Raw genomic sequence first — 115,343 nt, 5'->3', positions numbered from 1 at the left:
GGCGTCCCTCCAATCTGGTCGCCCGATCCTACGCCGAACCGGGCAGGGGCGCCGTTCGGAAACTAACGCAAGCCCGCCTCGGTGTCGGCCACGGGCGAGCCCTGCCCGGGATGCCGGGAGCGCATGCGCGCGTTTTCCGCGCGACCGGCTGGCGGTGCGCGCGTGCGGTCGGAGCGGCCGATCAGGAGCGGGCCGGGGCCGCGCCCAGCTGCGCGAGCAGCTCGCTCAGCTGGACCGTATTGACCGGCTTGACCATGTAGTGATCGAAGCCGGCCGCGTGCGCGGCTTCGCGGTCTTGCTGGCGGCCGTAGCCGGTCGCGGCGATCAGGGTGGCCCCGGCGGTCTGCGGCAGGCGGCGCAGACGGCGCGCCAGTTCGTTGCCGTCCAGGTCGGGCAGGCCGATGTCGAGCAGGCAGACCTGGGGCGAGAACACCCGGGCCACCTCGAGGGCATCGACGGCGTTGTGGGCGACCTCGACCCGGTGTCCGGAGGCGCTCAGGAACAGGTTGAGGGTGTGAGCGGCGTCGAGGTTGTCGTCCACCACCAGCACGCGCAGCGGCGCCACGGCGGTGGCGGCGTGGCGCACCGCTTCGGCCACCGGCGACTCGCTGTCCTGTTCCAGGCGCGGCAGCCGTACGGTAAAGGTGCTGCCCTTGCCCAGGCCCGGGCTGGTGGCGCCGACGCTGCCCCCATGCAGTTCCACCAGGCTGCGCGCCAGCGCCAGTCCCAGGCCGAGGCCGCCCTGCGAACGGTCCGGAGTGCGTTCGGCCTGGGTGAACAGGTCGAATACCCGGTCCACCAGGGATGCATCCATGCCGATGCCGTCGTCCGACACGGCCAGCACGTAGCTGTCGCCGTCTTCCACCAGGCGCAGCTGGATGTGGCCGCCCTCGGGGGTGTACTTGGTGGCGTTGCCCAGCAGGTTGGACACCACCTGCACCAGGCGCTTGTGGTCGCCCTTGACCTGGGCCGCCGAGGGGGGCAGGTCGAGCACCACCTGGTGGCGGCGCGCGGCGATCAGGGGCCGGATCTGTTCGGCGGCGTCGTCCACCACCGTGCGCAGGTCCAGCACCGAGGTCGAGATCGAGACCAGGCCGCGCGTCACGCGCGAGACGTCCAGCAGGTCGTCCACCAGGCTGGTCATGTGTTCGACCTGGCGCGCGATGATGGCGCAGGTCTGGGTGATCTGGGCGTTGTCCGAATGCAGGAGCTTGAGCAGGTGGGCGCCGGTGCTGATCGGCGCCAGCGGATTGCGCAGCTCGTGGGCCAGCATCGCCAGGAACTCGTCCTTGCGCTGGTCTGCCGCGCGCAGTTCGCGTTCGGCCTGGCTGCGCTGCGCTTCCTTGGCCTGCAGCGTGGCCGCCATTTCATCGAGGGCCGCCGCCAGCCGGCCGATTTCCTCGTTGCCGTAGGTGATGCCGGTACGCGCTCCCAGGCTGCCGGCGGCGATGCGGCGCGCGGTGTCCATCAGCTTGCGCACGCGCTGCACGATCAGGATGTCGCCGGCCAGCCAGGCCGCCAGCAGCGCCAGGATGGTGGTGACGACCAGGCCGAGCAGCGACATCAGCTGGGCTTCGCGTGCCGCCGCGGTAATCGTCTCGACCGGAACGCCGATCGTCACCGTGTATTCCGACAGCGAGGGGCCGCCCACCCGTGCGAAGGCGTGCAGGCGCTCGATGCCGTCCTCGGCGCGCAACAGCAAGGGATGCTGCGCCGGGTCGCGCATCGCCGCCAGCAGGGCCGGACTGATCTTCTTGCCGAACCAGCGCTCGGGGTCGGGGCGGCGCGAGATCAGGAGGCCGTTGGTGTCGGCCGTCTCCAGCATCGAGCCGAGCGGCAGGTTGATGTCGTTGACGAAGGTGTCGAGCCCGGCCAGGTCCATGGCCGAGAACACCACCGCGACCACGCGGCCGCTGCGGTCGGTGACCGGATAGGTGAGGTTGATCGTGTGGCGGCGAATGACGCGCCCGAACACATAGTCTCCCGCGATGAAGCGGCGCTCGGCGATGGCGCGCCGGAAGTGGCGCCGGTCGCCCAGGTTGACCGGGTGGAGCAGGGGCACCGCGCTGCAGGTGACCTCGCCGTCGAGGCGGATCAGGCCGAAGTTGACGTAGCCTTCATTGCGGTCCAGCACGTCGGCCAGCAGGGCATTGCAGCCGTCGGTAGGGCCCATCAGGGCGGGAACACTGACCAGGTCGACCAGGATCTGGCGCGCGCGCTCGAGCGACTGCGCCTCGTTGGCGGCCGCCAGGTTGGTCAGGCGCTGCAGGTTTTCCTCGGAGGCGCGAATGGCAGCCTCGCGTTCGCGAATGCCTCCCAGCACCGTCATCACGGCGATCGGGGTAATTGCCAGCGCCACCAGCAGCATCAGGCGGCTGCGCAGGCTGTTCAGGCGTAGGCGCTGGAGCAAGGGATTCATCAACATCTCGGCGTAAGGCGCGTTGGGCGGTGCACCAGATCGGTGCATGCGTTTCCCTATTGTACTAAAAGGTAGAGGGCTAATGCGCAAGGAATATTTATTCCGCGGGTCAAGCCTGATCGTCATTACTTGACACCTAAAGCATTCGTCCATGTAAGATAGGGAATCACCAGACTGGGAGCGGGGATGAACATCGTGTGCGTGGGCGGCGGCCCGGCCGGCCTGTACTTCGGACTCTTGATCAAGAAGCGCCATCCGGACTACGCGGTCACGGTGGTCGAGCGTAACCGGGCCACCGACACCTTCGGCTGGGGCGTGGTGTTTTCCGACCAGACGCTGGGCAACCTGGCCGGCGCCGACGAGGAGAGCGCGCGCGCCATCCTGCAGTCCTTCAACCACTGGGACGATATCGCGGTCCACTTCAAGGGGCGCAGCGTCAGCTCGGGCGGTCACGGTTTTTGCGGTATCGCCCGCAAGCGCCTGCTGAACATCCTGCAGGAGCGCGGCGCGGCGCTCGGGGTGCGCCTGGCGTTCGAGCACGAGGTGCGCGACGAGGCCGAACTGGTGCGCGCCTGCGAGGCCGACCTGGTCGTGGCCTGCGACGGCGTCAACAGTGCCGTGCGCAAGCGCCATGCGCAGGTGTTCCGGCCCGAGGTGGAAAGCCGTCACTGCCGTTTCGTCTGGCTCGGCACGCGCAAGAAGTTCGATGCCTTCACCTTTGCCTTCGAAGAGACCGAAAACGGCTGGTTCCAGGCGCACGCCTACCAGTACGATGGCGACACCTCGACCTTCATCGTCGAGACGCTGGATGAAACCTGGCGGGCCGCCGGCCTGGAAACGATGGACCAGCAGGAGGCGCTGGCCTTCTGCGAGCGCCTGTTCGCGCGCTACCTCGACGGCCATCCCTTGATGGCCAACGCCGCCCACCAGCGCGGATCGGGCATGTGGATCCGGTTCCCGCGCATCGCCTGCGAGCGCTGGGTGCATTGGCAGGAGATCGATGGCCGCCGCGTGCCGGTGGTGCTGATGGGCGATGCCGCCCACACCGCGCACTTCTCGATCGGCTCGGGCACCAAGCTGGCCCTGGAAGACGCGATCGAGCTGGCGCGCTGTCTCGACGATCCGGCCATGCCCATGGAACAGGCGCTGAGCGCCTACGAGGAAGCGCGCCGCGTGGAAGTGCTCAAGCTGCAGAGCGCCGCGCGCAATTCGATGGAATGGTTCGAGAACGTCCGGCGCTACACGGCGATGGAGGCCGAACAGTTCGCGTATTCGCTGCTGACCCGCAGCCAGCGCCTGTCGCACGAGAACCTGCGCCTGCGCGACCCGGACTACGTCGCCGGTTTCGAGCGCTGGTTCGCCGGGCGCGCCGCGACGCAGGCCGGGGTGCCGGCGCCGGAGGCGCCGACGCCGCCGATGTTCACGCCCTATAAAGTGCGCGGCGTGCTGCTGAAGAACCGCGTGATCGTCTCGCCGATGGCCCAGTATTCGGCGTTCGACGGCGCGGTGGGCGACTTCCACCTGGCCCACCTGGGCGCCCGCGCGCTCGGCGGCGCGGCGCTGGTCATGGCCGAGATGACCTGCGTCAGCGCCGACGCGCGCATCACGCCAGGCTGCCCGGGCCTGTACACGCCGGAACATACGGCTGCCTGGAAGCGCATCGTCGACTTCGTGCATGCGAATTCGGACGCGAAGATCGGCGTGCAGCTCGGCCATGCCGGCGCCAAGGGCTCGACCCGGCTGATGTGGGACGGCATCGACCAGCCGCTCGAAGCCGGCAACTGGCCGCTGGTGTCCGCGTCTTCCCAGCAGTACCTGCCGGGCGTGTCGCAGCTTGCGCGCGAAGCCAGCCTGGCGGACCTGGAACGCATCAGGCGCGACTTCGTGCGTGCCACGGCGGCGGCCGCGCAGGCCGGCTTCGACTGGCTCGAACTGCACTGCGCCCACGGCTATCTGCTGTCGAGTTTCATCTCGCCGCTGACCAACCGGCGCCAGGACGCCTATGGCGGCAGCCTGGAAAACCGCTGCCGCTATCCGCTCGAGGTGTTCGCGGCGGTCCGGGCGGCCTGGCCCGAAGACAAGCCGATCAGCGTGCGCCTGTCCGCCCACGACTGGGTCGAGGGCGGCATTACGCCCGACGACGCGGTCGCGATCGCGCGCCTGTTCAAGGCGCTCGGTGCCGACATGATCGACTGCTCCTCGGGCCAGGTCAGCAAGCAGGAAAAGCCGGTCTACGGGCGCATGTTCCAGACCCCGTTCGCCGACCGGATTCGCAACGAAGCCGGCATCCCGACCATCGCGGTCGGTTCCATCTACGAGGCCGACCACGTGAACGGCATCGTCTCGGCCGGACGCGCCGACCTGTGCGCCGTGGCCAGGGCGCACCTGGCGAATCCGGCCTGGACCTTGAACGAGGCCGCGCGCATCGGCTATCGCGGCGCCAGCTGGCCGCGCCAGTACCGCCCCGGCAAGCTGCAGCTCGAGCGCAACCTCGAACGCGAACGCCAGCTGCAGGCCTCGGGCGGCGGCCTGAGTGCGCAGCAGCTGGCCGCACGCCTGCTCGAAGGCTGAACCAACCATTTCAGGAGTCACCCCATGCATTATCTACCGGGCGAAGCGCACCGGCTGCCGGGCAGCCATGCCAGCCTTGCCGCCTACCAGGCAAACCACTTCGAGTACGCCGTGCAGGACCGGGTGGCCACCATCCTCCTGAACCGGCCGGAGCGCAAGAATCCGCTCACTTTCGACTCCTACGCCGAGCTGCGCGACCTGTTTCGCGCCTTGGCCCATGCCGACGACGTCAAGGCCGTCGTCATCGCCGGCGCCGGCGGGAACTTTTGCTCGGGCGGGGACGTGCACGAGATCATCGGGCCGCTCACCAGGCTCGACATGCCCGGCCTGCTGGCGTTTACCCGCATGACGGGCGACCTGGTGAAGGCCATGCGCGCCTGCCCGCAGCCGATCGTCGCCGGCGTCGACGGCGTGTGCGCCGGCGCCGGCGCGATCCTGGCGCTGTCTTCCGACATCCGCTACGGCACCGCGCGCAGCAAGACGGCCTTCCTGTTCACCCGGGTCGGCCTGGCCGGCTGCGACATGGGCGCCTGCGCGCTGCTGCCGCGCGTGATCGGCCAGGGCAGGGCGGCCGAGCTGCTCTACACCGGCCGTGCGATGCGAGGGGAAGAGGCCGAACGCTGGGGCTTCTTCAACCGCCTGTGCGAGCCGGATGCCCTCCTGGGCGAGGCCCGGGCTTTCGCCGCGCTGCTGGCGAACGGGCCCACGTTCGCGCACGGCATGACCAAGAAGATGCTGCAGCAGGAGTGGAACATGGGCGTGGACGAAGCCATCGAGGCCGAGGCCCAGGCCCAGGCGATCTGCATGGCCACCAACGACTTCCACCGTGCCTACCACGCCTTCGTGGCCAAGGACACGCCGCGTTTCGAGGGGGATTGAGATGCTTGAACCCGACTACCTCGACTGGCCCTTCCTGGAACCGCGCCACCGGACGCTGGCGCTCGAGCTGGACGCCTGGGCCGGCGCGCACCTGGCGAAGGCGCACCCCGGCGATGCGCAGCTGAAGGGAACGCACGATGTCGACGCCGCCTGCCGCGCGCTGGTGAAGGAACTCGGCGGCGGCGGCTGGCTGCGTCATGCGGTCGGCGGCGCCGGCCGGGCGATCGATACCCGCGCCATCTGCCTGATCCGAGAGACCCTGGCGCGGCATGCCGGCCTGGCCGACTTCGCCTTTGCCATGCAAGGCCTGGGCAGCGGGGCGATTTCGCTGTTCGGCACCGCCGCGCAGCAGGAAGCCTGGCTGCCGCGCGTGGCTTCCGGCGCGGCCATTGCCGCCTTCGCGCTGTCGGAACCGCAGGCAGGCTCCGACGTCGCCGCGCTGCAGTGCGCCGCGCGGCTGGAGGGCGACAGCTACGTGCTCGACGGCGAGAAGACCTGGATCTCGAACGGCGGCATCGCCGACTTCTACGTCGTGTTCGCGCGCACCGCCGACGGCGGCGGCGACGGTGGGCGCGGTGCGCGCGGCATCTCCGCCTTCATCGTGGAGGCCAGCGCGCCGGGCCTGCAGATCGCCGAGCGCATCGCCGTGATCGCGCCGCACCCGCTGGCGCGCCTGCGTTTCGATGGCTGCCGGGTGCCGCGTGCCAACCGCATCGGCGAGGAAGGGCAGGGCTTCAAGGTGGCGATGGCCACCCTGGACGTGTTCCGCACCTCGGTGGCGGCGGCCAGCCTCGGCTTTGCCCGCCGGGCGTTGGACGAAGCGCTGGCGCGCGCGCGCGAACGGGCGATGTTCGGCAAGACCCTGGCCGACTTCCAGCTGACCCAGGCCAAGCTGGCCCAGATGGCGACCGGCATCGACGCCGCCGCCTTGCTGACCTACCGCGCGGCCTGGATGCGCGATGGCGGCAAGCGCGTCACGAAGGAGGCCGCCATGGCCAAGCTCAGCGCGACCGAGACGGCGCAGGGGGTGATCGACGCGGCGGTGCAGATGTTCGGCGGGCAGGGCGTGGTCAGCGGCGAGACCGTCGAGACCCTGTACCGCGAGATCCGCGCACTGCGCATCTATGAAGGCGCGAGCGAGGTCCAGTTGCTCATCATCGCGCGCGAACTGCTGGCACGGGAGGCGCCATGATCGAGACGCTGCAACCGCCGGGCTGGGTGCGCCCGAAGGGCTACGCCAACGGCATCGCCGCGCGCGGCCGCCAGGTCTATGTGAGCGGCATGATCGGCTGGGATGCCGAAGGACGCTTCCACACCGACGACTTCGTCGGCCAGGCGCGCCAGGCGCTGGAGAACGCGGTCGCCGTGCTGCGCGAGGCGGGCGCGGGCCCCGAACACATCGTGCGCATGACCTGGTATGTGCTGGACCGGCGCGAATACCTGGAAGCCGGCGCGGCGCTCGGCGCGGCCTACCGCGCGATCATCGGCCGCCACTACCCGGCCATGAGCGCGGTCCAGGTGGCCGGCTTGATGGAAGCGCGGGCGCGGGTCGAGATCGAAGTGACGGCGGTGATACCAGACTGAGGAGGATCGCTTTTTCGTTGTAGCAATTGGGGAATTGCAATACCATCCGGAGCTTGCGGTGCGTCGCACCGAGCTTCCGTTCTCCTGTAAGGACCCGATTGCATGAAGATGTCTCCCTTGCCCCTGTTGCTGGCCGCCTGTTTCACGTCGACCGTGCTGGTCCCGGCCCAGGCCGCCAAGCCGCCCGCCGCGGCCCCGAAGGCCCAGCTGAAAGTGGACTACCAGAAGTTCACGCTGCCGAACGGGCTCGAGGTGATCTTCCACATCGACCGCTCCGACCCGGTCGTGGCGGTCAACCTGACCGCCCACGTCGGCTCGGCCCGCGAGAAGGCGGGGCGTACCGGCTTCGCCCACCTGTTCGAACACCTGCTGTTCCTGGAATCGGAAAACCTGGGCAAGGGCGGGCTCGACAAGATGACCGCGCGCATCGGCGGCTCCGGCGCCAACGGCTCGACCTCGCAGGACCGCACCAATTACCTGCAGACGGTCCCCAAGGACGCGCTGGAAAAGATGATCTGGGCCGAAGCGGACAAGCTCGGCTGGTTCATCAACACGGTGACCGAGCCGGTGCTGGCCAAGGAAAAGCAGGTCGTCAAGAACGAGAAGCGCCAGGGCGTGGACAACGCCCCCTACGGCCACACCCGTTACGTCATCAACAAGGCCCTGTACCCGCTCGATCACCCGTACAACTGGCAGGTGATCGGCTCGCTGGAAGACCTGCAGAACGCGACCGTCGACGACGTCAAGGAATTCTTCCGCCTGTGGTACGTGCCGAACAACGTGACCCTGGTGCTGGCGGGCGACTTCGATCCGGTGCAGGCGCGCAAATGGGTCGAGAAGTATTTCTCGGAAATCAAGCGCGGCGCGCCGATCGAGGCCATCGCCAAGCGCCCGGGCGTGGTGAAGCAGACCGTCAAGCTGGCCCACGAAGACAATTTCGCCAAGCTGCCCGAGCTGACCATGGCCTGGCCGACCGTCGAGGAGCTGCATCCGGACGCCTACGCGCTCGAAGTGCTGGCCGAATACCTGTCCCAGACCAAGCGTGCGCCCTTCTACCAGGTGCTGGTGGAAGACAGCAAGGTGGCGCCAAGCGTCCAGATGGGCAACCAGACGGGCGAGATCGCCGGCCAGTTCATGCTGCGCGTGCGCGCCTTCGAGGGCAAGCCGCTCGACGCGGTCGCGCTGGAAGTCGACAAGGCCTTCGCCAAATTCGACAAGGAAGGCATTTCCGAGCGCGACCTGAACCGGATCAAGGCCGGCCTCGAGACGCGCTTCTACACCGCGGTCTCCAGCGTGCTGGGCAAGTCGGCGCTGCTGGCCGAGTACAACTACCTGAACGGCAATCCGGGCCACGTTGCCGAGAGCATCAGGAAGACCCTGGCGGTGACGCCGGCCGACGTGCGCCGCGTGTACGACACCTATATCAAGGACAAGCCCTATGTCGCCACCAGCTTCGTCCCGAAGGGCAAGCTGGCGCTGGCCCTGAGCGGCTCGGCCAAGGCCGACGTGGTCGAAGAGAAGGTGGTGCAGGGCGCGGAAGCCGCGGTGGACCCGAGCGCCAACGCGGACTACACCCGGTCCCCGTCCAGCTTCGACCGCAGCAAGGAGCCGCCTTACGGCGCTGCGCCGGCGGTGAAGGTGCCGCAGGTGTGGGATACCAGGCTGTCCAACGGCATGCGCGTGGTCGGCATCGATAACCGCGAAGTGCCGCTGGTGCAGTTCGACATCGCGATCGACGGCGGCCTGCTGCTCGACGGGGCCGACAAGGTGGGCGTGGCCAACCTGATGGCGCGCATGCTCACGCAAGGAACGGCGAACAAGACCCCGCAAGAGCTGGAAGAAGCGATCCAGCAGCTGGGCGCGACGATCAATGTATCGGCGCGGACAGAAGAAGTACGCCTCAGCGTGAACACGCTGGCGCGCAACTTCCAGCCGACCATGGAACTGGTGCAGGAAATTCTGTTGCAGCCGCGCTGGGACGAGAAGGAATTTGCCCTCATCAAGCAAAGCGTCCTGAGCCAGATCCGCCAGCAGGACGCCGAGCCGAATGCGCTGGCCAGCAGGAACTTTGCCAAGCTCATCTATGGGAAAGACGACCCGCGTTCGCGCAACATCCTCGGCACGGCCGAGAGCGTCAACGCGATCGGCATCGACGACCTGAAGGCCTATTACGCGGCCAACGTATCGCCGTCGGTGGCGCGCATGCATGTCGTGGGCGCCTTGCCGAAGGCCGCGGTCGCGGCCTCGCTGGCGGGACTGGCCCGCGAGTGGAAGGCGAAACCGGTGGCGCTGCCGGCCGTGGCAAGGCCGGCGAGCGCCCCGGCGCCTGCCAGGGTCTACTTCGTCGACGTCCCGGATGCGAAGCAATCGGTGCTGCAGGTCGGCTATCGCGCGCTGGCGGTGACCGATCCGGACTATTACCCGGCCACCGTGAGCAACTACATCCTGGGCGGCGGCGGCTTCGCTTCGCGCCTGACCCAGCAGCTGCGCGAAGGCAAGGGCTACACCTACGGCATCAACTCGAGTTTCTCCGGCAGCAAGAGCGCCGGCCCCTTCGTGATCGCCAGCGGGGTGCGCAGCAACGTCACGCTCGAGTCGGCCCAACTGGTCAGGCAGATCCTGCAGGACTACCCGGCCACCTACTCGGCGGCCGACCTGGAGACCACCAGGAACTTCCTCGTCAAGAGCAATGCGCGCGCGTTCGAGACGGCCGGCGCCAAACTGGCCATGCTCGACAACATGAGCAAGTACGGATGGCGCGCCGACTATGTCAAGGACCGCGAGCGCATCGTGCAGTCGATGACGCTGCCGCAGGTGCAGGCCCTGTCGCAGAAGTACCTGGATCCGTCGAAGATGGTCTGGCTGGTGGTGGGCGATGCGAAGACCCAGCTGCCGCGCATGAAAGCGCTGGGCTTCGATGAGCCGGTGTTGATCGCGAAGTAAGCCGGCAGCGGCGCGGGCATGTCCAGGATGGTGGCCGGGTCCGGGCAGCCCGCGCGAGCGCCAGCCCCGACCCGTTTCTGCTACGGTGGTGCCAACTGCAATCGACGGAGGCACCATGAACAAGCAGATCGTACGCGTCATCGAAAACGTCGAGGCCGCCCAGCGCGCGCGCCAGGCGCTGCTGGAGGCCGGTTTCGACCCGGACGGGATCGACATCAGCCATACCGGCGACGAAGCCGGTCCTGCCGAAGCCAATTTCACGGTCGGCGATTCGCCCGCGGTCAAGGGGGGCACCGACTACAAGGATGTGTACACGCCGGGTCTGGAGATCGGCAAGTGCGTCATCACGATCACCGCGGACGAATCGCGGCTGGACAAGGCGGCCTCGATCCTCGAATACCACGGCGCCAGGGATAACGACCCCGCACACCGCCACTGAGGCGGCCCGGGCGGCCCGTGCCACCCGCCGCCGCGCTCAGCTCCAGCTGAGGTCGGTTTTGCTCAGCGGCAGCTGACGCACCCGCTTGCCGGTCGCGGCAAAGATGGCATTGCACACGGCCGGCGCCAGCGGGGGCAGGGCGGGTTCACCCAGGCCGGTCACCGGGTTGTCGGTCTTGATGAAGTGCGTCCCGATCCTGGCCGGTGCGTCCGGCATGCGCAGCAACCCGTAGTCGTGGAAGTTGCTCTGCACGATGCGGCCCCCCTCGATGTTCAGCTCCGGGAACATCAGGGTCGACAAGCCGTCGATCACCGACCCCTCCACCTGGTTTTCCGCGCCCGACAGGTTGACGATCTGCGCGCCGATGTCGGCTGCCACCACCACCCGGTCCACCTTCAGCTTGCCCTCGCGCGACACCGTCACCTCGGCCACCTGCGCCACATAGCTGCGGTGGCTGAAGTGGAAGGCGATGCCCTGGCCCTGGCCGCGCGGGAAGCGTTTCTTGCCCCAGCCGGCGCGCTGCGCCACCTCGCGCAGCACATGGCGCATGCGCTTGACGTCGTAGGGCTGGCCGCGTTCGACGCTCGCCGGCACCAGGTCCTGGTCGCCCAGCAGCTCGAGGCGGAAGGCCAGCGGATCGCGTCCAGCGGCATGCGCCAGCTCGTCGATGAAACTGTGCAGCACCCAGGAAAACACGCAGCTGCCAGGCGCCCGCCACGGCCCCATCGGCACCCGGGTTTCCAGCATGGTCTGCTCGACCAGGCAGTTCTTGATCCAGCGGGCGGGGAACTCGTCGGCGGACAGCTTGCCGCCGCTGCCGGGCTGCAGCACGCTCTTGCCCTTGCCCTCTTGCTCGACGCGGTTGGCGAAGGTGACGAAGTGGTTGTGCCAGGCCAGCGCGCGGCCAGCGGCATCGACCGCGCCGCGCAGGAAGTGGAAGCCGCCCGGACGGAAGTGGTCGTGCTGCAGGTCGTCCTCGCGGGTCCAGGTCAGCTTGACCGGCGCCGCCAGCTTGTGCGCGATGGCGGTCGCCTCCACGATGAAGTCCGAGCTCAGGCGCCGGCCGAAGCCGCCGCCGCTGCGCAGGATATGCAGGCTGATTCTTTCTTTCGGAATGCCGAAGGTGCTGGCCACCAGGGCCTGGCCGGCGCCCGGATTCTGGGTCGGCGCCCACAGTTCCAGCGCGCCGTCTTCCTTGAACCAGGCGGTGCAGTTCTGCGGCTCCATGCTGGCGTGCGAGATGAAGGGGTAGCTGTAGGCGGCTTCGACCACCCTGGCGGCCTTGCCGAGTGCCGCCGGCAGGTCGCCATCCTGGCGCAGGGTCTGCGCGCCGGGCTTGTTCGAGGCGGCCAGGGCCTGGGCCGTGAAGTCGGCCCAGCTGTGGGTGGCGCCTTCGCCTTCGTCCCACACCACCTGCAATTCGCGGCGCGCACGCATGGCGGCCCAGGTCGAGGTGGCGACGATCGCCACGCCCGGGCGCAGGCCGTTCAGGTTGGGGGTGCCCTCGACGATGAAGGCATCTTTCACGCCCGGCATGGCCTTGATCGCGTCCAGGTTGGCGCTGAGCGGCTTGCCGCCGAACACCGGGCACTTGGCGTAGACCGCGTACAGCATGCCGGGCAGGCGCACGTCGATGCCGAACAAGGGGCTGCCGTTCACGATGGCCGCGTTGTCCACGCCGCCGACGCGGGTGCCGAGCAGCCTGTAGGTGGCCGGATCTTTCAGCGCCACCGCACCCGCGTCCGGTAGCGGCAGGCGGGAGGCAGCGTCGACCAGCGCGCCATAGCCGAGGCGGCGCTTGCTCGGGCCGTGGATGACGGCGCCGTCTTGCGCCGCACAGTCGGACGCCGGCACGCCCCAGGCGTCGGCCGCGGCCTGGACCAGCATCGTGCGCGCGGTCGCACCCAGGCGGTGGAAGTGCTCGTAGTTGGTCGGGGTCGAGGTCGAGCCGCCGGCGCCTTGCGGCCCGTAGCGGGCGGTGTCGAGGTCGCCCTGGACGACGCGCACGTTCTTCCAATCCACTTCGAGCTGCTCGGCGATCACCATCGGCAGCGAGGTCTTGATGCCCTGGCCGATCTCCGGCTGCTTCGAGATCAGGCTCACGCGGCCGTCGCGGCCGATGCGGATGAAGGCGTTCGGGGTGAAATCGGGGCCGCCGGCCGCGCGCGCGGCCGCCGCCAGTGCGCCGTCGGCGGACATGCCGAGCATGAAGGCGGCGCCGGCCGCGCTGCCGCGCAGGAAGCTGCGGCGCGCCGAGGAGCGCGGTGCGTTGCCGGGTGCCTTCATGGCTTGCCCTTTCCGCTGGAAGCGATGGCGGCCGCTCGGTGGATGCCGGCCCGGATGCGGGTGTAAGTGGCGCAGCGGCACAGGTTGCCCGCCATGGCCTCGTCGATCTGGGCGTCGGTCGGGGTCGGATGCCGCTGCAGCAGATGGCAGGCGCTCATGATCTGGCCGGCCTGGCAGTAACCGCACTGCGGCACGTCGAGTTCCTGCCAGGCCAGTTGCAGCGGGTGCCGGGCCTGCGGGTGCAAGCCCTCGATCGTGGTGATCTTCTGCTTGCCCAGGCTCGCCACCGGTGTCAGGCAGGCGCGCGCGGGCGCGCCGTCGATGTGCACGGTGCAGGCGCCACACTGGCCGAGTCCGCAGCCGTACTTGGTGCCGACCAGGCCGAGGGTGTCGCGCAGGGCCCACAGCAGCGGCGTGTCGGGTTCGACGTCGACGGACTGCGCCTTGCCGTTGATGTGCAGCGTATAGGTAGTCATGAAGGCCCTTCTTGGTAGCGGAAGAAATACGGCATGCGGAGAATCCGACATGCTAATCGAATCCATCGGCCGCAACAATATTGACAATTTCTTCGCGGAATGAGACGGTCTGGCTACCCGGAGTATGTAATACTTTGTCATCCTGCTGATCAGTTTCGTGACATCTCATGACCAACCCGGGTCGACCCCTGACGTCGGCGAATCTCAAGCTGCGGCTGGCCTCGGTGGCCGCCGTGCTGGTGTTTGCCGCCACCCTGCTGGTAACGCTGTCGACGCTGTCGGTTGCCGAAAGCGGCATGAAGGCCGTGATCGGCGACCAGCAATACACCCTGTTGTCGGGGGCCGCGTCTTTCATGGACGACCGCCTGGCGGAGCGACTCGGACAGGTCGAGGCGCTCGCCGCCGTTGTTCCGCCGCGCTTGCGCACCGACTGGACCGGGCTGCGCGCTTTCCTGGCCGAGCGGATGCGCCTGTGGGGCAGCGACGAATACCTGAACCTGGTCGTGTTCGACGCCACCGGGGAAATGCGGCTGTCGCTGCGTGAGCTGCCCGGGCCGGCCGCGCTGAATGCGCGCGGCACCGATTACTTCGAACGGGTGCTCGACACGCGCAAGGGCGTGATTTCGCGGCCGATCCGCAGCCGGCTCACCGGCAACCACATCGTGATATTCGCCGCGCCGGTATTCGGCGAAGACGGGAAACTGGCCGCGGTCCTGACCGCCAGCGTGGACCTGCGGCGCTCCGGCTTCCTGCGCCAGATCAGCACGCTCAAGCCCGGCAAGACCGGCTACCTGTTCCTGATGACGGCCGATGGGGTGGTCATCGACCACCCCGACCAGACCCGCCTGTTCCAGCACGTTGCCACCACCCCGGGCAACAACCCGGGTACCGAACGCGCCCTGGCCGGTTTCGAAGGCTGGCTGGAAGCACGCAGCAAGGACGGTACCGATTCGATCTATGCCTACAAGCGCCTGCGCACGACCGGGTGGATCATGGCGGCGCGCTATCCCAGCGCGGAAGCCTTCGCGCCGATGGACGCGATGCGCGAAAACGCCTTCTTCAGTGCCGGCGGACTGGCGCTGGCGGCCGGCCTGCTGGCCTGGGTGCTGGTGTTCCGGCTGCTGTCGCCGCTGCAGGACCTGCGCGACAACGTCGCGGCGATCCGCGAGGACGGCGCCGACATCGATGTGCTGCGCGATGGACGCCGGGACGAAATCGGCGAGCTGGCAAGCGCCTTCCATGCGCTGATGGACGAGCGCGAGCGGGCCGAGCGCGATCGCGCCGCCAGCGAGAAGCGCCTGCGCCTGATCACCGACAACCTGCCGGTCTTGATCTCCTATATCGACCGCGACCATTGCTTCCGCTTCGGGAACGCGACCTTCGATAAATGGTTCGGCGTCACGCCCGACGAGCTGGTCGGGATGCCCCTGGCCAGGCTCATGGGGTCGGAAACGGCCGCCGACATCTATCCGCATCTCGAGCAGGCCTTCAGCGGTCGCTCGGTCACGCACGAGGTGCGCATTCCCGTGCGCGGCGACCCGCGCATCCTGCAGGCCACCTATATCCCGGATCACCAGCCCGACGGCAGCGTGGCGGGCGTGTATGCGCTGGTGCACGACATGACCCACGTGAAGGAAGTCGAGGAGCAACTGCTGCAACTGGCGCGGGTCGACACCCTGACCGGGATTGCCAACCGCCGCATGTTCGGCGAGGCCTTGCAGCACGCACTCGAACGTGCGCGCCGCAGCGGCAAGCCGCTGGCCCTGGCCTATCTCGACATCGATCGTTTCAAGAAGATCAACGATACCCATGGCCATGGGGTCGGCGACGAGGTGCTGAAGGAATTTGCGCGCCTCCTGGCCGTCGGCGTGCGCGCCACCGACACGCCGGCGCGCCTGTCGGGCGACGAATTCGTGGTCATCCTCGAAGAGATCGGCACCCGCCTGGAAGCCGAGCGGATCGCGGCGAAAATCGTCGAGAACATGCGCTTGCCGTTCCGCACGAGCGCCGGACCGGTGCAGGTGTCCACCAGTGTCGGCCTGGCCCTGTCACAGCCGCGCCAGGACCAGGAGCAGTTGCTGGCGGCAGCGGATAGCGCGCTGTATGCGGCGAAAGGGAAGGGCAGGGACGGCTATGCCTTCTTCGACGGATAGGCGGCTGCGGCCGCAGGGACGCCCCGGCCGACGACGCGACTACAATCCTTGCGGATAGGTTTCCGGCGCTTCGCCGGTATGCCACCCGCTGCTCGCATCGAGCGGCGTCACCGCGCTGGTGCGGTCGATGTGGATCACCGCGTCGAACTGGCGCGCCAGCTGGGCCATGAAATAATGGCTGTGGCGCTCGCTGCGCGGCAGGTAGAGCACGCCGATGGCCCGCTCCAGCCGTTCTTCCATCAGCACGTCGCGGGCGGGGCCGGGTTCGCGCAGCGGCAGGAAGAAACGCGCCATGCCGACGCTGTGCAGCAGGTGTTCGTAGCTGCCGGGCATGCCCGGCCGGACGTGCTTGTGGCGGGCCGGACCGTCCCACTCCGATGCGGCCGTCACCCGGCCGTCGTAGGTGGAGAAGCCGATCAGGCAGGCATCCGGGCCATAGGCCTTGCGCGCCAGTTCGCCGACATTCCACTCGCCCTGGCGGCCGATCTCGGTGGCGCGCGCGTCGCCGATGTGCGAGTTGTGTTCCCAGACCACGATCTTGGCCGGCTTGCCCGCGCGCGACAGGTGGCGCGCCAGGGCATCGAGGGTCTCGGCCATGTGGCTGTCGCGCAGGTTCCAGGACGAGATGCGGCCGCGGAACATGGTGCGGTAGTATTCCTCGGCGTTCTTCACCAGCCGCGCGTTCTGCTGGGCATAGAAGAAGGCGTCCTCGGCGTCGGCGCCGTCGGCCTGCATGTAATCGAACGCGCGTTGCTGCAAGCCTTGCAGCGCCGCGTTCACGCCCTGCTGGCATGATTCGGACAGGCCGACGCTGGCGGCATAGCCGTATTGCTGGCTGTCCTGGTCGTAATGGTCGAAGCAGGCATAGCGGCGCCGGGTTTTCTCGGCGGCGACAGGGTCGACCTGTTCCAGGTAGCGCAACACTTCCTGGATCGAGGTGAACAGGCTGTACAGGTCGAGCCCGTAGAAACCCGCTCGCTTCGACCCGGCAGCGGCGTTACGTTTGCGCAGCCACTCGACGAACTGCAGCACCGAGGTGTTGCGCCACATCCAGGCTGGAAAGCGCGCGAAGCCGGACAGCGCAGCCTGGCCATCGGGGTCGCTGCCTTCCCCGCGCACGTAACGGTTGACGCGCCAGGCGTCGGGCCAGTCGGCTTCGACCGCGACCGCCGTGAAGCCCTTCTCGTCGATCAGGCGCTGGGTGATGCGCGCACGTTCGTCGTAGAACTCGGCGCTGCCGTGGGTGGCCTCGCCCAGCAGTACGAAACGCGCGTCCCCGACGAGCTCCAGCAGCGGGTCGTAGTCGGACACGCCGCCGGTCAGCGGCCGGGCCGCGGCACGCAGCGCGCCGATGTCGTGGGCGGTGACGGTCGCCATGGCGCCATCGTCGGATCAGTGCAGGTAGCGGCTGCCGGACTGCTCGGGCTGCGGAAGATGCGGCGCCTGGCTGCCTTCATCGGCATGCTTCGAATGCAGCATGGGATCGCCGATGTTGTCCGTGACCCGGTAGGTCTTGGCGCGCGTGCTTTGCAGCAGCAGGGCCAGGCCGGCCAGGCCGACCAGCAGGCCGCCGGGCGAACGCCGCATCAGGCTGAGCAGGCCGAGCATGCCGCCGCCCACCAGGGCCGGATGGGGCGCGTCCGCACCCGCACGGTCGTTGCGGGAACCGCCAGCGAGGCCGCGCAGCCATCCGGACAGGCCGCCGCCTTCGCGACTGGCCGCGTAGTAGCGATCGGACTCGTAGCTGTTGTAGCGTGCCGGCGAGCCGCCGCTGCGGGTGTCGTCGCTGTCGCGCTTCGTGGCGTATTCGCTGGCGTATTCCTCGCCGTGCGCTTTGGCGTGGGCCTTGGCGCGGCCGGCGCCGTGCTCGAGGCGCCGGGTGGCTTCCTGCACGCCGTGACGTGCGCGGTCGAGCATCGGTGCGGTTTGCGTCTGCAGGCGGTCGGCGCCGCGCGACAGTGCGTTGGTGGCGCTGTCCTTCAGGTCGACCAGGCGGTCGCCGGCGCTGTGCAGGGCGTTGTCGACCGTGGCCCCGGTGCGTGCGCCGGCCGTGCGCAGGGCGGATGCCGCGCGCGAACGGCGCGCGGAGCCGCGTTCGGGATCGAGCAGATACATCAGCAGCGCACCGGCCGCTGCCGCGCTCAGCCACTTGCCCACGCTGCCCACATCGGTTGCCGTCTCGGTTGGAATTGGTTTCATGTCCGCTCCTTTCTGTTGTTCTGATTGCCCCGCTGCGCGCCATCCGGCATGGTCGCCCATGCCTGCGCCAGCAGGTCCTGCACTTCTTCGTCTTCGGTCTGTCCGAACTTGCGGTAGTACTGTCCGACCGCATGAAAGCGCTCCGGCGCCAGCGGGCAGACGACTTCGTCGGCTTCCCTCTCGAGCCGCCCGATCGTGTCGGGCGCGCCCACCGGCGCCGCCACGACCAGCCGCGCCACGCGGTGTTGACGCGCGACCCGGATCGCCGCCAGCATGCTGGCGCCGGTCGCGATGCCGTCGTCGACCAGGATCACGCAGCGTCCTTCGAGCTGCGGCGGTGCCCGTCCGCCCCGGTAGCGGCGCTCGCGCCGTTCGAGCTCGGCCAGCTCGCGCGCCGTGATGCTGTCGAGCTGTTCCTGCGTGACACCCATCAGTCCGGGCACGCCCGGCTGCAGCACGCGCACGCCGCCGCTGCCGATCGCCCCCATCGCATATTCCTCGTTGTAGGGCATGCCCAGCTTGCGCACCAGCAGCACATCGAGTTCGGCCCCGAGTGCGCGCGCCACCTCGAAGGCCACCGGCACGCCGCCGCGCGGCAGGCCGAGCACGACGAGCCCGGGCTGGCCCGCGTAGTGGCGCAAGCAGTGCGCCAGTTGCCGGCCGGCGTGGGTGCGGTCCTTGTAGCCTTCGGTATCCTGCATGGTGCGTCGAAGAATAGCGAACGTAAAAACGTACAACCTGGAACGTGAGGCGGCCGCGCCGCGCCGCGGCAGGGCGCCGGCCCGATGGTCGGGCGGCGTGCTTCAGTGCCCTGCTTTTTTAGGCAGACTCAACTGCAGAACGCCGTCTTCGGGCCGTGCCTGTGCCGCACCGTCGTCGACCTCGGTGGGCAGGGCGAAGCTGCGCATGAACCTCGTGCGGTACGTTCAGCATACACCACGGTTTCCCGGTCGCGGCGTTCGTTTGTCGGGCGGCATTCCGCCTCGATGGTGGTGTCGACGCACCGGGAGCGGTGGCGCGTCCGCTGCCGCTCATCCGAGCAGGCGGCGATGGAAACGCAGGTGGTCTTCGACGAAGCTGGAGATGAAGTAGTAGCCGTGGTCGTAGCCTTCGTGGCGGCGCAAGCTCAGCGGTTGGCCGGCGCGGGCGCAGGCTGCCTCGAAGGCGTCCGGGTACAGTTGCTCGGCCAGGAATTTGTCGGCCAGGCCCTGGTCGATCAGGATTCCGCCCGGGAAGGGCGCGCTGTCCATCTCGGCCATCAAGGCGCTTGCATCGTACTGGCGCCAGGCCGCCTCGTCAGGGCCGAGATAGCCGCTGAAGGCTTTCCGGCCCCAGGGGCAGCGCATCGGCGCGGCGATCGGTGCAAAGGCCGATACCGATCGGAACAGTTCCGGGTTGCGCAGCGCCATCATGAGGGCGCCATGGCCGCCCATCGAGTGGCCGAAGATGCCGACCCGGGCCGGGTCGGCCGGCAGCAGCGCCGGCACCAGTTCGCGCAGTTCAAGGATATGGCTGTACATGCGGTAGTGGCGCGACCATGGCGCTTCGAGGGCGTCGACATAGAAGCCGGCGCCGGCGCCGAAGTCCCAGCTCTCGGTTTCCCCGGGCACTCCGGCCCCGCGCGGACTGGTGTCGGGTGCGACCAGGATCAGCCCTTCCTGCGCCGCCACGCGCTGGGCGCCGGCCTTGGTCATGAAGGTCTCTTCGGTGCAGGTCAGGCCCGCGAGATAGAACAGCACAGGCAGGCGCTTGCCTTCGGCGCCGGGCGGCAGGTAGACCGAAAAACGCATCGGCAGGCCGATGGCCGCCGAGTCGAAACGATAGAAGCGCTGGAGGCCGCCGAAACAGGCGTGCTCGCTGAGGAGTTCTGGCATGGTGTGCTGGATGAGTGGACGATTGCGCAAGTATGCCTTGCGGCGTGCGCGCTTGCCAGACAGACGCATTCGCGCGCGCCGCGCCGGACCCGATGCCGGGCCCGGTGCTCAACCGCCGCCGATACCCTCGATCACCTTGCCGGTGCCGCCGCAGTTCGGGCAGGGCTTACCGTCGGACAGCTTGCCGGTGCCGGCGCAGGCATCGCACACGTCTTCGCCGGTGCCGGGGGTGCCGGCTTGTGCGTCGTCGCCGGGGTTCAGGTCTGGATCGGGGTGCATGCTCATGGCGTCCTCGCGTGGTTTGGTTGGGCCCATTGTAGGCGGCGGCCACGGGAGGCGGCGCAACGCTGGACCGGCGCCACGCCCCGAGCACGAAAACGAAAGCTGCAATTTGATTTGTATCTGACATTGACATTGTTTGCGCTTCACCCATACTTCGATGCAGCCTCACACACCCCGATCCGGAAAGGCCAGGCGCATGATGAATCCTCTTCGCACCGCCCTCAACAAGCCAGACGGCGCCGCCGGCGCCGATTCCCGGCGCGACCTGCGCCAGCGCGACATCGTCGACGACGGCATCGCACTGATGCGCACCGCAGGCACCCTGTCCGCGCTCGAGTACCTCAAGTCCCGCTCGGTCGAAGGGCGCATCATCGCCCGCGTGCTGCTCGACCCCGCGCGGCGGCGCGGACTGGCGGCGGCCTGATTCGCCAGAACGCCGGCAGGGACGCTTGCGGGTCAGGCAGGCCGGGCTTATGCACAAACGTTTCTCAAGAATAATTTTGTGCTTGCGCCTCGCATGCGCGCGACAGGAGCGCGTAAACCCTTGATTTACGGGCCTATCGCGATTGCCTTCCCAATAGGCAAATTGTTGAAAGCCGCACAGATGGCCGCATTCGGCGTGTCAAGCCCCCGCTTTTCCACATAGTTATTCACAGACTTTGTGGATATCCGGAAAACTTTTTAATTATTAGAGACTTAGCACTTCATCTGCAGGTAATCCATGAGCCGATCGTGAGAAGGCCGGGCGTCGCTTGCCGGCGCAGGCTGCTTGTCCGCCGGATTCCCCGCTTGCGCAAGATAACTGGATAAATGTACAGTGTGGCATTTCCCGATTTTGCCAGCCATGAACGCCGTCCCCGACCAGCCTGCCACCGACGATCCCTTTGCCGGCCTGAATGCCGAACAGCGCGCCGCGGTCGAGCACGACATGGGCGCCCCGACAGTGCGGCCGCTGCTGGTGGTGGCGGGAGCGGGATCGGGCAAGACCAATACGCTGGCGCACCGGGTGGCGCGCCTGATCCAGTCCGGCGCCGATCCGCAGCGCATCCTGCTGCTGACCTTTTCGCGGCGCGCGGCGGCGGAAATGGGCCGGCGCGCCGGCGGCGTGCTGCAGCGCCTGCTCGGGACGGGCGGGGTCGGCGGCGGCCATGCGGCGCCGGCCGCGCTGCCCTGGGCCGGCACCTTCCACGCCATCGGCGCGCGCCTGCTGCGCGAGTACGCCGGCCGCATCGGCCTGGACGACTCCTTCACCATCCACGACCGCGGCGATTCCGAAGACCTGATGGGCCTGGTGCGCCACGAGATCGGCCTCTCGCAGCTCGAAAAACGGTTTCCGCTGAAGGGCACCTGCCTGTCGATCTACTCGCGAGTGGTCAACACGCGCGCGCCGCTGCAGGAAGTGCTGCAGTCGACCTTCCCATGGTGCAGCGAATGGGAAGAACGACTGAAGACCCTGTTCGGCGCCTACGTCGACGCCAAGCAGGAGCAGAACGTGCTCGACTACGACGACCTGCTGCTGTTCTGGGCCGAGATGGCGGCCGATCCCGAGCTGGGACCGGAGCTGGGCGCGCTGTTCGACCATGTGCTGGTCGACGAGTACCAGGACACCAACCGGCTGCAGGCGTCGATCATCACCGGCATGAAGCCGGGTGGCGAGGGCGTGATGGTGGTCGGCGACGATGCCCAGTCGATCTATGCCTTCCGCGGCGCGACGGTGCGCAACATCCTCGACTTCCCGAAACAGTTCACGCAAGCGGCCGAAGTCATCGCCCTGGAGCGCAACTACCGTTCGACCCAGCCGATCCTGGATGCCTCCAACGCCGTCATCGCCGGTGCGCGCGAACGTTACGCCAAGACTCTATGGACCGACAAGCCGTCCAGCCTCAAGCCGCAGCTGGTCCTGATTCCCGACGAGGCCGAACAGGCGCGCTGGGCCTGCAATCGCATCCTCGAGCACCGCGAGGCCGGCATTGCCCTGAAATCGCAGGCGGTGCTGTTCCGCGCCGCCAGCCACAGTGCGGCGCTGGAGCTGGAGCTGATGAGGCGCAACATCCCCTTCGTGAAGTTCGGCGGCCTGAAGTTCCTGGAGGCGGCCCACATCAAGGACGTGCTGGCGGTGCTGCGCTTTGCCCAGAACCCGAACGGGCGCATGGCGGGTTTCCGCGTGGCCCAGCTGATCCCGGGCATCGGCCCCGCCACCGCCACCCGCCTGCTGGATGCGGTGGGCGAGGCCGGCGATCCGGCGGCCGCGGTCGAGGCCTTCGCGGCGCCGCCCAGGAGCAGCGCGGACTGGGACGGGTTCAGTGCGCTGTACCGCCGCCTGCGCACCCCCGGGCTGCGCTGGCCGGCCGATATCGAACTGGTCAAGCAGTGGTACCTGCCGCACCTGGAGCGCATGTACGACGACGCCGGGGTGCGCGCCGCCGACGTCGAGCAACTGGCGCTGCTTGCCGGCGGCCATGCGACGCGCGAGAGCTTCCTGGCCGAGATCACGCTCGACCCGCCGGAGGCGACCAGCGACCGCGCCGGCGCGCCGCTGCTCGACGAAGACTACGTGATCCTGTCGACCATTCATTCGAGCAAGGGCCAGGAATGGAAGTCGGTGACGGTGCTGAACGTGGTCGACGGCTGCATCCCGTCAGACATGAGCACCGGGAACAACGACGATATCGAAGAGGAGCGGCGCCTGCTCTACGTGGCGATGACGCGCGCCCGCGAGCACCTGCAACTGGTGGTGCCGAACCGCTTCTTCATCAAGCAGCAGGCCGCGACCGGCGATCGCCACGTGTACGCCTCGCGTAGCCGCTTCATCACGCCGGCCATGCTCAGGCATTTCGAAGAGACGACCTGGCTCAGCGCGGACACGCCGCAGCTGCGCAAGCCGGTGCCGGAGAGCGTGCGCATGCTGGTGCGCGAGCGCGCCCGGAACGCGTGGAAATGACGGGAGATCGGACCATGTTGGCGACTTATCCCCCGCACCGGCTTTTTGTAGGAATTTGCCCCACACCCCCACACAATAGGAAAGTGATGCTTCGCTAAGTCCTTGATTTGTAGAGATTTTCAATTTGCCTGCGGAACGGGCAATGTGTTGAAACCCGCATCATTACTGGACTTTTGGCTTGTCAAGTAGTGCTTTTCCACATCTTTATCCACAGTTATTGTGGATATTGAGGAATATCCAATGAAATCAATCGCTTAGCTGTTGAGATTGATGCGTGTCAATGTTTAACGCTGGGGCCAGCAGGGGCAGCGCCATGAGTGCGGCCATGTCCAGAACAATTTCAACCACGCAAGCCTGCGTGCGGGAGGGGACGCGGTGTCAAGCGCCATGTCCCGCCTCTGCCTTGAGCCGTTCGAGTTCGGCCAGGAAGCGTTGCGCGGCCAGCCCGGGCGGCCAGGGCTCCCACGGCGCGCAGCCGAAGCAGGTGACCAGGGGATCCTGGTCCAGCACCGGGGCGCGGATCTTCAGCGTGCGCCGCACTTCCTCGCGCGTCCAGCCGGTCACGTGCACCGCCTCGCTCGCCGCCGCCAGCCGGTCGGCCTGCTTGTGCAGCCGGTGTTCCTTCTCGGTCCATGCCGGCAGGCCGTAGCGCACGAAGACCATCTGCTCCAGTCGCCGGGTCAGCGCGCGAAAACCCTCGCCCAGGAAGGGCTTGATCACCGAGATGGCGTCGAAGCCGAGCAGGCCTTCCTCGGCGTCGTGCAGCAGTTCGCGCAGTTCCTGTACCGGCGTGGGCCTGGGCGCGAGCGCGCGCCGCAGCAGCATGACGGTGAGCGAATGCTGGGCGACCGACAGCGGGATTTAATATCCCCCACAAACCCCATAACAAATCGCGCGGCCTCCTATGGCGAACCTGGGTGCCAAAATTGTTATGTTTAATATTTCGTATAACATTTCACGTTGGCAGCACGCGCCGCACTGGCGTTGTTAAAACGCAACACCTACAAGGTCGTATTGCGCGCATATGCGTAGGTTGAAATCTTCCAGGGCACGTCAGCTTGATCTTCCTGGGCATTGTCACGCTTGAGCCAGCACTGAGCAAACTCCGTTATGAACTACAAGCCACTTGCCGAAACGTGGTCTAAATGTTGCAAGTATCGCAAGCGTGCCGAGTATTGGTGACGCTGAATCTATTTTTAGTGCTTTTGGCTCGACATTAGAATTAGCTAAGTTCGGGATGGCGCTCTACGGCCGCCGGTACACAGATGAATTCTTACCGTTCACTTGTTCAAAAGCTGCCGTGCCGGTATGAAAGACGTTGTCGAAAAGGACGCTGGTAATTACTGATTCTCTGTGTGGTTGTAGCCTGCCCCACGGGCGAATTTGTTGGCTATTTGCTATCCGGCGATCGACATCACGCATGACTATTGTTGAAATCATGTTGTAGACATGGGGGTGAGAATAAGTTCCTTCCTGAACTAATGCTGCAACCGTTCGCATTGTGCACCATAGAATATTCCATACCTGAGGCAGTGAAAGCCGATCTAGACAGTATCTAATTGCTCCGGCTACCTTCTCTGTGTATAGCATTTGCCTTTTAAATCTGTAGCGGTCACAAAGTTCACCGAAGTAGCGTTCACACTCCGCCTCTGCAATCAGGTACCAAAGGGCCGAAGCAGATGGAGGATCGAATTTTCCTATGATCAGTTCGAGAGCGTTCATTAAAGATGCCGGGGTCATTTTGCGTTCGTCAAGGGCCAGTATCCATGTTACGTCATTGGGTAGAAACGTGAGATAGCTGTTATCTCCGATATTAGGAAACGGACGATTACAGCTTGACGGAGATGGGATGATTATTTTTTCGCTGTGCAGGTGGAGATATATTTCAGTCGTAAGACTTGGTGTTGGTGCTAGCGTTCCGATTTGGGCACTGATGGGAGCTATCGTATTCTTGTTCCATTGCTCGCCAGCGGCCGAGAGGAGGCTGTATAGAAGAAATGCGTTAGTGTAATTTAGCTGATCATAATCAATGACAGTACGAACGTTTTGAGAAGGCGCTTCTGATACCTGATCGGGGGGCAACTCCGGCGGCTTGTTTTGCCCTGCTGCTCGCCTATTAATGCAGTTGTCGCAGCGATAATGCCTATTTCTTTTTGCTACTCGCTTCACTGATTCAAAATCCGTGCGACTGGTGACATGTATAGGGTTTGTGCATTCTTCGCAACGTAAATAAAGCATATAAGCAGAGCTGTTTTCTTTTATGAGGGAATGCAGAGCTGCTCGGCTCTTTCGGGTCTGCATTGTTAACTGGGCGAAGCTTGAACACCATTTTCCGTGCTCGTTCAAAGACCAGTAAGCTAGGCATAATTCGTTGATGAAGTCATCATTGGTAAAAAAACAAAGAAGTGGCGATCGGACAATGGTCATAAGTGTCTAATTTTCGGACTGGAAAAAATTTCCTCCGTGAAACTTTGATGAGTCAAGATGTAAATTCTGAGTATACTCCGAAGACTAAGTGATGCCGGAAGGACATGCTTTCTCCCTTTGTTGGGAGATCTCTGTTGGATCCTGGGCTAGCATTTGGAAAAGTACTGCGAGTAGTTCGTACAGAAGCGGGCCTAACGCAAGAACAGCTGGCCCTTGCAGCTGGAGTTGATCGCTCTTTTGTTAGCATGGTTGAGCGAGGTGTGAACCAGCCAACTATTCGGATGATTTTTAGGTTCGCAGCTGCACTCGGGGTAGCCCCAAGCCGTTTGGTTGAGCTAACTGAGGCCAAAGTCCTTTTGTCTTAGTCGAAACCAACTCGTTGACCTCAATGCTGCAGAAGCCAGCCATTGCGCAGCGGTATCGTGGACGCCGATTTCAGAACAGCCCAATCCGCTGAGCTTGTTCGTTATCAGGTAGGTAAGTTTCCCTGCGATTTAGGATGCGAGGAACCTCGACCTTTCCCAAAGGCCCATCCGTGCCAAAGATCACCTTGCTCCAACGCTCAAACCTTTCCGAAGACCAGTGGCATTCCATGCTCATCTCGCTTCTCCGGGGAGCTGCCGCGCTACAGGTCGCGGCCGCGCACCTGCGCGCTCAGGTCTACCCCGGCTTCAGCACCGTCCAGGACCCTTCGCTAGCCTTCCAGGCGCTTGCCTTCGCCAGCGGGTTCGCTTATCTGGCGGTGATCGTGTTCTTCGTTCTCAGCGGCTGGCTGGTCGGGGGCAGCCTGCTCAACCGCCTCAACACCGATAACGCCATGTCAAATTACGCAATAGACCGGGTTACCCGGTTATGAATCGTGCTGATACCGACCTTTGGCGTCATGTTGCTGTTCGGCCTGGCCACAAGCGTACTCGACCCATCAAAGCTGTCGTTCGCACCCGACAATGCGTACTCGGTCACTGCATTGATCGGAAACCTGCTGGGACTGCAGAATGTTCTGGTGCCTGAGTTCGGAGGTAATTTTCCGCTGTGGAGCCTGTCCAACGAGACCGGGTACTACGTACTGTTCCCGCTGCTGGTGATGCTGTTCCGTACGCGTTCCATATTGCACCGCTTCCTGATCCTGGTGGCGGTCGCCGCTATCGTGCATTTGCTGAACAGCGCGATCCTGCTGTACTTCTCAATCTGGCTGCTGGGCGCAGCGTTCTCGCGCGTGCGGATCGAATGCGGCTCGTTCCTGCGCTGGGCCTACTTCCTTGGAGTCATCGGCGCGGCGGTCGTCATTCGCCTGAAAGGGAAGAGCGATATCAGTGTGGACAGCTTTGTCCAGTACCTGTTATTCAGCATGGTCTTCGTGCTGTTTCTGTCGAGCATGCAAGTCACGTGGGCACGTACGCGAGCTAACGAGTGGGTCAACCGCGTCGGGCGATTCTTTTCGGAGTTCTCGTTTACGCTGTATGTCCTGCACATTCCACTGATGGCAGCGATGCTGCACCTTGCATCGCCCGTCTTTGGCAACGCCAAGCTCGATCCTAACCGGCCGCTGCATTTGTTGGTGTATCTGCTCCTGTATGTTGGGCTCGTCGTCGGCGCCTTCTTGTTTCACCTGCCGTTTGAAGCCAGGACCTATCAGGTCCGGGAATGGATGAAGACGACGTTACGATTCCGGAGCCGCCCGGTCCGGGTTTGATTTCCGGCGCCGCCGCATAGCCAGGGCAGGGAACTGCAGGGACAAGTGGCGGCGTTGACAACAACGGACGCCACTTGTAGCATCGCGCCTATTCATGAAGCGCCTCTCCCGTCCATCGCGGTTCGTCGCCGCGGCGATCACCCTGTTCAGCATCCTGTTCATGCAGCTTGCTGTGGCGGCCTATGCCTGCCCGGCGCTGAGCGTGGAGCACAAAAGCGCGGTTACCGGTACATTCGCGCTCATGTCGGCCTACGCGCCGCCAGACGAGATGCCGCCCTGCCACGAGATGGACCCGGTGCAGCCCAGCCTTTGCGACGCCTACCACCAGGCGGACAGCCAATCGCTCGACAAGCCAGGTGTGCCGCCGCTGCAACCGTTCCTGGCCGTCGGTTTCGGCTTGCCGCTGCTGCCGCTGGACGTCGCTTACCGACCAGACTCCACCTCCGCAAATCCTCCTTTCCTGACGCGAACGACGTCACCGCCCCTGTCGATCCGCCACTGCTGTTTCCGTATCTGATCCTCCTGCTTGCCAAATCTGTTGTCGCTGTGCTGCGCGCACTGCGATGTTGTGCATTGCATCTCTGGAGGTTTCATGTTTATCCCATACACCGCGTCCGTGCTGGCGCGACATCGCGCCTGTCGATGGGGCGCACGGCTCGTCCTTGCCTCATTGATCTCCACATTGTGCGGCGGTGCCGGCGCGGCCGACAGTCCGCTGACACTGCAGGAAGCGCAGCTTCGCGCTGTAGAACGCTCCCGCCTTCTTGCCGCCAAGGACTACGCCGTCCTTGCATCGCGAGAACAGGCGGCCGCTGCCGAGCGATTGCCCGACCCGGTCCTGAAGGTCGGCGTCGACAATGTACCGGTCGAAGGACCGGACCGCTTCAGCACGACGCGCGATTTCATGACCCAGCGCCGCATCGGCCTCATGCAAGACCTGACGCGCGCCGACAAGCGGCGCTTGCGCGCAGAGCGCTTTGAGCGCGAAGCCGACAAGACATCGGCGGAAAAGACTGCGGCCGCCGCCGCGATCGAACGCGACACGGCGGTGGCCTGGCTGGAACGCTATTACGCTGAGGCGATGGCAGGGCTGGTCGCCGAACAGGAACAGCAGGCGGGCCAGGAGGTCGCGGCGGCCGAGGCTGCATACCGTGGCGGACGCGGCGCACAAGCCGACATTTTCACCGCCCGCGGCGAAGCGGTGGCCCTGGCTGATCGCGCCCGCGAGCTGGGACGGCGCGTCGCCAACGCCAAACTGGCGCTCGCGCGCTGGATCGGCGAGGCCGCGCAGCTCCCCCTTGAAGGCAAGCCGGTGCTTGACGCCGTTCCGCTCGATCCGGGGACGCTGGAGACCCAGCTCGGCCATCATCCGGAAATCGCCGTCCTGCGCAAGCAGGAAGACATTGCGGCAACCGAGGCGGCGCTGGCACGGGCCGACAAAAAGCCAGACTGGAGCGTCGAAGTCGCATTCCAGCAGCGCGGACACGCGTACTCGAACATGCTGTCTGTCGGTTTGTCCGTTCCCTTGCAGTGGAATCAAAGTAACCGGCAGGACAGGGAAGTATCGGCACGGCTGGCACAGCTCGAGCAGGCGAAGGCCGAAAGCGAGGATGCGCTGCGCGCGCACGTAGCCGAGGTGGGGGCCATGCTCAATGAGTGGCAGAGCAACCGGGAGCGTCAGGCGCGACTGGAGCAGGACCTGCTTCCGCTGGCACGGTCACGGACCACATCAGCTGTCGCGCAATACCGCGGAGGCAAGATGTCGCTCGCCGACGTCCTCGCGGCGCGGCGCAGTGAACTCGATGCGCGTTTGCAGGTGCTGGAGCTGGAGGCGGACACCGGCCGTCTCTGGGCACAGCTCCGGTTCCTGGTCCCTGCGGGCAGACAACACAATGCTAACCCGGGTACCGACGGGAGGCAGCAATGAACAGGAAAACCATGTCCATTGCCCTACTGGCGGTGCTCGTCGTCGGGGCAGGGGGGTATGGCGTCTATCGCCTTGGGATGAACAAGGGAATGGAAGCCGCGGCCGGCGCAGCCCCGGCGGCGCAGGAAGGTGCGGGCGCGGGCGCGCTCGATCCGGCGACCGGAAGGAAGGTGCTGTACTGGCATGACCCGATGGTGCCGGGGCAGAAATTCGACAAGCCAGGCAAGTCTCCTTTCATGGACATGCAGCTCGTTCCCGTATACGCCGATGCGCCCGCGGACGAGGGCAAGGTCTCGATCAGCCCAGTGGTGCAACAGAATCTCGGGATCCGCACCGCCGAAGTCACGCGGGGCAAGCTGGCGATTAGCGTCGAAGCGGTCGGCACCGTTGCCTGGAACGAGCGCGACGTCGCGCTGGTGCAGGCGCGCAGCGCCGGCTTCGTCGAGCGGCTGTTCGTGCGTGCGCCGCTCGACCCAGTAAAAAAGGTTCATCGCGCTTTGCCGGGGAACGCATCCTTGATTTTCAGGAAGAAATAAGATGCATCCCGAAATCCGTAGGCCATGCGCTTGATGACCTTGATGCGGTTGTTGACGCCTTCCAGGATCGATGAGCTCATCGGATAGATGGCCGAAGCCAGGATGCCGCGCCGGTATTTGGCCAAACGTTTGGCGAATTGGATTACCGGAGCGATTTGGCTTTGAAGGGCGAGTTTGAGCCAGGTTTTCCATCGACGAGCACCTTCCCGGACCGATGGGGCATACCAGATTTCCTTCAACTCGGTCTTGAGCAGGTAGACCGTCGCCAAAGGCTGGTTGGCAGCCAGCAGCTCCTCCAGTTTGACGGCCTGTTCGGCTTTCAGGTTGTCGCGGTTGCGCAGTAACAGCCAGCGGCTACGCTTGATGACCTTGCGGGCCTTTGATTCGGCACGCAAGGCATTGGCTTGGTCGACGCGAACCCGGTCTACCACTTCGCGGCCGAAGCGGGCCACCACGTGAAACAGGTCGTAGACGACTTCCGCGTTCGGGCATTGCTGGCGAACTTCGAGGTCCATCGCCGTGTTCATGTCCATGGCTACGGCTTCGATTCGCTGACAGCCTTGCTCTCCCAGCAGCTCGAAGAATGGTCGGATCGCTTCCCGGCTATTACCCTCTCCAACCCACAGCACCCGCATTCGCTCGGCATCCAAGGCCACAGTGGCATAGCGGTGGCCTTTGTGCAGCGCGAATTCGTCCATGACCAAGCGCTGAACGCCTTCTGCCGAGAAGTCACCATGCAGGTGTTTCAGCCGCCGATGATCGATGTCCTTGATGGTGTGCCAGTGCAGGCCGGTCAGTCGGGCCACATGGGCTATCGGGAGCAGCTGCGCCAACGCCTCGACCCAAAGGCGCACGCGGTGCGTAATGCGAGCTCCCCGGTCAAGCCAAACAATGTGCTCGGCCACCCGTGCATTGCAGTGATGACAGTCCAGCCGCCGAACCGGCACATCGAGCCAGACGCGCTTGTCCAGAACGTCACGATCGCGCACCTTACGCCTTCGGCGTTCATGCACCAGGGCACAAGGCTGGAGGCACGCTCCGCACACGGCATCACTTGCCGGGCAGGTGTCGAGAACGATTAACAGCGACCCGTCTTCTTGTTCCTGGACGGTGTCGACAATATGGCCTTCCCAAAATGAGACAGACGACATAGCATTGAGCATGGCGGTGGTTTGACAGACTGATTTGTTTGGCGACTATCAATCTACCAACATCAGACCTCCGCCACCACCTCCCGCTCAGCCAGTCAATACCGTCTTCCCCCATTTCCCGCGAAGAACCGTAAAAAAGGGCGAGCCGCTGGCGGCGGTGTATGTGCCGGACTGGGTCGCGGCGCAGGAGGAATTCCTGGCGGTGAAGCGCATGCCCGGGAACGGCCTTGATGGCCTGTTGGATGGCGCCCGGCAGCGCATGCGCCTTGCAGGAATGACCGACGCCCAGATCCGGGCTGTCGACGTCGGCGGGAAGGTGCAGCCGCGCGTGACGATCAGCGCCCCGGTCGGCGGCGTCGTGTCCGAGCTGTCGGTACGGGAGGGAACGACGGTCGCCGTCGGCGCACCGATGTTTCGGATCAATGGACTGGGCACCGTCTGGGTCAACGCGGAAGTGCCGGAAGCGGCCGCGGCGCAGGTGCGCCCCGGCACCCTCGTAGAGGCGCGCACCCCATCCTCGCCCGGCACGGTGCTGAAAGGCCGGGTGAGCGCGATCCTGCCGGAAGTGGATCCGGCAACCCGGACCCTGCGCGCGCGAATCGAGCTGGAGAACCCGGGGCAGCGGCTCGTGCCGGGCATGTTCGCGACGGTGCGCTTCACGCCGGCCGCGGGCATGGACACGCTGCTGGTACCGACCGAAGCAGTCATTGAGACGGGACAGCGCAGCGTCGTGATGGTGGCCCTCGGGGAGGGCAAGTTCACGCCGGTGGAGGTCGAGCCTGGCAGCGAGGACGATGGCAAGACCGAGATCCGCCGTGGGCTCGAGGCAGGACAAAAAGTGGTGGTCTCAGGCCAGTTCCTGATCGATTCGGAAGCAAGCCTGCGGGGCACCGCGACACGCCTGGCCGAGCCGCCGACAACTGCGCAAGCCCCGCAGGCCGCGCAACCCCGACCGGCAGATACCGGTACGGGTGCAATACGCCATCGCGGCGAAGGTAAGGTCGAGAGCGTCGACAAGGACGAAATCGTGCTCTCGCACGGGCCGATTCCAAGCCTGCAATGGCCACCGATGACAATGGGCTTCAAGGCGCCTGCCAGCGGATGGCCGGGCAAGTTCGCTGTCGGAGACTCGGTGACGTTCGAGTTCCGGCAAAGCGGTGAAGGCGAGTACGAGATCATCAACATCACCCGGACGCCCGGGGCGAAGAAAGGCCGGAAATGATCGCCCGACTGATCCGCTGGTCGATTGCCAACCGTTTCCTGGTGCTTCTGGCTACGGCAGGCATGACCGCATGGGGCATCTGGTCCCTTCAGCGCACGCCGCTCGACGCGCTTCCTGACCTGTCCGACGTGCAGGTCATCATCCGCACGACCTGGCCCGGCCAGGCGCCGCAGATCGTCGAGAACCAGGTCACCTATCCACTGACGACCACCATGCTGTCGGTTCCCGGGGCGAAGACCGTGCGCGGTTATTCGTTCTTCGGCGACTCCTTCGTCTACATCCTGTTCGAGGACGGGACCGATCCGTACTGGGCACGTTCGCGCGTGCTGGAATACCTGAACCAGGTCCAGTCCCGGCTTCCGACGCAAGCGAAGCCCGCACTCGGACCGGACGCGAGCGGCGTCGGATGGGTCTATGAATATGCGCTGGTCGACCGCAGCGGCAAGATGGACCTCTCGCAGCTTCGTGCCCTCCAGGACTGGTTCCTCAAGTACGAATTGAAGACCGTACCCAACGTGTCAGAGGTCGCAAGCCTGGGTGGCATGGTGCGGCAGTATCAGATCGTGCTCGATCCTGCCAAGCTGCGGGCCTACAACATCACGCATAACATGGTCATCGAGGCGGTGCAGAAAGCCAATCAGGAAGCCGGCGGTTCGGTGCTCGAGCTGGGCGAAGCCGAATACATGGTACGTTCGAGCGGTTATCTCCAATCGCTCGACGACTTCCGCAAGATTCCCCTGACGACCTCCGAAGCTGGTATTCCTGTGCGGCTCGGTGACGTCGCGCGAATCCAGCTGGGTCCGGAAATGCGACGCGGCATCTCCGAGCTCAACGGCGAAGGCGAGGTTGCAGGCGGCATCATCGTCATGCGCTCAGGGAAAAATGCACTGGAAACCATCGATGCGGTGAAAGCCAAACTGGCGGCCCTCAAGCCAGGTCTGCCGCCTGGAGTGGAGATCGTTCCCACTTACGACCGATCGCACCTGATCAGGGGGGCGGTAGACAATCTGCGCGACAAGCTGGTCGAGGAATTTGTCGTCGTTGCGATTGTGTGCGCAATCTTCCTCTTTCATCTGCGCTCGGCGCTGGTCGCGATCGTCACACTGCCGATCGGTATTCTGGTCGCCTTCATCGTCATGCACTACCAGGGGGTGAACGCGAACATCATGTCGCTGGGCGGTATCGCGATCGCGGTCGGGGCGATGGTGGACGCCGCCGTGGTCATGATCGAGAACGCGCACAAGCATATCGAAGCATGGAATCATGCCCATCCGGGAGCGAAGCTGGAAGGAGAGGCTCGCTGGCGGGTGATCGGAGACGCCGCAGCGGAAGTCGGTCCAGCGCTGTTCTTCTCGCTGCTGATCATCGTGCTGTCGTTTATTCCGGTGTTCACACTGGAGGCGCAGGAAGGACGCCTGTTTTCGCCGCTTGCGTTCACGAAGACCTACTCCATGGCAGCGGCTGCAGGGCTGGCCGTGACCTTGATTCCGGTATTGATGGGTTACCTGATCCGCGGGCGTATTCCCGAGGAGCACAAAAATCCGCTGAATCGCTTCCTGATCGCCGTCTACCGGCCCCTGCTCGATGGCGTACTGCGCTTTCCCAAGGCGACGCTGGTCGCTGCCGCCGTGATTGTGGCCATCACTATCTGGCCGATGACCCGACTTGGCGGAGAATTCATGCCGCCTCTCGACGAAGGCGACATTCTGTACATGCCCTCGGCGCTACCAGGGCTATCGGCGGGCAAGGTGTCGCAACTGCTCCAGCAGACCGACCGCCTGATCAAAACGGTACCGGAAGTGCAAAGCGTCTTCGGAAAGGCGGGACGGGCCGAGACGGCAACAGATCCTGCGCCACTGGAGATGTTCGAGACCACGATCCAGTTCAAGCCCAGGGATCAATGGCGGCCGGGAATGACCACGGATAAGCTGGTCGAGGAACTCGACCGCGTGGTCAAGGTGCCCGGACTCTCCAACATCTGGGTGCCACCCATCCGAAATCGCATCGACATGCTGGCCACCGGCATCAAGAGCCCGGTCGGCGTCAAGGTAGCCGGTACCAGCCTGCAGGAGATCGATCGCGTTGCTGGAGAAATCGAACGGATCGTCAAGACGGTGCCCGGCGTGTCTTCGGCACTCGCTGAACGTCTCAACGGCGGACGTTATGTCGACGTCGACATCAACCGCGACGAGGCAGCCCGGTACGGCCTAAATATCGCCGACGTGCAGAGCGTCGTGTCGGCAGCAATTGGGGGCGACAACATCGGGGAGACTGTCGAAGGCCTGCAGCGTTTCCCGATCAACGTTCGTTATCCGCGCGAGATCCGCGATTCACTCGAAAACCTGCGGCAATTGCCCGTCCTGACGCCACGCGGGGCACAGATTCGCCTGGGTGATGTGGCGGCAATTCGCATCAATGACGGCCCACCCATGCTCAGGAGTGAAAACGCACGCCTGTCCGGCTGGGTATACGTCGACATCCGGGGACGCGACATGAATTCGGTGGTACGCGACATGCAGCAGGCAGTCGCAAAGGAGCTCAAGCTGCAGCCGGGTTACTCGATCTCCTGGTCAGGTCAGTTTGAATACCTGGAACGCGCCAGTGCGAAGCTCAAGATTGTGGTGCCGGCGACGCTCCTGGTGATCTTCATTCTCCTCTACCTGACATTCAAGCGCTTCGACGAGGCGATCCTGATCATGGCCACCTTGCCGTTCGCACTTGCCGGCGGTATCTGGCTTCTCTGGATGCTCGGACACCACCTGTCGGTCGCCAGCGCGGTCGGCTTCATTGCACTTGCCGGCGTAGCGGCCGAGTTCGGGGTGATCATGCTGCTCTACCTGAAGCATGCCTGGGAAGCCCGCCTGGCTGCCGGGAAGTCATCTGAAGCTAATCTGTTGGATGCCATTCAGGAGGGAGCGGTTCAACGCGTGAGGCCAAAGGCCATGACTGTCGCGGTAATCATCGCGGGTCTGGTGCCCATCATGATCGCCCATGGCACCGGTTCTGAAATCATGCAGCGGATTGCGGCGCCAATGGTCGGCGGGATGCTGTCCGCGCCCTTGCTGTCGATGTTTGTGGTTCCGGTTGTTTATATGCTGATGCGCCGTCGGGAGCTGCGACAAGAGGATATCCCGAAACCTTCACGCAACGAGGTCAGTTATGAAAGCACATGAACGATGTCGTCCGGTCACGGACGAAAAACTCTGCTTTACCCACCTTGAGGAGAATCTCATGAAACGTTTTGCCCCACTGTCCCTTATCGCTGCATTGACCATTTCTGGCGCTGCCTTCGGCCAGGCAGGTGATATGAAGGGTATGGACATGAAACAAGGCTGCATGGACATGAAGGATATGAAGGGCATGGATATGTCGGCATGTAAGGACATGATGAAGGAGAAAACGTCCGATAGCAAAGCGCAAGGTACGCCCAAAAAAGGGGCAGTGCATAAAACGTCAGGCGTAGTGAAGGCGCTGGATCAGGCCAACGGCAAAGTGACGCTTGCACATGACCAGGTCAAGACGCTCAACTGGCCGCCAATGACGATGAGCTTCGGCGTCAAGGACAAGTCATTGCTCCAAAAGCTGGCAGTCGGCAAGAAGGTTGACGTGGAGTTCACCCAGCAAGGGTCGAACTACATCATCTCATCTGTCAAATAACGCGCGTACGACCGTTCATGCTCGTACCAAGTCATCGAGCGCAGTGACAAGCTGGGGCAGCCGCGGTCGCGGCTCTGGCATGTCATCGCGTCCGGACATGACAATCTGCCGCGCTGCGCGCAGCACCGTACAGAGCCGGGTGTCTGCATCAAGTTCGTTTCAACTTTCTAGTGTGTGCGCTTGTCGCTGCAAGCATGCTACATTGACCATATGTGCAGCAGGCTACGATCATTTTTCTTGTGCCTACTAATCGTTTCCTTACCAGTGCAGGGCATTGCGGGAGTAGCGAGGTTCGCGTGCGGCATGTCTCACCATGCTTCAGTCGTCTCCAGTACCGAGCCGGGTGCGCCATTGGCGGTTGCCGCCGCAGACGCCGGCAGTCAGGCGGTCACTCACGAACATGTCGCCGCGGCGGCGCAGGGCGCTTCTTCACCTGATGGAGACTGCGCGTCTACAAGCACGGATGCGCATGAGCGGTCCAGTTGTGGTACCTGCGCGGGCTGCAGCATTGGCGCATGCGCGCCGCCCCCCGTGGCCCTTGTGACCGCAGTGGAAGAACCGGCCAACGGACTTCAGCAACTCTCCCCATCCTCTTTTACCGGGCATATCCCCGCCCGCATCGAACGCCCACCTCGTCTTCTCACGCCAACCGCGGCGTGACGACTCTTCGCGGCTAGTGCCGGCGAACGTTTCCTGAACCTGCTGCTCAGCCCTTGCTGCGCGCCTGTGCGTCCTTGACCCATAGGGCGGCGCGCGGCCCTGCGGCTTTGTTCCACCAGCAGCGCGCGGTGCCTGCCGAGTCGGCTGCGAGCCTGGCCTGCGCACGCGCCGGGAGCGTAGGCATTGGTCTGGCACCCGCTGCACAGCCTGTCTTCGCCAGAACTTTCAATTCGTATCGGAGGACCATATGAAGTATGTAGATGTATCTGAAGCGGGCGTCAGCAGTTGGCGCCGCCGCTTCCTGCAGGGCCTTGGTGCTGTGGCTGGGCTTGCAGGCTTGAGTCCGGGTGCACTGTTCGCTGCGCAGGAGGACCGCCGGGCCCTGCGCGGCAGCAATTTCGACCTGGAGATCGGGCCGGCAGCCGTCAACTTTACCGGCGCCGACCGCATTGCCACCGTGGTCAATGGCCAGCTTCCGGCCCCGACGCTCTACTGGAACGAGGGCGACACCGTGACCATCCGGGTCACCAACCGCTTGCCCACGGTCAGTTCGATCCACTGGCACGGCATCCTCCTCCCAGCCGAGATGGATGGTGTGCCGGGACTGAGTTTCGCCGGCATCGAGCCCGGCCAAACGTTCACGTACCGCTTTGACGTCAAGCAGAGCGGCACCTATTGGTACCACAGTCATTCCGCGTTCCAGGAGCAGACCGGCCTGTACGGTCCGATCGTCGTGATCCCGAAGGGAGGGGAGCGCGTAGCTGCAGACCGCGACTACGTGGTGATGCTTTCGGACTGGACCGACGAGAAGCCCGAGCGTGTGCTGGCGAACCTGAAGAAGATGAGCGACTTCTTCAACAACAAGCAGCCGACCTTCGGCGAATTCGTGCGTGACGTGCAAACGATGGGGTTTTCCGCAGCGGTCGACAAGCGCAAGATGTGGAACCAGATGCGCATGATGCCCAACGACTTCAGCGATGTGACGGCAAGCAGGAACATCAGCGGAGCGCTTCGGTACCTGATCAACGGCGCCACGGCGGAGATGAACTGGACTGGCCTGTTCCGCCCGGGCGAGAAGGTCCGCCTGCGTTTGATCAACGGCGCGGCGACAACCATCTTCGACCTACGTATCCCGGGCCTCAAGATGACGGTCGTCTCTGCCGATGGCCAGGATGTGGAGCCCGTCACCGTAGACGAGATACGCATCTCGGTCGCGGAAACCTACGATGTCATTGTCGAACCGAGCGAAGAAAAGGCGTACACGGTGTTCGCCCAGTCGATAGGACGTTCGGGATTCGTGCGCGCGACGCTTGCGCCACGAGCAGGCATGCAGGCGCCTGTTCCCGCCGTGGACGAAGCACAGTGGCTGACCATGACGGACATGATGGGCGCTATGGCCATGTCTGGCATGCATGGTGGTGATCATGGCGGACACGGGGATGGTGCACAGCCGGCGGGCGGCGGCGCACCATCCCCTGCGGGTGTGGCCGCCGCGTCAGCCCATCAGGGGCATACGCAGCAAGCCGCTGCTCCAGCCGACACTCATGCCGCGCACGCGCAGATGTCCTCGCCGGCCAAGCCTGCCCAGCCTCCCAAGGTGACCCATGCGCGCACCGAGTACGGACCAGGCGTCGACATGCACGTCGATATGCCGCGCACCAACCTCGATGATCCGGGCGTCAACCTGCGCGGAAATGGCCGCCGTGTCCTGACCTATGCAGACTTGCGGACGATAGGCGGGACGGTCGATCCACGGGAGCCGACACGCGAGATCGAGCTTCACCTTACCGGCAACATGGAGCGGTTCATGTGGTCGTTCGACGGCCAGAAATTCTCCGAGGCTCTGCCGATCCATTTCCGGTATGGCGAACGGCTGCGCATCGTCCTCGTCAACGACACGATGATGAATCATCCGATTCATCTGCATGGCATGTGGAGCGACCTGGAGTCCGAAAACGGCGAGTTCCAGGTCCGGAAGCACACGATCAACGTGCAGCCGGCCCAACGGATCGCTTACCGCGTCACGGCCGACGCACGTGGCCACTGGGCCTTCCACTGTCACCTGATGTACCACATGGAAGCCGGAATGTTCAGGGAGGTGGTCGTATCATGAGGACGCCTACGATGAAGTCAATGCCCGCCGTCCTTATCCTGGCTGGTCTACTGTCAGCGAATGCAATGGCGCAGACTACGCCGCCATCGGGACAACACCACCAGCCGTCCCGGCCTGTCACAGGACAGGACATGTCGACGATGGACCATTCGAAGATGGGGCACGCACCGCCGGCGCAATCGAGTGCAACGCCATCGCAGCAGGCGCCGACCGCCCCGGCGTCACCAAAAGCCGTAGAAGCTGGTCACTCCGGCCACGGGAGCCCGGCCCCGGCGCCGCAGTCGACAACCTCAGTCCAGAAAGTGGAGCCCCAAACACACGATACCGGGCATGCAGGCCACGGTACGCAGCCACAAAGTGCGCCGGCCGCCAAGCCCAGTGCCGCCCCCGTCCACATGCCTGGCATGGATCACTCGGCGATGGGGCACGGTGCCAGTGCTGGCCAGACTGGGCAACCGGCTCCAGCGGCGAATGCTGCGCCCATGGGTGGGCACGGCATGATGATGGGACCGATGCAGGGAGGTAAGCCTCCTCCAGATGCGCGCGATCCGAACGCATACAACGAAGGGGCGCGGCACGCCAATTTCGGCAACCACGAGATGCACGACAACGCCCCGTTCGGGAAAGTGCTGGTCGACAAGGCTGAGGTGGCGAAAGGCGATGGCGAACGCGGCCAAAACCTGGAAGTCGAGGCGTGGTACGGCAACGACTACAACAAGGCTTGGGTGAAGCTCGAAGGCGAGCGCCGCGGCGGGGCGCTCGAAGCGGCCCGTACCGAACTGCTCTGGGACCGCGCATTCGCGCCGTTCTGGAGCACCCAGCTGGGCATACGGCACGACGCCGGCGAAGGCGGCGGAAGGGACTGGCTCGCCTTCGGGGTGCAGGGCCTCGCGCCGTACTGGTTCGAGACCGAGGCGACAGCGTACTGGCGGTCCGGAGGCGAGCTTGCGGCGCGCTTTGCGGTGAAGTACGAGATCTTATTCACTTCCAAGGTGATTCTCGAACCAGAGTTGGGTGCAAACCTGTACAGCCGGGCCGATCCCGAGCGGGGCACTGGAAAAGGCCTTTCCGATCTCGGCTTCGGACTGCGACTTCGGTACGAAATAACGCGCAAATTTGCGCCTTACATCGGTGTTACCTGGGGCCGGCAGTTCGGAGAAACCGCCGACTACACGCGTTTGCGCGGCGGCCAACGTAGCCAGACGCAGGCAGTAGCTGGACTGCGGCTGTGGTTTTGAGTCTATATAGGGTGAGGCGTTAGCAGCCCAGGGAAAGGGATGTCCTGTGGGCGACACTGAAACCAACTTTTTTTAGGAGAGCATCATGCATAAACACTACGAGAGCTGTATTGAAGCGTGCAACGATTGTGCTAACGCATGCGACATGTGTGCGGCAGCGTGTCTGCAGGAGGATGACGTAAAGATGATGGCGCGTTGTATCGCCCTGGACATCGATTGCGCGCAACTGTGCCGGTTGGCTGCGGCAATGATGGCAAGGGGCAGCGAAGCTGCAAAGCTTATCTGCGAGGCATGCGCGTCGCTTTGTGACATGTGTGCGGAAGAGTGCGGCAAGCATCAAATGCAGCATTGCCAGGAATGCGCTGCCGCATGCCGCAAGTGTGCCGCCGAGTGCCGTCAGATGGCATCCGCTTGAGTTGAATCGAGGCGACTGCCGCTGTTCTGGGCAGTCGTTTAGCACTTCTTCACACTTATGCATGACGCGAATATGCGTCGGCCTTTTTGCGCGCAAAAGAATCTTATATGGCCCGGTGTTGTAAAAACACATTTTTATTGCCAACGTGTAGACTTCTGGCTACATTGGAAAGGTGGCAATATGTATAGACAGGTTGGCTGTCGGGTCTCCGGCTCCGGCTTGGTCCCGCAGCCTCGGAAATGTGTCGGCTTCAGTTCAGTAGCTCCTACAAAAATAAACCCGGAGGGTAAATGGCTTACAAGTACGTCCCAAGAACGACTGCCGCGCTTGCACTGATTGTTCTGCAGCAGAGCGCATATGCACAACAGCCAGCCACAGGCGAAACCGCTGAACCGGCAGGAATGCAGCGCGTTCAGGTTACCGGGAGCCGTATCAACCTGCGACAAGAACAAGTCTCCGGCGTTGGTCCGGTCACCGTGATCGATGCGGAAACCATCCAGCGCTCCGGTGCAATCTCGATCGAAACACTTTTGCAGCGACTTCCGTCCTCTGCCGGCACGGCGGGCAGCCAGACCAGCGCCTACTGGACCAGCAACGGCTACGGCACCACCCAGGTCAACCTGCGCGGCCTTGGGATCGACCGCACCCTCGTGCTCCTGAACGGTCGCCGCGTCGTGTCAGGCGGAACGGGTGCGAACAGCTCGGTCGACCTGAACATGATTCCCGTCGCGATGATCGAACGGATCGAGGTGCTGAAGGACGGCGCATCGGCCATCTACGGTGCCGATGCGGTTGCCGGCGTCGTCAATATCATTACCAAGAAGGCGATGGACGGCGTCGAAGCGTCGGTCCGTTACGGGAAGACCGAGCGCGGCGACGGCGCCGAGAAGTCGGCGGACATCGTCTGGGGCACCAGGAGCGAGCGCGGTTCGCTGATGGCATCCCTGAACTATTCCGAGAGCGAAGCGGTCAACCTTGCCTCGCGCGCGCCTTGCTCGCTCTTCGAAGACGAGGGCGAACTGGTGTGCTCGGGCAGCTCGTCCACTATCGGCGGACGCGCGCGGCTGGCGGATGGCCGCCGGGTGAATTTCAACCAGGACCCGAGCGGCAATCCGCGCGGTTTCGAGACCTACAGCGCGGCCAGGCACGCCTATAACAGCAACCCCTTCCTCAATGCAGTCAACCCGATCAAGCGCGTCGGCGCCAGCGCCTTCGGCAATGTGCGCTTGAACGACAAGGTCGACCTGTTCACTGAGCTCATGTTCACCAACCGCCAGTCCAGGCAGCTTGCAACGCCCGGTGCGATTGGCGTTTACCGGCCGATTGAAATCGCTGCAGGCCATCCTACCAATCCCACCGGTCAAAACCTGACACTCGAGCGGCGCCGCGTGGCAGAAGTCGGCCCCCGCTACTTCTTCCAGGAGACGAACACCTTCCGGGTGCTCGCCGGACTGAAGGGTGAGATCGGGGAAAAATGGGACTGGTCGGCATCCCTCAACTGGGGACGAAACACCGGCGTTGACGGCATGACGAACATTATCAACCTCGATCGTGTCGATGCGACGCTCAACGCCGCAACCTGCGGCAGGGGGCCGGCCGCAGCCCCATGCGGCAACTATCTTGGCTACGGCAACCTCAGCCCAGCGGTGCTCGAATACATCCACTTTACGACCCGCGACCATGGTGGGAACGACCAGAAGAGCTTCAATGCAAGCATCAGTGGCGAGGTGTTCTCGTTGCCAGCGGGGGCTGTCGGTTTTGCATCCGGCTTCGAGTACCGGCAGGAGCGCGGATGGCGTGACCCGGACGCCCTGATCGTGTCGGGCGCCGCCAATACGCCTGCCCAGGATGCGATCGCCGGCGAGTACAGCGCGCGCGAGGTCTTCGCAGAGCTGGCCGTCCCCTTGCTGGCCAAGCTGCCCCTGGTCGATTCCCTGACCCTGAACGCCGCGGCGCGGTACTCCGACTACAGCCTGTTCGGGTCGCAGGCCACCTACAAGCTCGGTCTCGACTGGCAGGTCATCCCGACGTTGAAAATGCGCGCCAACCGGTCGACCGCATTTCGCGTGCCGAATGTCCCTGAACTGTTCGGCGGTGTCTCCGAGGGTAACCTGACGACGACCGATCCATGCAACAACTGGAATACGTTAGATGCGAACTCCGCGGTCTACAAGAACTGCCAGGCGTCTGGCCTGCCTGCCGGATTCCGGCAATTCGGACCGTCCATTCTGACGACAGGCGGCGGCAACCAGAACCTGAAACCGGAAGAGGCGGACACGTTCACCGTCGGCGCCGTCTGGACGCCGTCGAAGGCGTTGACGCTAACGCTCGACTATTTCAACATCAAGATCAATAACGCGATCGAAACGGTCCCCGGCTCGACCAAACTCTCGGTCTGCTACAACTCGCCGGGGCTGGCACACATCTTCTGCGGGCCGCAGAGCTTTACGCGCGATCCACGCACGGGTGAAATCAACTTCCTGTCGTCGCAGCCCGAGAACGCGGCGCAGCAGCGCGTCGCCGGGATCGACCTTGGTGCCATGTATGACTTCAACCTGTTCGGGTGGTCGTCGTCGGTCACGGCGGATGTTTCCCGTCTCAGCGAGTTCGACGTGACGCCGTTCCCTGGCGGTGAGGTCATCGAGTATGCCGGCAAGATCACGGGCGGCCGCGGCAGCTACGCTAAATGGCGGTCGACAGCGTCCTTGACCACGTCGAACGGCCCATGGTCTGGGTCTTATACGGTCCAGTACATCGGCAATGCGGAGGACATCAATGCCGCGCCAAGCGATATCGGCTCCCGCGCGCCGAGCATCGCCTACCACAACGCCAGCCTGAAATATGCTTTCAACAAGGCGGTTGCACTCTCGGTCGGCATCGACAACCTGTTCGACAAGCGCCCCCCGTATATCCAGAGCTGGACAGACGGGAACACCGACACGATGACCTACGACCTGCTCGGTCGCCGCTGGCACGTTCGCCTCGGCTACAAGTTTTAGGCATCAGGTAATAGCAAGGCAGGCCGCTGCGCGTGCATAATGCGCGGCGGCCGCGCGGTGGACAGTCTGCCCTGCCGGGTAACACAACTCAAACACGAACACTATGCAAATAGCCTTCTGGGTGCGACGCGCTCATAAATGGATCGGACTTGTCATTGGGGTGCAGGCACTGCTCTGGATGATCAGCGGCCTGTACATGGTCGTCGTCCCTCTCGAGGTCGTCCACGGCGACCATCTAGCGCATGTGCCCACCGAACGGCTCAACCCGTCGGCCACCCGCATCACCCAGGCACGCCTGCACGAGCGCTACCCCGGCATTACCTCCCTCCGCATGAAGAGCCTGCTCGGGAAGGAAGCCTACGAAATCAAACAGGGCCAGCAGACCACCCTGGTGGACGCCGCCGACGGCAAAAAGCTCAGCCCTCTCGGCCGCGAGGACGTCGTCGCGCTCGCCGATGCGGCCTATGTCGGCGAAGGCAGCATCCGGGGCGTCGAGTGGGTCACCAAAGCACCTCAGGAAGTCGGTGCACGACCTGTGCCCCTGTGGGCGGTCCATTACGACGAGCCGGGTAAGACGACGCTGTACTTTTCGCCTTTTACCGGCGACCTCGTCGCGCGGCGCCATGAACTCTGGAGGTGGTTCGATTTCCTGTGGATGTTCCACATCATGGATTACGAAGAACGCGAGAACGTGAACAACACGCTCCTGCGCGTCGCCTCGATCTCCGGGCTGGCGTTCGCACTGAGCGGAGCCTGGCTGCTCTTCTACAGTTTCACGCGAAGGAAGGCGGTATGAGCCACTGGATGCGACGCCTTCACAAGTGGGTGGGTCTGATCCTGGCGATTCAGTTCGCGCTATGGACGGCCAGCGGGGCCATGATGAGCGTGCTCGACTCGGAGAAGGTTGCCGGACGCGAGTTTCGCGTCAAGCCGCCGGCGCCGCCGGCATGGCCGCGCGATGTCATGAGCACGGACGCGGTGGTGGCCGACACAAAAGAAAGCATCATGACCATCAGTTCGGGCTGGGTGCTCGACCAGCCTGTCTACCGCCTGCAAAACGACAAGCGCAGCTGGCTGGTGAGCGCGAGCGACGGAGCCGCCATCGTGGTCGACGCGCAGCTCGCCGCAAAGATCGCGCGGGCGTCTTACTCCGGCCCCGGCAAAGCCGGCGCGCCTCGGCTTTTTTCCTACACGCTGGAAGCCCGCAAGCACAAGGAACCGGTCTGGCGCATCGACTTCGATGATGCCGACGAGACGTCGGTCTATGTGTCGAGCAAGTCGGGCGCCGTGCTCGAACATCGGAATAGTACCTGGCGCCTCTTCGACTTGTTCTGGATGCTCCATATCATGGATTACAGCGAGCGGACGAACTTCAACAACCCCTTGCTGGTCGCGAGCGCGATCGGCGGCTTGTGGATGGCCTTGACGGGCGTATGGCTGCTGTTCGTGAGCGTCCGCCTGGCAGAGTTCATCCCCAGCCGCTGGCGTCGAAGCCGGACCGTGAACCTGGTCGACACTAGCGGGAGGCCGCAGCGTTCGATCGATGCTGTACAGGGCGACACGGTGTTCCAGGCGCTTGCCCGTTCCGGCCTGCAGTTGCCGTCCAATTGCGGCGGCGGACAAAGCTGTGGCCTGTGCGAAGTCCGGTGCGTCGGAAATGTACCCGCACCGACAGACGCCGACCGCGCGCTGCTGTCGCCCGCTAAGCTCGAGGCGGGTTACCGTCTGGCCTGCAACCTGCCAGTGAAGCGCAGCCTCGACATCGACGTTGGGGACGCCACGGCCCTGGCCGACGAGCGGGCAGGGGTTGTCACCAGCGTCAAACCCCTGTCACCCTTCCTGCGTGAGATAACGGTGCGTCCGAATGAACCTGTAGCGTGTCGTCCAGGCTCATACGTCCAGGTCCATGTTCCCGTGTATGAGCGCGATGCCACCCATCTCGAGATTCCCGAGGACCATCATGAGGACTGGCGGACAGTGGGCACTCTGGCAGCGCTCGCGAACGATGCGCCGGTTCGCCGTTCGTATTCGGTGGCAGTGCCGCTCGAACGCTGCGACGGGCAACTGACTTTCCTGGTCCGTTTCGTACCTGGTCCGAAGCCGGGCAGGGGATCAGGCTACATGTACACGTTGAAGGTTGGCGATGAATTGCGTTTCAGCGGCCCGTTTGGTGACTTCGCCCTCAAGGAAGGCGCGCGCGAGAAGGTGTTCATTGGTGGTGGTGCCGGCATGGCGCCGTTGCGCGCAATGATCCATGAGCTGCTGGCAAAGGGCGCAACGGAGCCACTGCACTTCTGGTACGGCGCACGCAGCCGCCGCGATGCTCCTTATGTCGAAGAGATGCGGGAGTTCGCTTTGAAGTATCCGAACTTCGATTGGAATCTGGTGTTGTCGGGAGAAAGCGACGAGCCTGGCATCCAGATTGGACTAGTGCACGAGGCGGTGCTGACGGGTCTTTTGCGCACGCACCCGACTGTAGATTCGCTGGAATTTTATGTCTGCGGTCCGCCGGCGATGCTTTCTGCGACTCGTGAAATGCTTCGAGGACTAGGCGTTGAAGACGCACGAGTGGCCTACGACGACTTCAAAATTTGAGTGTTCGTGTTGACTGTGCCTACCTTAAAACCGTCGCATCATCCCCAATAGGGACACAACGGCTTAAGAGCAATAGGATGGACGCCCCCACCGGTAACGGCATCCATGCGCCAAAGTGGATGTGGCGAGCAACCACTTGAACCGAGGGGGCGTCACATGAAATAGTGGAGCGGTGCGGCGGAATCGGACTTGCGCGAGAATTACTTGAGTGAGGCGCCCAGCCATCGATCCAGATCGTCGAGCAGTGGTGTCGCGCTGATCTGACAAACCTGCCATCTGGCCGGACCTGCATTAACGCCTGCGCCCTATTGCACATCTTCCCTGATTTGCCGCTCCATGTCGGGTGTCAGCTCGGTGGAGCGGGCGGGCAGCACGGTGTTGCCACGCTTTCCCTTGCTCTCGATATCCTGGATGAGCAATTTCATTTCAGCGATCTCCCTGACTTGGGAAGCAATGATGCTGTCCGCCAGCTTGCGCACGCGCGGGTCGCTGATGCTTGCCTTGCGAGCGTTGTTGATGGCAATCGAATGGTGGGGAATCATCGACTTCATGAACTTCACATCATCGATGAAAACCTGGCCCCGATTCGCAGCAAGCAATGCAATGCCTGCGATAGCCGCCGCCACCACGACCGTGATTTTGGTACGTGTGCCTTTGTACATCGACCACATAAAACCCAGCATCACGACGGTCATGACACAGCCCATCACCAGAGACGCGACCAGCCGGTTGACGGCGAAAAAGACATGATCGAACACGTACACCAGCTGATACATCAGGAAGAACATGATGACCACTGAGGTGACGATCATTGCCGCAAATTTTCCCCAACCCATTCCCATGTGCATATCGTGCCCTTGCTTGTCCATAAAGCCTCCTGATGTCAATGTGATCCTGATTTGCTGTAATCCTGGCGGCCGGGCCGGGCCGGGCCGGGCCCGGCCAGCTCGATGCCGCGTCGTTTAATGCGCATGCACGCCTTCGCTCTGTTCATTCGGCCCATGTCCGGCACCTTGCATCGCCGAACCGTCGTCGCGCCGAGCGCTCGACGCGCTTCCATGCGAATGCCCACCGCTTTGCTTGACAAGCTTACGATACGCAGCCTGGTCCATCGACGGAAGCCTCTGCAAGAAGGCCACCAGGCTCCAGATATCGCGGTCCTGCATGCTTTTTCCCCATGCCGGCATGCCGGACGCCTTGATACCATGCTTGATGATCCAGAACGCAGCGGCCGGCTCGACGGGATGGCGCACCAAGTTAGGCGGCGACGGATATAGGCCCCGACTGAGTTCCGTAGGCCCTTTTCCCGGTGCTTGGTGACACTGCGCACACATCGCCTCATAATTACCCGCCCCCTTGGTGACCAGCTCCTGCTCTCCAAGTGGCGGCACCTTGATGTCATCGGCACGGACGCTTATTGAACGATCGCGGGCAAACTCGATCATGGAAAGCACTGGCCTTGAGTGGCGCACGTCTGCTGCAAAACTATAGGCACCCGACCATAGGACGGCGGCAGCAACAACGACCAGGACTGCGATTGTGACAAGGGAAGTCGTCAAAATTTCCTTACCAGAAGCTTTCATTCTTCTCTCCTAGGCAATTTTCTTGGGAGGTCGAACCAATAGCAGGCGCGCCCATACGTCCAGACCGTCGCATCTGGTCATATCGAAGTTGTGGAATGCCTTGAGGTCGCGGATGCGTGTCCGCTTCCCCGCACAGTATCGGCTGCCGTCCGAAGCGCGGCGCCTGTTCAGAAAACAGGCATCGGGGCCGCGCACTGCACACTGTTGCGGTAATGGCAACCTTAACAGAACTTCTGCACCCAGGCCGCACTGTTCGCGAATGACATTTTGCGTCTTGCGCATTGTGCATAATCGTCCTCTAAGCGCCGTCTCGAGCATCGAGAGCAAAATTGCGATGAGGCTTTCTACGCCGCTGGGAAGCGGAGGGCAGCCGGCGGGCATGGCGACGCAGTTCCAGGGCAGGAAGTCGCCGACCCGATTGGCAGGATGATCGGCGATATGCGTCAGCACATGACGCACCCAGGCTTCGGGGTCGATCCCGTTCAGCTTGGACGTACCAATCAGCCCATATATGGCAGCGGCGCGTTCGCCGCCGCTGTCGGCGTCGGCAAACAGGAAGTTGCGCCGGCCAGCGCGACACGCGTAGCGCCCGCTCGGCGGCCGAGTTGTCGATCTCGATGTGGCCACCGTCGACATACCGGGTTAGCGCCGGCCAGAGCTTGAGGGCATAGAGGATTGTCGCTGCCGTATCGGATTTATCCGACAGCGTGGAGAGTGTGACGTGCAGCCAGCGTTCCAGGTGGTCGAGCAGCGGTTTCGCGTGCAACTGGCGTGCGGCACGTCGTTCGTCCGGCGGCTTGTCTCGGGTATTCTCCTCGACGGCATCAGCTCGCCGATCCGGCGCAGCGCCTCGGTGATGAGCGATCTCAGCCGTGCCACGTGCGAGTCATAAATTTGCGGCGTGCGTGTGCCCAGCACGCAGCTTCGCGGACGCGGCCAGTGTCGTACACGGCATTGAAGCCGGTATAGGCATCGGCCTGGAGCACGCCGTGGAATCGGCCAGGTGACCTTGCGGATGCTCTTCCTTGCGGCCGGGCGAGTAAGCGAACCACACCGCTGGCGGGTCAGCATCGCCGCTGGTACGGTCGTCGCGCACATAGGGTTACAGGCGCGCCGTGCGGGTCTTGCCGTTGCCCGGAGCGAGCACCGGCAGCGGCGTGTCAGCATGCAGTTTCGTTGCGGCGAAGACGTGGCGGCGCAGTGCATCGACCAGGGGACACAGCAGCGTGCCAGCGGCGCCGACCCGGCTGGCCAATAGGCTGCGTTCGAGCTCGACCCCTTCGCGAGGCGTAGATCACGCCTTGGCGGTACAGTGGCAGATGGTCGGCAAACTACGCCACCAGCACGTGGGTCAGCAAGCCAGGGCCGGCCAGGCCGCACTCGATGGCCCGGCAGGCCAGTGTGGGACGTACATGGCGAATTACGCGGAAGCCGGCTGGCACGTATGCAAGCTGCGTCGACACGTCTTCGCCCAGGTGTTTCAAGTTGCCGCCGCAGCTTGGCCAGCACCAGCTTCAGATGCTCGATCTCGGCGGTGCGCGTCGACAGCTCGGCGCCCAGATGCGCCGCACGCGCTACGCTTTGTGCCGCCCGGACTTCGCTCGCCCGCAGCATGGCTTGCAAGGCAGCGATATCGTCGGGCAGGAAGACGGCGTTGAGCATGTGTCGAAGTTTACGCGGACCACGGCAGGTCTACACATTCATTTCCGCGTTACTCCAAGCGACACGACGCCTGGCGGACAGCTTGGCATGGTATCCCTTCCATAAGCTGCCAGCGTCGAGACGCCAAGCCAGGCGTAGAATCCACGGTCGCTCGGGCGCCGACTACTTCGCCTTACGTGACGACCAGTGGACGTGAACAATCGTCCAGTGATCCCCATTCTTCTCGAGGACTGCCGTCTCCGTGCCAAACACGTGAACCGGCTTTCCGCGGGCAGTTCCCGTTGTTTCGGTTTCTTCCCACACGATCGCCGTCTTGCCATCGATGCGTTCGGTCTGCTTCAACACCTTGCGGGTCGCGCTCTTCGCGAACTCCATATCGCCACCGAGGTGGTGGCCGGCATATTCCTCACGCGAGCGTTCCACATGACCAGCCTCGTAGATCGCGACCTCAGGTGCGAGCAGGCTGGTTGCCTTTGCCTTGTCGCCACTGGCAAGGGCCGCATGGAAGGCCGCAAGGGTCTCTTTCGGCGTCGCTGCAAGACTGCCAGCAGATGTTGCGAATAGTGCTGTTGCGAGCAGGACTCCGGCCGTGGATTGGATTCTCATTGCTATTCCTTGTGGTTGAAGGTGTCTTACGACGCCGTTGGGGGGGGAGTAGAGCTCAAGATGGCGGCCGCGACAATAACGGCCAGCAGGATGATCGCCTCGACTTGCAGGACAAGTGCAAACCTGCGGGTGGCGCCTGGTTCAGGTGCCCGGGTGCCGCACAGCCGGGCGAGTAGCGCAGGCATGACGACGAAGCGGTTCATGCCGCCAAGCGCCGCCGCGCAAAGGACCAGCCCGACCTTGATGAGCAACATGGTTCCATAGGGGTTGCCGAAGACCTGGTCTGGACTTCCAACTCCCCGCCACGCGCTCAGGGCGCCGGTAACAAAGATACCGACCAGCGCGACAGTTGCCGAGGTCGAAAGCGCCTCGATGTAGCGTGCGCATTCAATACGGTTCTCCTGTCCGGGCGCGGGCTCCCGGCGCAGGGTAATCAGGCCGGCGACGATCACTTCGCCTACCCAAACGCTGATCAGGACGAGGTGTACCCAATCGACGGCGACTGCCCAGGTGAAATCTCCTGCGGCGCCGGCGTGGCTGACGATGCTGCGGCTGTACAGGAACAGTCCCAGCGCGGCGAGCCGTAGCACGGAGGCCGGCCCAAGGCCCAGGGCGCCCGGTCGTACTGCAGCCGTGACCCAGGCGACGATCAGCGCTGCGGCGCCGAGCATCCAGGCGTAGCCGTAGTGCGTTGCCGTGATAACGGACTGAACGGCAGGGAATGCCTCTGCTACCGGCACCTCCGCCATCGACGCTGCCTCGAGCCAGAGCACCGCAATATAGGACACCGTCGCTGTCGCGAAACAGGCAAGCATCGCCCTGTGCAGGCGAGGCACCATGCCGGCCGCCCAGGGCGAGCTCGCTCTGCGAAGCCAGAGTGTTGCGGCGCCGGCGCCGACGAGTATGGACACCGACAGGTTCAGGACGACCGTTGCGAGCCGCTGGGCCAGTGCAATGTCTGACTCCACGTCACTTTACCCGGAAGGCAAACTCGCCTTTGACCTTGTGGCCATCGCGCGTGACGGTGCTCCACTGGACGCGATAAGCTCCCGAGCGCAGGGCAGGGACGGTGGCAACCAGGGCTTTGGGATTGGCGCCATCAGCCGCAATCTTAGACGCCTCGACGACAGCACCCTTTTCGTCTATCAGCTTGACCTTGCTGAACGGTAGCTCGAGCGGATCGCTGAACTGCAGGCGCACCTGGGTGGGGGCCGTGGCGACCACGGCATTTGCTTGTGGCATGGAGGACTCCAGCTTCGTATGCGCAAGCGCCGAGGCGCCCAATACGCATCCGGCTGCAGCCACGATAGACACAAACAGGTTTTTTGCTTTCATTTGATTCTCCTGTTAAGGCCCTGCGCGTGTGCTGACACGCAGGACCCGATCAATGGGCCTGCTTATCAGGGAGCCTGAAGCTGAACGATCGTTACGGCGCCGTTCACCCGGTCGGCTGCAAACTTGACCTTGCTGCCGACCTTTACCTGGTCGAGCATGGAAGGGTCCTTGACGCGGAAGACCATGGTCATCGCCGCCATGTTGAGGTTTTTCAGCTCGCCGTGACGCAGCGTGATCTTCCCGGTTTCCTTGTCGACCTTCTTGACTTCGCCATCGGTCAGCTCGGCAGGCGCCGCGGCCTGGTGACCAGCATGTGCGGCATGCGCATCGTGGGAACCGTGGCCGCTGTGCGCGCCTTGCTGGGCGGTCGCGATGGAGGCCGTTGCGGTCATTGCGATAGCAATGACCAGTTTCGAAATTGCGTTCATGGTGATTCCTTTCTTGGGTTGTAGTTAGTTTTAGTTGTAGTGCTTGAAGACCTTCGTTTGACCATTGGCCTGTACCAGCAGGACGTCATACGGATCCTTGCGCGGGCCTTCCATTCCGGGCGAGCCAAGCGGCATCGCAGGAACGGCCAGACCCTTGGCCTTTGGTTTCTGTGCGAGCAGCCGCTTGATGTCACTTGCAGGAACGTGCCCTTCGATGGCGTAGCCCTGGACCATGCCGGTGTGGCAGGAGCCGAGTTTGTCCGGAATGCCGCCACGTTCCCGGTAATCGGACGGGTTCTCGACATTGACGACACGCGTGGCGAAGCCATTCGCTTTCAGGTGCTCGACCCAGGCGCCGCAGCACCCGCATGATTCGGTCTTGAACACCTCGATGATGGGGGCGGCAGCCATCGCAAATACGGGCGTGAATAATGCAGCTGCGAGTGCAACCTGGCTGAATAATCGTCGCTTCATGAGACAGTCCTTTCGTACCTGGTCGGTACCCGAGTGGTACCTGAGTTGATGTCGTATTTTGCTTAGTGATGACCCTGGTGGCCAGTCGGCTTACGAACGGTTACCTCGATGTCCGCCGGCTTCACGGCGGGCATGGCCTGGCCGCCGGCCGTCTGGCTGCGCACGGCAGCCGGCGGTTCTCCCTTCCACTCGTAGGCAACCGTGCCCGAGGGATGCTTGTACCAGCCCGGATCCCGATAGTCGCCCGGTTTCTGGTCCTTGCGAACCTTCAGGACCGTGAACATGCCGCCCATCTCGACGCCGCCGAACGGACCCTGGCCAGTCATCATCGGCAAGGTGTTTTCCGGGATCGGCATCTCCATGTCGCCCATCGAACCGCCTTTGTCGCCCATGACCATGTAGTCGGGGATAAGCTTGGTGATCTTCTCGGCGACTCCACGATGGTCGACACCGATCAGGGTCGGGACGTCGTGGCCCATGGCGTTCATCGTGTGGTGCGACTTGTGGCAGTGGAATGCCCAGTCGCCCGGCTCGTCCGCAACGAATTCGATGGCGCGCATCTGGCCTACCGCGACGTCGGTCGTGACCTCGGGCCAGCGCGACTCGGGCCGCGTCCAGCCGCCGTCGGTGCCGGTCACCTCGAACTCGTGGCCGTGCAGGTGGATCGGGTGGTTCGTCATCGTCAGGTTGCCCGTGCGGATGCGCACGCGGTCGCCCTGGCGGACGTTCATCGTGTCGATGCCCGGGAAGACGCGGCTGTTGAAGGTCCAGATATTAAAGTCGAGCATCTCGTTGACCCGTGGCGTATAGCTGCCGGGCTCGATGTCGTAGGCATTCAGCAGGAACACGAAGTCCCGGTCCACCGCGTGGTGCTTCGGATTCTTCGGGTGGGTTACCCAGAACCCCATCATCCCCATCGCCATCTGCACCATCTCGTCCGCATGCGGGTGGTACATGAAGGTGCCAGGACGCCGTGCCACGAACTCGTAGACAAAGGTCTTGCCGGGCTGGATACCAGGCTGGTTCAGGCCGGTGACCCCGTCCATGCCGTTCGGCAGGCGCTGGCCATGCCAGTGGATGCTCGTATGCTCCGGCAGGCGGTTGGTGACAAAAATACGGACGCGGTCGCCCTCGACCACCTCGATGGTCGGCCCCGGGCTTTGGCCGTTGTAGCCCCACAGATTGGCTTTCATGCCAGGGGCGATTTCACGCACCACCGGCTCGGCAATCAAGTGGAACTCCTTGACGCCATTGTTCATGCGCCAGGGGAGCGACCAGCCGTTCAGGGTGACAACCGGGTTGTACGGGCGGCCGTTAGGAGGCAGCAGCGGTGGCTGCGTCGCAGCGGTGGTCATGATCGGCGCCTCCGGCAGCGTGGCGGCGCCTGCACGGCTTACCAGCCCGGCACCGACCAGCGCCGCGGCACCGGTGAAGAAATCTCTACGAGAACTCATATTGCTAATTCCTTGTTTAATGTTCCGGGGCTGCTTCGGCAGAAGAGCTTGATGCCAGTGAGACGGAAGAGCCTCCGCTTCCGCTGATGGCAGCCTGCAGATCGGTTTCGGCGATCCAGTAGTCGCGCTGCGCTTCGATGGCAGCGTTCACGCCGGTAATCTGGGCGCGTGCGTCGGCCAGCAGCTCGAAGACACTCATCAGCATGCCGTTGTAGCGGAGCAGGGTCTCTTCGGAGATCTTTTTCTGGAGTGGGACGACTTCGTCGCGATAGTGCCTGGCGACGTCGTAGGTGGTCCGGTAGGCCGAATAGGCTTCGCGCACCTGCGAGCGGGCGACGGTGGCGGTATCCGCTGTGCGGTGCACCGACTGCATGTAGAGCGCCTCGGCCTTGGCGGTGCGCGCGCCACCCCAGTCGAAGAGGGGCAGGGCCAGTTCGATCTCGTAGCCGTTCTCGCGCGGGGAGCCCGACTTGCTCGAGTTGACGTAGCCGGCGTCGAGGACGTTCACGAATCCCGTGGCTTTCGTCAGCCCCAGCGCGCGCGCGGTCGCCTCCGTGTCCAGCTTTGCCAGGCGCACGTCGAGACGCTGCTGCATTGCGGTTGCCTCGATATTGGTGGCATCGCGCGGAGCTGCCGGCAGTTCCGGAAGCTTGTCCGGGAGCTGATAAGCCGTGTTGGTTCCCCAGACGCCCATCAGCCGCGTGAGCTGCTCGCGCGCGGCCGTTGCATTGTGGCGGGCTCGAGCGAGCTGCGCTGTTGACTCGGCGGAGAAGGCTTGCTCGCGTGCCTGGTCGAGGGCGCTGAGGTTTCCGACCTTGGCCATGCGCTGCGCCAGTTCGGCACTTGCCTGGGCTGCGTCGCGGACCTGTTCCGCATACCGCGCCGCCTGCACAGCCGCCACGGCGTTGAAGTAAGCCTTGCGTGTGTCGGCAGCCAGACGAACCGCTTCAGTCGCCGCAACGAGCTTGGCGCTTTGGAAGCGGCGCGATTCGATATCCCGGCGCAGTGGAATGGTGACCAGGCCGACCAGGTCGATCATGACGCTGCGCTCGATCTCGGTCTCTCCGCCGCCCGACATGCGCCCAAAACTGAAGCTTGGGTTGCTCATGCGGCCCGCCTGCACGAGGTCGGCCTCGGCTACACCCAGGTTGGCGAGCGAGGCACGCAGGCCCCGATTGTTGAGAAGGGCGATACGTACGGCACTGTCGGCCGACAGTGGCTGCTTCAGCATTTCAGCAAGCTCAGCCTGCGCAGGCTCGCTCTCGCCAGTTGCTTTCGAGAGACGGATGTCCTGGCCTGTGCGCTCGGCCGTCAAAGCCGAGACTGCGTCGAGGCCGCCGTCCTTCGAGAAGGTAGCGCAACCGCTCAGAACAAGGACCGCAACGCCTGCAGCAATGGCACGCAGTGAAGGAATTGGTGGCTTTATTGTCATTGGTGCCTTGGCTTAGTGATGTTTGCTGTGGTCGGCAGCAGGCTGAACGGCTGGCTTCGCAGCGGGTGCCGGCGCCGCATGTCCGGCGTGTGCGTGGCTGCTGGCTGGCGCAGGGTTGGTCTCGTGCGCGGCGCCATGCCCGGCATGCCCCGGGCCTCCAGCTACGGTGTCGTTTGCGGCTCGCCAGACCTTGTCGGGCGTAACATCGCTCTGTTCCGGTTTAGGCAGGGAAGCGCTCGTGAAGGCGGATTCGTACAGTGCAGGCGGAACGGCAACGCGTGGATCTGCCGGGTCAGGCGCGTGCAGGGATTGCTGGGCCAGTGCGGAAACAGGCACAGCCAGCAGGGCGCCAATAGTGGCAGCCCAAAGCTTGAGTTTCATGTTCAATCCTCAAAATCGGAAACGGGCGTGCGTACGCACGCGCTGATGCTCAAGAGGCGCAACGCCGGCGGCTGCAAACAGCCGGGTCAGCTCTTGTTTCGATTAAGCGGATTGGTGCCGGGGAGGGCGCTGGGGGCCGTCCTGGATGAAGCCCACGGCAAACGCGGCAGGCGAAGGGAGAACGACGTCGGAGCCGTTGAAGGAAGGAACAGCGAGATCGGTTGAAGGTGGTGCGGCTGCGCCGAGGCAGAAAGCCGAACACGCACCGCAGGAAGTGTGTGGTTGCTTCTCGACATCTGGGGCGAGCGAAGCGGCTGCAGCCGTCGAGTCAACCGCATGGCCTGCATGCTCTGTGCCATGCTGAGCATGTGCATCAGTCATGTCTTTCTGGTGAAGCACACCGGTGACAGTCGGTTCTTGCAACTGCTGATGAACCGGCGAGCAAGACATGCCAAGGCTGCCAGCAACCGCGTTGAGCGGTAGCACGGCAATCAACAGCCAGAGCAGGAATGTCTTGAGAGTGCGGGTCATGGTCTAGCGGAGTATAGCACGACAATTTTCGGCCAGTAATGGGCTTAAGGCTGAGTAAAGTGTGCATGTACGCAGTCAGGATCACCGTCGAACGCACCAAAGATGCAGATGCACCAATGTCAACATAGGGTGCGCTAGCGCACAGCAGACGCGTATTGAATCCTCACAGAATCAGCACGGACGTGCTGCATTTGTCTATTGCTGCGGCACGATGTTCAATTTGAACAAGGAGATCAGGATGAAAAAAGTACAGGCACGTATTGCTATGGTTGCGGCGGCAGTTGCGCTGACTCTTGGCGCTGCGGGAAGCACATTCGCCCAGTCCGGACAGCATGACCAGCATGCCCAGCATGGATCTGCCTCTGCCACAGCGTCGCAGCAAGGGAACATGTCCCATCAGGAAATGATGAAGACCATGCAGGACATGCATCAGAAAATGTCGACCATGCCGATGACGGGCAATCCCGACCACGATTTTGCAATGATGATGCGGTCTCATCATCAGGCCGGCATCGATATGGCGAAAGCACAATTAAAGAACGGCAAGGATCCGCAGATGCAGCAGATGGCAAAAAAAATCATTTCTGATCAAACCAAAGAGATCCAGAAGCTCGATCAGTGGATGACCAAATACCATCCGCCAAAAAAGTAAGTAGCGGTAGTAGCTCCAGGGTGCCGGGTGCCGAAAGTGCATCACGTCGGTGCCCCGATTCAGCCGGAGGAACATACCGTGGAGCGTTTGCCCATTCGTATCGTGTAGCGGAGCGTCGTGCGAAGGAGTTAGAGTTTTTGCATGGCCGCGCTCCTACGCAAAATTGTCTGGTGCACGTTGTGTCTGATGGTCACCTACCACGGGTATGCGACCGCAGCCGTCACGTGCCACACGATGACAGTCGAGATTGGAGCCGGAACCGGCGATTGTGCTGAAATGGCGGGTGAGGTCGCTGAAACCGAAGATGGCAGTTGTTGCCACGGCGAGCGGCTTTGCTGTTCCGACGCAGCCGTGGCGTACGCTCCCGTTACCGTCTTGCCGTTATTTAGCAGCCCACCCATCCCACCGGAGAATTGGCTTTCTCTACGGGCCGAGTTTTCCAGCCACGTTCCCGCAGTTCTTCACCCGCCCCCTCGAGCCTGATTCGACGGCGCCTTATCGACTCCGGATCTGCCGTGGGACCGGGGACGGGCATCGCCGCCACGAGCGCAATCCCCTGCCCGATGACCCAACAAGCCCGCATTCTCGCGCGCGGGCATTGGCGCCATCGCTCAGGGGACGCCGTCGACGTGGCCCACGTTCTTGCACGCAAGCCCATTGATACTCATCTAAGGAGCGAAACATGGAAACCGCAGCCAAGAAACTGAACCGCATCACTGTCTTTCGTCAATCCCGGGCAGTGATCCGCAACACTGCACTAGGTCTGAGCGCGCTGGTCGCCAGCGCTGGCCTCGCACATGCCGACGGGCCAGGCAGGGGCAACACCGCACAGTTCGAGAGAAACTACCTGGTATTCATCATCAACCATCACTATTCGGCGCTACGCATGACCGAGCTCGCTTCTGGTACTGATCCGATGCGCGATGCGCAGGTCGTTGCCCCGCAAGAAGGCACATCGCCGACACCCGGGTTCAGCGCGACTCCGCCCAAGGCGAGCGATGACGAAATCAGGTCGATGGCGCGCATGGGAAACCGCGTACAGCGGGAGGAAATAGGCCGTGCCCAGCACTTTTTACGGGAATGGTATGGCGTCCACTATCATCCCCAGCTCACGGCCGAGGGACGTCGGATGATTGCCAGCCTGGAGGCCACGCCTGCCGGCGCGCAGTTCAACCAGGCCTTCCTGCGGTCTTTCAGCAGCCACCACTTCAGTGCACTGGCGCCGAGTGTGCACTGCATGGTCAAGAGCGATCTTGATCATGACGGATTACGCCGGTACTGCGAGAACATCGTGATCGTTCAGAAGAACGGGATCAATGACATGCGGGAAAAGCTGTGCAAGCAGTATTCCGACTGCGGCTTCGTTCCAATGAACGGGGACAAGCGCAAGCATAACGAGCTCTAAGGTCCATGCGGGCTGGAACGGTTAGGGCAAGCCTTCCAGCCTGTTCGGTGTCAGGTCTCGGCGGCCGGCCATGCATGGTCCCGGGACGGCCGGATGACGCGTTTGCACGCTTGACCTTTCCACCATGGGAAGGTCTACATTGAGTTCTGTGTACGGTCATGGGACGTCGGCAGAGATCCAAGGTTCCCTTGATTGTGCGACGGAGCGACCAGACGAGACCACCTGGGCCCAGGGTTATTTGGCGCGAAGAACATACCTGTATCTTTGTCGGAGCCACTATGAAACACGAGTTGCATAAGCATCCTGACCACCAGCACGGAAACCATGGTCACCATTCCCGTTCTGGACACACGGCCGGGACAATGAAGTCAGGTGATGCATCGGGCGACCTGGCGTCCGTGTTAGCTGAGAAACCACACACCGACCCGGTATGCGGGATGAAAGTGGCGGATAAGGAAGATCGGCGGATCGAGCACGAGGGTAGCGTTTATCACTTCTGTAGCCCGAAGTGTATGGACAAATTCCGCGCCAACCCGGCAGCCTATCTGCAGGAAAATGACACGCCTGTGCCTGCTGAAGCACCTGCGGGAACGATCTATACCTGCCCGATGCACCCCGAGATCCAACAGCCCACGCCCGGAAACTGCCCGAAGTGCGGTATGGCGTTGGAGCCCATGATGCCGACGCTTGAGGACGAAGATCATCCGGAGCTCGCCGACTTCCGGCGCCGGTTTCGCTGGACCTTGCCGTTGACGATCACAGTCACCCTGCTTGCCATGGCAGGGCACCGCATCTTCAGCGGTGGCCTGGCGTATCAAAGCTGGATTGAGCTCGTCCTCAGTACACCGGTCGTGCTTTGGGCCGGGGGGCCATTCTTCCTGCGCGGTGCCCAGTCGATCAGGAACCGCAGCCCCAACATGTGGACTCTGATCAGTCTCGGAGTGAGCGCCGCCTACGGGTACAGCGTCGTCGCGACCCTCGCGCCCGGATTGTTCCCTGCGACGTTCGCCGAGCACGGCCGTATTGGCGTCTACTACGAGGCGGCCGCAGTGATCGTATCGTTGACCCTGCTAGGCCAGATCCTGGAGCTGCGCGCCCGCTCACAGACCTCGGCAGCCATCAAATCCCTGCTTGGCCTCGCGCCTAAAACAGCCCGCCGTATACGAGCGGACGGAACCGAGGAGGATGTCGAGCTTTCGCATGTCCATATCGGCGACCTGCTGCGCGTGCGGCCTGGCGAGAAGGTGCCGGCCGACGGCACCGTTGTCGAGGGCGAAAGCGCGGTGGACGAAGCGATGCTTACCGGCGAACCGCTACCGGTGACGAAGCGGCCGGGGGACAAGGTCATCGGTGCGACGATCAATGCCAGCGGCAGCCTGATCATTCGCTCCGAACGAGTAGGATCGCAGACGATGCTCTCCCAGATTGTTCAAATGGTGGCTCAGGCTCAGCGCTCCCGGGCCCCCATGCAGCGGCTGGCGGACGTCGTGGCCGGCTATTTCGTGGTCGTGGTCGTCGTTATCGCACTGCTTACCTTGTTCGGTTGGGGTCTATTCGGGCCCGAACCCAGCTGGGTCTACGGATTCGTCAATGCCGTCGCGGTCCTGATCATCGCGTGTCCCTGTGCGCTCGGCCTGGCGACGCCGATGTCGATCATGGCGGCGACAGGCCGTGCTGCTACCCAGGGGGTCCTGTTCCGGGATGCCGCAGCGATCGAAGCGATGCGCAAGGTCGATACCATCATCGTCGACAAGACAGGCACGCTCACGGAAGGCAAGCCAGCCTTTGACCGCGCCATTCCTGCCGCCGGATTCCAGGAGGAAGATGTTCTTCAGGTTGCAGCCAGTATCGACCAGGGTAGCGAACATCCGCTGGCCCATGCGATCGTCGCCGAGGCCCGCCGGCGCAACCTCGCCTTGGACAAGCCTGAAACCTTCGAGTCCTCAAGCGGTATTGGCGTGCGAGGAAAGTTGAAGGGGCAGCAGGTAGCCCTGGGCAATACGGCACTCATGGATATCGAGAAGGTCGATTGGCGACCCTTGCAGCCTGCCGCGGAAGACCTTCGGCAAGTGGGCGCAAGCGTCATGTATCTGGCGTTGCAAGGCAAGCTCGTCGGACTCATCGCCGTGTCCGACCCAATCAAGCAGACTACTCCCGAAGCTTTGGCAACGCTTCGTGACGCGGGAATGACGGTCGTGATGGCAACCGGTGACGGTGTCACCACTGCGAAAGCAGTCGCGGCGAAGCTGGGAATCGCTGAGGTCCATGGCGAGGTCAAGCCTCGGGATAAACTGGCCCTGGTAGAGCGACTGCAGCAGCAGGGACGGGTGGTGGCAATGGCTGGCGATGGCATTAACGACGCACCTGCGCTGGCGAAAGCCAACGTCGGCATCGCAATGGGGACGGGTACGGATGTCGCCATCAACTCTGCGCACGTTACCCTGATCAAAGGCGACCTGAGGACGATTGCAAGCTCCCGCCTGCTGTCGCTCGAGACCGTGCGCAACATGCGGCAGAACCTCGGCTTTGCATTCGTCTACAACGCGCTTGGGATTCCGCTCGCCGCGGGCGTTCTTTATCCTTTCACCGGGCAACTGCTGTCGCCGATGATCGCCGCCCTGGCGATGAGCCTCAGTTCAGTATCGGTGATCGGGAACGCATTGCGGTTGCGTGGGACGGCTGGCGGAACGAAGGAAACAGGATAAGTCTGGCAGGGCAGGTCTCTGGTCTGTCCCCGAGGTATGCGAAAATGCGTGGCTCCGCAAACAGAAGCTCTTCGCGATTGCAGGCTGCTCTTGCTTTGTTCGTGACGAACTGCGCTGCGGGGCTCATCTTATTCTTCGCACATAGACCATGAATGTTGTCGTCACACGTGAAACGCTCGACCTTGTCGCCTTTGTCGGCGCCATTTTTGCCCTCGTCGCGCTCGGCTGTGTCGTGTATTGGGAAGTGCAGCGGCGGCGGCAACGGAGGCGTCAGATTGCACGCGCGGAATCCGCAGGCCGAAGAAGCAAGAAACGGGCGCGAGCCAAGAGGTAAGCAGGGCTCCGGATGCGACACGAGTTCCAGGGACCCGTGGTCCGGAGCGCCACAGGCGCCGGCGCCTGGCTCGTCTGGCGAAGGTCAGGGAGATGCATGTCGACCGTCGCGGCCGCCTGATCATCGACCAAATTATCCGACTGCCTTGGTGAGGTGTTCGTAAAGGATAAGCGAGCCAACAACGATCAGCACCAGGCCGCCAAGCAGCTCCGCGCGCTTGCCGATCACCGATCCGATGCCGCGACCGACCATGACGCCGATCGTGACCATCGTAAAGGTTGCTAGACCGATCGCCGAAGCGACAATCCAGATATTGGCATCGATGAAGGCCAGGCCGACGCCGACTGCCATGGCATCGATGCTGGTGGCGAAACCGGTAATCGCCAGCACCCAGAATGTGTGCGACTCAGGCCTGGTTTCTTCTGCCTCGGGCGCCGACAGGCCCTCGCGGACCATTTTCAAACCCAACACCAGAAGCAGGACGAAGGCGATCCAGTGGTCCCAAGCGGACACGTAGGGCGCCGCCACCGTCCCGAGGGCCCAGCCGGCCACGGGAGTCAGGCATTCGATCACGCCGAAAATGAGGCCGGTCCGGAGGGCTTCCTTGATTTGTACGCGTTGGAGCGCAGCCCCCTTGCCGACGGCGGCCGCGAAAGCGTCGGTGGACATGGCGAGGGCGAGGGCAGCGATAGCAGCGGAATTCATGAGTACTTTCAGGTCGGGCTAACGCAAAGGCATAGCTGCGCGGCCCGACGTGGCGCGCAGGTATGCCAATGGTCTTGCCAACCGAAACGGCTGCCCGTACCACGGCGACTGCGCCGAGTATGTTGATACGGGAACTTCCAGGGCGGAAGAAGGCTGTTCCCAAAGGACGGCGGGACTATACCTGACCCAGGGGCGAAACTCAACTGTCGACCACATATGCTTGAGGATTCATCCATGGTCAGTAGAACATGCCGGCATGTCTAACCATGAATCCGGTGCGCCGAGACTTCACAGCTGCTCTCGGTGCCGAGCGCACGCAAGATTGCGCATGAGCTCGTCGTATCAGCGACTACACAGCGGCCCCTCAGCTCGCGCAACTGCGCTTCCAGGGCCGTCAGCGCCTGGATCCGCTCGACGACGTGACCGATGTGCTTGTCAAGGAGGTCGTTCACCCCGACACACTCGACTTCCGGGTCGTCCCGAAAGTCGAGCAAGGTCCGGATTTCATCCAAAGTCATGTCCAGCGCCCGGCAATGACGTATGAACAGCAGACGCTCGCTGTGCCGTTCGTTATAGGTCCGGTAATTATTCGATGCGCGCTCAGGCGGCATAAGCAGACCGACTCGCTCGTAATAGCGGATGGTCTCCACCAGGCAGCCGGATCGCTCCGCGAGTTCACCAATTTTCATCGAGATTGTCCTGTTTCGGTCGCTAAACGCTTGACCCTGCACCAGCTACAGGGTTTTAAATGCGAACTATACACAGTTTGCAGGGGGATCGACATGTCGGAATGCCAGAGCAAGTCCTGTTGCGCAAAGTCGGGCGCGGTGCGTCCGGCCGCCGCGAGTGTGGCCATGGGCACAAGCGCACTCGAGCTGAGCATTGCGCAGATGGACTGCCCAACCGAAGAGGGGCTGCTGCGCCAGGCGCTGGGCCGGGTGGCCGGCGTCGGGCAGCTGGACTTCAATCTCGTTCAGCGGAAGCTGCGGGTCTCGCACAGTCTGCCTGATCCGGCTCCCATCATCGCCGCCATTCGGTCCGTTGGCATGGAGCCGGTCGTCGAGGGCGACGTCGTCGTCGGGGTGAATGCCGCACATACCGTGTTCCGGATCGAGAACATGGATTGCCCGACCGAGGAAGCCCTCATTCGCAGCAAGCTCGCCGGCGTACCCCGAGTCGAGAAGCTGGAGTTCAACCTGGTACAGCGACGCCTGGCTGTCTGGCACAGTGGCCCTGTTTCCCAGATCGAAAAAGCCCTGGAGTCGATCGGGATGCAGGCGACGACAGTTGCAAATGCGACGGGCGAGCGTGCTGCGACGACGGCGCCGCCGACCCAGAAAAAGCAGTTCATAAGCCTTTTACTCGGCCTGGCCGCGGCTATCGGCGCCGAGCTCGTCGCCTGGAGCACCGGCGTGGAAAATTCGGTGCCGGTCATTCTCCTGGCGGTGGCCGCCATCGCCGCTTCCGGCCTAGGCGTCTACAAGAAGGGCTGGATAGCGCTCAAAAACCGCAACCTCAACATCAACGCCTTGATGTCGATTGCCGTCACCGGGGCGGTACTGATCGGCCAATGGCCGGAAGCGGCGATGGTCATGGTCCTGTTTGCGCTTGCCGAATTGATCGAGGCGCGTTCGCTCGACAGGGCAAGAAACGCAATCCAGGGCCTGGTTGCCCTGACGCCGGACACCGCACACGTGCGCCTGGAGGACGGTACCTGGGCCGAACGCGAAGCCGCAAGCGTCACGGTTGGCACCACTGCGCGCGTTGGGCCCGGAGAAAGGATTGCCCTGGATGGTACGCTGACGACCGGTCAATCTGCGGTGAACCAGGCCTCGATCACGGGCGAAAGCATTCCGGTTTCGAAATCAGTGGGCGACATGGTGTTCGCCGGCACGGTCAACGAGACCGGGTCGTTCGAATACCGTGTCACGGCTGCCCACAGCAATTCGACGCTCTCGCGCATCATCCGCGCAGTCGAAGAGGCGCAGGGCAGCCGCGCACCTACCCAGCGCTTTGTCGACAAGTTCTCCAAGGTCTATACGCCGATCGTGTTCGCGCTGGCACTTGCGGTCGCCATCTTCCCGCCGCTAGTGTTGGGGGCGGAGTGGATGCCATGGATCTACAAGGCGCTCGTACTGCTCGTGATCGCCTGTCCCTGCGCACTCGTGATTTCGACCCCGGTGACGGTCGTGAGCGGCCTTGCCGCCGCAGCCAGAATGGGAATCCTGATCAAGGGTGGCGTCTATCTTGAAGAGGGCGGCAAAGTGCGTTCGCTGGCACTGGACAAGACCGGCACCATCACGCAGGGCAAACCAGTCGTGACCGATGTATCCGCGCTGCGGGGGGATGCGGGCAGCGCGCTGCAACTGGCGGCATCGCTAGCCGACCGCTCGGACCACCCGGTGTCGACCGCGGTGAGCCGCCACTGGTCGGATCAGGCAGGTTCTGCCCCAGTGTCGACCGTAACAGACTTCGAAGCGCTGACTGGCCGTGGCACGAAAGGCAAAATCGACGGCAAGTGGTACTACCTAGGCAACCACCGGCTGGTGGAGGAGCTAGGTATCTGCAACGACGCAACCGAGGCGGTGCTCGCGAAACTCGAAGGCGAGGGCAAGACCGCAGTGGTGTTATGTGACGAGGCGGCGCCGCTCTTGATCATTGGTGTGGCCGATACCATTCGTGAAACCAGCCGTGAAGCGATTGTCCAGCTTCACAAGCTAGGCGTTCGTACCGTCATGCTCACAGGCGACAACAGAGTCACCGCGGCCGCCATCGCCCGCCAGGTCGGCATCGATGATGCCCGAGGCAACCTGCTGCCGGAGGACAAGCTGGCGGCGGTCGATGAAGAGATCGCGCGGCACGGGGTTGTTGGCATGGTCGGTGACGGGATCAACGATGCCCCGGCGCTGGCCAAAGCAAACATCGGCTTCGCGATGGGCGCGGCCGGTACCGATACCGCTATCGAGACGGCCGACGTCGCACTGATGGATGACGATTTACGCAAGATCCCTCAGTTCATTCGCCTGAGCAAACAGGTGAGCTCGATCCTCAAGCAGAATATCTTTGCTGCGCTGGCGATCAAGGCCGTGTTTCTCCTGCTGGCCATTGCCGGTTCGGCTACACTATGGATGGCTGTGTTCGCCGACATGGGCGCGAGCTTGCTTGTTGTCTTCAATGGCCTGCGCTTGCTGCGCCCAAAAACCTGATGAAACGCTACTTCCTGATTTTCCTGCTCGTGCTCCTGCCGCTCCAGTTCTCCTGGGCGATTGCAGGTACGTATTGCGCGCACGAGGAAGCGGCCGCTCCCCACTTCGGTCACCACGTACACAAGCACGACGAAACCAGGGACGACGAAACCACGGACGACGGCAAGCACGAGACAAAGAAGGTCCAGGCTGATACCGACTGCGAGTATTGCCATCACGTCCCATCGAATGCGATTGCGCCCGCCGCCCCCGCGTTGGCGCAGCCAGGCCTGAGCACTCACATCCGGACTGAATCTTCCCGCTATTCTTCGCACATCCCCGACTTGATTCCCCGGCCCGACTGGTCATTCCGCGCTTGACACTGCGGATTCGCTCGAATCCGGAACGCTCGACCTAACGGGCGGTACGGATACGTCGACGCCGAATGGAAACCTTGTTCGGAGAAAAAATGAAGAAAGCAATTCTATCGCTTGCGATAGCGGGGATGGGCTGTGTGCCGTTCCTTGCGCAAGCCCAGCCGGGAGCTGCCGCTCCAACTGAATCGAGGCAAATCGCGACAATCCCGCTGACGGTTGACGCGGCCGTGGAGCGAGCGATGCGGGTGCATCCGGAGATCCGCGCCGCACTCAACGAAGTGGCTGCACAGGCAGGTGCAGTGAAGCAGGCAGGGATCATTCCCAATCCAGAACTTGAACTGTTGCGTGAAGGTTCCGACGAGCCGAACCGTACTTCGACGGTCCAGGTGAATATTCCACTCGAACTTGGCGGCAAACGTTCGTCACGCATTCGTGCGGCCGAGCGCGAGCAGCATGTTGCCTCCCTGGATGCCGGCGCTGTTCGCGCGCGCGTGCGCGGCGAGACCATCGCGGCCTTTTACGAAGTGGTCGCAGCAATGGAGCGCAGCCGCCTGGCCGACGAGATTGCGTCGATCGCCGCGAAGGCGACCGACGTGGCCGGCAAACGGGTTCTCGCGGGGAAGGTGTCGCCGGTCGAGGAGACCCGGGCCAGGGTCGCACAGGCAAGCGTGCGCATCGACGCGGTGCAGGCCAGGCGCGAGCTTGCGCGCGCCAAGGGCAAGCTGGCGGCAATGGTAGGCGAAGACCCGCACAACATCGAAGTTGCGCGCCCGGATGCGATCGAGCTGCCGCGCCTTGCAGCGTTGCCGGCGCTGCTCGCGCAGCTAGAGCGTGCGCCTGGCGTAGAGCGTGCACGCGCACTTATCGAGCACCGCCAGGCCGTGGTCGACGTCGAGCGTACAAGACGCATGCCGGATGTAACGGTCGCGGTAGGCACCAAGCGTGAGGATGGCCACAGGCAGACCGTGGTGGGATTGTCGGTCCCGCTGCCATTGTTCAACCGTAACCAGGGCAGCCTGCTTGAATCCTTGCGCCGCACCGACAAGGCGCGCGACGAGCTGGCGGCCGAATCACTGCGCCTGCGCGCCGAGCTGTACGACGCCCATGCGCGCATGGCTGTGGCCCTCGAGGAAGCGGCCTTGATCTCGACGGACATGCTTCCCGGAGCCGAGAGTACCTACCAGGCCGCCAGCCGCGGGTTCGAGCTTGGCAAATTCAGCTTCCTGGAAGTGCTCGACGCGCAGCGCACCCTGTTCCAATCGAAAAACCAATATCTGCTGGCGGTGGCGGAGAGCTACCGGGCATCGGCCGAGATCGATCGACTCGTCGGCGCGACAGGCCCGCTCAGCGGCACCACCCAGGCACAGGAGCAACAATGAACAAGAATCAGTTGCAGGTCATCGCGATCATGGTGGCCCTGGCCATCGCGTTTGGCGGGTTCGTCGTATTCAAGGGCCGCAATGGCGGCGCACAAGAGGCTGAACACAGCGAGGTCGCCGAGCACGGCGAAAAAGACGAACACAAGGAGGCAAAAGGGGAAGGAGACGCGGGTAAGGGCGACGAACATGCCGGCGAAAAGCACAGTGAGCAGCAGGAAGGCGAAGGCGCGATCCGTTTCACGGACGACCAGATCAAGCTCGCCGGCATCACGATGCAGACCGCGGCCGCGGCGCATCTCGACACTTTCATCCGGATGCCTGGCCAGATCGCCCTCAACGAGGATCGCACCGCCCACGTCACTGCACGTGCGCCTGGTGCGGTGGAGCGGGTTGCCGCAACGCTGGGCCAGAACGTCAGAAAAGGCGATGTCCTCGTCCTCATCGCCAGTGCCGATATCGCCGGTCAGCGTGCGGATCTGGCTGCGGCCGAGAAACGCGTCACCTACGCGCGCAGCGTGTACGCATCGGAAAAGACGCTTTGGGAGGAGAAGATCTCCGCCCGCCAGGACTATCTCAAGGCGGAAAGCGATCTGAGAGAAGCTGAAATCGCCCTGCAGGGCGCACGGCAGAAACTGGCGGCACTCGGCGGTCAGGGCGGCAGCGCAGGTGGCGTTTCCTGGGCAAGCAACCGCCTGCAGGTGCGTGCACCGTTTGGCGGGACGATCGTGGAAAAGCATGTGGCCCAGGGCGAAGTCGTCGGCGCTGACACGCGCATCTTCACCGTGTCGGACCTGTCGACCGTGTGGGCTGACGTCGTCGTGCCGGCCAAGGACCTGGAAATCGTTCGCGTCGGTACCGAAGCGGTCATCCGCTCGGTCGCGTCAAGCACGACGGCGCCAGGCAAGGTCAGTTTCGTCAGCAGCCTGATTGGCGAAGAGTCGCGCTCGGCCAAGGCCCGGGTCGTCCTGGACAATCCAAAGACCGCGTGGCGGCCGGGACTCTTTGTCAATGTGGACATCGTCACCGGCTCGGCGGAGGTGCCTGTGGCTGTCGCCAAGGAGGCGCTCCAGACGGTCGAGGGACGCCAGGTCGTGTTCAAGCGCGTGGGCGAGGGCTTCATGGCCCAGCCCGTGTCGGTTGGCCGCTCGGACGGGCGCCTGGTCGAGATTATCAAAGGCATGAAGGCGGGTGAGCAGTACGCCGGCGCTGGCAGCTTCGCCATCAAGGCCGAGCAAGCCAAGGGCGACGCCGAGCACGAGCATTGAACGGGGACCACGACCATGTTTAATCGAATTATTCGTGCTTCCATCGAGCACCGCTGGATCGTCATGTTCCTCGTCCTGGTCATGGCGGTGGCCGGTGTCTACAACTACCAGCGACTCCCCATCGATGCCGTACCGGACGTGACCAACGTGCAGGTGCAGATCAATACGGCCGCTCCGGGCTTTTCGCCGCTCGAGACGGAGCAGCGCATCACGTTCCCAATCGAGTCCCTGATGTCGGGATTGCCGCAACTCGAGTCGTTCCGCTCACTGTCGCGCTACGGCCTGTCGCAAGTGACCGTCGTCTTCAAGGACGGCACCGACATCCACTTCGCCCGCCAGCTGGTCAGCCAGCGGCTGCAGGACGCACGCGAGGAACTGCCAGCCGGCGTCACCCCCGAGATGGGGCCGATCGCCACGGGACTGAGTGAAATCTACCTCTGGACTGTCGAGACCGTTCCAGGAGCGAAGAAGGCGGATGGCTCGCCCTATACGCCAACGGACCTGCGCGAAGTGCAGGACTGGATCATCAAACCACAGCTGCGCAACGTGCCGGGCGTCACCGAGATCAATTCCATCGGCGGCTTCAACAAGGAGTTCCTGGTCGCGCCCAACCCCAACCTCCTGTCGTCGTACGGCTTGAGCCTTGCGGACGTCGTCACTGCGCTGGAACGCAACAACAGCAACGTCGGCGCCGGATACATCGAACGGGCAGGGGAGCAATACCTGATCCGCGCGCCAGGCCAGGTCGAATCGATCGCCGATCTCGGAAGCGTCGTCGTGTCGAGCAGCCACGGCACGCCGGTGCGGGTGCGCGACGTGGCCGAGGTGTCGATCGGCCGCGAGCTGCGCACCGGTGCCGCCACCGAGAACGGACAGGAGGTCGTGCTGGGGACCGTGTTCATGCTGATCGGCGAGAACAGCCGGGCGGTATCGACCGCGGTCGACAAGAAGATGGCCGAGATCAATCGCACCCTGCCGCCCGGGGTCAGGGCCGTCACGGTGTACGACCGCACTGTCCTGGTCGAGAAAGCAATCAATACGGTCAAGAACAATCTGCTCGAAGGGGCCGTGCTGGTGATCGCAGTGCTCTTCCTGTTCCTTGGGAATATGCGAGCGGCGCTCCTGACCGCGATGGTCATTCCGCTCTCGATGCTGTTCACCTTCTCCGGCATGGTGGGCAACAACATCAGCGCGAACCTGCTCAGCCTGGGTGCACTCGACTTCGGCATCATCGTCGACGGCGCGGTCGTCATCGTCGAGAACTGCGTCCGGCGCCTCGCCCACGCGCAGGCGCGTCACGGCCGCACCCTGACCATGCAGGAGCGGTTCGATGAGGTATTCCTGGCTGCGCAGGAAGCCAGGCGTCCGCTGCTGTTTGGCCAGTTGATCATCATGATTGTCTATCTCCCGATCTTCGTGCTCACGGGCATCGAAGGGAAAATGTTCCATCCGATGGCGTTCACGGTGGTGGTCGCCCTGTTGGGCGCGATGATCCTCTCGGTTACCTTCGTTCCTGCAGCCGTTGCCCTGTTCATGAACAAGCATATCGAGGAAAAGGAAAGCCGCCTGATGCACGCAGCGCGGCGCTATTACGAGCCGGCCCTGCGGTATGTGATGGCGAACAGGCCGGTTGCCCTGGCCTTCGCCGGCATCGTGCTCGCCCTCTCGGCACTGCTGGCGACCAGGCTCGGAACGGAGTTCGTACCCACTATGAACGAGGGCGATCTCGCCGTGCTGACCGTGCGGGTGCCGGGGACGAGCCTGACGCAGTCGGTCAAGATGCAGCAGCAGATCGAAACCACCTTGATGAAGAAGTTTCCGGAAATTGCGCGCGTATTTGCCCGCATCGGCACCGCGGAGGTTGCCTCCGACCCGATGCCGCCAAGCGTCGCAGACGGCTACATCATGCTCAAACCTGAGAGCGAGTGGCCCAGGCCGAAGAAGACGCGCGACGAGCTCCTCGCAGCCATCCAGGAAACGGTCGAAACCCTGCCGGGCAATAGTTACGAGTTCAGCCAGCCGATCCAGCTCAGGGTCAACGAGCTCATTTCAGGAGTGCGCAGTGACGTCGCGGTAAAGGTGTTCGGCGACGACCTCGATACCCTCAACACGACGGCTGCCCGTATCGGCGAAGTTCTTGAGAAAGTTCCGGGTGCCAGCGAAGTTGCGGTCGAGCAGACCACCGGCCTGCCGATGCTCCAGATCCGGGTCGACCGGGAGCGGGCCGCGAGGATGGGCCTGAACATTGCCGACGTGCAGGACATGATTGCGACGGCAACCGCCGGTCGTGAAGCAGGCACGCTGTTCGAGGGGGATCGGCGCTTCGACATCGTGGTGCGACTGCCCGAGGCGGTGCGTAGCGATATCGACGCCTTGAAGCGGCTTCCGGTTCCACTGCCGGCGGGAACTGCCGAAGGTGCGCAGCACTTCATCACGCTCGGGGAGATCGCGTCGTTCGAGATGGCGCCCGGCCCCAACCAGATGAGCCGGGAGCAGGGCAAGCGTCGCGTTGTTGTCACGGCGAATGTGCGTGGCCGTGATATCGGTTCGTTCGTCGCAGACGCGCAGCAGCGCATCCAGGCAGACGTGAAAGTGCCGACCGGTTACTGGACGACGTGGGGCGGACAGTTCGAAAACCTGCAGGCGGCAGCCAAGCGGCTTCAGGTCGTCATACCCGCGTCGCTCATGCTGGTCTTTGCCTTGCTGTTTGTCATGTTCAACACCGTGAAGGATGGCCTGCTCGTCTTTACAGGCATACCGTTCGCACTTACCGGCGGCATTTTCGCGCTCTGGCTGCGTGACATTCCGATGTCGATCTCCGCCGCCGTGGGTTTCATCGCGCTTTCGGGTGTGGCGGTGCTGAACGGCCTGGTGATGATCTCCTTTATCCGCAACCTGCGGGATGAAGGACGGCCGCTGATCGACGCTGTGAATGAAGGAGCAGTGACGAGGCTGCGTCCGGTCCTGATGACGGCGCTTGTTGCATCGCTTGGGTTCGTGCCGATGGCAATCGCGACCGGGACCGGTGCCGAAGTCCAGCGGCCGTTGGCAACCGTGGTCATCGGCGGCGTCCTGTCGTCGACCGCGCTTACCCTGTTGTTGCTGCCGTTGATGTACTACACAATGCACTGTAAGGCGGAGAAGAACAAGATGGCTTAGCGATTAACCGTCGTCTCAACCCTTCTATACAGAAGGGTGACCACACTGTCCCTATCGCCTTACACGAAACTTTTTAGTTCGACCATACCAGGACGATGTAGGATGACAGCAGAACCAGGGCAGCGGAACCATCGAGCATAATTTCTCTACAGGATCCTAGCAATGGCATCGTGATCGTCACACCGAAACGTTGAATTATGCAACTTGAACTCTTAGATAAACCAGATGGACGCACATCTATTTTGCTACCATCAGGCTATGTCCTTGACTTGCTCGCTCCAGACGCAACTGGTTTACCGATTACTGACATCGCCTTATGTCTTGCATCGCAACCCCGGTGGGGGGGGGCTGCAAGACCATGGTATTCAGTCGCCGAACATTCAGTTATGGTATCCCATCTCGTACCAGAGCCTCTGGCATATGCTGCGCTGATGCACGACTGCGAAGAGTTTCTCGGGGACTGGCCATCGCCTGTAAAGGTAATGTTAGGTCGTGACTACGTCAAATCACACCTTAAGCCCGTGAAAGATGCACTACGCCGCCGATTCGGATTCAACGATGAACATCCTGCAGTAAAACACGCTGATCTCATAAGCATGGCCACTGAGCTGCGAGACTTGCTTCCGCCAGCGTGGGTTGAGTGGGGCCATCTTCCGGAAGCCCATGCGGTCAAGATTGTTCCAGTCGGTCCGGATCGTGCCTACAGTTTATTTCTCAGGCGATTTGATGAGTTAAAGCATCTCGCACAAGTTGTTTAAGTCAAAACAATCAGTCAGCTGCACAAAACCATCCATTCCGGGCGCGGCGGCCGGTTTTGCGCATTCGCAAGTTGGAACTCTGCGCAACTTTCCAACGACGGTCGACACTTATTAGGCAGCCATCGCGCAGAAGCTGACTGCAGAGTGGTTTGTTCAATTTTCACAAAATTCATTCAGAATTTTGGCGATGCCGGTTATGAAGCCAGGACTAAATATGGTTAGCGGACCTTTTTTCACGGCCCCACTGTTTGCATCGCCCGCCCAACCGTTCCTTTGCATCGTTTCTGCACTGATTGCACTCTTCAATGCGAAAATTTCCTGTTCTAAAAGAAGATTCTTTGAGGCGAACGCATCGAATGTACAGCTACATCCACCTTGGGTTCCAGAAAGATCGATTACAACTCTGTCCTTGGCAGCGACTTTCAGCAACTGATTCTCGTTCCGAAGCTTGGTGTTTTCTGAAATATATTTTTGTACCAGAATCCGTGCCACTGAATCATTTATCAACGAGAGTACATCATTTTGCAGATTAGAAGGCCGCTGCGGGGGCATGGTGCGCGCTCCCGAATCTGAAAACCGCGCCCAGGTATCGATAAGTGTGCGATAAGCCGCGCCAGTAGCATTACGGATGGGTTGGGCCGTAGGCCCGCCGCGCTCCCCCGACAATGTACCAATCATACTGTAGCTATAGTTGTAACTTTTGCGGTTGAACTGTTCTTTGCAGACCAGATGGATGATTTCCAATGAGTCTATTGTGCGCTTTGACTTCGCCCCCGCTTTCAACTGTTGCAACACCTCTTCCGGATTGAGAGTAACATCATTTCCCATTGTTTTTTCCTCGCATTACTGCAGTCCGTAATGGCCGGGGCAGGGGCGCACTATCCCCGAAAGTGATAGATATTACCTTACTCGGCTTGATAGAGTTCAAGTTGAACGATTTTCCTGCAGCTGCGAGCTTGACGATTTCGTTGCTTTCTCCGTTCAAGCCGAGGGCAGAAAGTCGTTCTATGCCTTCAATAAAAGGTACAGCTCCTCCAGTGCTGCCTGTATATGCCTGGAGCAGACTTGTCATGTGTAGAACGACTGATGGTAATTCTTTTTCACTCAGCTTGAAAAAAACAGGTTCCTTGCCGTTCATCATTAACATCCGATCAAAGGCGTTGCCGGCTTTGAGCACAGCTTTTTGAGCATCCTCATCGACATAGACGGTTGAGCCAACAGCCACTGTCAAAATCTGCTCTAATTCAGAGCATTCGCTAACATTAATTTTAACCTCATCCATACCTCCCACTGCGAGAAGGACCACATCGCTATCAGGATCAGCTGCCGCATCGATGATGTGTTTGCATCGTACAATTAGCTTCATCGTGGCCAAAGAGTCTTCAGCGATCTTCTCGTTCCCGTCATAAATGGCACTTAATGAGTGCCGAAGCTGTTCCAATCTTGCATGATGCTCAAACGTCATATTCAATTTTTGGCATTCAAGCATCGCCGCCTCAAGCGACGTGATTTCAGAGGACATCTCTAAATAACGACGGCCTGAGTCCCCTAGATTGAAGTGAAGAAGATTCCAATGGTGAACGAGAGCTTGAAGGAAAGCGGGGCCTGTCATAAACCACCTGCACCTTACACAATTTTTCTGTTGAGGATAGCCAGGAGTGGGGCCATAGGTGACGGCCCCTGTATCCTCATCAATGACTTTCCCTCCGTTACTGCATCCCATTCCACCTTTTGCACATAATCCAAGATTCGTCCTGATTAACGACGAGCCTCCTTGGTTGAAAGCTTCCTTTATAGCTTGCGTTACTGACACATCTACGACTGCAGAGTTCACTTCAAGTTGTCTGAGACTTGCATCTTTTACCCAGCGAATCCAATTTCTCTGTTCTGTCGTTTCATCCCTAATTCGCTCTGACGCACTTTCCATAACGTCGCTAACATACGCAATACCAGATTTTTTGTAATAAAGAGTCATTAGAATACGCGCATGTCCGGCAATACATTCGGACAAAATCTGCATCTCAACACCGCCCTCGGTCGCAAGATGTGTAATCAGCGAAACGCGAAGTGAATGCAAAGAATATAAGCCACAGTTCCGCTCTGCATCGTCCTTGTGTATAAAACGTAGCCGCGAACCATCGACAGCGGAATGCCCGTTCTTTGCGCAAATATCTTCGAGTTCTTCTAGAATCTTGGTCCACAAGACCACTAACTTCCCATTCGCAATTGGCCATCCCCGCTTAGCCTGGGCAGCACAAGGATCCCGGAAGAGAAAACACATGCTTCCCATCTGTTGTTTTTGCAACTCAGTTTTCGGTCCAAGTACCTTGTCTGGCAAGACTGAGCAATGAACCGGTTCGCTAATTGGATTATATTTTCTTTGCCAATCTCGCAAACGCTCGCACCAATACAGAACTTTTCCGTGTTGCCAAGGTACTACGTAGCCACGATCCCACTGTTCCTGGCCCCTATCTTGAGTCTTGTTCGTGTTTATAAATAACCCCGCGAAAACCTTTCCGGAAATGCTGTCGGGCATGCGACGAAATACGCCTGCGTGTCTTTCCATATTACCGACATGGGAGGCCATATCAGAATCATTTTTTCGGAACTGTCCAGCACAATAAACCGGTTCATCTCTCGCGTTCCTGGCGCATGTACTTCCCTCAAACCACCAAGTGTCGGCCTCACCACTATCCAGCATCCTCACCTGATAAGTGCGGAGTGGGAGTTCCAGTTTAAGTAGCATGGCAATCGTACGCCCGGGATACCAAATTTCGTAAACTCGTTTAGACTTTGTCAGTTGCTTGCGCGCTCCTTTGGCGAAGATAGTCCGAATCCGCCATACGCAATCTGGGTCATCCTTGTCGATTTTTTCGGACGTAACTTGAAACCAGTCACCATTCGAAACTGCATCTTGTGCCCAGAGCAAATCGCTAAAGTTCTTCGCTTCAGTTGGGCATATGAGGTCACGGATGTATCTAATGTATCGGCTGGGAAGGACTTCTTTATTCGAGTGTGCACCCTGGCCTTTCCCAGACGGGATGTCGGCGCTTTGTTCGATAAGGAAGTTTCGGAAGTCCCCAGATACAATTCGTCGCCCGTAGTCGTCTTCAGCAGAATAATAATTTTCCAGCACATAATCGATAAACTCATTAGCTTTAACGAAGTGCGCGCGCGCGTGTCTGCTTCCTATTGTTTTAAGCGCCGTTTCGCGATAGGACGGAATGGGATTTTCGCGCTGCCATTCAGAAGAAAGTAATGTTGATGGGTCAGAAGGAAGACGCTCAGCCGCAATGTAGTCAACAAAGATTTCCCTGATTGCGCTTTTGGCGGCGCCTAAATTTACTTTTGTAGACGCCAGCCAGCCGACCGCATACACCCGCCATTGCTCAAAATTCGGATTTAGCTGCGTAAGATAAGATAGCTGGAGATCCTGAAGTGCGCCCACGGCAACCCTGCGGTTGACGGTATTGTTAGAGCGCTTAATAGGAGTCGTGGAATTTGTGTTAGAGAAATTGTGATCTTGCCCCGCTATTCCCGGACACAGCCTGATGCTTAGTTAGCTGTTCAGTATCGTGCGATCATATTCCTCGCCGTAGCTGGCCTTTGTTTCGTGCAAAAGCTATGCTGGGCGACTTGATTGCTGGGTTCAGCAGTCCCGGCATTCAATCGCACCAGGAGCAGTTGGCAGCATGAGTTCACGCATTCATCCACAGGCCCGTACCACACCGAAGATCCGCCAGGAGATCAAGGATTCGGGCCTGTCTTCCAGAGAAGCTGCCAAGGTTTTCAACATCACGCGAGCCACTGCACAGAAGTGGCTTGGACGCGATGACGTACACGATCGCTCGCACCGCGCTCACACACTGCATACAACCTTGAGCCAGGCCCAGGAAGCCATTGTTCTGTCTCTGCGCCAGTCACTCTACCTGCCGCTCGACGATCTTCTGTTCATTACCAAGCAGTACATCAATCCGGCCGTCTCGCGCGCGGGCATTGCGCGCCTGCTAAAGCGTGAAGGCATGTCGCGCCTGACGGACTTGATTGCGACGGCAGAGGGAGAGAAGATCACGCCGAAGAAGACCTTCAAGGACTACGAACCCGGCTTCATCCACATCGATATCAAGTACCTGCCGCAGATGCCGGACGAGACCTCACGCCGCTATCTGTTCGTCGCTATCGATCGCGCCACGCGCTGGGTCTTCATGCACATCTACAGCGACATGACGGAGAAAAGTAGCGTCGATTTTCTGCGCCGTTTGAAGTTGGCTTCGCCGATCAAGATCAGCAAAATCCTGACCGACAACGGCTCGCAATTCACCGACCGTTTCACCACCAAGGACAAGAAGCCCAGCGGCAAACACGCATTCGACGTCGCCTGCGCAGCCCTGCCTGCAGAACATCGCCTGGCGCCGCCACGCCATCCGCAAACCAATGGCATGGTCGAGCGCTTCAACGGGCGCATCAACGAATTGCTGCAGCAGACCCGTTTCGATAGCCGGGCCGATCTGCAGGCCACTTTGCTGAACTATCTGAAGCTGTACAACCACCACATTCCACAACGCGCCATCGGCAGTAAAACCCCCATCCTCGCTCTCAAGGAATGGCAACAAAAGCGGCCGGAGTTATTCGTTAAACGCGTTTATGATCAAACGGGACTCGACAGTTAGCGTCAGTTTCCAGAGCCTGACGCGGTCGCTCTTTTCTAAACATGCGCGGCGATTTATAGCGCAGCGCCGAGTGAGGATGCACCTCGTTGAAATGCCTGAAGGCGTCGGGCAGCTGGGCCAGCACGACGGCGCCGTCACGCCGGTCCATGTCGCCGACGTAATCGCGTTTAAACGTGTTCACGAAGCTCTCGGCCATGCCGTTCGATTGCGGGCTGTTGACAGGCGTGTGCACCGGCTTGATGCCCAGTTCATGTGCCAAGGCGTGCGTTTCAATTGCCCGGAAAGCGCCGCCGTTGTCGCTCAAGAATTCAAGCGTAATCGCCCGCTCGTTTGTGCTTCCGAAGCGTGCCTCTACCGCCTCGATCATCATGTCGCGCACCGGTTCTCCTGGCAGGCCGCGGCCAATCCAGGCACGCCAGGCGATGATCTCGCGGTCACAGCAATCCTTCATGAATACGCCCGTCACGACATCGCCGTTGTCGCAGGCGATCTCGAAGCCGTCCGAACACCAGCGCTGGTTCGATTCCTCGACGGCTACCTTGCCATCATGAGCGCGGCCGCTGTCCCGGCGCTTGGGCGACTTTGGCAGCAGCAAACCCTCTGCTTTCATCACACGGTACATGCGCTTGTGATTGACGGGCCGCAGGCCCATCAGGCTGCGCGTGCGGTTCACCAGGGCGCCGGCGCGGCGATAGCCGTAAGTCGGCAATGCCGTGATCTCGGCACGTACGGCGTCCGCAATCATCGCGTCAGCAACCGGGTTAAGCCTGATCAAGGTGCGACCGTCGATCCAGTCCGCAGGACGCGCAAGGCGATCAATCACGTTCGAGCGCGCTACACCAAGGACAGCGCAGACCGGCTTCACTGGCCGTCCTTGTCCAATAAGGGTGAGCGCGCAATCCACTTTTTTTCGCGCGCTACCTCGACCGCTTCGCGCAGGATTTCCGCCTCCATCGTCTTCTTGCCGAGCATGCGCTGCAGTTGTGCGATCTGGGCGCGCGCGGCAGCCAGTTCGCTTGCCGGCACCACCGACTCGCCTGACTGGACGGCCACCAGGGCGCCCGCGCGTTCCAGCTTGCGCCAATTGAACAGCTGGCTGGCACTGATGCCGTGCTTGCGAGCGACCAGCGATACGCTCATCCCCAGCTCGTACGTTTCCTTGACCAGTGCAGCTTTCTCCTGCACTGACCAGCGACGGCGCCGCTCCTCGGACACTGTCACTACTTCGATGGTTTGGTTGTTCCTAGTCATATTCACAGTCGTATTCCTATCCGTAAGGATACCGCACCGACCGTGTCTGGTGAATCAGGGGGCTATCTCAATTGTTCCTGTACTGTGCTTTGCGTACTCGGTGGCCGTGAGCATCAATATCGATGAAATCGCTTCCTCGGTCAAGTACGTAATCAATGAAAGCATTAATCGCGGCGCGTTCGTGTTTTCTGCCTACAGTTCCAGGCTCTTTTGTGGAATAGTCAGAAAAATCGGGAGGCAGATAATCTTCAGCCAGGAAAGACTTCGGCGTGAGCTTTAAATTACCGTCTAGCAGATATTTTGAAAAAAAAGCGTGTAAGGCCAAGTTCAAATTTTTTCGGTGTGTTGGTCGCGAGTTTAGGTAGGCGACCACGAGTTCACGCCACTGCCCCAGTTCCGGGTGAAGTACCAGCCATAAAAAACACGTCTCGTCAGTGGTTGGCGCGAAAATCCACATGTCCATAGCGAAACGGTACCTCCGCCAACAGTCGACTTCTGTAAAGAGCGCGCTGTCTTCTTTTGGATGAGTGACGTCAAGAATCCCTTGAACTTCCTGAACGGTTGGAATCTTTTCTAGTCGTACGAAAAGCTGATCACATACAGCGCTCACCTCCGGCGATACATTCTTTGTCCAACTTTGGCGCCATAGTTCCATCGAGCTAATGATGCGGTTTGTCTGTGCACTCTGAGATTTTCCAGGGCCAAGAAATTTTTTCATCCCTTCCTTCTTGATCATTTCATAACTTGGCAACCGATCGGTACGTTGAAAGTAATTTTCGATATAGTCAACCGTCTCTTTTCGATCCTGCTCTCTCAACAGTTGAGGCGGCGTTCGCGTGTACCCATTAGCGAACTGAGCCCACGATTCAATTAAAGTACGACTTGTCGGCCGGTAGATTGACTTATCCTGAAAAGTCGGTCCCCCTAAGGGAGCCGAAATAGCACCAAGGCTGCGCATCGAAAAATCTCTGCTACCCATTGCATATTGTTTTTTACAGACGTCATGCAGGATATTGAGACGCAGGATAGCCTTTACGATTACTGGTTCTTTCGAATTTGGGTTAGCTAACATCTTACTCAACAGATCCGCGTGCGTTTCGTCCGGATGCGCGAAAATCGCACGTCTGTCATTTTCCAGGGACGTTTCTGTCACGCTGACTTTTTTTACAGATGTTTTCTCATCCCGTGTCGTCCCACCGGCATATTTGGCCCATGCCTTTATAAGTTCGCGATGGCGCGGCTTATATATCGATTGATCTGTGAGGATCGGGCCGCCACATGGGGCGCAGTGATGAGAGACGTTTCTTTTTGAAAAATCTTTAGACCCAGCTTCAAACAGTTCGCGACACACGGAATTTAGGATCTCGAGCCATTCGATGGCGCGAACAGCATATTGACTGGATCGGTTATTATTATTCTTGATTTTTTTAATTAAGCCTTCGAATACCACATCAGGATGAGTATGCTCGGAAAGGGACGTGGATTCGCTGCGTTGTTCAGTCAACTTATTTTCCTATATTTTTTCGTTGTAAAACACTCATCATTTGGGTGCGATTATGCTGCATCGAATCTTCCCAAACGTCGATCAGATTAATTTGGCTGTTCGCTGTCGTGTTGACGCCGGCCGTGAGGATTTCTTCATTCAAAATTCTTTGTGTTGCAGCATCTAGCGATTCAGTAACGTGCTCTGTTGTGGGAACCCTGTAGACGTCTTGCGACTCCAATGAGCTATGTCCAAACATTTCTCTCGCGTCGTATCTATTGATGCCAGCTCTATTAGCACGTATTCCAACACTGTGCCTGCCCCCGTGTGGAGTAGTTCCGTAAAGTTTCGCGTGAGGTAGCCCAATGCGTGTCACCGCGCGCTTCCAAGCTGCAGAAAAGGAACTGATCGTGTACGGTTCACCTTTATGTTTGCCTTTGTGCGATACAAAAGCAAATGGATGGCGTGAACTATCAATACCAAGGAGTGCGCGTTGCTCCATATAATTGTGATAGGCATACAAAAACGATTCAGCCATATTAGAGGGGAGCCAGTGAACATGAAGGTACTGTGCTTTTTGGTCGGTAAAAGAGCGCCCTTTGAATCCTGCATGGTAGTTGCCGTGAGCCCAGTTCCGAGGCACATATCTTGGATAAAAAGTTTGAAGGTATGCCTGACGGTTAGCAGCCCTTCGGCCGTTGATCTTTGGATTCTCTGGCGCTTGTCCTTCTACTGGATGATAGATGCGAACCAGGGCTTCGCCTGGCCGCGTGGGGTTCTCCATTACGTCGCCAGTCCAGAGTTGGAATGGTTCCGATAACCTTCTTGCCCCATACATGAGCAACATTGCAATGCAGATTCCCCGCCAATCAAATTTTTCCAGTATGTCTGATTGGTTTTCCTTGCCGTGTCGCACAAAGCCGTCGCGGAATAGAGCAGCTTCAAAATCTGTCGGAAATGCTTTCGCGGCGTTAGCCTTGCCCAAGGGCTGCCGCCTCAATTTAATATCTCTGGCCTTGGCTAACTCGGGGGACTTCTTGCCGGCGATTCCTAAGTGACCCAAGAAAGAAAATTGGTTTTGACGATACCACGCAATCCACGCGAACCGCTGCTCTGAAGCAGTAGCGGCGGTCCACGGATTTAGCGAGCTAGGAATATAGTTTTTTCGCACCATCCAGTCAGAAAATTCCTCGAGCATACGTAGCTTTGGATTTACTGTTCTTGCATTAGATGAGAACCAGCACAGAAAGCTTGGGTCCTCTCCTTTTTCGCTGATGGTGCCGTTGTATTGAGCATTGATAAAACCACGAAAAAGATCAACTGGCTTTAGAACCTGAGGGTTGGCGTTGATGTAATCGATAAGCTGCCCAACAATCTGGCAAAGCTTGATCATCCAAGAATGGCTACGCTCGTTGTGGCGAGAAAGAAAATAGTTAAGTAGCGGCTCCAAGACGCTTATTTTTTCTGAAGCCATTATGACAAGCACCGGAAGGCGGATGGAACTTCCACTAGCGTCTAATTTCACTTTGGCCCAGACACGCACGTGCTTCATTTCGACCTCCTGTTGCGGTTAATATTTTTAACACAAAACCTTGCCGGTGATCCTTTGCTAAGGCGGCTGTGTACTACTTTGCACGTGGTAAGAAATACGGGGCTAGCGCGGTTCAGCGCCTTTGTTAGCTTTTCATTGAGGGTACGAGGTCACAGGTTGTAGACGGCAGTGGGCGCTACTAGTCAACACGGACAAACAGCCGCGTGAAGAATTGTTAATGTTACGTTTATTGTAGGGTAGAACGTCGTTGACCGGAGAAAACAATCTCTCCAAGCAAGTGACTCGAACGAGCACCTGATGACAAAATTTCGTAATTATTATAGATAAGTTTGGGCCTATAACAGCGGCCATGCCGAATGGCCGCCCCAGCGGTAGGTGCGCGCCAGGCCCAGCGCCAGGTCGGCATCGTCCCAGTCGAAGGGGGTTGGGTTGAGCAGGTCCAGGCGCTTACCGGAAGGCATGCGGACCCAGGCGCGCGCCGCGGCGCTCGATGAGTTGTGCATGCGGCGATTTTACACACGGACGGCGGCATTCTCAGCATAATTGATGCAGGCAAAGACGCTCCGCCGGCAGGTCCCTACACTGGGCCGGCCAGGCGGGCCCGTCCCGCGCACAGGAGGTGACATGAGCGATGCGGATCGAACGGCAGACGGCCTGCTGGAATGCGAGGTGCTGGTCGTGGGCGGCGGCATCAATGGCGCGGGCATCGCCCGCGACCTGGCCGGGCGCGGCCTGCGGGTGCTCCTGTGCGACAAGGACGACCTTGGCGCGCATACGTCCTCGGCCTCGAGCAAGCTGATTCACGGAGGCCTGCGCTACCTCGAACACCGCGCATTCGGCCTGGTGCGCAAGGCGCTGGCCGAGCGTGAGGTGCTGCTGTGCAGCGCGCCGCACATCATGCATCCGCTGCGCTTCGTGATGCCGCACGACGGCGCCCAGCGCCCGGCCTGGATGATCCGCGCCGGCCTGTTCCTCTACGACCGCCTGGCGCCACGCGCCTTCCTGCCCGCATCCAGCGCGGTCGAACTGGCCGGGCACCTTGCCGGCGGCCCGCTCAAGCCGGCCTTTACGCGCGGCTTCGTCTACTCCGACGGCTGGGTCGACGACGCCCGCCTGGTGGTGCTCAACGCGCTCGACGCGCACGAGCGCGGCGCCACCGTACTCACCCACACGCGCTGCACGGCCTTCGAACGCCATCCGGACCATTGGATGGCGACCCTGGTGCACGGCGAGCGCAGCCGGCGCGTGAAGGCGCGCCTGCTGGTCAACGCAGCCGGTCCGTGGGCGGCACGCGTGTCCCATCTCGCCACCGGCCAGGCGCCCGGGCGGCGGCTGCGCCTGGTGAAGGGCAGCCACATCGTGGTGCCGCGCCTGTTCGACCACCCCTACGCCTACATCTTCCAGCACCCCGATGGCCGCATCGTGTTCGCGATGCCCTACGAGGGCGTGTTCACGCTCATCGGGACCACCGACGTCGAGTTCCAGGGCGACCCGGACGAGGTCGCGATCGCCGCCACCGAGACGGCTTACCTGTGCGAACTCGCCAACCGCTACTTCCGGCGGCAACTCGGGCCCGCGGACGTGGTGTGGAGCTATTCCGGGGTGCGGCCGCTACTCGAAGACGCGGCGGCCAGCGCCAGCGCCGCCACGCGCGACTACCTGCTCGGCCACGACACGGCGGGCGCGCCGCTGCTGTCCGTCTTCGGCGGCAAGATCACCACCTACCGCAGGCTGGCCGAGGAAGCGGGCGCCTGGATCGCCGGCAGGCTCGGCCGGGCGGAGCCGGGGTGGACGGCGCGGGCCGTGCTGCCTGGCGGCGACCTGTTCGGCAGTACGCCTGACAGCCGCGGTGTGCGCGAGTTCGACCGCTGGGTGGCGGCGCTCGAACGCCGCCACCCGTGGCTTCCGGCCAGCCTGGCACTACGCTGGGCGCGTGCCTACGGCACCCGGGTCGAGATCTTGCTGGCGGGCGCCGCGCGCATCGAGGACCTGGGCGAAGAGGTCGCGCCCGGTCTGTTTGCCGCCGAGCTGCGCTACCTGATGCGGCACGAGTGGGCCGCTTGCGCCGAAGACGTGTTGTGGCGGCGGACCAAGCTCGGTTTGCACCTGCCGCCGGGCTGCGTGGACGCGGTCGCGGCCTGGATGGCGGCCGCGCATCCCCGGGCCGGACCGGTGGCGCTGACCGAGCCGGCCTGAAAACCGGCTATGATGGGTCCTTCTTCATGATCGAAGGATAGCAATGCGTCTCTATACCAGCCCCCGTGCGCCGAACCCGCGGCGCGTCGCGATGTTCATGGCCGCGAAAGGCATCGACGGCATCGAACTGGTCGACATCGACCTGAATGCCGGCGTCCATCGCAGCGAGGACTTCCTGGCCCTCAACCCGCTGGCGCGGGTGCCGGTGCTGGTGCTCGACGACGGCCGCGCGCTCAGCGAAACCCGGGCGATCTGCACCTACCTCGAAGGCCTGCACCCGGAGCCGAACCTGATGGGCGTCGACGCCACCGAGCGCGCCTTCATCGAGATGGCCGACCGCCGCATGGAACTGCACCTGATGCTGGAAACCGCGCTGTGCGTGCGCCATACCCATCCCGGGTTGGCGGTGCTGGAGCAGCCGCAGTTTCCGGACTTCGGCGCGGCGCAGGGCCTGAAGATGCGCGCCACGGCGCGCTGGCTGGACGGGGAGCTGGCCAGGCAGCCTTATGTCGCTGGCGCGCGCTTCACGATTGCCGACATCACGGCCTTCTGCGCGCTGGAGTTTGCCCGCGGCCTGCTGAAATTCCGGCCCGCGGAGGAAGGGATGCCGCACCTGCAGGCGTGGCGCGACCGCATCGCGCAGCGCTAGGGGCGCCCGCTCGCCCCCCCCAGCCTAGCGGATGCGCTTGTACCAGCCGCCATCCGCGAACAAGGCCTGGTAATCGCCGGCCGCCACATCGGTGGCGCCCAGCTCGCGGTCCAGGCCCAGCACCCCGAACAAGGACAGGCTGTCGCGGAACAGGCGCAGCACGCGCTGGCGCAGCACCGGCCCGAAGTCGGGCAGGGCTTGACGGCAGACGATGCCGTGGAACTCCTGGAACGAGGCGTCCGTCACCAGGCTGTATTGGGCCCAGGTGATGCGCTCGCGCAGGCGCGGCAGCAGGCGCGCTTCGCCGCCCGCCACCTCGAAGTAGTCGCTGAGCCGGCCGCTGCCGCCGCTGGCCTCGTACCGGGCCTGCGCGTGCAGCAAGCCGTCCGCCGGCAAGCTGGCGCTGCGCGCTTCGAACAGCAACTCGTCGCTGGCCAGGGTTGCGAACACCTCGGTGCGGCCATACAGCTTTTCTTCCGCCAGCACGATCGCCAGCGTCCAGGCTTCGGCCACGCCGGCCGGCTCGGCCAGCCAGACCTTGGGCAGGGCGGTCGGACGCAGGCTGTCGCCGAGCGCGCTGCGCAGGCGGCGCGCGTCCTCGGGCAGGTCGAACAGCGCTGCCTTCGGCACCGCCAGCGCGCGCACCACGGCCTGCGCCACGCCCGCTTCGTGCAGCACCCGTTCCTGCAGGCTGGAGATGGTCCCCAGGCCGCGCGCCCGCAGCAGGGCCAGCAGCCGCTCGCGCACCCTTGGACGCGCATATCCACGGAAGTCGAACCCGAAGCGCTGGTACACGGCTTCCAGCAGCAGTTCGAGTTCGAGTTCCTCGGTCGCCTGAAGCTCGCCCGGTCCGGCGAACCCGAAGCAGGCGCCCGACGCTTCCATCGATGCAGCCATCGATGCCGCCATCGACCGCGCCATCAATGGAGCCAGACCCGCATCATCGACAGCAGCTGGGCCACATCGACCGGCTTGGTGATGTAGTCCGAGGCGCCGGCGGCGATGCACTTGTCGCGGTCGCCCTTCATTGCCTTGGCGGTCAGGGTGATGATCGGCAGCGAACGGAACTTCGGAATGCGTCGGATCGCCCGCATCGTGTCGTAGCCGTCCATCTCCGGCATCATGATGTCCATCAGGACGATCTCGATGCTCGGATCCTTCTCCAGCACCTCGATGCCGTCGCGGCCGTTCTCGGCGAACAGCACCTGCATCTGCTGGCGCTCGAGCAGGGTGGACAGCGCGAAGATGTTGCGCAGGTCGTCGTCGACGATCAGGACCTTGCGTCCGGCCAGGCCGCCGTCGAGCGCGTGGATTTCTTCCAGCATGCGGCGCTGCTGCTCCGGCAGGCTGGCCTGCGAACGGTGCAGGAACAGCGCGGTTTCGTCCAGCAGGCGCTCCGGCGAACGCGCGTCCTTCATGACGATGGTCTTGGCATAGCGCTTGAGCTTGGTGACTTCCTTGCGCGACAGCTCCTTGGCGGTATAGATCACCACCGGCAGGTCGCGCAGGCGCTCGTTGGCGCCGATGCGATCCAGCAGGTCGAAGCCCGACACGTCCGGCAGGGTCAGGTCCAGCACCATGCAGTCGAAGCGCGCGCTTTCCAGCGCCTCCATCGCCGCGGCGCCGGTATCCACGGTCACCATGTGGATGTCGGTGTTGCCGATCAGGGCCACGATCGACTCACGCTGGGCCATGTCGTCTTCCACCACCAGCAGCGAACGCTTGCCGCCCAGCAGGAACTTCTGGATGCGCTTGAATTCTTCCTGCAGCGCTTCGCGGCTGACCGGCTTGTTGATGTACGAGATCGCACCCTGGCGCAGCGCGCGCTCGCGCTCGCGTAGCGAGGACATCACGTGTACCGGGATATGACGGGTGCTCGGATCGCGCTTGAGGCGGTCGAGCACCGTGAAGCCGTCGATGTCGGGCAGGTCGATGTCGAGCAGGATCGCGGACGGCAGGTAGTCGCGCGCCAGCGACAGCGCCGAATCGCCGCGCTGGGTGACGATGCCCTTGAAATTCTTTTCGCGGGCGAAGTCGAGCAGCACCTTGGCGAAGCGCTCGTCGTCTTCCACGATCAGCACCGACGGGTCGCCCGGCGTGACCAGGCCGCGGTCGTCCAGTACCGAGGAGTATTCGATCAGCGAACCGGCTTCCACCGCATCGACCGTGGACAGGTCGGCGCTTGCCTGCGGCGCGGGCTGGTAGGCCACCTGGGGCGGGACGACCGGCGGCGCCAGGCGGGCCGGTTGCGGCTGGCGCGCCTGTTCGTAGTTGATGAAGCCGGCCCGGTTGTACGGCAGGTACAGGGTGAAGGTCGAGCCGACGTTGACGGTCGACTCGACGCGGATTTCGCCGCCCAGCAGGCGCGCCAGTTCGCGCGAGATCGACAGACCCAGGCCGGTGCCGCCGTATTTGCGCGCGGTCGAGCCGTCGGCCTGCTGGAAGGCTTCGAAGATCAGCTGCAGCTTGTCGGACGGGATGCCGACGCCGGTATCGTGCACCGAGAAGGCCAGCACCGCATCGGCGTGGACCAGGTTCGGGTGGTCGTGGGTCCAGCCGCTGCCCACCAGGCTGATGCTCAGCGACACCTGGCCATGGCTGGTGAACTTGAAGGCGTTCGACAGCAGGTTCTTCAGGACCTGCTGCAGGCGCGTGGTGTCGGTCATCACCGCGGTCGGCAGGTTCTCCGCCAGCGCCACCTCGAAGCCGAGGTGCTTGGCCTCGGCCATGTGGCGGAAGGTGCGGTCCACGTAGTTGCGCAGGTTCGAGAAGCGGTACTCCGACACGTCCAGCGTGACGGTGCCGGACTCGATCTTCGACAGGTCGAGAATGTCGTTGATCAGGGTCAGCAGGTCGGAGCCGGAACCGTGGATGGTCTTGGCGAATTCCACCTGCTTGCCCGACAGGTTGCCCTCGGGGTTGTCAGATAATTGCTGCGCCAGGATCAATAACGAGTTCAGTGGCGTCCTGAGTTCGTGCGACATATTCGCCAGGAACTCGGACTTGTACTTGGACGACAGGGCCAGCTGGGTCGCCTTCTCTTCCAGCGCCAGCTTGGCCTGTTCCACCTCGCGGTTCTTGCGTTCCACCTCGATGTTCTGCTCGGACAGCAGGCGCGCCTTCTCCGCCAGCTCCTGGTTGGTCTGCTGCAGTTCCTGCGCCAGCGACTGCGACTGGGTCAGCAGCGACTCGGTACGGCTGTTCGCCTCGATCGTGTTCAGGACCACGCCGATCGATTCCATCAGCTGGTCGAGGAAGGACAGGTGGGTTTCGGTGAAGCGATCCAGCGAGGCGATCTCGATCACCGCCTTGACCTGCTGCTCGAACAGGATCGGCAGCACCACGATGTTGTTCGGCGGCGCCGAGCCCAGGCCCGACGAGACCACGATGTAGTCGCGCGGCACGTCGGTCAGCCAGATGCGGTTCTTCTCCAGCGCGCACTGGCCCACCAGGCCTTCGCCCGGCAGGAACGAGGTCGGCAGCTTGCGGCTGGAACGGTAGCCGTAGGACGCGATCATGCGCAGGCGTGCATCGCTCTCCTGCGAGTCCATCATGTAGAACACGCCGTGGTGGGCCGACACCAGCGGCGCCAGCTCGGACAGGATCAGCTTGGTCACGGCCTGCAGGTCGCGCTGGCCCTGCAAGAGGCGCGTGAAGCGCGCCAGGTTGGTCTTCAGCCAGTCCTGCTGCGCGTTCTTCTGGGTGGTCTCCTTCAGGTTGCGGATCATCTCGTTGATGTTGTCCTTCAGGTAGGACACCTCGCCGCGCGCTTCCACCTGGATCGAACGCGACAGGTCGCCGCGGGTCACCGCGGTCGCCACCTCGCCGATCGCGCGCATCTGGTTGGTCAGGTTCGCCGCCAGCTGGTTGACGTTCTCGGTCAGGTCCTTCCAGGTGCCCGCCACGCCGGACACGTTCGCCTGTCCACCGAGCTTGCCTTCGGTGCCCACCTCACGGGCGACGCGGGTCACCTCGGATGCGAACGAGGACAGCTGGTCGACCATGACGTTGATGGTGTCCTTCAGTTCGAGAATCTCGCCCTTCACGTCCACGGTGATCTTCTTGGACAGGTCGCCGCGCGCCACCGCGGTCGTCACCGCCGCGATGTTGCGCACCTGGCCGGTCAGGTTCGAGGCCATGAAGTTCACGTTGTCGGTCAGGTCTTTCCAGGTGCCGCCGACGCCCGGCACGTAGGCCTGGCCGCCGAGTTTACCCTCGGTGCCCACTTCGCGCGCCACGCGGGTCACCTCGGATGCGAACGAGGACAGCTGGTCCACCATCACGTTGATGGTGTTCTTCAGTTCGAGAATCTCGCCCTTGACGTCCACCGTGATCTTCTTGGACAGGTCGCCGTTCGCCACGGCGGTGGTCACCTCGGCGATGTTACGCACCTGGCCGGTCAGGTTGCCCGCCATCGAGTTCACGCCGTCGGTCAGGTCCTTCCAGGTGCCCGCCACGCCCGGCACGTTGGCCTGGCCGCCCAGGCGGCCCTCGGTACCGACCTCGCGCGCCACCCGGGTCACCTCCGATGCGAAGGAGTTCAGCTGGTCGACCATCACGTTGATGGTGTTCTTCAGCTCGAGGATCTCGCCCTTCACGTCCACCGTGATCTTCTTGGACAGGTCGCCGTTCGCCACCGCAGTGGTCACGTCCGCGATGTTACGCACCTGGCCGGTCAGGTTGCCCGCCATGGAGTTGACCGAGTCGGTCAAGTCCTTCCAGGTGCCCGCGACGCCCTTCACGACCGCCTGGCCGCCGAGTTTACCTTCGGTACCCACCTCGCGCGCCACCCGGGTGACTTCGGAGGCGAACGAGGACAGCTGGTCCACCATCACGTTGATGGTGTTCTTCAGTTCGAGAATCTCGCCCTTGACGTCCACCGTGATCTTCTTGGACAGGTCGCCGTTCGCCACCGCGGTGGTCACCGCCGCGATGTTACGCACCTGGCCGGTCAGGTTCGAGGCCATGAAGTTCACGTTGTCGGTCAAGTCCTTCCAGGTGCCCGCCACGCCCGGCACGTAGGCCTGGCCGCCGAGTTTACCCTCGGTGCCCACCTCGCGCGCCACCCGGGTCACCTCGGATGCGAAGGAGCGCAGCTGGTCCACCATGACGTTGATGGTGTCCTTCAGCTGCAGGATCTCGCCGCGCACGTCCACCGTGATCTTCTTGGACAAGTCGCCGTTCGCCACCGCGGTGGTCACTTCCGCGATGTTACGCACCTGCGAAGTCAGGTTGCCCGCCATCGAGTTCACCGAGTCGGTCAGGTCCTTCCAGGTGCCCGCCACGCCCTTGACCTGCGCCTGGCCGCCGAGTTTACCCTCGGTGCCCACCTCGCGCGCCACCCGGGTCACCTCCGACGAGAACGAGGACAGCTGCTCCACCATGGTGTTGGCGGTCATCGCCGCGCGCAGGTACTGGCCCTTGAGCGGGTGGCCGTCCACTTCCAGCGCCATGGTCTGCGACAGGTCGCCCTTCGCCACCGCGCCGATGACGCGCGCCATCTCGGTGGTCGGGCGCACCAGGTCGTCGATCAGGGTGTTGACCGAGCTGATGATGGTGGCCCAGCCGCCCACCACGCCCGGCAGGTCGGCGCGCTGCGTCAGGTGGCCTTCGCGGCCCACCACGCGCGATACGTCGGTCACCGTCTCCACCATTTTCTGCTTGGTCTCGATGATGTCGTTGAGGGTGTCGGCGATCTTGCCCGATACACCGGTCCAGTCCGAGGGCATGCGCACCGAGAAGTCGCCTTTCTTCAGCGCCATCAAGGTGGTCAACAATAGTTTGACGTCCAACTGTTCGCCCATGTCGGTCATGTTGTTCATCGACTAGATCCTCGTTTCGGTGGTGATAGGGTGGGGCGCCGCAGGCTGGGCGTGCGACCGTAAACTGTAAAATGCTGAGAAGATACTCTCGAATAGACTCGCGTCAAGCATTTGCAATGCTGGCCTCAAGAAACATTGCTATTAAGAAAATTCCGGAAGGGCATCCGGCGGAGGGTAGCGGAATCTGAACAAGCCTAGCGCACGATTGGGAGTATTGTTGTATTGGTACTACAGTTGTGCATGTGGTGTCCCCTGCATTGGGCGAAGGTGTGGCAATTGGTGAGTATTTACTGAACAAACTCATTTAGCATGAAGAGATTGCGACCCGCCCTTGTCCCATGATTGACACTGCGCTATTACTAGAGTTGCTAGAGGCTGAAGACGAACGTACCTGGACTGAACGCATGTTCAGACTGGCGCGCAGCCAGGGCTTTGACCAGATGATCTTTGGCGTTTTGCCGTCGCGCCATGTGCGCTTCGAAAATGCATTTACGCGCAGCAATTATTCTTCTGAATGGCGTGATCGCTACGATGCCAACGGCTTTCACTACGTCGACCCGACGGTTGTTCATTGCGTGTCGAGCACGCTGCCGCTGATCTGGGCCCCCTCGACCTTCGGCAGCGGGGAGCCCGGCGCCCTGTACGAAGAAGCCAGCGCGCATGGCATCCGTAGCGGCGTGACGCTGCCGATCCATGGCCCGCAGGGCGAACTCGGCATGATCAGCTTCGCGTCCGACACACGGCCCGATGCGCCCTTCGAGCGCTCCCTGCTGCAGGCGCTGCCGGTTTTGTCCCTGATCCGTGACTACGCATTCGCATCGTCCGCGCGCTTTCGCGAGACCAGGACCGAGCCCGAGCTGCCGCGCCTGACGCGCCGCGAGCTCGAGGTCCTGCAATGGGTCATGGTCGGCAAGTCTTCATGGGAGGTCGCCCGGATCACCAACTGCTCCGAGGCGACCGTCAACTTCCATCTGGCGAACGTGCGCCAGAAATTCGGCGTCAACACACGTCAGCAGGCGGTCGTCAAGGCGATCGCCATGGGCCTGATCACACCTGAAGATCACCATCGCTGACCCGCCCGTTGACGTACAGGCGCAACAGGATGGCGACCGGGGGAGGAACCGCCAGGCCGGTCTCGAAACGGCTTCCGCTCGACTGGGTCACGCCGAAGCGGCTCCAGAATTTCTCCTGACTTTCGCGCTTGGCGATACGCAGGCGTCGCAGCTCGTGCGGCGCGGCGCGCTTCGGGCCGCCCTCCTGCGCCGCTTGCTGGGCTTCCAGTTCCGCCGCCAATGCTTCGCACATCACTTCGTTACCCATCTGTCTGCTCCTTTCCGTGGTTGGCTATGCAAACTGCAAGTATTCCACCGCACGTCCACATAGCCACCTAGCAGACCTGATAGTTCCAGTTTTGCCCTGCATGCATGAATCTTGTATGCGAAGTGCATAGCTTTGAACCACCACAACTAGGGGCCTGAAAATGACGATGCAAATCAAAATCGCAGCACGCCGTGAATTCAAATCGAAAGATCTGTGGGAAATGCATACCCTGCGCGCCAAGGTGTTCAGCGGACGGCTGGGTTGGGAGGTGCCGGTGATGTCGGGCATGGAAATCGATGGCTACGACGCGCTCGATCCGGCCTACATGGTGATGCGCGCGCCGAGCGGCCCGCTGCTCGGGTGCTGGCGCCTGCTGCCGACCGAAGGCCCGTACATGCTCAAGGATTCCTTCGCCCAGCTGCTCGAGGGCCGCGCCGCGCCGAGCGACCCGCGCATCTGGGAGCTGTCGCGCTTCGCCCTCGAAACCGACAAGGAGAACCGCTACGGCTTCTCGGACATGACGATGCAATGCTTCGAGGCCGTGGTCCGCTACGGCATGGAGAACGGCCTGACGCACTACGTGACCGTGACCACCACCGCCATGGAGCGACTGACGCGCCGTGCCGGCGTGGTCACCAGCCGCCTCGGCGAGCCGCAGCGGATCGGCATCGAAAACGCGGTGGCCTTCTATGTCGACGTGCAGGCCACCTGGGAAGCGCTGTATGCGCGGCGCATGGCTTCCCAGGCGGCGTAGCGCCTAGGTGTTGGAGCTCGGCCGGTCTCGAAGCTGCGTTTGCAGGAAGGTCCAGGTCAACGCCCACATGCGCGCGGTCTGCGCATTGTCGGCGGCGCCCGCATGGCCGCCTTCGGTGTTTTCCCAGTACAGCACATCCTGCCCCAGTTCGAGCATGCGCGCGGCCATCTTGCGCGCATGGCCCGGGTGGACCCGGTCGTCGCGGGTCGAGGTGGTGAACAGCACGCGCGGGTAGCGCACGCCTGCCCGCAACTGGTGGTAAGGCGACCAGCGTCCGATCCAGGCCCATTCGGTCGGGTCGTCCGGATCGCCGTATTCGCCCATCCAGGAGGCGCCGGCCAGCAACTGGTGATAGCGGCGCATGTCCAGCAGCGGCACCTGGCATACCACGGCGTTGAACAGCTCGGGACGCTGGGTGAGCACGGCGCCGACCAGCAGGCCGCCGTTGCTGCCGCCCATGATGCCGAGCCGGCGCGGGCTGCTGATCTTCCTGGCGATCAGGTCCTCTGCCACGGCGATGAAGTCGTCGAAGGCGCGCTGGCGGTTTGCCTTCAGCGCCGCCTGGTGCCAGCGCGGGCCGAACTCGCCGCCGCCGCGGATGTTGGCGACCACGTAGACGCCCCCGCTCTCCAGCCAGGCGGCGCCGCTGATCGCGCCGTAGGAGGGCTTGAGCGACACTTCGAAGCCGCCGTAGCCGTACAGGACCGTCGGGTTGTCGCCGTCGAGCCGGGTGTCGCGGCGCATGACGACAAAATAGGGGACGCGGGTGCCGTCGCTCGACAGTGCCTCGAACTGGTCGACCTGCAGGGCATCCGCCTCGAAGAAGGCGGGCATCGCCTTCAGGAGCTCGCGCCCCTCGCTGCGTCCGGCGGCTTGGTGATCGCCGCAGCACTCCATCAGGTAGAGGGTGGACGGTGCGGTGAAGCCGGTCGCCGTGAGGAAGTAGCGGTTCGAGGCGACGGCGTCGAAGGCCCAGGTGTCGAGGGCGCCGATTGCGGGCGCCGCGACGTCGCCCGCCTGCCAGCCGCCGTCCGTGCGGCGCAGTTCGACGATGCGGTTCTTCACCTTGTCGAGCACCTTGAGCAGCAAGGCGTCGCGCGTGACCGTGAGGCCGTCGAGCGAGGCGGTCGGCGAAGGCGCGAACAGCAGTTCGCACGAGGCGTCGCCGCGCAGGAAGCCTTCGAAGTCCACGGCCAGCAGCGCACCTTGCGGGTAGTTGCGCCCGCCGAACTCCTGGCTTGACCTCAGCTCGATCACCAGTTGGTCGCGTACCGCGAAGGCGTTCGCGTCCTCAGGCTTGGGTATCTTGACCAGGCCGCCGTCGCGCCGCAGGAACAGTTCGCTGCTGTAGAAGCCGATCTGGCGCTGCACGAATTCGCGCTCGAAACCGGGCGTCGCATCACGCCATGCCGAGGCCGACAGGTCGTCGAGTCCGGCCTCGTAGACGCTGACGGCGGCGTCGAGCGACGTGCCGCGCCGCCACCGCCTGACGATGCGCGGGTAGCCCGATTCGGTCAGCGAGCCGGGGCCGAAGTCGGTCGCCACGAACAGGGTGTCGCGGTCGATCCAGGCGCAGTCGCTCTTGGCCTCGGGCAGGACGAACCCCTGCTCGCCGGTCACGAAGCAGCGCGCCGCAGCATCGAACTCGCGCACCACGTGGGCGTCGCCGCCGCCGCGCGAGAGCGACACCAGGCAACGGTCGCCATCGGGCTCGAGCCAGGTGACGCCGCCCCACACCCAGTTCTCGCCTTCGTCGCGGGCAAGCTGGTCGAGGTCGATCAGGGTTTCCCAATCGGGCGCATCCTTGCGATACTCGTCCAGCGTGGTGCGGCGCCAGATGCCGCGCGCATGAACGGCGTCGCGCCAGAAGTTGTACAGCAGGCCGGCATGGCAGCCGGCGTAGGGGATCCTGCCGGTGGAGTCGAGGATGGCGCGCAGCCGCTCGCGCATGGCGGGGTGCTGCGGCGCCGCCTCGAGTTCGCGTTCGGTCGCCGCATTGCGCTGCACGACCCAGGCGCGGGCCCGGGCGCCGTCGACTTCCTCGAGCCAGAGGTAGGGGTCGTCGGGGGCGGGCGGAGGCATATCCGGGTGGCCTGGAGGCGTCATGGGAGCGGGGTCGGGATGATGTCGATGCATATTGTTGAGCAGTTTGTCCTGCCGATTGCCTATACTAGCAATATCGAGCAGGCAGAACCGCACGTCAGGAGCCCATGGATTCTTCGTCCGCCGGCAGTTCAGGAGTGAACGCCGCAGCCAACACGGCAAGCAGCGCCCCGCAGCAGGGGGCGAGCGCCGCCCCCTGGGTGGCCGGGCTCGCGCTGTCGCTGGTGGTCGGGGCGCTGTGTTACCGGGTCGCGGCCGGCACCGTCGAGGACGACGCGCGGCGCCGTTTCGAGACCGTGGCCCGCCTGGCCCAGGAGCGGGTGTCGAGCGCGATCGCGTCCTATGCCCGGGTGGTGCGCGGCATGTCGGCGCTGCATGCCGCGGGAGAGGGCCCGCTGACGCGGCTGCGGCTGCACCGCTACGTGGCCGCGCTCGACCTGCCGGAGCAGTTCCCGGCGATCGACGCCGTCTCCTTCATCGCCTACGTGCCCGACGCCGAGCGCGAGGCCTTCGTCGCCGGGGTGCGCAATGACCGCAGCGTGAACCCGGCCGGCTATCCGGGCTTCGACATCCGCCCCGCCGGGCGCCGGCCATGGTACGCGGTGATCACCTGGGTCGAGCCGGCCAGCGAGCCGAACGACCGCTTCGGCGTCGACATCGCCGTCCAGCCCCACATCGCCGCGGTGCTGGAGGAGGCGCGCGACCGCGGGACCATGGGCGCTTCCGGCAATCCGGTACACCTCCAGTACCCCACGCCGCACACGGCGCTCGGCATGCGCGAGCCGCTCTACCTGGGGGGCGGGGTGCCGGCCACGCTGGAAGAGCGCCGTGCGCGCTACATCGGCAGCATCGGCATTGCGTTCTCGGTCAACGACCTGGTGCGCCGCGCGCTCGGCCCGGAGGGCCGGCCGCCGGTGGCGCTGAGCCTGTACAGCGAGCCCGCGCCGGTCCGCAAGGGCGGGTCCGGCGCCGGCGGCCAACTGGCGCTCGACCCGCGCGACCGCCTGCTGGTCGGCCCCGACGTGCGCGGCCAGTCCGGGCCGGGCGGGCGTTTCACGACCCTGCTCCCGATCGACTACGTCGGCACGCGCTGGAAGGCCCATTTCTCGGCCGAGCGCGCGGCCATGGCGGTGGGCTCCGACCGCTACCTTCCCTTGCTGGCGTTCGGTTCCGGCTTCGGCGTCAGCTTGCTGGGATTCGCGCTGTTCTTCAACCTGGTGCGCTCGCGCCGGGCTGCGCTCGACCAGCGCCTGCTGCTCGACTCGGTGCTGGACAACCTGGACGCCTATGTTTACCTGAAAGACGGCGCGCGCCGCTACCGGTACGTCAACGCCAAGAGCGCCGCGGCGCTGGGCCTGCCGGCATCGGCAGTGGTGGGGCGCCGCGACGTCGATCTCATGCCGCCGGCGCTGGCCGATGCGATCTGGGTGCGCGACCGCGCGGCGCTGGAGACGGGCACGCGCGACGCGCGCCAGGTCGAGATGATGGTCCCGGACGGCTCCAGCCGCCAGATGTGGAGCGTGCGCGTGCCCCTGCATCCGGAGGGCGAGATGCCGGCGGTGCTGTGCATCTCGACCGACGTCACGACCCTGCACGCGCTCAAGGCGCGCGCCGACGCCGCCAACCAGGCCAAGAGCGACTTCCTGTCGAACATGAGCCACGAGATCCGTACGCCGATGAACAGCATCATCGGCATGACCCACCTGGCGCTGCAGGCGCATCCGGACCCGCAGCTGCGCGGCTACCTGGACCGGATCTACCACTCCGGCCAGCACCTGCTGGGCATCATCAACGACATCCTCGATTTTTCCAAGATCGAGGCAGGCAAGCTCGAACTCGACACCCGCGGCTTCATGCTGGAGACCGTGATGCGCAACGTCGAGCAGCAGCTGGGGCCGGCCGCGGGCGCCAAGGGATTGGGTTTCGACGTCGATATCGCTCCCGAGCTGATGCGCCCCCTGCGCGGCGATCCGCTGCGCCTCGAACAAGTGCTGCTCAATTTCGCCGGCAACGCCGTCAAGTTCTCGGAGCACGGCCGGATCCTGCTGCGCGCCCGGCTCGACCATGCCTTCGGCCCCGAGCTGCTGGTGCGCTTCGATGTCCGGGACAGCGGCATCGGTATCGCGCCCGACAAGCTGGACGGCCTGTTCACGCCCTTCCACCAGACCGATCCGTCGGCCACGCGGCGCCATGGCGGCACCGGCCTGGGCCTGGTAATCAGCAAGCAACTTGCCGAGCTCATGCACGGAGAAGTCGGCGTCGACAGCGTGCCGGGGCAGGGCAGCACCTTCTGGTTCACGGCGCGCCTGGAGCTGAACCTTGCGCGCGAAGACGGCGCCGCCGGCGCGGGCGCCGGCCTGGGGGCGGGGCCGGACGGGGCGCGCGCCACGCGCCTGGACGGCTGCGCGGTCCTGCTGGTCGAGGACAATCCGTTCAACCAGCAGGTCGGCCGCGAGCTCCTGCAGCGCGCCGGCGCCGACGTGCGCGTGGCCGCCAACGGCCAGGAGGCGCTGGAGGCGATGGCGCGCGAACGCTTCGACTGCGTCCTGATGGACGTGCAGATGCCGGTCATGGACGGCCTGGAAGCCACGCGCCGGATCCGCCAGGATCCCCTGCTGGCCACGACCCTGGTGATTGCGATGACCGCCAACGCCGGGATCGAGGACCGCGCCCGCTGCCTGCAGGCCGGCATGGACGAATTCCTGAGCAAGCCGGTGGTGCCGGAGTTGCTGGCGGCAACCATCGCGCGCTGCCTCGGCCGCAGCGCGGCCGCGGTGCCCGACGTGGTGGCGCCGCGCCCGTCCGAGGGCGGCCCGGTCGCGGGCCTGGTCGCGGGCCTGCTCGACCTGGCGCTGCTGGAAAGCAACTTCGGCGGCGACCGCGAGCGGATGCGCAAGTTCGCCTTCCTGTTCGTGTCCACGGCGCGTACCGCCCTTGCGGAGATCGACGCCGCACTCGGGGCCGGCGACCTGGCGCAGGTGTCGGCGGTGGCGCACCGGGTCAAGTCTTCCGCGCGCGCGGTGGGTGCGCTGGCCTTCGCCGACCTGTGCGAAGAGCTCGAGGGCCAGGCCGGGCGCCCGGCCCAGGCACGCGCCCTGGCGGCCCGCCTGCGCGCCCAGTTGGGACGCATCGAACGCGAGCTCGGCAACCGGCTCGGCACCCGCACCCAGGACGGAAATTGACGCCCTTCCGGCGGACCGCAGCGAGGGTTGTCGAAGAGCTACTGAGCGGAGCCAAGCCTTCCGCGCAGCGTCCAAACCGGGTATCCTTTGCCCCTTGAGCAACCCGACCGTTCCGATGTCTTCCCCGATCACCCCAGGCTTGTTAATCCTGCACGGCAACCAGATGGAATTGCTGCGCAGCGCCATGTTCGACTGGCTGCGCATGCACCCGCTGGGGCCGCTCGAGCAGGAGACCATCCTGGTGCAGTCGAACGGGGTGGCCGAGTGGCTCAAGATCGCGCTGGCCGAGGAAATGGGGGTGTGCGCCGCCACCCGGGTGGCGCTGCCGGCGCGCTTCCTGTGGGAGGCCTACCGCGGCATGCTGGGGCGCGAACGCGTGCCCAGCCGTGCGCCCTTCGACAAGGACCCGCTCACCTGGCGCCTGATGCGCCTGCTGCCGGCGCTGCTCGAAGACGCCAGCTATGCGCCGCTCAGGCAATTCCTGGGCGACGGTTGCCCCGAGCGCCGCCTGCAGCTGGCCGAGCGCCTGGCCGACCTGTACGACCAGTACCAGGTCTACCGCGCCGACTGGCTGGCCGACTGGGAAGCCGGTCGCGACCAGCTGCGGCGCGCGGTCGGCGATCCTGTGCCGCTGGGGGCGGACCTGAAATGGCAGGCCTGCCTGTGGCGCGAAGTTCACGCCAGCCTGCCCCCGGCGCAGCGCGTCAGCGGGCGCGCCAGCATCCATGCGCAATTCCTGGCCGCGGTGGAGGCGGGCAGGGAGCCGGCCTCGCGCCTGCCGCGCCGGGTGATCCTGTTCGGCATGTCGACCCTGCCATACCAGACCCTGCAGGCAATCGCCGCGCTGTCGCGCCACACCCAGGTACTGTTCGCGGTGCCGAACCCATGCCGGTTCTATTGGGGCGACATTATCGAGGGCCGCGAACTCCTGAAGGCCGCGCGCCGCCGCCAGCAGCCGCGCGGCGGGGCCGACCTGTCCGGCGTGCCGGTCGAGGAACTGCACCTGCACAGCCATCCGCTGCTGGCGAGCTGGGGCCGGCAGGGGCGCGACTTCGTGCGCATGCTCGACGAATTCGACGGGGGCGAGGGCGGCCGCTACGAGAATCTGCGGGTCGACCTGTTCGACGAATCCGACGGCGATACCCTGCTCGGCCAGGTGCAGGCCGCGGTGCGCGACCTGCTGCCGCCCGGCGAGCACCCCGGGCCGCAACTTCAGACGCCGCCGCCCCGCGACGACCGCTCGATCGAATTCCACATCACCCACAGCGTCCAGCGCGAGGTCGAGGTGCTGCACGACCAGCTGCTGTCCTGGTTCGCCCAGGACCCGCGCCTGCGCCCGCGCGACGTGGTCGTGATGGTGCCGGACATCGACGTGTTCTCGGCCGCGATCCATGCGGTGTTCGACCAGCACCGCCGCCACGACCCGCGCCACATTCCGTTCGAGATCGGCGACGTGCGCGACCGCAGCGTGAACCCGTTGCTGGTGGCGCTCGAATGGCTGCTGCGCCTGCCCCAGCAGCGCTGCCGCCAGAGCGAGGTGCGCGACCTGCTCGACGTTCCCGGCGTGGCCGGGCGCTTCGGCCTGGACGCCGAGGACCTGCCGATCCTCGGCCGCTGGATCGAGGGCTCGGGCGTGCGCTGGGGCCTCGACCGCGAGCACCGCGCCGGCCTCGGGCTGGCCTCGGTGGGCGAGCAGAACGCCTGGATCTTCGGCGTGCGCCGCATGCTGCTCGGCTATGCGAGCGGCGCCGGCGCCAGCTTCGGCGACATCGAGCCCTATGCCGAAGTGGGCGGGCTGGACGCCGCGCTGGCCGGCTCGCTGGCCCAGTTCATCGAGAGCCTGCTCTACTGGCGCGCCGAGTTGGCGCAGTCGCGCACGCCGGCCGAGTGGGGCGCGGCGGCGCGCGCGCTGCTGGCGGCCTTCTTCCAGGCGGCCGACGAGAAAGACCGCCTGACCCTGGCCCAGCTGAACGAAGCCCTGCAGTGCTGGCTCGAGACCTGCGACAGTGCCGAATTCGCCGAGCCGGTGCCGCTTGCGGTCATGCGCGAATCCTGGCTCGGCCAGCTCGACCAGCCGACCCTGAACCACCAGTTCGTGTCCGGCGGCGTGACCTTCTGCACCCTGATGCCGATGCGCGCCGTGCCGTTTCGCGTGGTCTGCCTGCTCGGCATGAACGATGGCGACTTTCCACGCCGCACCCAACAGGCCGACTTCGACCTGCTCGCGATGCCCGGCATGGCCCGCCCCGGCGACCGCTCGCGCCGCGACGACGACCGCTACCTGATGCTCGAAGCCCTGCTGTCGGCGCGCGACAAGCTGTACCTGAGCTGGGTCGGCCGCAACGTGCGCGACAACAGCGAGCAGCCGCCTTCGGTGCTGGTGGCCCAGTTGCGCGACTATCTGCAAAACGGGTGGAATCTGAAGCTCGACGAACGCACCACCGAACACGCCCTGCAGCCCTTCAGCCGGCGCTACTTCGAGCGCGGCGGCCTGCTGACCTATGCCGGAGAGTGGCGCACCGCCCACGGACACGAGGAACTCGACGCCGCCAGCGGGGTGGAAAGCCTGCCGCCTTACGAGATGGAGCCGGGCTTCGTGCTCAAGCTGGGCGAGCTGGCGGCCTTCCTGCGCCAGCCGGCGCGCTACTTCTTCCGGCGCCGCCTGGGCGTGGTGTTCGCCGACGCGGCGGTGGTGGGCGAGGACGAGGAGCCCTTCGCGCTCGACGCCCTCGAACGTTACTTCGTCGAAGACCACCTGCTCGACGACTCCGGGCCCGCCGAGGGCGCGCACGAGGTACGCACGGTGCTGAACGCGCGCGCCGAACGGCTGGCGCGCGAAGGCGTGCTGCCGATCGGCCTGCTCGGCCGCCAGTGGCAGCAGGAGCTGGTCGACGGCCTGGTGCCGGTACGCAGCGCCTGGCTGGCACTGGGCGCGCGCTTCCCGCACGGCGCCCCCAAGCGCGCGGTCAGCCTGCGCCTGGAAGATGCGCACGGCACGCACCTGGTGCTGGACGACTGGATCGACCGCCTGCGCACCGACGGCGTCGAGACCGCCTGGTTGTTGCAGGTGTCCTCCAAGGTGCTGGACCGGCAGGGGCGCCCGCGCGGCGACAAGCTGATCGGCGCCTGGCTGCGCCAGCTGGCCGCCGCCGCGGCCGACGCGCCGGTGGCCGGCCACCTGGTGGCGCGCGACGCGATCCTGACCATGCCGGCCCTGGACCCGCTCGAGGCGGCGGCCACCCTGCGCGACCTGGCCACGCTGTGGCGCACCAATCTCGACCGGCCGCTGGGCGTGGCCTGCAAGACTGCGCTGGCGCTGCTGCACGAGGGCGCAGTCGAGGCCGACGCACGGCTGGTCTACGACGGCAGCTACGAGTTCTCGGGCGAGGTCGAGGAACTGTGCCTGGCGCGCCTGTGGCCGGATTTCGCCTCGCTGGTGGCGGCCGGCGACTGGCCGCACGTGGCGCGCGACCTGTACGGCGCGCTCGCCGAATGGATCGAGACGGGCGTGCAGGTGGCGCCGCTGGGCGGCGGCGCGGCGGGGGAGGCCGCATGAGCCAGCTCCTCGAACCCTTGGTGTTCCCGCTGCACGGGTCGCGCCTGATCGAGGCCTCGGCCGGCACCGGCAAGACCTGGACCATCGCCGCGCTCTACCTGCGGCTGGTGCTCGGCCACGGCGGCCAGGACGGCCAGGGCGGGTTCGCGCGCCCGCTGCTGCCGAGCGAGATCCTGGTGATGACCTTCACCCGCGCCGCCACGCGCGAACTGGCCAACCGGGTGCGCGAGCGCCTGGTGGAAGCGGCCGCCTACTTCCGCGGCCAGCTGGAGATCGATGATCCCTACCTGTGCGCACTGCTCGAGGCCTATCCGCTCGACGCCGAGCGCAGCGTCGCCGCCCACCGCCTGGTGCTGGCTGCCGAGACCATGGACGAGGCGGCGATCTTCACCATCGACGCCTGGTGCCAGCGCATGCTGCGCGAGCACGCCTTCGACTCCGGCAGCCTGTTCGACGAAGAGCTGGTGAGCGACGAGCGCGCCCTGTTCGAGGATGCCGCCCACGATTACTGGCGCCAGCACATCTACCCGCTCGGCGCCGCCGCCCTGGCATCGGTGCGCGAATGCTGGACCGACGTCGCGGCCCTGAAGGCCGGGGTGCGCGAGCTGGTGCCGCGCACCCGCCTGCTGGGTGCGTCCCCGCCGGAACCGCTCGCGACCCTGGTGACGCGGGTGCAGGCGGCGCAGCGCGCCGAACTGGCCGGCCTGAAGGATGGCTGGGCTGCGCGCGCCGACGAGATGGAGCGCTGGATCGCCGGCCAGCGCGAGCGCAACCCGAAGTGCTTCAACGGGAACAAGATGCGCGCCGATTCGCTGGCCAAGTGGTTCGAGGCCTTGCGCGCCTGGGCGCTCGATCCGGCCCGCGTGCTACCCGACCTCAATGAGACGGCCTGGCGCCGCCTGTGCCCGGACGGCATCAACGACGCTTTCAGCAAGGATTTCACGGCCGAGGTGCCGGCCTGCTTCGGCTTCACCGCGCCGCTGCAGGAAGCGCTAGGGCGGCTGCAGCCGCTGTCGCATGCGCTGCTGCGTCATGCCGCCGGCCACATCGCCGCGCGCATGCGCGAGCTGAAGGCGCGCAACCGCCAGTTCGGCTTTGCCGACATGCTGGAACGCCTGAAAGATGCGCTCGAGGGACCGAATGGCGAGGCACTGCGGCGCCGCATCGTGCTGCAGTTCCCGGTGGCGATGGTCGACGAATTCCAGGACACCTCGCCCGACCAGTACCGCATCTTCGACCTGCTGTACCGGGTGGCGGAGAATGACCCGGAACAGGGCCTGTTCCTGATCGGCGACCCGAAGCAGTCGATCTACGGCTTCCGCGGCGCCGACATCCACAGTTACCTGGCGGCGCGGCGCGCCACCGCCGGGCGCCACTACCAGCTCGGCGTCAACTACCGCTCCAGCCGCCAGCTGGTGGACGCGGTCAACCAGCTGTTCCGCCATGCCGAGGGTGATCCGGGGCTGGCCGGCTACCCCGGCGGCGCCTTCCGCTTCCGGCGCGGCGATGACAATCCGCTGCCGTTCGAGCCGGTGCTGGCCAAGGGCCACCGCGAGCGCCTGGTCGGGGCCGATGGTCCGCAGCATGCGATGTCGGTGTGCTGCGCCGGCCCGATGAACCAGGACGCCTACCGCGACTATTTCGCCCACCACTGCGCCGAGCACATCGTCGGCCTGCTGGGCGACGAGCGGGTCGGCTTCTCGGACGGCGAACGCTTCCGCCGCCTGATGCCGGCCGATATCGCGATCCTGGTGCGCGACCGGCGCGAGGCCGCCGCCGTGCGCCGCGCCCTGGTCGAGCGCAAGGTGGCCAGCGTGTACCTGTCCGACAAGGATTCGGTGGTCGAGAGCGAGGAGGCGGCCGACGTGTTGCGCTGGCTGTACGCGGTCGCCAATCCGCTCGACGGCCTGCTTGCGCGCGCCGCCTTCGCCACCCGCACCGCCGGCCTGCCGCTGGGCGAGCTGGCCCGGCTCTCGAGCGATGAAGTGGCCTGGGAGGCGCGCGTGGAACAGCTGAAAAGCCTGCACGCGGCCTGGCAGCGCCAGGGCGTGCTGGCCATGCTGCGCCGCTTCGTTCACGAGCTGGGACTGCCGGCGCGCCTGCTGCGCCAGCCCGGAGGCGAACGGCGCCTGACCAACCTGCTGCACCTGGCCGAACTGCTGCAGGAGGCCAGCAGCCAGCTGGAAGGCGAGCAGGCCCTGATCCGCTGGCTGGCCGAGCAGCTCGAGGGCCTGGGCGAGGGTGGCGACGAACGGGTGCTGCGACTGGAAAGCGATGCCGAGCTGGTGAAAGTCGTCACGGTGCACAAGTCCAAGGGCCTGGAATACCCGCTGGTCTACCTGCCGTTCGCGGTGACCGCGCGCCGTACCGATCGTCGCAACCGCGCTTTCTTCGAGTTTGTCGACGGCGACGGTGCGCGCCACCTCGACCTGGGCATGGGCGAGGAGGCATTGGAAGCGGTCGACCGCGCGCGCCTGGAAGAAGACCTGCGCCTGCTGTACGTGGCCCTGACCCGCGCCCGCCACTACCTGTGGCTGGGGGTCGCCCCGATCAGCGGACGCGGCAAGCATGAGAACCGGCTGCACGAGTCGGCGCTGGGCTACCTGCTGGGTGGCGGCGAGAAGATCGCCGCGGAACGGCTGGGCGAGCGCCTGGAGCGCCTGCGCGGCGGCGTCGAGGGCATCGTGCTGCGCGAGCTCGCCGAAGCGCAAGGCCGTACCCTGCTGGCGCGCGAGGACGTGCGCCCGGACCTGCTGGCGGTGCCGCGCTACGAGGCCTCGTTCGAGCGCGACTGGTCGATCGGCTCCTTCACCTCGCTGGTGCGGCATGCGGTCGCCGTCGCCGCGCCGCCGGCGCCGATGCGTGCGCAAGAAGAGACCCTGCTCGAGGAAGAACCGCAGGTCGTCACCCCGCCGCGCATCGAGGACGCCCCCTGGCACCGATTCCCGCGCGGCTCGGTGCCCGGCAACTTCATGCACGAGCAGCTCGAGTGGATGGCGGGCGAGGGTTTCCACCGCGCCGACGAGCCGGAATTCCTGCTGCGCCTCGGCCAGCGCATCGAGCGCGCCGGCTGGGGCCACCGCCAGGACGACGCACTGGCCTGGCTGCACGCGGTCGTCACGACCGCCTTGCCGCCGCTGGGCGCGGCCCTGGCCGACCTGCGGGGCGACGGCGCGCTCGTGCCGGAACTGGAATTCTGGTTCCCCAGCGAGCGCCTCGACGCGGCGGCGCTCGACCGCCTGTGCCGCACGCGCGTCATGCAGGGCCTGGACCGGCCGACCTTGCCGGAGCGGGTGCTGCACGGGATGCTCAAGGGTTTCGCCGACCTGGTGTTCGAGCACGAGGGACGTTACTGGGTGCTCGACTACAAGACCAATGCGCTGGGGCCGGGCGATGCCGCCTACACCCGGGCCGCGATGGAACTGGGCATGGTGGAGCATCGCTACGATATCCAGGCCAGCATCTACATGCTGGCGCTGCACCGCCTGCTGCGCAGCCGGCTGGGCGATGCCTACGAGCCGCGCCGCCAGCTGGGCGGAGCGGTGTTCCTGTTCCTGCGCGGGATCGCCAACGCGGATACGCGCGGCTGCTGCGTGCTCGGTCCAGACCTGGCGCTCCTGGATGGACTCGAGCAATTGCTGGACAAGCGGGAGGCAGACCATGGCCAGGCATGAAGCCGACATCGGATTGCTGTGGAGCGAACTGGCGCGCCTGAGCGAGGCCGGCGAGCTGCGCCGCCTGTCCTGCGCCTTTGCCCGCTTCATCGCGTCGCTCGCGAATGGTAGACCCGCGCCGCCGGCGCTGGTGCTGGCCGCGAGCGTGCTGTCCGAAGTGGAAGGGCAGGGCCACAGCTGCCTGCTGCTGGCCGACCTGGCCGACGGCGCCGCCGCGCTGCTCGGCTGGGAAGACGAACAGTGGCAACTGCTGGCGCGCGCCGCCGGCCCCTTGCCCAAGACCGCACAGGCCTGGGCCCGCGAACTGGCCGGCTGCGAGCAGGTGTGGGAGGTAAGCGCCTTCGACTACGACCAGCCGCTGGTGCTCGACGGCGACCGCCTTTACCTGCGCCGCTACTGGCGCGACGAGATGCTGGTGGCGCAGGCGGTACGCGAACGCGCGACCCAGCGGCGCCAGGTCGACCAGGAAGCGGTGCGCGGCTGGCTGGATATCCTGTTCGGCTCGCAGCGCAGCGTCGAAGGCCCTGACTGGCAGAAGCTGGCCTGCGCCATCGCCCTGCGCGGCTCGGTGGCGATCATCACCGGCGGTCCCGGCACCGGCAAGACCTATACCGTGGCGCGCCTGCTGGCGCTGTTGTTCGCCACCGCGCCGGAGGCGGGCAGCCAGCGCATCGCCCTGGCCGCGCCGACCGGCAAGGCGGCGGCGCGCCTGAAGCAGTCGATCGACAAGGCGCTGGGCGAACTGGCCGACAAGGTGGGCGCGCAACTGCCGCTGCGCGAACTTACCCTGCGCATGGGCGCCGCGCGTACCCTGCACAGCCTGCTGGGGGCGCGTCCCGACACCCGTGCCTTCGCCCACCACCGCGGCAACCCGCTCGACGTCGACGTGCTGATCGTCGACGAAGCCTCGATGGTCCACCTGGAGATGATGGCATCGCTGCTCGATGCGCTGCCGCCGGGCGCGACCCTGATCCTGCTGGGCGACAAGGACCAGCTGGCGTCGGTGGAGGCGGGCGCCGTGCTCGGCGACCTGTGCCACAACGCCGGCGCCGGCGGCTATACCGACGCCACCCGCGACTATGTGCTGGCCGCCAGCGGCGAAACGCTGCCGGCCGAATTCCTGGGCGACGCCGGCGCACTGGCCCAGCAGACCGTGATGCTGCGCCACAGCCGCCGCTTCGGCGGACCGATCGGCCGGCTGGCGCTGGCCGTCAACGCCGGCGATACGCTGGGAGCCGAAGCGGTGCTGCGGGCGGGGGAGCCGGGCGTGCGCTGGATCGAGAACGCCCAGCAGCAGCAGGTGCTGCAGCTGGCGCAATCCGGCTATGGCGCTTACCTGGACGTGCTGAATACGGGCTGGCAGACCGGATTGAACACGCAGCACGACGAATGGGTGCGCCAGGTCCTGCAGCGCTTCGAGTCCTTCCGCATCCTGTGCGCGGTGCGCGACGGCGAATGGGGCGTGGCCGGCCTGAACGGGGCGGTGGCCGCGCGCCTGGCCCAGGCCGGGCTGCTGCGCCCGAACGGCGAGTGGTATGTCGGCCGTCCGGTGATGGTCACCCGCAACGACTACGGCACCGGCGTGTACAACGGCGACATCGGCCTCACCCTGCCGGATCCGGCCCGCCCCGGCGCGCTGCGCGTCTATTTCCTGGAAGGCGACACGGTGCGCAGCGTGCTGGCGACCCGCCTGCGCAACGTCGAGACGGCGTTCGCGATGACGGTGCATAAATCGCAGGGTTCGGAATTCCGCCATACCGTGCTGGCGCTGCCGCGCGAGCGCGGCGCGGTGCTGACCCGCGAGCTGGTCTATACCGGCATCACCCGCGCCAGCGAGCTGTTCACCCTGGTCTCACCGCCGGGCACGGTGCTGCTCGAGGCCATCGGCCAGCGTACCCACCGCACCAGCGGCCTGCGCGGCATGATCGCGCCGACCTCGCGCTAGCACCTCGCCCTGGCACCGCGGCCTGGCACCGCGGCCTGGCACCGCGCGGCTCCTGCCGGAACATTTCCTTCTGCACGGGCCGCTTTCCGGAACCTTGATCCGGCCCAAGGATGGGCTTCGCGCACGCGCCGCCCTCCGAACTCGACTGTTCGCCCGCGGTCTCACCTTGCGAGAACAAACACGCAGGGCTAACTTTGGTGTAAATAAACAATATCCACCTCGAAATATCTATCTCGGGCGTCCAGGTGCCATGAAGCCAATCGATGAGCAGACGGTCCTGCTTTTCCACGACGCCGCCAAGCGGGCGGCGTCGCCGGTCGCGTACGTGGAGCCGTTCGCGCTGTCGGACGACGAAGCCGCCGGCGCCTGGGCGCGCTGGTTCGCCCGCAGTTTCGACGTCTGGTGGCAGACCGCGCTGGTGGCCGGGGTGCTCGGCTACATCCTCGGCCAGAGCTCGCCGGCCTTCCTGCGCTGGCTCGAGACCCCATTCGGCTGGAAGCTGTTCGGGCTTGCCTGCATCCCGGGGGCGCTGCTGGTGGATGCTGCGCTACATGCGCTGGCCGGCAACACGCCCGGCAAGGCCCTGCTCGGGCTGCACCTGGTGGGGGTAGACCGGCGCGCACCGGGCTTGCGCGAACTGGTCGGACGCAATCTGCGGCTCTGGCGTAGCGGCCTGGCGCTTGGTCTTCCGGCAATCAGCCTGCTCGCCATGGCGCGCCAGGGGCTGCGGCTGCGCAAGGGGCTGCAGGCCAGCTACGACCGCAACGCCTTCCTGGTGCGCGCCAGGCCGGTCGGACGCTTGGCCAAGGGTGTGTTCGCCATGGCGTTTACCGGGATGTTGGCCGCGATCATCGCCTTCGACGCCATCGACCGCCAGGACAGCCAGCAAGCGGCCGCCATGCTGGAGGCGCCGCCGTATGCCTGGGACAACCCGGTGACCGGCCGTGCGGCGCCCGTCTCGGCGCAATGGAAGCACGAGATGCGCGCCGGGCCGGATGGGGCGCCGCAGCACCTGTTTACCCAGCACAGCGGCCAAGCGGTGGTGCTGTTCGCCCATGACCGGGTGCGCGGTTCGGCCTTGCGCCAGGATGCGGCGGCACTCGAAGAGCGTCTGGCCGACCGCTTCGAGCTTACCGAAAGCTATTTCGCCGACTTTCGCGGCAGGCACTCCTGGGTCGGCAGGGGCCAGCACAAGAAGGGGCCCGAATGGGTACAGCTGCGCATAGTCGAGGTGGACGGCAAGGCCTGGCGGCTCGTCGCCATGCAGTCGCCGCCGGCGGCCTATACCGACGACCTGGTGCGCGAGCTGAGCGGCGCGCTCTGGGATACCGTCCTGCGGCCGGTACCGCAGACCGGGCCGGCGCCGAGCCCATGAACGTCGTTTCGTCGGACGAAAACACCGAAGGGGCCTTGCGGCCCCTTCGGTAATGACATGGAATGGCTTACTTCTTGCGCCGCTTCGGCACCACCTTTACCTTGGTGCGCTTCCTGACCGACTTGGCCTTGCCGGAACCGGCGCGGGCGCGGGCCTTGATGCGAGCCCGGCTCGAGGCTTTCGCGACACGGACCGGCGCTTTTTCGCCGGTAATGAAACGGCGAATGTTCAGGGCATCGAGGATGCGCGCCGACGAGGCATTCGCGTTCAGCAGGATCATGGTCGCGTTCTTGCCGGCGGCCTTGATATTCATGATCAGGCAGCGTCCGGCTTCCGAGGTGTAGCCGGTCTTGGACAGCCCGATGTCCCAGCCTTTGGCGCCCACCAGGCGATTGGTATTGCGGTACTCGACCTCACGGCCGTTGATCTTGATCAGGTCCTTGGTATCGGTGGTGGCGGCGGTGATGTCCGGATAACGCGATGCGGCGGCCGCCATCTTGACCAGGTCGCCCGCATTCGAACGATTGTGCGGCGACAGGCCGGTCGGCTCTTCGATCACGGTCTGGCTCATGCCCAGCGTGGCGATCTTGCGCTTCACCGCGGCTTTGAACCCGGCGTCGCCACCGGGGTAGGTGCGCGCGAGCGCGGCGGCTGCGCGATTGTCCGAGGACATCAGGGCCAGTTGCAGCACGTCGCGGCGCGAGATCAGGGCGCCCACAGGCACCCGCGAGCTGCTGTGCTTGAGCGTGTCGACATCGCTGCGGTCGATTTCGATCAACTCGTCCATGTCCTGCTTCGCGTCGAGCACGACCATCGCGGTCATCAATTTGGTGAGCGACGCGATCGGCACGACACGGTCGGCGTTCTTTTCCAGCAAAATCTTGCCGGTGTCATCTTCTACCACGAGCACCGATTGCGAGCCGAACGGCACCGCGAATGCGGCAGCCGAAAACGACAACAATACAGTGGCAAGCAATTTTTTTAGCATTGTCGGGTTCAGGTTTGGGTTGCGTTGAGCGGGGGCGCGGCTCGCGAATCGGCGCGCAGTCAACTTTCTGGCTGTAGGGCAACTACAGTAGTTGGAAGATAGCATCTAGCATGATGCATGTCTATGGCGCACAGGAAAAAACAGGCTTGTGAACAGGAATTTTTATGAAGATTAACGATTCTCGTGCTAACCCGTCCATGAGAATTGTCAGTCTGCCCCCGATATCGCCACGATATCGCCCCTGAAAACAACAAGCCCTGCGCTGGGCAGGGCCTGGGTGGCTGACAAGACTTCCATGGTGCTGGAGGCATTGTCGAGCGATCTCGATCGACGCGCTTACTTCGACTGGTAGATCTTGTCGAACTCACCGCCGTCGTTGAAGTGGACTTGCTGGGCCTTGCGCCAGCCGCCGAACAGCTCATCCACGGTGAACAGCTGGATCGGCTTGTAGTTGGCGGCATACTTTTTCATCACGGTATCGGAACGCACCCGCAGGAAGTGCCTGGCGCCGATCTCCTGGCCGGCGGGCGAATACAGGAAGTTCAGGTAGGCGGTGGCTTCCTTGCGCTGCTTGCGGCGGTCGACCACCTTGTCGACCACGGCCACCGGCGACTCGGCCAGGATCGACACGCTCGGGTAGACCACCTCGAAGTTGTCGCCGAATTCCTTGCGCACCATGCTCACCTCGTTCTCGAAGGTCACCAGGACGTCGCCGATCTGGCGCTGGGTGAAGGTGGTGGTGGCGGCGCGGCCGCCGGCATCGAGGATCGGCACGTTCTTGAAGATGCGCGCCACGAGCTTGCGCGCCTCGGCTTCGTTGCCGCCTTTCTTCTTCAGTGCCGCGCCCCAGGCCGCCAGGTAGGTATAGCGGCCGTTGCCCGCGGTCTTCGGGTTCGGGATGATCACCTGCACCCCCGGGCGCGCCAGGTCGTCCCAGTCGCGGATGTTCTTCGGGTTACCCTTGCGCACCAGGTAAACCATGGTCGAGTAATAGGGCGCCGCATTGTTCGGGAATTTCCTGGCCCAGTCCTTGGCCACCAGGCCACGGTCGGCCAGCATGTCGATGTCGTTGGCCTGGTTCATGGTCACGACCGAGGCCTCCAGGCCGTCGGCGACGGCGCGCGCCTGCTTGCTCGAGCCGCCGTGCGACTGCTTGACGCTGACGGTCTGGCCGGTCTGCTGCTTGTAAGCCGCGATGAAGGCCGGGTTGATGTCCTTGTATAACTCGCGCGCGACGTCATAGGAAACGTTCAGCAGCTCGGTGTCGGCGGCACTGGCCGACAGCGGCAACGCGGCGCCCAGCGACAGGGCCAGCAACAGGCGGCGGAGCGGGGAAATCAGGGTCATATGGTCTCGCTTTTCAGAATCTGGTGGTGACAGGGTGAATCATCCGTCGATTGCTCAAAATACGGAACAATAGTTTTGTCATATGCTTAGTACTGCAGAGCGAAGCTGGTCCGCTGCGCCCCGTGCCTTGCGCGGCCCGGGTGCGGACAGGGATGCGCACAGCAAGGTCGGGGGCTTTCGGTGTATAGTCGTGCCCAGCCATTGCGCCTCCGGCGCGGGTTTGACCCGTTATTTATGCATAGTGATTGATGTTTGATGTCCATGGTTTTTGACATACGCAAGGCGCTGCCCGGTGATGCTTCCCCCGCCTGCGCGCTGCTGCGCCGTTCGATCGAGCTCGGCTGCCAGGCCGATCACCAGGACCGGCCCGCCGTGCTGGAGGCCTGGCTCGGCAACAAGACGGCGGCCAACGTCGCCACCTGGTTTGCCAATGCCAGCAACCACGCCCTGGTCGCCGTGCGGGAGGGCGGCAAACCGGGCGAACTGCTCGGCCTGTGCCTGCTGAACCAGGCCGGCAAGCTCGCGCTGTGCTACGTGGCGCCGGAAGCGCTGCGCAGCGGCATCGGCCGTGCGCTGCTGGCCGCGGCCGAAGAGCAAGCCCGCAGCTGGAGCATCAAGAAGCTGCACCTGCACAGTCCGGCGAGCGCGAGCGCCTTCTTCGAGCGCCAGGGCTACGTCAATGCCGGCAAGGACACCTCCTGCTTCGGCCTCGAATGCGACCTGCTGTGGAAGCAGCTCGATGCCGCCTGTGACCTCGAACCCGGGGCGGCGGCGCGCAAGCGGTTCTGCAACTGTAGCGCTTGAGGGGCTGGCAAGCAGCGTTTGCTTGCAACGCAATCACGAACACTCCTTTTGTCCCCGGGAAGCTTGCGATATAGTAAGCGCCCCGATTGGATGAGTTAGAGTTTCTTGATGGCTTCACGTAGAGATTTCCTGCAACACGGAGCCCGGCTGTGCGCCCTGGGCCTCGGCGCCCAGATTGTGGCGCCGGCCGGCGCGGCGCCCCAGGACGCCGACCTGCAACCCCCACCCGACCTGTTCGACGCGCAACTGCTCGACATCGATTTCTGGGTCAAGCCGCGCACGCTCTCCGTGGTGCGCCCGCAAAGCGGCGAGCGCGCCAAGCTGCTGTACTGGAAAGATGGCGAGGTCATCGATTCCGCCTACCAGGAGCTGTGCCACATCCTGCGCGACGTGAACGGCCGGGCGACGGCGCCGATCGATCCCAAGCTGTTCGAAGTGCTGTGGGGCACCCAGGCCTTCATCGCGCGCTACGGCATGACCCAGCCGCTCGAGATCCTGTCGGGCTACCGCACCGAGGCGTCGAACAAGCGCCTGGTCGAGGAGGGCGTGCCGGCGGCGCGCAAGTCCCTGCACATGGTCGGCAAGGCGGCCGACATCCGCATCGCCAGCCTGAACGAGGAAGTTCTTGGCGGACTGATCCGGAGCTTCCGCCAGGGTGGCGTCGGCTACTACTACCGGTCCGGCCCCCGGGGCGGCTGGATCCATGCGGACACCGGGCTGAAACGCACCTGGAAGGGCTGAGGGGAGCGCGTCCTACCCGTGCGTGCGGGCCATCGAACTTCCGTTAATATAAGCCCGTCATGGTCAGGGCGGCTGCCTTGGTCGATCAGTGTGCTTTTTCAAGGAGGCAATGATGGCAACGATGAATACCCCAACGATGGACCGCAGGACGATGGGTGAGCGGCGTACGTCGATGCGTGCCCATCAGCGTTCGGCCATGTCGGCGCTCGACTACCTGGCGATGGCGCTCCTGATTATCGGCGGCCTCAACTGGGCGATGGTGGGCCTGTTCGACGTCGATATGGTCGCTACCCTGTTCGGTCCGGGCAGCCCGGCGACCCGCATCGTCTACGTGGTGGTGGGCCTGGCGGCGCTGTACTCGATCTATACCACGGCCAAGATGGCCGGCAGCAAGCGCTCGACCTGAGCGGCATGCGCGTCGGACTGATTTCCGACACGCACGGGTTGCTGCGCCCGCAGGCGCTCGACTTCCTGCGGGGCAGTGACCACATCATCCATGCCGGTGACATTACCGGCCCCGACATCCTCGCGCCGCTCGCGGCCATCGCGCCGCTGACGGTCGTGCGCGGCAATAACGACCGCGGCGACTGGGCCGACAGCATCCCCGAGACCGCCATCCTGCGGCTTGGAGAGGTCGGCATCTACGTCATCCACGACATCAAGGAACTGCCGATCGATCCGGCCGGGGCGGGCGTGCGCGTGGTCGTGTCGGGCCATTCGCACAAGCCTTCGGCGCAGGAGCGTGAAGGCGTGCTCTACGTGAACCCCGGCAGCGCCGGCCGCCGCCGCTTCTCTCTGCCGATCTCGGTAGGTGAACTTCTGCTGGACCGGGGGCAGGTACGGGCGCGGTTGGTGAGTCTCGAGGTGGCGTAGCGAAAAAAACGCTCCCGGACCCTGCTCCGGGAGCGAAACGGGATGCCTTACTTCATGGTATGGCTCTGCCAAGCGGTATCGACCGCGTGCTTGCCGGCCTGGTCCCCGTAGGTGAAGCTGTAGCGCACCACGTCACCGATCTTCAGGCCGCCGGCATGGTAGGCATTGCGCTTGCCGTCGAGCCGCATGCGCACGTTTTGCTGGGCGCCATTGTTGACCGTGTAGTGGACGTCCGCCCAGCTGCCGGTATCGGCGCTGAACTGCAGGGTGGTGGCCGAATCCTGCGAGACCGAGGCGATCCCCGCCATGGCTTGGTTGCCGATGCCGACCTGGCCCTTGCCGTCGAGCTGGTAGACGCGCACATAGTCGACGTACATGGTGCCGGGCAGCGGCGCGGTGACCTGGCGCGCGGTGGCGGCGTCGGTGAAGTTGCCGCCGACGGCGAGGTTCAGCAGCAGGTAGAAGGGCGCCTGGAGCGCGCTGGAGTTCACTGCCAAGGGCGCGTCGTACATGTCGCGCTCGACGCCGTTGTCGGTCACGGTGAAACGCATCTGGCTTTCGTCCCAGTACAGGCGGTAGGTGACGAAGCGGTTGACCAGCGGGGTGGTGGCGACATACCAGTTCCTGGTCTGCCAGGCGGTCGAGGCGGCGCAGCTTTCGTTGCCCGGCACGCAGGCGGCGTCCTGGTAGGTGATGACGTTCGAACCGACGAAATTGTTGGCCGAGGGCGAACCGGCCGCCGCCCGCACCTCCGCCTTGTGCCCCATCTCCATGATGTCGATCTCGCCGTTGCGCGGCCAGGTCTGGGAACTCACGCCCAGCATCCAGGCGGCCGGCCACAGGCCGGTCTCGACCGCCGGCGTGCTCATCCGCACCTCGACCATCCCGTACTTCACCTGCACCTTGCCCTTGGTGTCGATCTTGCCCGAGGTGAAGGCGTTGCTGCCGGCCCGCTGGCGACGGGCCTCGATCGCCAGTGCCCGGGTGCCGGATTCGAAAGGCACATTCACGATCGACAGGTTGTTCCGGCTGTAGTATTGCAGCTCGGCGTTGCCATAGCCGCACAGGCCGATCTGGCAGCCGTTGCCATCCGAGGCGCTCCATATGGCGGTGTTCAGGCCGGTGCCGTTGAATTCCTCGGACCACAACAGCTGGCCGATGACCGGGTTGGTGACGCCGGCCGTGGCCTGGGCGCCGACAGCCAGCAGCACGCTGCCGGCCACTGTTTGGAAAGCTTTCCACTTCGAGCGGGTTTTTTGGGCTTGGTGATGCACGTCGACTCCTTGTCTCACTCCGATTGAAAGACGCGCCAGGATAGCGCGCCCATGTCGCCAACTTTCGCGTTGGTCTGATCCGATCTTGCCGGCATGGATGGAAACGTTTCCAACCGGCATGGAAAAATATATGCGCATTTGGTATTGACGTCAAATGCAATCGTGCGCAGGGTTTGATCTTTCGCAGCGCTCGCTGTGACGTCGATTCGGCGATAATGCGGCAAACCGTGGAGACCGCATGACTGAGCACACAGACGCATCCATCATTGCCGCATGGTCGCGCAATACCGATCCCTGGACCGCAGCCGTGCGCAGCGGCGAGATCGCATCGCGGGTGCTGGTCACGAATGCCGCCATCGTGGAGACGGTGCGGGCGCGCGCACCCCGCAGCGGCGTCGACCTCGGGTGCGGAGAAGGCTGGCTGGTGCGGGCGCTGCCCGGGATCGACATGGTCGGCGTCGACGCGATTGCCGGCCTGGTGGCGCAGGCGAGGCAAGCCGGCGGCGGGGAATTCCGCCAGCTGCGCTACGAGGACATCGCGGCCGGAGGGCTGCGGATGGCCGCCGACGTGGCGGTTTGTAATTTCTCGCTGATCGGCGATGCGGCGGTGCGCGGCCTGTTCGGCGCCGCACCCACCTACCTGCGGCCGGGCGGGCACCTGATCGTGCAGACCGTCCATCCGCTCATGGCCTGCGGCGACCAGCCCTATGCCGACGGCTGGCGTGACGGCAGTTGGTCCGGCTTCAGCACTGCGTTCGCCGACCCGGCTCCCTGGTACTTCCGCACGGTCGCAAGCTGGCTGGCGCTGTTCGAAGCGCATGGCCTGCGGGTGGTCGAGATGCGCGAGCCGCTGCACCCGCATACCGGCAAGCCGGTGTCGCTGATCCTGGTCGGCCGCCTGCCAGGATCGGCAGCGGAATGAACCCGCGCCCCGTGGCCCGGGACGGCGGAAATGCAGCGGGTCTGCATACTGCCAGGTGAAAATCCCGTAAGATACGGCTCGTTCCGCTTTTCGCTGCATCACATGAATCTGCCACCCGAAACACCGCCGCCACGCTTTCGCCCCCGTCCCTGGACCGCGCTCGAGACTCCGCAGGACGTCGAACTCTGGATCGACGAGCACAATCGCGCGCTGCAGGAGCTGGTCAGGCCGACCGAAACCGGCGTCGGCATCTGCTTCACGCTGGCCGAGGGTGGCGCGCTCTACATGCAGACCACCGGCGACGCCGTGCTGCTCGAGGTCGAGCCCGAAGCCGACTGGATCGCTCCGTTGATCGTGGCGGCGACCGGGGCCGAGCCGCCGCGCGGCCAGCTCTGGGTGCTGCCCGACGACAGGCTGGTGCAGTTGATCCTCGGCCTGTCTACCCTGGTCGCCAGCACGACCCTCGTCACCGGCCATCCGTTCGGCTCGCGTGGGCGCCGCGCCGGCTACTGAGCGTCGGACACCCCGGCACTTCCCGCCCGCGCGATATTCAGTTATAAAGTCAGCGCTGAGGAAGTCAGCGCAACCTGGGAGGGAGACAATTTGATGGGCAAGCATTCGAACATCGCGGCACGCCGCAGGCTGCTCGGCCTGGCGCTGGCCCTGGCCGCATCGGCGGCGGCGCTGCCGGCACAGGCGGCCGACCTGCTCGCCGAGGCCAAGGCGCGTGGCACCCTGCGCATCGCCATGGAAGGCACCTACCCGCCATTCAACTTCAAGGACCCGAAGAGCGGCCAGTTGACCGGCTACGATGTCGACGTGGCGCGCCTGGTCGCCGGCAGACTGGGCTTGAGGCCGGAATTCGTCGCCACCGAGTGGGCCGCGATCCTGGCCGGCCTGGCCGCCCGCAGGTATGACGTGATCGTCAGCCAGGTCGGCATCACGCCCCGGCGCGAGCAGGCCTTCGACTTTTCCCGTCCCTACACCTATTCGTTCCCGCAACTTATCGTGCGCAAGAACGACCGCGCCAGCTACGCCAGCCTGAACGACCTCAAGGGCCGCAAGGTCGGCGTCGGGCAGGGCAGCGTGTTCGAGCAGCAGGCCAAGGCGGTGCCCGGCATCGAGGTCAAGAGCTATCCGGCCGCGCCCGAGAACCTGCAGGACCTGGCCTTCGGCCGCATCGACGCGGCGCTGAACGACAGCCTGATGGTGGCCTACCTGCTGAAGAATTCCCCGCTGCCGATCAAGGCCGGGGCCCGCGTCGGCGCTCCCGAGCGCATGGGCATCGCCTTCCGCAAGGGCAATCCGCAATTCAAGGCGGCGGTCGACAAGATCCTGCAGGACGCCGGCAGCGACGGCAGCCTGAAGGCGCT

The 115,343-nt window shown here is 63.8% G+C and carries 84 protein-coding genes and 5 pseudogenes (1 of these 89 only partly in view); 49 read left to right on the top strand and 40 right to left on the bottom strand.

From position 1 onward, the window contains the following. Positions 1 to 181: 181 nt before the first annotated feature. Complete coding sequence (locus IM543_15595; protein ID QOY93004.1) at positions 182 to 2,419, bottom strand: response regulator; 2,238 nt, start codon at positions 2,417 to 2,419, stop codon at positions 182 to 184. Between the two features lie 186 nt (positions 2,420 to 2,605). On the opposite strand from IM543_15595, the gene IM543_15590 reads away from it, so the two are divergent. The 6 genes from IM543_15590 to IM543_15565 all read left to right on the top strand — a co-directional run bounded on the left by IM543_15590 (position 2,606) and on the right by IM543_15565 (position 10,835). After that, positions 2,606 to 4,990: a bifunctional salicylyl-CoA 5-hydroxylase/oxidoreductase gene (locus tag IM543_15590; protein QOY93003.1), complete on the top strand. Its 2,385-nt coding sequence runs from the start codon at positions 2,606 to 2,608 to the stop codon at positions 4,988 to 4,990. A gap of 24 nt (positions 4,991 to 5,014) precedes the next feature. Continuing rightward, positions 5,015 to 5,869 (top strand): enoyl-CoA hydratase family protein, encoded by an 855-nt coding sequence (locus tag IM543_15585; GenBank protein QOY93002.1) that lies wholly within the window; start codon positions 5,015 to 5,017, stop codon positions 5,867 to 5,869. A gap of 1 nt (position 5,870) precedes the next feature. Next, a complete protein-coding gene (locus tag IM543_15580) occupies positions 5,871 to 7,061 on the top strand; it encodes an acyl-CoA dehydrogenase family protein (protein ID QOY93001.1) in 1,191 nt (396 codons plus the stop codon). After that, positions 7,061 to 7,453, top strand: a complete 393-nt coding sequence (locus IM543_15575; GenBank protein QOY96710.1) for a RidA family protein — start codon at positions 7,061 to 7,063, stop codon at positions 7,451 to 7,453. The genes IM543_15580 and IM543_15575 overlap by 1 nt, the downstream gene beginning before the upstream one ends. A 102-nt stretch (positions 7,454 to 7,555) precedes the next feature. Further along, positions 7,556 to 10,396, top strand: a complete 2,841-nt coding sequence (locus tag IM543_15570) for an insulinase family protein (protein QOY93000.1) — start codon at positions 7,556 to 7,558, stop codon at positions 10,394 to 10,396. A 115-nt stretch (positions 10,397 to 10,511) separates the two neighbouring features. Beyond that, positions 10,512 to 10,835, top strand: a complete 324-nt coding sequence (locus tag IM543_15565) for a hypothetical protein (protein QOY92999.1) — start codon at positions 10,512 to 10,514, stop codon at positions 10,833 to 10,835. Between the two features lie 36 nt (positions 10,836 to 10,871). Here the strand turns inward: IM543_15565 and IM543_15560 are convergent, their stop codons facing one another. Together IM543_15560 and IM543_15555 are read right to left on the bottom strand one after the other, a co-directional pair. Then, positions 10,872 to 13,121: a xanthine dehydrogenase family protein molybdopterin-binding subunit gene (locus IM543_15560; protein QOY92998.1), complete on the bottom strand. Its 2,250-nt coding sequence runs from the start codon at positions 13,119 to 13,121 to the stop codon at positions 10,872 to 10,874. Further along, the gene (locus tag IM543_15555) at positions 13,118 to 13,597 is read right to left on the bottom strand and encodes a (2Fe-2S)-binding protein (protein QOY92997.1); all 480 of its coding nucleotides are present in this window, start codon (positions 13,595 to 13,597) and stop codon (positions 13,118 to 13,120) included. Before IM543_15555 ends, IM543_15560 begins: the two co-directional genes overlap by 4 nt. 209 nt (positions 13,598 to 13,806) lie before the next feature. On the opposite strand from IM543_15555, the gene IM543_15550 reads away from it, so the two are divergent. Next, positions 13,807 to 15,750, top strand: coding sequence for a diguanylate cyclase (locus IM543_15550; protein QOY96709.1), 1,944 nt, complete (start codon positions 13,807 to 13,809; stop codon positions 15,748 to 15,750). A 39-nt stretch (positions 15,751 to 15,789) separates the two neighbouring features. On the opposite strand, the gene IM543_15545 is transcribed toward IM543_15550, so the two are convergent. The 6 genes from IM543_15545 to IM543_15520 all read right to left on the bottom strand — a co-directional run bounded on the left by IM543_15545 (position 15,790) and on the right by IM543_15520 (position 20,102). Then, a complete protein-coding gene (locus IM543_15545; GenBank protein ID QOY92996.1) occupies positions 15,790 to 17,127 on the bottom strand; it encodes an erythromycin esterase family protein in 1,338 nt (445 codons plus the stop codon). Between the two features lie 15 nt (positions 17,128 to 17,142). Then, the gene (locus IM543_15540; protein ID QOY92995.1) at positions 17,143 to 17,949 is read right to left on the bottom strand and encodes a hypothetical protein; all 807 of its coding nucleotides are present in this window, start codon (positions 17,947 to 17,949) and stop codon (positions 17,143 to 17,145) included. Then, positions 17,946 to 18,650, bottom strand: coding sequence for a phosphoribosyltransferase (locus IM543_15535; GenBank protein ID QOY92994.1), 705 nt, complete (start codon positions 18,648 to 18,650; stop codon positions 17,946 to 17,948). The genes IM543_15540 and IM543_15535 overlap by 4 nt, the downstream gene beginning before the upstream one ends. Positions 18,651 to 18,752: 102 nt before the next feature. Beyond that, a complete protein-coding gene (locus tag IM543_15530) occupies positions 18,753 to 18,857 on the bottom strand; it encodes an Hsp20/alpha crystallin family protein (protein QOY92993.1) in 105 nt (34 codons plus the stop codon). A 123-nt stretch (positions 18,858 to 18,980) separates the two neighbouring features. Beyond that, complete coding sequence (gene fghA, locus IM543_15525; GenBank protein ID QOY92992.1) at positions 18,981 to 19,823, bottom strand: S-formylglutathione hydrolase; 843 nt, start codon at positions 19,821 to 19,823, stop codon at positions 18,981 to 18,983. 108 nt (positions 19,824 to 19,931) lie between these two features. Continuing rightward, a complete protein-coding gene (locus IM543_15520; GenBank protein QOY92991.1) occupies positions 19,932 to 20,102 on the bottom strand; it encodes a hypothetical protein in 171 nt (56 codons plus the stop codon). Positions 20,103 to 20,304: 202 nt separating this feature from the next. Between IM543_15520 and IM543_15515 the strand changes: the two genes are divergently transcribed. Continuing rightward, a complete protein-coding gene (locus tag IM543_15515) occupies positions 20,305 to 20,529 on the top strand; it encodes a hypothetical protein (protein QOY96708.1) in 225 nt (74 codons plus the stop codon). A 420-nt stretch (positions 20,530 to 20,949) separates the two neighbouring features. Continuing rightward, positions 20,950 to 23,046, top strand: a complete 2,097-nt coding sequence (locus tag IM543_15510; GenBank protein ID QOY92990.1) for an ATP-dependent helicase — start codon at positions 20,950 to 20,952, stop codon at positions 23,044 to 23,046. Between the two features lie 378 nt (positions 23,047 to 23,424). On the opposite strand, the pseudogene IM543_15505 reads toward IM543_15510, so the two are convergent. After that, positions 23,425 to 23,907 (bottom strand): annotated as a pseudogene (locus IM543_15505) (phosphohydrolase). A gap of 384 nt (positions 23,908 to 24,291) precedes the next feature. Then, on the bottom strand, positions 24,292 to 25,473 hold the full coding sequence (locus IM543_15500; protein ID QOY92989.1) for a hypothetical protein: 1,182 nt from the start codon (positions 25,471 to 25,473) through the stop codon (positions 24,292 to 24,294). Between the two features lie 134 nt (positions 25,474 to 25,607). Here IM543_15500 and IM543_15495 point away from each other — a divergent pair, with 134 nt between their 5' ends. The 6 genes from IM543_15495 (at position 25,608) to IM543_15470 (ending at position 29,629) form a co-directional block, all read left to right on the top strand. Next, entirely contained in the window at positions 25,608 to 25,838 is a 231-nt protein-coding gene (locus tag IM543_15495; protein QOY96707.1) for a helix-turn-helix transcriptional regulator, read from the top strand. Positions 25,839 to 26,008: 170 nt separating this feature from the next. Further along, entirely contained in the window at positions 26,009 to 26,329 is a 321-nt protein-coding gene (locus tag IM543_15490; GenBank protein QOY92988.1) for a hypothetical protein, read from the top strand. Positions 26,330 to 26,332: 3 nt separating this feature from the next. Then, positions 26,333 to 27,166: an acyltransferase family protein gene (locus IM543_15485; GenBank protein QOY92987.1), complete on the top strand. Its 834-nt coding sequence runs from the start codon at positions 26,333 to 26,335 to the stop codon at positions 27,164 to 27,166. 94 nt (positions 27,167 to 27,260) lie between these two features. Next, positions 27,261 to 27,683: a hypothetical protein gene (locus tag IM543_15480; GenBank protein ID QOY92986.1), complete on the top strand. Its 423-nt coding sequence runs from the start codon at positions 27,261 to 27,263 to the stop codon at positions 27,681 to 27,683. Between the two features lie 75 nt (positions 27,684 to 27,758). After that, entirely contained in the window at positions 27,759 to 29,093 is a 1,335-nt protein-coding gene (locus tag IM543_15475) for a TolC family protein (protein ID QOY92985.1), read from the top strand. Next, complete coding sequence (locus tag IM543_15470) at positions 29,090 to 29,629, top strand: efflux RND transporter periplasmic adaptor subunit (GenBank protein ID QOY92984.1); 540 nt, start codon at positions 29,090 to 29,092, stop codon at positions 29,627 to 29,629. Before IM543_15475 ends, IM543_15470 begins: the two co-directional genes overlap by 4 nt. Here the strand turns inward: IM543_15470 and IM543_15465 are convergent. Then, complete coding sequence (locus IM543_15465) at positions 29,581 to 30,792, bottom strand: ISL3 family transposase (protein ID QOY92983.1); 1,212 nt, start codon at positions 30,790 to 30,792, stop codon at positions 29,581 to 29,583. The genes IM543_15470 and IM543_15465 overlap by 49 nt on opposite strands. Before the next feature lie 118 nt (positions 30,793 to 30,910). Here IM543_15465 and IM543_15460 point away from each other — a divergent pair. The 3 genes and pseudogenes from IM543_15460 (at position 30,911) to IM543_15450 (ending at position 35,659) form a co-directional block, all read left to right on the top strand. Further along, a pseudogene (locus tag IM543_15460) lies at positions 30,911 to 32,002 on the top strand (efflux RND transporter periplasmic adaptor subunit). Beyond that, positions 31,999 to 35,175, top strand: a complete 3,177-nt coding sequence (locus IM543_15455; GenBank protein ID QOY92982.1) for an efflux RND transporter permease subunit — start codon at positions 31,999 to 32,001, stop codon at positions 35,173 to 35,175. The pseudogene IM543_15460 and the gene IM543_15455 overlap by 4 nt, the downstream one beginning before the upstream one ends. Positions 35,176 to 35,233: 58 nt before the next feature. Then, the gene (locus tag IM543_15450) at positions 35,234 to 35,659 is read left to right on the top strand and encodes a copper-binding protein (GenBank protein QOY92981.1); all 426 of its coding nucleotides are present in this window, start codon (positions 35,234 to 35,236) and stop codon (positions 35,657 to 35,659) included. 706 nt (positions 35,660 to 36,365) lie between these two features. Here the strand turns inward: IM543_15450 and IM543_15445 are convergent. Then, positions 36,366 to 36,503, bottom strand: coding sequence for a hypothetical protein (locus tag IM543_15445; protein ID QOY92980.1), 138 nt, complete (start codon positions 36,501 to 36,503; stop codon positions 36,366 to 36,368). Positions 36,504 to 36,566: 63 nt separating this feature from the next. On the opposite strand from IM543_15445, the gene IM543_15440 reads away from it, so the two are divergent. From IM543_15440 to IM543_15415, 6 genes are all read left to right on the top strand, one after another. Beyond that, complete coding sequence (locus tag IM543_15440; GenBank protein QOY92979.1) at positions 36,567 to 38,432, top strand: copper resistance system multicopper oxidase; 1,866 nt, start codon at positions 36,567 to 36,569, stop codon at positions 38,430 to 38,432. Positions 38,433 to 38,935: 503 nt separating this feature from the next. Beyond that, entirely contained in the window at positions 38,936 to 39,670 is a 735-nt protein-coding gene (locus IM543_15435; GenBank protein ID QOY96706.1) for a copper resistance protein B, read from the top strand. A gap of 85 nt (positions 39,671 to 39,755) precedes the next feature. After that, positions 39,756 to 40,085, top strand: coding sequence for a four-helix bundle copper-binding protein (locus tag IM543_15430; protein QOY92978.1), 330 nt, complete (start codon positions 39,756 to 39,758; stop codon positions 40,083 to 40,085). Positions 40,086 to 40,375: 290 nt separating this feature from the next. Beyond that, entirely contained in the window at positions 40,376 to 43,084 is a 2,709-nt protein-coding gene (locus tag IM543_15425) for a TonB-dependent receptor (GenBank protein ID QOY92977.1), read from the top strand. A 103-nt stretch (positions 43,085 to 43,187) separates the two neighbouring features. Continuing rightward, positions 43,188 to 43,880, top strand: a complete 693-nt coding sequence (locus IM543_15420) for a PepSY domain-containing protein (GenBank protein QOY92976.1) — start codon at positions 43,188 to 43,190, stop codon at positions 43,878 to 43,880. Beyond that, complete coding sequence (locus IM543_15415; protein ID QOY92975.1) at positions 43,877 to 45,679, top strand: 2Fe-2S iron-sulfur cluster binding domain-containing protein; 1,803 nt, start codon at positions 43,877 to 43,879, stop codon at positions 45,677 to 45,679. The genes IM543_15420 and IM543_15415 overlap by 4 nt, the downstream gene beginning before the upstream one ends. 305 nt (positions 45,680 to 45,984) lie before the next feature. Here the strand turns inward: IM543_15415 and IM543_15410 are convergent, their stop codons facing one another. The 12 genes and pseudogenes from IM543_15410 to IM543_15355 all read right to left on the bottom strand — a co-directional run bounded on the left by IM543_15410 (position 45,985) and on the right by IM543_15355 (position 55,565). Further along, positions 45,985 to 46,548, bottom strand: coding sequence for a DUF305 domain-containing protein (locus tag IM543_15410; protein QOY92974.1), 564 nt, complete (start codon positions 46,546 to 46,548; stop codon positions 45,985 to 45,987). Positions 46,549 to 46,641: 93 nt separating this feature from the next. Then, complete coding sequence (locus IM543_15405) at positions 46,642 to 47,262, bottom strand: cytochrome c (GenBank protein ID QOY92973.1); 621 nt, start codon at positions 47,260 to 47,262, stop codon at positions 46,642 to 46,644. A 390-nt stretch (positions 47,263 to 47,652) separates the two neighbouring features. Beyond that, a pseudogene (locus tag IM543_15400) lies at positions 47,653 to 48,924 on the bottom strand (IS66 family transposase). 162 nt (positions 48,925 to 49,086) lie between these two features. Then, positions 49,087 to 49,530: a nuclear transport factor 2 family protein gene (locus IM543_15395; protein QOY92972.1), complete on the bottom strand. Its 444-nt coding sequence runs from the start codon at positions 49,528 to 49,530 to the stop codon at positions 49,087 to 49,089. Between the two features lie 26 nt (positions 49,531 to 49,556). Next, positions 49,557 to 50,369, bottom strand: a complete 813-nt coding sequence (locus IM543_15390; GenBank protein ID QOY92971.1) for a CopD family protein — start codon at positions 50,367 to 50,369, stop codon at positions 49,557 to 49,559. 130 nt (positions 50,370 to 50,499) lie between these two features. Continuing rightward, positions 50,500 to 50,865, bottom strand: coding sequence for a copper homeostasis periplasmic binding protein CopC (gene copC, locus IM543_15385; protein QOY92970.1), 366 nt, complete (start codon positions 50,863 to 50,865; stop codon positions 50,500 to 50,502). Positions 50,866 to 50,930: 65 nt separating this feature from the next. After that, entirely contained in the window at positions 50,931 to 51,293 is a 363-nt protein-coding gene (locus tag IM543_15380) for a copper-binding protein (protein ID QOY92969.1), read from the bottom strand. Between the two features lie 30 nt (positions 51,294 to 51,323). Then, the gene (locus tag IM543_15375; GenBank protein QOY92968.1) at positions 51,324 to 51,767 is read right to left on the bottom strand and encodes a DUF411 domain-containing protein; all 444 of its coding nucleotides are present in this window, start codon (positions 51,765 to 51,767) and stop codon (positions 51,324 to 51,326) included. Between the two features lie 62 nt (positions 51,768 to 51,829). Then, on the bottom strand, positions 51,830 to 53,221 hold the full coding sequence (locus tag IM543_15370) for a copper oxidase (protein ID QOY92967.1): 1,392 nt from the start codon (positions 53,219 to 53,221) through the stop codon (positions 51,830 to 51,832). 16 nt (positions 53,222 to 53,237) lie between these two features. Next, positions 53,238 to 54,653 (bottom strand): TolC family protein, encoded by a 1,416-nt coding sequence (locus tag IM543_15365; protein QOY92966.1) that lies wholly within the window; start codon positions 54,651 to 54,653, stop codon positions 53,238 to 53,240. Between the two features lie 12 nt (positions 54,654 to 54,665). Continuing rightward, positions 54,666 to 55,034: a hypothetical protein gene (locus IM543_15360; protein QOY92965.1), complete on the bottom strand. Its 369-nt coding sequence runs from the start codon at positions 55,032 to 55,034 to the stop codon at positions 54,666 to 54,668. Between the two features lie 102 nt (positions 55,035 to 55,136). Next, positions 55,137 to 55,565 (bottom strand): hypothetical protein, encoded by a 429-nt coding sequence (locus IM543_15355; GenBank protein ID QOY92964.1) that lies wholly within the window; start codon positions 55,563 to 55,565, stop codon positions 55,137 to 55,139. Positions 55,566 to 55,830: 265 nt separating this feature from the next. On the opposite strand from IM543_15355, the gene IM543_15350 reads away from it, so the two are divergent. The 3 genes from IM543_15350 (at position 55,831) to IM543_15340 (ending at position 60,327) form a co-directional block, all read left to right on the top strand. Beyond that, positions 55,831 to 56,217 carry a DUF305 domain-containing protein gene (locus IM543_15350; GenBank protein QOY96705.1) on the top strand — a complete coding sequence of 129 codons (387 nt, stop codon included), beginning with the start codon at positions 55,831 to 55,833 and terminating at the stop codon, positions 56,215 to 56,217. Between the two features lie 682 nt (positions 56,218 to 56,899). Then, the gene (locus IM543_15345; protein ID QOY92963.1) at positions 56,900 to 57,622 is read left to right on the top strand and encodes a DUF305 domain-containing protein; all 723 of its coding nucleotides are present in this window, start codon (positions 56,900 to 56,902) and stop codon (positions 57,620 to 57,622) included. A gap of 278 nt (positions 57,623 to 57,900) precedes the next feature. Further along, positions 57,901 to 60,327, top strand: coding sequence for a heavy metal translocating P-type ATPase (locus IM543_15340; protein ID QOY92962.1), 2,427 nt, complete (start codon positions 57,901 to 57,903; stop codon positions 60,325 to 60,327). Positions 60,328 to 60,793: 466 nt separating this feature from the next. Here IM543_15340 and mntP read toward each other — a convergent pair whose 3' ends face one another. Together mntP and cadR are read right to left on the bottom strand one after the other, a co-directional pair. Then, complete coding sequence (gene mntP, locus IM543_15335) at positions 60,794 to 61,366, bottom strand: manganese efflux pump MntP (protein QOY92961.1); 573 nt, start codon at positions 61,364 to 61,366, stop codon at positions 60,794 to 60,796. A gap of 260 nt (positions 61,367 to 61,626) precedes the next feature. Then, entirely contained in the window at positions 61,627 to 62,055 is a 429-nt protein-coding gene (cadR, locus tag IM543_15330; GenBank protein ID QOY92960.1) for a Cd(II)/Pb(II)-responsive transcriptional regulator, read from the bottom strand. 93 nt (positions 62,056 to 62,148) lie between these two features. On the opposite strand from cadR, the gene IM543_15325 reads away from it, so the two are divergent. The 5 genes from IM543_15325 (at position 62,149) to IM543_15305 (ending at position 70,731) form a co-directional block, all read left to right on the top strand. Continuing rightward, the gene (locus IM543_15325) at positions 62,149 to 64,572 is read left to right on the top strand and encodes a heavy metal translocating P-type ATPase (protein QOY92959.1); all 2,424 of its coding nucleotides are present in this window, start codon (positions 62,149 to 62,151) and stop codon (positions 64,570 to 64,572) included. After that, entirely contained in the window at positions 64,572 to 64,931 is a 360-nt protein-coding gene (locus IM543_15320) for a hypothetical protein (protein QOY92958.1), read from the top strand. The genes IM543_15325 and IM543_15320 overlap by 1 nt, the downstream gene beginning before the upstream one ends. Positions 64,932 to 65,020: 89 nt before the next feature. Next, on the top strand, positions 65,021 to 66,307 hold the full coding sequence (locus IM543_15315; protein ID QOY96704.1) for a TolC family protein: 1,287 nt from the start codon (positions 65,021 to 65,023) through the stop codon (positions 66,305 to 66,307). Beyond that, positions 66,304 to 67,572 (top strand): efflux RND transporter periplasmic adaptor subunit, encoded by a 1,269-nt coding sequence (locus tag IM543_15310; GenBank protein ID QOY92957.1) that lies wholly within the window; start codon positions 66,304 to 66,306, stop codon positions 67,570 to 67,572. Before IM543_15315 ends, IM543_15310 begins: the two co-directional genes overlap by 4 nt. Positions 67,573 to 67,587: 15 nt before the next feature. Continuing rightward, complete coding sequence (locus IM543_15305) at positions 67,588 to 70,731, top strand: CusA/CzcA family heavy metal efflux RND transporter (GenBank protein ID QOY92956.1); 3,144 nt, start codon at positions 67,588 to 67,590, stop codon at positions 70,729 to 70,731. Between the two features lie 911 nt (positions 70,732 to 71,642). On the opposite strand, the gene IM543_15300 is transcribed toward IM543_15305, so the two are convergent. Next, positions 71,643 to 72,317 carry a hypothetical protein gene (locus tag IM543_15300; GenBank protein ID QOY92955.1) on the bottom strand — a complete coding sequence of 225 codons (675 nt, stop codon included), beginning with the start codon at positions 72,315 to 72,317 and terminating at the stop codon, positions 71,643 to 71,645. Next, on the bottom strand, positions 72,307 to 74,937 hold the full coding sequence (locus IM543_15295; protein ID QOY92954.1) for a hypothetical protein: 2,631 nt from the start codon (positions 74,935 to 74,937) through the stop codon (positions 72,307 to 72,309). The genes IM543_15300 and IM543_15295 overlap by 11 nt, the downstream gene beginning before the upstream one ends. A gap of 244 nt (positions 74,938 to 75,181) precedes the next feature. Between IM543_15295 and IM543_15290 the strand changes: the two genes are divergently transcribed. Then, positions 75,182 to 76,159 (top strand): IS481 family transposase, encoded by a 978-nt coding sequence (locus IM543_15290; protein QOY92953.1) that lies wholly within the window; start codon positions 75,182 to 75,184, stop codon positions 76,157 to 76,159. Positions 76,160 to 76,190: 31 nt separating this feature from the next. Here IM543_15290 and IM543_15285 read toward each other — a convergent pair. The 4 genes and pseudogenes from IM543_15285 to IM543_15270 all read right to left on the bottom strand — a co-directional run bounded on the left by IM543_15285 (position 76,191) and on the right by IM543_15270 (position 80,906). Further along, a pseudogene (locus tag IM543_15285) lies at positions 76,191 to 77,410 on the bottom strand (IS3 family transposase). Between the two features lie 67 nt (positions 77,411 to 77,477). Further along, complete coding sequence (locus IM543_15280) at positions 77,478 to 78,914, bottom strand: hypothetical protein (GenBank protein ID QOY92952.1); 1,437 nt, start codon at positions 78,912 to 78,914, stop codon at positions 77,478 to 77,480. A gap of 1 nt (position 78,915) precedes the next feature. Then, positions 78,916 to 80,445 carry a tyrosine-type recombinase/integrase gene (locus IM543_15275; GenBank protein ID QOY92951.1) on the bottom strand — a complete coding sequence of 510 codons (1,530 nt, stop codon included), beginning with the start codon at positions 80,443 to 80,445 and terminating at the stop codon, positions 78,916 to 78,918. 341 nt (positions 80,446 to 80,786) lie between these two features. After that, positions 80,787 to 80,906 (bottom strand): annotated as a pseudogene (locus IM543_15270) (phosphohydrolase). A 163-nt stretch (positions 80,907 to 81,069) separates the two neighbouring features. Between IM543_15270 and glpD the strand changes: the two are divergent. Beyond that, positions 81,070 to 82,641 (top strand): glycerol-3-phosphate dehydrogenase, encoded by a 1,572-nt coding sequence (gene glpD, locus IM543_15265; GenBank protein QOY92950.1) that lies wholly within the window; start codon positions 81,070 to 81,072, stop codon positions 82,639 to 82,641. A 43-nt stretch (positions 82,642 to 82,684) separates the two neighbouring features. Further along, entirely contained in the window at positions 82,685 to 83,290 is a 606-nt protein-coding gene (locus IM543_15260) for a glutathione S-transferase family protein (GenBank protein QOY92949.1), read from the top strand. Between the two features lie 24 nt (positions 83,291 to 83,314). Here the strand turns inward: IM543_15260 and IM543_15255 are convergent, their stop codons facing one another. Further along, complete coding sequence (locus IM543_15255) at positions 83,315 to 84,211, bottom strand: chemotaxis protein (protein ID QOY92948.1); 897 nt, start codon at positions 84,209 to 84,211, stop codon at positions 83,315 to 83,317. Then, positions 84,211 to 89,112, bottom strand: coding sequence for a response regulator (locus IM543_15250; protein ID QOY92947.1), 4,902 nt, complete (start codon positions 89,110 to 89,112; stop codon positions 84,211 to 84,213). The genes IM543_15255 and IM543_15250 overlap by 1 nt, the downstream gene beginning before the upstream one ends. Positions 89,113 to 89,450: 338 nt before the next feature. Here IM543_15250 and IM543_15245 point away from each other — a divergent pair, with 338 nt between their 5' ends. Further along, on the top strand, positions 89,451 to 90,185 hold the full coding sequence (locus IM543_15245) for a LuxR family transcriptional regulator (protein QOY92946.1): 735 nt from the start codon (positions 89,451 to 89,453) through the stop codon (positions 90,183 to 90,185). On the opposite strand, the gene IM543_15240 is transcribed toward IM543_15245, so the two are convergent. Further along, positions 90,160 to 90,432, bottom strand: coding sequence for a helix-turn-helix domain-containing protein (locus IM543_15240; GenBank protein QOY92945.1), 273 nt, complete (start codon positions 90,430 to 90,432; stop codon positions 90,160 to 90,162). The genes IM543_15245 and IM543_15240 overlap by 26 nt on opposite strands. Positions 90,433 to 90,592: 160 nt before the next feature. Between IM543_15240 and IM543_15235 the strand changes: the two genes are divergently transcribed. After that, the gene (locus IM543_15235) at positions 90,593 to 91,186 is read left to right on the top strand and encodes a GNAT family N-acetyltransferase (protein ID QOY92944.1); all 594 of its coding nucleotides are present in this window, start codon (positions 90,593 to 90,595) and stop codon (positions 91,184 to 91,186) included. A gap of 3 nt (positions 91,187 to 91,189) precedes the next feature. Here IM543_15235 and IM543_15230 read toward each other — a convergent pair whose 3' ends face one another. Next, positions 91,190 to 93,292, bottom strand: a complete 2,103-nt coding sequence (locus tag IM543_15230; protein ID QOY92943.1) for a S9 family peptidase — start codon at positions 93,290 to 93,292, stop codon at positions 91,190 to 91,192. 104 nt (positions 93,293 to 93,396) lie between these two features. On the opposite strand from IM543_15230, the gene IM543_15225 reads away from it, so the two are divergent. From IM543_15225 to IM543_15205, 5 genes are all read left to right on the top strand, one after another. Beyond that, positions 93,397 to 96,471 (top strand): CHASE domain-containing protein, encoded by a 3,075-nt coding sequence (locus IM543_15225; protein ID QOY92942.1) that lies wholly within the window; start codon positions 93,397 to 93,399, stop codon positions 96,469 to 96,471. A 115-nt stretch (positions 96,472 to 96,586) separates the two neighbouring features. Beyond that, positions 96,587 to 100,027, top strand: a complete 3,441-nt coding sequence (gene recC, locus IM543_15220; GenBank protein QOY92941.1) for an exodeoxyribonuclease V subunit gamma — start codon at positions 96,587 to 96,589, stop codon at positions 100,025 to 100,027. After that, the gene (recB, locus tag IM543_15215) at positions 100,024 to 103,701 is read left to right on the top strand and encodes an exodeoxyribonuclease V subunit beta (GenBank protein QOY92940.1); all 3,678 of its coding nucleotides are present in this window, start codon (positions 100,024 to 100,026) and stop codon (positions 103,699 to 103,701) included. Before recC ends, recB begins: the two co-directional genes overlap by 4 nt. Next, positions 103,688 to 105,646, top strand: a complete 1,959-nt coding sequence (gene recD, locus IM543_15210; GenBank protein ID QOY92939.1) for an exodeoxyribonuclease V subunit alpha — start codon at positions 103,688 to 103,690, stop codon at positions 105,644 to 105,646. Before recB ends, recD begins: the two co-directional genes overlap by 14 nt. Positions 105,647 to 105,896: 250 nt before the next feature. Continuing rightward, a complete protein-coding gene (locus tag IM543_15205; protein QOY92938.1) occupies positions 105,897 to 107,021 on the top strand; it encodes an RDD family protein in 1,125 nt (374 codons plus the stop codon). A 67-nt stretch (positions 107,022 to 107,088) separates the two neighbouring features. Here IM543_15205 and IM543_15200 read toward each other — a convergent pair whose 3' ends face one another. Both IM543_15200 and IM543_15195 read right to left on the bottom strand, forming a co-directional pair. Beyond that, a complete protein-coding gene (locus IM543_15200) occupies positions 107,089 to 108,009 on the bottom strand; it encodes a serine hydrolase (GenBank protein ID QOY96703.1) in 921 nt (306 codons plus the stop codon). A 336-nt stretch (positions 108,010 to 108,345) separates the two neighbouring features. Beyond that, positions 108,346 to 109,356 (bottom strand): sulfate ABC transporter substrate-binding protein, encoded by a 1,011-nt coding sequence (locus IM543_15195; protein ID QOY92937.1) that lies wholly within the window; start codon positions 109,354 to 109,356, stop codon positions 108,346 to 108,348. A gap of 255 nt (positions 109,357 to 109,611) precedes the next feature. Between IM543_15195 and IM543_15190 the strand changes: the two genes are divergently transcribed. The 4 genes from IM543_15190 (at position 109,612) to IM543_15175 (ending at position 111,774) form a co-directional block, all read left to right on the top strand. After that, positions 109,612 to 110,160, top strand: a complete 549-nt coding sequence (locus IM543_15190) for a GNAT family N-acetyltransferase (GenBank protein ID QOY92936.1) — start codon at positions 109,612 to 109,614, stop codon at positions 110,158 to 110,160. Between the two features lie 108 nt (positions 110,161 to 110,268). Continuing rightward, positions 110,269 to 110,901, top strand: a complete 633-nt coding sequence (locus IM543_15185) for a YcbK family protein (protein QOY92935.1) — start codon at positions 110,269 to 110,271, stop codon at positions 110,899 to 110,901. Positions 110,902 to 111,013: 112 nt separating this feature from the next. Next, complete coding sequence (locus IM543_15180; GenBank protein ID QOY92934.1) at positions 111,014 to 111,307, top strand: DUF378 domain-containing protein; 294 nt, start codon at positions 111,014 to 111,016, stop codon at positions 111,305 to 111,307. 5 nt (positions 111,308 to 111,312) lie between these two features. Further along, entirely contained in the window at positions 111,313 to 111,774 is a 462-nt protein-coding gene (locus IM543_15175; GenBank protein QOY92933.1) for a metallophosphoesterase family protein, read from the top strand. Positions 111,775 to 111,821: 47 nt separating this feature from the next. On the opposite strand, the gene IM543_15170 is transcribed toward IM543_15175, so the two are convergent. Continuing rightward, positions 111,822 to 113,168 carry a glycoside hydrolase family 16 protein gene (locus IM543_15170; protein QOY92932.1) on the bottom strand — a complete coding sequence of 449 codons (1,347 nt, stop codon included), beginning with the start codon at positions 113,166 to 113,168 and terminating at the stop codon, positions 111,822 to 111,824. Positions 113,169 to 113,286: 118 nt separating this feature from the next. On the opposite strand from IM543_15170, the gene IM543_15165 reads away from it, so the two are divergent. The 3 genes from IM543_15165 to IM543_15155 all read left to right on the top strand — a co-directional run. Continuing rightward, positions 113,287 to 113,970 carry a methyltransferase domain-containing protein gene (locus IM543_15165; protein ID QOY92931.1) on the top strand — a complete coding sequence of 228 codons (684 nt, stop codon included), beginning with the start codon at positions 113,287 to 113,289 and terminating at the stop codon, positions 113,968 to 113,970. Positions 113,971 to 114,072: 102 nt separating this feature from the next. Beyond that, complete coding sequence (locus tag IM543_15160) at positions 114,073 to 114,483, top strand: hypothetical protein (GenBank protein QOY92930.1); 411 nt, start codon at positions 114,073 to 114,075, stop codon at positions 114,481 to 114,483. A gap of 93 nt (positions 114,484 to 114,576) precedes the next feature. After that, positions 114,577 to 115,343, top strand: the 5' portion of a protein-coding gene (locus IM543_15155) for a transporter substrate-binding domain-containing protein (GenBank protein ID QOY92929.1). 46 nt of this gene lie beyond the right edge of the window; only the first 767 of its 813 coding nucleotides appear in the window; it begins with the start codon at positions 114,577 to 114,579; the stop codon falls past the right edge of the window.

It is taken from the genome of Massilia sp. UMI-21, from assembly GCA_015277795.1.
Classification (GTDB): domain Bacteria; phylum Pseudomonadota; class Gammaproteobacteria; order Burkholderiales; family Burkholderiaceae_D; genus Telluria.
Note: the sequence above shows the minus strand (reverse complement) of the source record. Positions and strands in the feature narration are given on the sequence as shown.

Excerpts from the sequence above, each read along its gene's own strand:
- IM543_15275 (QOY92951.1), bottom strand. The coding sequence starts at position 80,445 with ATGAAGCACGTGCGTGTCTGGGCCAAAGTGAAATTAGACGCTAGTGGA.
- IM543_15515 (QOY96708.1), top strand. The coding sequence starts at position 20,305 with ATGAATCCTCTTCGCACCGCCCTCAACAAGCCAGACGGCGCCGCCGGC.
- IM543_15590 (QOY93003.1), top strand. The coding sequence starts at position 2,606 with ATGAACATCGTGTGCGTGGGCGGCGGCCCGGCCGGCCTGTACTTCGGA.
- IM543_15415 (QOY92975.1), top strand. The coding sequence starts at position 43,877 with ATGAGCCACTGGATGCGACGCCTTCACAAGTGGGTGGGTCTGATCCTG.
- IM543_15360 (QOY92965.1), bottom strand. The coding sequence starts at position 55,034 with ATGAAACTCAAGCTTTGGGCTGCCACTATTGGCGCCCTGCTGGCTGTG.
- IM543_15520 (QOY92991.1), bottom strand. The coding sequence starts at position 20,102 with ATGCACCCCGATCCAGACCTGAACCCCGGCGACGACGCACAAGCCGGC.
- IM543_15570 (QOY93000.1), top strand. The coding sequence starts at position 7,556 with ATGAAGATGTCTCCCTTGCCCCTGTTGCTGGCCGCCTGTTTCACGTCG.
- IM543_15565 (QOY92999.1), top strand. The coding sequence starts at position 10,512 with ATGAACAAGCAGATCGTACGCGTCATCGAAAACGTCGAGGCCGCCCAG.
- recC (QOY92941.1), top strand. The coding sequence starts at position 96,587 with ATGTCTTCCCCGATCACCCCAGGCTTGTTAATCCTGCACGGCAACCAG.
- IM543_15535 (QOY92994.1), bottom strand. The coding sequence starts at position 18,650 with ATGCAGGATACCGAAGGCTACAAGGACCGCACCCACGCCGGCCGGCAA.
- IM543_15300 (QOY92955.1), bottom strand. The coding sequence starts at position 72,317 with ATGGGAAATGATGTTACTCTCAATCCGGAAGAGGTGTTGCAACAGTTG.
- IM543_15430 (QOY92978.1), top strand. The coding sequence starts at position 39,756 with ATGCATAAACACTACGAGAGCTGTATTGAAGCGTGCAACGATTGTGCT.
- IM543_15545 (QOY92996.1), bottom strand. The coding sequence starts at position 17,127 with ATGGCGACCGTCACCGCCCACGACATCGGCGCGCTGCGTGCCGCGGCC.
- mntP (QOY92961.1), bottom strand. The coding sequence starts at position 61,366 with ATGAATTCCGCTGCTATCGCTGCCCTCGCCCTCGCCATGTCCACCGAC.
- IM543_15480 (QOY92986.1), top strand. The coding sequence starts at position 27,261 with ATGAAGCGCCTCTCCCGTCCATCGCGGTTCGTCGCCGCGGCGATCACC.
- IM543_15245 (QOY92946.1), top strand. The coding sequence starts at position 89,451 with ATGATTGACACTGCGCTATTACTAGAGTTGCTAGAGGCTGAAGACGAA.
- IM543_15325 (QOY92959.1), top strand. The coding sequence starts at position 62,149 with ATGTCGGAATGCCAGAGCAAGTCCTGTTGCGCAAAGTCGGGCGCGGTG.
- cadR (QOY92960.1), bottom strand. The coding sequence starts at position 62,055 with ATGAAAATTGGTGAACTCGCGGAGCGATCCGGCTGCCTGGTGGAGACC.
- IM543_15195 (QOY92937.1), bottom strand. The coding sequence starts at position 109,356 with ATGACCCTGATTTCCCCGCTCCGCCGCCTGTTGCTGGCCCTGTCGCTG.
- IM543_15320 (QOY92958.1), top strand. The coding sequence starts at position 64,572 with ATGAAACGCTACTTCCTGATTTTCCTGCTCGTGCTCCTGCCGCTCCAG.
- IM543_15475 (QOY92985.1), top strand. The coding sequence starts at position 27,759 with ATGTTTATCCCATACACCGCGTCCGTGCTGGCGCGACATCGCGCCTGT.
- IM543_15510 (QOY92990.1), top strand. The coding sequence starts at position 20,950 with ATGAACGCCGTCCCCGACCAGCCTGCCACCGACGATCCCTTTGCCGGC.
- IM543_15355 (QOY92964.1), bottom strand. The coding sequence starts at position 55,565 with ATGACCCGCACTCTCAAGACATTCCTGCTCTGGCTGTTGATTGCCGTG.
- IM543_15290 (QOY92953.1), top strand. The coding sequence starts at position 75,182 with ATGAGTTCACGCATTCATCCACAGGCCCGTACCACACCGAAGATCCGC.
- IM543_15580 (QOY93001.1), top strand. The coding sequence starts at position 5,871 with ATGCTTGAACCCGACTACCTCGACTGGCCCTTCCTGGAACCGCGCCAC.
- IM543_15225 (QOY92942.1), top strand. The coding sequence starts at position 93,397 with ATGGATTCTTCGTCCGCCGGCAGTTCAGGAGTGAACGCCGCAGCCAAC.
- IM543_15235 (QOY92944.1), top strand. The coding sequence starts at position 90,593 with ATGACGATGCAAATCAAAATCGCAGCACGCCGTGAATTCAAATCGAAA.
- IM543_15365 (QOY92966.1), bottom strand. The coding sequence starts at position 54,653 with ATGACAATAAAGCCACCAATTCCTTCACTGCGTGCCATTGCTGCAGGC.
- IM543_15340 (QOY92962.1), top strand. The coding sequence starts at position 57,901 with ATGAAACACGAGTTGCATAAGCATCCTGACCACCAGCACGGAAACCAT.
- glpD (QOY92950.1), top strand. The coding sequence starts at position 81,070 with ATGAGCGATGCGGATCGAACGGCAGACGGCCTGCTGGAATGCGAGGTG.
- IM543_15165 (QOY92931.1), top strand. The coding sequence starts at position 113,287 with ATGACTGAGCACACAGACGCATCCATCATTGCCGCATGGTCGCGCAAT.
- IM543_15180 (QOY92934.1), top strand. The coding sequence starts at position 111,014 with ATGGCAACGATGAATACCCCAACGATGGACCGCAGGACGATGGGTGAG.
- IM543_15200 (QOY96703.1), bottom strand. The coding sequence starts at position 108,009 with ATGCTAAAAAAATTGCTTGCCACTGTATTGTTGTCGTTTTCGGCTGCC.
- IM543_15175 (QOY92933.1), top strand. The coding sequence starts at position 111,313 with ATGCGCGTCGGACTGATTTCCGACACGCACGGGTTGCTGCGCCCGCAG.
- IM543_15530 (QOY92993.1), bottom strand. The coding sequence starts at position 18,857 with ATGCGCAGCTTCGCCCTGCCCACCGAGGTCGACGACGGTGCGGCACAG.
- IM543_15255 (QOY92948.1), bottom strand. The coding sequence starts at position 84,211 with ATGGCGCGGTCGATGGCGGCATCGATGGCTGCATCGATGGAAGCGTCG.
- IM543_15595 (QOY93004.1), bottom strand. The coding sequence starts at position 2,419 with ATGAATCCCTTGCTCCAGCGCCTACGCCTGAACAGCCTGCGCAGCCGC.
- IM543_15260 (QOY92949.1), top strand. The coding sequence starts at position 82,685 with ATGCGTCTCTATACCAGCCCCCGTGCGCCGAACCCGCGGCGCGTCGCG.
- IM543_15350 (QOY96705.1), top strand. The coding sequence starts at position 55,831 with ATGGTTGCGGCGGCAGTTGCGCTGACTCTTGGCGCTGCGGGAAGCACA.
- IM543_15425 (QOY92977.1), top strand. The coding sequence starts at position 40,376 with ATGGCTTACAAGTACGTCCCAAGAACGACTGCCGCGCTTGCACTGATT.
- recD (QOY92939.1), top strand. The coding sequence starts at position 103,688 with ATGGCCAGGCATGAAGCCGACATCGGATTGCTGTGGAGCGAACTGGCG.
- IM543_15250 (QOY92947.1), bottom strand. The coding sequence starts at position 89,112 with ATGAACAACATGACCGACATGGGCGAACAGTTGGACGTCAAACTATTG.
- IM543_15405 (QOY92973.1), bottom strand. The coding sequence starts at position 47,262 with ATGAAAGCTTCTGGTAAGGAAATTTTGACGACTTCCCTTGTCACAATC.
- IM543_15375 (QOY92968.1), bottom strand. The coding sequence starts at position 51,767 with ATGAAGCGACGATTATTCAGCCAGGTTGCACTCGCAGCTGCATTATTC.
- fghA (QOY92992.1), bottom strand. The coding sequence starts at position 19,823 with ATGCCAGAACTCCTCAGCGAGCACGCCTGTTTCGGCGGCCTCCAGCGC.
- IM543_15190 (QOY92936.1), top strand. The coding sequence starts at position 109,612 with ATGTCCATGGTTTTTGACATACGCAAGGCGCTGCCCGGTGATGCTTCC.
- IM543_15315 (QOY96704.1), top strand. The coding sequence starts at position 65,021 with ATGAAGAAAGCAATTCTATCGCTTGCGATAGCGGGGATGGGCTGTGTG.
- IM543_15345 (QOY92963.1), top strand. The coding sequence starts at position 56,900 with ATGGAAACCGCAGCCAAGAAACTGAACCGCATCACTGTCTTTCGTCAA.
- IM543_15170 (QOY92932.1), bottom strand. The coding sequence starts at position 113,168 with ATGCCGGTTGGAAACGTTTCCATCCATGCCGGCAAGATCGGATCAGAC.
- IM543_15440 (QOY92979.1), top strand. The coding sequence starts at position 36,567 with ATGAAGTATGTAGATGTATCTGAAGCGGGCGTCAGCAGTTGGCGCCGC.
- IM543_15185 (QOY92935.1), top strand. The coding sequence starts at position 110,269 with ATGGCTTCACGTAGAGATTTCCTGCAACACGGAGCCCGGCTGTGCGCC.
- IM543_15390 (QOY92971.1), bottom strand. The coding sequence starts at position 50,369 with ATGGTGCCTCGCCTGCACAGGGCGATGCTTGCCTGTTTCGCGACAGCG.
- IM543_15445 (QOY92980.1), bottom strand. The coding sequence starts at position 36,503 with ATGCCTACGCTCCCGGCGCGTGCGCAGGCCAGGCTCGCAGCCGACTCG.
- IM543_15540 (QOY92995.1), bottom strand. The coding sequence starts at position 17,949 with ATGAAACCAATTCCAACCGAGACGGCAACCGATGTGGGCAGCGTGGGC.
- IM543_15370 (QOY92967.1), bottom strand. The coding sequence starts at position 53,221 with ATGAGTTCTCGTAGAGATTTCTTCACCGGTGCCGCGGCGCTGGTCGGT.
- IM543_15465 (QOY92983.1), bottom strand. The coding sequence starts at position 30,792 with ATGCTCAATGCTATGTCGTCTGTCTCATTTTGGGAAGGCCATATTGTC.
- copC (QOY92970.1), bottom strand. The coding sequence starts at position 50,865 with ATGAAAGCAAAAAACCTGTTTGTGTCTATCGTGGCTGCAGCCGGATGC.
- IM543_15395 (QOY92972.1), bottom strand. The coding sequence starts at position 49,530 with ATGAGAATCCAATCCACGGCCGGAGTCCTGCTCGCAACAGCACTATTC.
- IM543_15305 (QOY92956.1), top strand. The coding sequence starts at position 67,588 with ATGTTTAATCGAATTATTCGTGCTTCCATCGAGCACCGCTGGATCGTC.
- IM543_15380 (QOY92969.1), bottom strand. The coding sequence starts at position 51,293 with ATGAACGCAATTTCGAAACTGGTCATTGCTATCGCAATGACCGCAACG.
- IM543_15500 (QOY92989.1), bottom strand. The coding sequence starts at position 25,473 with ATGACCATTGTCCGATCGCCACTTCTTTGTTTTTTTACCAATGATGAC.
- IM543_15410 (QOY92974.1), bottom strand. The coding sequence starts at position 46,548 with ATGGACAAGCAAGGGCACGATATGCACATGGGAATGGGTTGGGGAAAA.
- IM543_15435 (QOY96706.1), top strand. The coding sequence starts at position 38,936 with ATGGGACCGATGCAGGGAGGTAAGCCTCCTCCAGATGCGCGCGATCCG.
- IM543_15420 (QOY92976.1), top strand. The coding sequence starts at position 43,188 with ATGCAAATAGCCTTCTGGGTGCGACGCGCTCATAAATGGATCGGACTT.
- IM543_15455 (QOY92982.1), top strand. The coding sequence starts at position 31,999 with ATGATCGCCCGACTGATCCGCTGGTCGATTGCCAACCGTTTCCTGGTG.
- IM543_15585 (QOY93002.1), top strand. The coding sequence starts at position 5,015 with ATGCATTATCTACCGGGCGAAGCGCACCGGCTGCCGGGCAGCCATGCC.
- IM543_15470 (QOY92984.1), top strand. The coding sequence starts at position 29,090 with ATGAACAGGAAAACCATGTCCATTGCCCTACTGGCGGTGCTCGTCGTC.
- IM543_15230 (QOY92943.1), bottom strand. The coding sequence starts at position 93,292 with ATGACGCCTCCAGGCCACCCGGATATGCCTCCGCCCGCCCCCGACGAC.
- IM543_15160 (QOY92930.1), top strand. The coding sequence starts at position 114,073 with ATGAATCTGCCACCCGAAACACCGCCGCCACGCTTTCGCCCCCGTCCC.
- IM543_15310 (QOY92957.1), top strand. The coding sequence starts at position 66,304 with ATGAACAAGAATCAGTTGCAGGTCATCGCGATCATGGTGGCCCTGGCC.
- recB (QOY92940.1), top strand. The coding sequence starts at position 100,024 with ATGAGCCAGCTCCTCGAACCCTTGGTGTTCCCGCTGCACGGGTCGCGC.
- IM543_15560 (QOY92998.1), bottom strand. The coding sequence starts at position 13,121 with ATGAAGGCACCCGGCAACGCACCGCGCTCCTCGGCGCGCCGCAGCTTC.
- IM543_15205 (QOY92938.1), top strand. The coding sequence starts at position 105,897 with ATGAAGCCAATCGATGAGCAGACGGTCCTGCTTTTCCACGACGCCGCC.
- IM543_15240 (QOY92945.1), bottom strand. The coding sequence starts at position 90,432 with ATGGGTAACGAAGTGATGTGCGAAGCATTGGCGGCGGAACTGGAAGCC.
- IM543_15450 (QOY92981.1), top strand. The coding sequence starts at position 35,234 with ATGAAACGTTTTGCCCCACTGTCCCTTATCGCTGCATTGACCATTTCT.
- IM543_15555 (QOY92997.1), bottom strand. The coding sequence starts at position 13,597 with ATGACTACCTATACGCTGCACATCAACGGCAAGGCGCAGTCCGTCGAC.